At 62.4% G+C, this 113,599-nt stretch carries 109 protein-coding genes and 1 riboswitch (2 of these 110 only partly in view); of the genes, 63 read left to right on the top strand and 46 right to left on the bottom strand.

From position 1 onward, the window contains the following. Positions 1-37, bottom strand: partial view of a winged helix-turn-helix transcriptional regulator gene (locus J2857_RS15195; RefSeq protein ID WP_210010944.1) — the beginning only. 668 nt of this gene lie to the left of the window's left edge; the window shows 37 of its 705 coding nt (coding positions 1-37); the start codon lies at positions 35-37; its stop codon lies off the left edge, out of view. A gap of 294 nt (positions 38-331) precedes the next feature. On the opposite strand from J2857_RS15195, the gene J2857_RS15190 reads away from it, so the two are divergent. The 6 genes from J2857_RS15190 to J2857_RS15165 all read left to right on the top strand — a co-directional run bounded on the left by J2857_RS15190 (position 332) and on the right by J2857_RS15165 (position 3,653). Further along, positions 332-655: an ArsR/SmtB family transcription factor gene (locus J2857_RS15190; protein ID WP_210010943.1), complete on the top strand. Its 324-nt coding sequence runs from the start codon at positions 332-334 to the stop codon at positions 653-655. Continuing rightward, a complete protein-coding gene (locus tag J2857_RS15185) occupies positions 652-1,083 on the top strand; it encodes an SRPBCC family protein (RefSeq protein ID WP_210010942.1) in 432 nt (143 codons plus the stop codon). Before J2857_RS15190 ends, J2857_RS15185 begins: the two co-directional genes overlap by 4 nt. Before the next feature lie 69 nt (positions 1,084-1,152). Then, on the top strand, positions 1,153-1,368 hold the full coding sequence (locus J2857_RS15180; RefSeq protein WP_210010941.1) for a hypothetical protein: 216 nt from the start codon (positions 1,153-1,155) through the stop codon (positions 1,366-1,368). A gap of 11 nt (positions 1,369-1,379) precedes the next feature. Then, positions 1,380-1,835, top strand: coding sequence for a DUF1801 domain-containing protein (locus tag J2857_RS15175; RefSeq protein WP_210010940.1), 456 nt, complete (start codon positions 1,380-1,382; stop codon positions 1,833-1,835). 25 nt (positions 1,836-1,860) lie between these two features. Continuing rightward, positions 1,861-2,295, top strand: a complete 435-nt coding sequence (locus J2857_RS15170; protein ID WP_210010939.1) for a DUF1801 domain-containing protein — start codon at positions 1,861-1,863, stop codon at positions 2,293-2,295. 203 nt (positions 2,296-2,498) lie between these two features. After that, the gene (locus J2857_RS15165; RefSeq protein ID WP_210010938.1) at positions 2,499-3,653 is read left to right on the top strand and encodes an acyl-CoA dehydrogenase family protein; all 1,155 of its coding nucleotides are present in this window, start codon (positions 2,499-2,501) and stop codon (positions 3,651-3,653) included. 242 nt (positions 3,654-3,895) lie between these two features. Here the strand turns inward: J2857_RS15165 and J2857_RS15160 are convergent, their stop codons facing one another. From J2857_RS15160 to J2857_RS15150, 3 genes are all read right to left on the bottom strand, one after another. After that, positions 3,896-4,963: a zinc-binding metallopeptidase family protein gene (locus tag J2857_RS15160; RefSeq protein WP_210010937.1), complete on the bottom strand. Its 1,068-nt coding sequence runs from the start codon at positions 4,961-4,963 to the stop codon at positions 3,896-3,898. Positions 4,964-5,056: 93 nt separating this feature from the next. Then, a complete protein-coding gene (locus J2857_RS15155; protein ID WP_210011691.1) occupies positions 5,057-5,248 on the bottom strand; it encodes a CsbD family protein in 192 nt (63 codons plus the stop codon). 102 nt (positions 5,249-5,350) lie between these two features. Further along, positions 5,351-5,956: a YqgE/AlgH family protein gene (locus tag J2857_RS15150; protein ID WP_210010936.1), complete on the bottom strand. Its 606-nt coding sequence runs from the start codon at positions 5,954-5,956 to the stop codon at positions 5,351-5,353. A 161-nt stretch (positions 5,957-6,117) separates the two neighbouring features. Between J2857_RS15150 and J2857_RS15145 the strand changes: the two genes are divergently transcribed. From J2857_RS15145 to J2857_RS15125, 6 genes are all read left to right on the top strand, one after another. After that, complete coding sequence (locus tag J2857_RS15145; protein WP_210010935.1) at positions 6,118-6,975, top strand: protein-disulfide reductase DsbD domain-containing protein; 858 nt, start codon at positions 6,118-6,120, stop codon at positions 6,973-6,975. 139 nt (positions 6,976-7,114) lie between these two features. Continuing rightward, complete coding sequence (locus J2857_RS15140) at positions 7,115-7,600, top strand: peroxiredoxin (RefSeq protein WP_046607097.1); 486 nt, start codon at positions 7,115-7,117, stop codon at positions 7,598-7,600. 242 nt (positions 7,601-7,842) lie between these two features. Continuing rightward, the gene (locus J2857_RS31270) at positions 7,843-7,965 is read left to right on the top strand and encodes a hypothetical protein (RefSeq protein WP_281068619.1); all 123 of its coding nucleotides are present in this window, start codon (positions 7,843-7,845) and stop codon (positions 7,963-7,965) included. Then, entirely contained in the window at positions 7,962-8,729 is a 768-nt protein-coding gene (locus J2857_RS15135) for a metal ABC transporter ATP-binding protein (protein ID WP_210010934.1), read from the top strand. The genes J2857_RS31270 and J2857_RS15135 overlap by 4 nt, the downstream gene beginning before the upstream one ends. Continuing rightward, positions 8,726-9,598 (top strand): metal ABC transporter permease, encoded by an 873-nt coding sequence (locus tag J2857_RS15130; protein ID WP_210010933.1) that lies wholly within the window; start codon positions 8,726-8,728, stop codon positions 9,596-9,598. The genes J2857_RS15135 and J2857_RS15130 overlap by 4 nt, the downstream gene beginning before the upstream one ends. A 16-nt stretch (positions 9,599-9,614) precedes the next feature. Next, complete coding sequence (locus tag J2857_RS15125; RefSeq protein WP_210010932.1) at positions 9,615-10,514, top strand: metal ABC transporter substrate-binding protein; 900 nt, start codon at positions 9,615-9,617, stop codon at positions 10,512-10,514. 43 nt (positions 10,515-10,557) lie between these two features. Here the strand turns inward: J2857_RS15125 and J2857_RS15120 are convergent, their stop codons facing one another. The 7 genes from J2857_RS15120 to J2857_RS15090 all read right to left on the bottom strand — a co-directional run bounded on the left by J2857_RS15120 (position 10,558) and on the right by J2857_RS15090 (position 15,274). After that, positions 10,558-10,866 (bottom strand): Dabb family protein, encoded by a 309-nt coding sequence (locus tag J2857_RS15120; protein WP_046631154.1) that lies wholly within the window; start codon positions 10,864-10,866, stop codon positions 10,558-10,560. A 63-nt stretch (positions 10,867-10,929) separates the two neighbouring features. After that, on the bottom strand, positions 10,930-11,739 hold the full coding sequence (locus tag J2857_RS15115; protein ID WP_210010931.1) for an endonuclease/exonuclease/phosphatase family protein: 810 nt from the start codon (positions 11,737-11,739) through the stop codon (positions 10,930-10,932). A gap of 84 nt (positions 11,740-11,823) precedes the next feature. Continuing rightward, positions 11,824-12,264: a ribonuclease HI gene (gene rnhA / locus J2857_RS15110; RefSeq protein ID WP_037084253.1), complete on the bottom strand. Its 441-nt coding sequence runs from the start codon at positions 12,262-12,264 to the stop codon at positions 11,824-11,826. Further along, positions 12,261-13,244 carry a homoserine kinase gene (locus J2857_RS15105; RefSeq protein WP_210010930.1) on the bottom strand — a complete coding sequence of 328 codons (984 nt, stop codon included), beginning with the start codon at positions 13,242-13,244 and terminating at the stop codon, positions 12,261-12,263. The genes rnhA and J2857_RS15105 overlap by 4 nt, the downstream gene beginning before the upstream one ends. A gap of 142 nt (positions 13,245-13,386) precedes the next feature. Continuing rightward, complete coding sequence (gene ispH, locus J2857_RS15100) at positions 13,387-14,394, bottom strand: 4-hydroxy-3-methylbut-2-enyl diphosphate reductase (protein ID WP_210010929.1); 1,008 nt, start codon at positions 14,392-14,394, stop codon at positions 13,387-13,389. A gap of 4 nt (positions 14,395-14,398) precedes the next feature. Then, on the bottom strand, positions 14,399-14,590 hold the full coding sequence (locus tag J2857_RS15095; RefSeq protein WP_348635681.1) for a DUF1304 family protein: 192 nt from the start codon (positions 14,588-14,590) through the stop codon (positions 14,399-14,401). Between the two features lie 45 nt (positions 14,591-14,635). Next, positions 14,636-15,274 carry an invasion associated locus B family protein gene (locus tag J2857_RS15090; RefSeq protein WP_210010928.1) on the bottom strand — a complete coding sequence of 213 codons (639 nt, stop codon included), beginning with the start codon at positions 15,272-15,274 and terminating at the stop codon, positions 14,636-14,638. A gap of 409 nt (positions 15,275-15,683) precedes the next feature. Between J2857_RS15090 and coxB the strand changes: the two genes are divergently transcribed. The 9 genes from coxB to maiA all read left to right on the top strand — a co-directional run bounded on the left by coxB (position 15,684) and on the right by maiA (position 24,027). Continuing rightward, a complete protein-coding gene (gene coxB, locus J2857_RS15085) occupies positions 15,684-16,568 on the top strand; it encodes a cytochrome c oxidase subunit II (protein WP_210010927.1) in 885 nt (294 codons plus the stop codon). Positions 16,569-16,586: 18 nt separating this feature from the next. Then, entirely contained in the window at positions 16,587-18,293 is a 1,707-nt protein-coding gene (gene ctaD, locus J2857_RS15080) for a cytochrome c oxidase subunit I (protein ID WP_210010926.1), read from the top strand. Positions 18,294-18,360: 67 nt separating this feature from the next. Further along, positions 18,361-19,317: a heme o synthase gene (locus J2857_RS15075; protein ID WP_210010925.1), complete on the top strand. Its 957-nt coding sequence runs from the start codon at positions 18,361-18,363 to the stop codon at positions 19,315-19,317. Further along, a complete protein-coding gene (locus J2857_RS15070; RefSeq protein WP_210010924.1) occupies positions 19,317-19,454 on the top strand; it encodes a hypothetical protein in 138 nt (45 codons plus the stop codon). The genes J2857_RS15075 and J2857_RS15070 overlap by 1 nt, the downstream gene beginning before the upstream one ends. Before the next feature lie 9 nt (positions 19,455-19,463). Beyond that, positions 19,464-20,099 (top strand): cytochrome c oxidase assembly protein, encoded by a 636-nt coding sequence (locus J2857_RS15065; RefSeq protein ID WP_210010923.1) that lies wholly within the window; start codon positions 19,464-19,466, stop codon positions 20,097-20,099. A gap of 51 nt (positions 20,100-20,150) precedes the next feature. Further along, complete coding sequence (locus J2857_RS15060; protein ID WP_210010922.1) at positions 20,151-21,026, top strand: cytochrome c oxidase subunit 3; 876 nt, start codon at positions 20,151-20,153, stop codon at positions 21,024-21,026. 67 nt (positions 21,027-21,093) lie between these two features. Then, positions 21,094-21,870 (top strand): SURF1 family protein, encoded by a 777-nt coding sequence (locus J2857_RS15055; RefSeq protein ID WP_210010921.1) that lies wholly within the window; start codon positions 21,094-21,096, stop codon positions 21,868-21,870. A gap of 81 nt (positions 21,871-21,951) precedes the next feature. Next, positions 21,952-23,367 (top strand): metalloprotease TldD, encoded by a 1,416-nt coding sequence (gene tldD / locus J2857_RS15050; protein WP_210010920.1) that lies wholly within the window; start codon positions 21,952-21,954, stop codon positions 23,365-23,367. 18 nt (positions 23,368-23,385) lie between these two features. Further along, positions 23,386-24,027, top strand: a complete 642-nt coding sequence (maiA, locus tag J2857_RS15045) for a maleylacetoacetate isomerase (RefSeq protein WP_210010919.1) — start codon at positions 23,386-23,388, stop codon at positions 24,025-24,027. A 3-nt stretch (positions 24,028-24,030) separates the two neighbouring features. On the opposite strand, the gene J2857_RS15040 is transcribed toward maiA, so the two are convergent. Further along, positions 24,031-24,339, bottom strand: a complete 309-nt coding sequence (locus tag J2857_RS15040) for a pyrophosphatase (RefSeq protein WP_210010918.1) — start codon at positions 24,337-24,339, stop codon at positions 24,031-24,033. Between the two features lie 130 nt (positions 24,340-24,469). On the opposite strand from J2857_RS15040, the gene J2857_RS15035 reads away from it, so the two are divergent. Then, positions 24,470-25,261, top strand: a complete 792-nt coding sequence (locus J2857_RS15035; RefSeq protein WP_210010917.1) for a sulfite exporter TauE/SafE family protein — start codon at positions 24,470-24,472, stop codon at positions 25,259-25,261. 164 nt (positions 25,262-25,425) lie between these two features. After that, complete coding sequence (locus tag J2857_RS15030) at positions 25,426-26,409, top strand: polysaccharide deacetylase family protein (protein ID WP_210011690.1); 984 nt, start codon at positions 25,426-25,428, stop codon at positions 26,407-26,409. A gap of 15 nt (positions 26,410-26,424) precedes the next feature. On the opposite strand, the gene pdxH is transcribed toward J2857_RS15030, so the two are convergent. Continuing rightward, a complete protein-coding gene (gene pdxH, locus J2857_RS15025; RefSeq protein ID WP_210010916.1) occupies positions 26,425-27,045 on the bottom strand; it encodes a pyridoxamine 5'-phosphate oxidase in 621 nt (206 codons plus the stop codon). Positions 27,046-27,109: 64 nt separating this feature from the next. On the opposite strand from pdxH, the gene J2857_RS15020 reads away from it, so the two are divergent. From J2857_RS15020 to J2857_RS15005, 4 genes are all read left to right on the top strand, one after another. After that, a complete protein-coding gene (locus tag J2857_RS15020) occupies positions 27,110-27,568 on the top strand; it encodes an RT0821/Lpp0805 family surface protein (RefSeq protein ID WP_210010915.1) in 459 nt (152 codons plus the stop codon). A 274-nt stretch (positions 27,569-27,842) separates the two neighbouring features. Then, positions 27,843-28,967, top strand: a complete 1,125-nt coding sequence (locus J2857_RS15015; protein WP_210010914.1) for a DnaJ C-terminal domain-containing protein — start codon at positions 27,843-27,845, stop codon at positions 28,965-28,967. 150 nt (positions 28,968-29,117) lie between these two features. Then, positions 29,118-29,936, top strand: coding sequence for an enoyl-ACP reductase FabI (gene fabI / locus J2857_RS15010; RefSeq protein ID WP_038584258.1), 819 nt, complete (start codon positions 29,118-29,120; stop codon positions 29,934-29,936). 22 nt (positions 29,937-29,958) lie between these two features. After that, on the top strand, positions 29,959-30,546 hold the full coding sequence (locus J2857_RS15005; RefSeq protein WP_210010913.1) for a histidine phosphatase family protein: 588 nt from the start codon (positions 29,959-29,961) through the stop codon (positions 30,544-30,546). 56 nt (positions 30,547-30,602) lie between these two features. Here J2857_RS15005 and J2857_RS15000 read toward each other — a convergent pair whose 3' ends face one another. Next, complete coding sequence (locus tag J2857_RS15000) at positions 30,603-30,863, bottom strand: DUF1344 domain-containing protein (protein ID WP_037084286.1); 261 nt, start codon at positions 30,861-30,863, stop codon at positions 30,603-30,605. A gap of 298 nt (positions 30,864-31,161) precedes the next feature. Between J2857_RS15000 and J2857_RS14995 the strand changes: the two genes are divergently transcribed. From J2857_RS14995 to J2857_RS14975, 5 genes are all read left to right on the top strand, one after another. Then, a complete protein-coding gene (locus J2857_RS14995) occupies positions 31,162-34,320 on the top strand; it encodes a bifunctional diguanylate cyclase/phosphodiesterase (protein ID WP_348635680.1) in 3,159 nt (1,052 codons plus the stop codon). A gap of 133 nt (positions 34,321-34,453) precedes the next feature. Beyond that, positions 34,454-35,566 (top strand): chorismate synthase, encoded by a 1,113-nt coding sequence (gene aroC / locus J2857_RS14990; protein WP_210010911.1) that lies wholly within the window; start codon positions 34,454-34,456, stop codon positions 35,564-35,566. Positions 35,567-35,578: 12 nt separating this feature from the next. Then, on the top strand, positions 35,579-36,679 hold the full coding sequence (gene ribB / locus J2857_RS14985; RefSeq protein WP_210010910.1) for a 3,4-dihydroxy-2-butanone-4-phosphate synthase: 1,101 nt from the start codon (positions 35,579-35,581) through the stop codon (positions 36,677-36,679). 89 nt (positions 36,680-36,768) lie between these two features. Beyond that, positions 36,769-37,017 (top strand): BrnT family toxin, encoded by a 249-nt coding sequence (locus tag J2857_RS14980; RefSeq protein ID WP_210010909.1) that lies wholly within the window; start codon positions 36,769-36,771, stop codon positions 37,015-37,017. Further along, positions 37,014-37,331, top strand: a complete 318-nt coding sequence (locus J2857_RS14975) for a BrnA antitoxin family protein (protein WP_210010908.1) — start codon at positions 37,014-37,016, stop codon at positions 37,329-37,331. Before J2857_RS14980 ends, J2857_RS14975 begins: the two co-directional genes overlap by 4 nt. Before the next feature lie 6 nt (positions 37,332-37,337). Here the strand turns inward: J2857_RS14975 and J2857_RS14970 are convergent, their stop codons facing one another. The 11 genes from J2857_RS14970 to J2857_RS14920 form a co-directional block, all read right to left on the bottom strand. Further along, the gene (locus tag J2857_RS14970; protein WP_210010907.1) at positions 37,338-38,339 is read right to left on the bottom strand and encodes a Gfo/Idh/MocA family protein; all 1,002 of its coding nucleotides are present in this window, start codon (positions 38,337-38,339) and stop codon (positions 37,338-37,340) included. A 25-nt stretch (positions 38,340-38,364) separates the two neighbouring features. Then, positions 38,365-39,540, bottom strand: coding sequence for a mannonate dehydratase (uxuA, locus tag J2857_RS14965; RefSeq protein ID WP_210010906.1), 1,176 nt, complete (start codon positions 39,538-39,540; stop codon positions 38,365-38,367). Positions 39,541-39,561: 21 nt separating this feature from the next. Then, a complete protein-coding gene (locus J2857_RS14960) occupies positions 39,562-40,629 on the bottom strand; it encodes an ABC transporter ATP-binding protein (RefSeq protein ID WP_210010905.1) in 1,068 nt (355 codons plus the stop codon). A 4-nt stretch (positions 40,630-40,633) separates the two neighbouring features. After that, positions 40,634-41,860, bottom strand: a complete 1,227-nt coding sequence (locus J2857_RS14955) for an AGE family epimerase/isomerase (protein ID WP_210010904.1) — start codon at positions 41,858-41,860, stop codon at positions 40,634-40,636. Positions 41,861-41,862: 2 nt separating this feature from the next. Continuing rightward, a complete protein-coding gene (locus J2857_RS14950; RefSeq protein ID WP_210010903.1) occupies positions 41,863-42,756 on the bottom strand; it encodes a carbohydrate ABC transporter permease in 894 nt (297 codons plus the stop codon). Then, positions 42,753-43,640 (bottom strand): carbohydrate ABC transporter permease, encoded by an 888-nt coding sequence (locus tag J2857_RS14945; RefSeq protein WP_210010902.1) that lies wholly within the window; start codon positions 43,638-43,640, stop codon positions 42,753-42,755. The genes J2857_RS14950 and J2857_RS14945 overlap by 4 nt, the downstream gene beginning before the upstream one ends. A gap of 120 nt (positions 43,641-43,760) precedes the next feature. Then, the gene (locus tag J2857_RS14940) at positions 43,761-45,068 is read right to left on the bottom strand and encodes an extracellular solute-binding protein (protein ID WP_210010901.1); all 1,308 of its coding nucleotides are present in this window, start codon (positions 45,066-45,068) and stop codon (positions 43,761-43,763) included. Positions 45,069-45,156: 88 nt separating this feature from the next. Continuing rightward, positions 45,157-46,428, bottom strand: coding sequence for a neutral/alkaline non-lysosomal ceramidase N-terminal domain-containing protein (locus tag J2857_RS14935; RefSeq protein ID WP_210010900.1), 1,272 nt, complete (start codon positions 46,426-46,428; stop codon positions 45,157-45,159). Beyond that, entirely contained in the window at positions 46,425-47,564 is a 1,140-nt protein-coding gene (locus J2857_RS14930) for an N-acetylglucosamine-6-phosphate deacetylase (protein WP_210010899.1), read from the bottom strand. Before J2857_RS14930 ends, J2857_RS14935 begins: the two co-directional genes overlap by 4 nt. Before the next feature lies 1 nt (position 47,565). Continuing rightward, positions 47,566-48,345, bottom strand: a complete 780-nt coding sequence (locus tag J2857_RS14925; RefSeq protein WP_210010898.1) for a sugar isomerase domain-containing protein — start codon at positions 48,343-48,345, stop codon at positions 47,566-47,568. Further along, entirely contained in the window at positions 48,338-49,126 is a 789-nt protein-coding gene (locus tag J2857_RS14920; RefSeq protein ID WP_348635679.1) for a 6-phosphogluconolactonase, read from the bottom strand. Before J2857_RS14920 ends, J2857_RS14925 begins: the two co-directional genes overlap by 8 nt. A gap of 215 nt (positions 49,127-49,341) precedes the next feature. Here J2857_RS14920 and J2857_RS14915 point away from each other — a divergent pair, with 215 nt between their 5' ends. The 7 genes from J2857_RS14915 to glgB all read left to right on the top strand — a co-directional run bounded on the left by J2857_RS14915 (position 49,342) and on the right by glgB (position 61,568). Beyond that, entirely contained in the window at positions 49,342-50,334 is a 993-nt protein-coding gene (locus J2857_RS14915) for a LacI family DNA-binding transcriptional regulator (protein WP_210010897.1), read from the top strand. Between the two features lie 63 nt (positions 50,335-50,397). Beyond that, entirely contained in the window at positions 50,398-50,691 is a 294-nt protein-coding gene (locus J2857_RS14910; protein WP_210010896.1) for a DUF3175 domain-containing protein, read from the top strand. Between the two features lie 25 nt (positions 50,692-50,716). Then, complete coding sequence (locus tag J2857_RS14905; protein WP_210011688.1) at positions 50,717-51,241, top strand: cupin; 525 nt, start codon at positions 50,717-50,719, stop codon at positions 51,239-51,241. 307 nt (positions 51,242-51,548) lie between these two features. Continuing rightward, positions 51,549-52,526, top strand: coding sequence for a Bug family tripartite tricarboxylate transporter substrate binding protein (locus J2857_RS14900; RefSeq protein WP_210010895.1), 978 nt, complete (start codon positions 51,549-51,551; stop codon positions 52,524-52,526). 255 nt (positions 52,527-52,781) lie between these two features. Continuing rightward, complete coding sequence (locus J2857_RS14895; protein WP_210010894.1) at positions 52,782-56,036, top strand: maltotransferase domain-containing protein; 3,255 nt, start codon at positions 52,782-52,784, stop codon at positions 56,034-56,036. Positions 56,037-56,058: 22 nt separating this feature from the next. Then, a complete protein-coding gene (gene treS, locus J2857_RS14890) occupies positions 56,059-59,364 on the top strand; it encodes a maltose alpha-D-glucosyltransferase (RefSeq protein WP_432420167.1) in 3,306 nt (1,101 codons plus the stop codon). After that, positions 59,361-61,568, top strand: coding sequence for a 1,4-alpha-glucan branching protein GlgB (glgB, locus tag J2857_RS14885; RefSeq protein ID WP_210010893.1), 2,208 nt, complete (start codon positions 59,361-59,363; stop codon positions 61,566-61,568). The genes treS and glgB overlap by 4 nt, the downstream gene beginning before the upstream one ends. A 300-nt stretch (positions 61,569-61,868) precedes the next feature. Here glgB and J2857_RS14880 read toward each other — a convergent pair whose 3' ends face one another. Beyond that, positions 61,869-63,062: a winged helix-turn-helix domain-containing protein gene (locus tag J2857_RS14880; protein WP_210010892.1), complete on the bottom strand. Its 1,194-nt coding sequence runs from the start codon at positions 63,060-63,062 to the stop codon at positions 61,869-61,871. Between the two features lie 107 nt (positions 63,063-63,169). On the opposite strand from J2857_RS14880, the gene J2857_RS14875 reads away from it, so the two are divergent. Genes J2857_RS14875 through J2857_RS14865 form a run of 3 tightly spaced genes read left to right on the top strand, consistent with a single transcriptional unit; the run spans position 63,170 to position 65,043 of the window. Next, positions 63,170-63,847, top strand: coding sequence for an energy-coupling factor ABC transporter ATP-binding protein (locus J2857_RS14875; RefSeq protein WP_210010891.1), 678 nt, complete (start codon positions 63,170-63,172; stop codon positions 63,845-63,847). Further along, positions 63,844-64,449 carry an energy-coupling factor transporter transmembrane component T family protein gene (locus J2857_RS14870; RefSeq protein WP_210010890.1) on the top strand — a complete coding sequence of 202 codons (606 nt, stop codon included), beginning with the start codon at positions 63,844-63,846 and terminating at the stop codon, positions 64,447-64,449. The genes J2857_RS14875 and J2857_RS14870 overlap by 4 nt, the downstream gene beginning before the upstream one ends. A gap of 30 nt (positions 64,450-64,479) precedes the next feature. Continuing rightward, positions 64,480-65,043, top strand: a complete 564-nt coding sequence (locus J2857_RS14865; RefSeq protein WP_210010889.1) for a biotin transporter BioY — start codon at positions 64,480-64,482, stop codon at positions 65,041-65,043. 14 nt (positions 65,044-65,057) lie between these two features. On the opposite strand, the gene J2857_RS14860 is transcribed toward J2857_RS14865, so the two are convergent. Continuing rightward, positions 65,058-65,483, bottom strand: a complete 426-nt coding sequence (locus J2857_RS14860; RefSeq protein WP_210010888.1) for an acyl-CoA thioesterase — start codon at positions 65,481-65,483, stop codon at positions 65,058-65,060. A gap of 119 nt (positions 65,484-65,602) precedes the next feature. On the opposite strand from J2857_RS14860, the gene J2857_RS14855 reads away from it, so the two are divergent. The 7 genes from J2857_RS14855 to dxs all read left to right on the top strand — a co-directional run bounded on the left by J2857_RS14855 (position 65,603) and on the right by dxs (position 73,668). Beyond that, entirely contained in the window at positions 65,603-66,535 is a 933-nt protein-coding gene (locus J2857_RS14855; protein ID WP_210010887.1) for a histone deacetylase family protein, read from the top strand. A 3-nt stretch (positions 66,536-66,538) separates the two neighbouring features. Next, the gene (locus J2857_RS14850; protein WP_037084325.1) at positions 66,539-66,793 is read left to right on the top strand and encodes an exodeoxyribonuclease VII small subunit; all 255 of its coding nucleotides are present in this window, start codon (positions 66,539-66,541) and stop codon (positions 66,791-66,793) included. Between the two features lie 160 nt (positions 66,794-66,953). Continuing rightward, positions 66,954-67,889, top strand: a complete 936-nt coding sequence (locus tag J2857_RS14845; RefSeq protein ID WP_037084441.1) for a TAXI family TRAP transporter solute-binding subunit — start codon at positions 66,954-66,956, stop codon at positions 67,887-67,889. A 150-nt stretch (positions 67,890-68,039) separates the two neighbouring features. Continuing rightward, on the top strand, positions 68,040-70,151 hold the full coding sequence (locus J2857_RS14840) for a TRAP transporter permease (RefSeq protein ID WP_210010885.1): 2,112 nt from the start codon (positions 68,040-68,042) through the stop codon (positions 70,149-70,151). Between the two features lie 10 nt (positions 70,152-70,161). Beyond that, entirely contained in the window at positions 70,162-70,521 is a 360-nt protein-coding gene (locus J2857_RS14835; RefSeq protein WP_210010884.1) for a DUF1850 domain-containing protein, read from the top strand. A 202-nt stretch (positions 70,522-70,723) separates the two neighbouring features. Beyond that, on the top strand, positions 70,724-71,647 hold the full coding sequence (locus J2857_RS14830; protein WP_210010883.1) for a pirin family protein: 924 nt from the start codon (positions 70,724-70,726) through the stop codon (positions 71,645-71,647). A 101-nt stretch (positions 71,648-71,748) separates the two neighbouring features. Next, positions 71,749-73,668 (top strand): 1-deoxy-D-xylulose-5-phosphate synthase, encoded by a 1,920-nt coding sequence (dxs, locus tag J2857_RS14825; protein WP_210010882.1) that lies wholly within the window; start codon positions 71,749-71,751, stop codon positions 73,666-73,668. A gap of 24 nt (positions 73,669-73,692) precedes the next feature. Here dxs and J2857_RS14820 read toward each other — a convergent pair whose 3' ends face one another. From J2857_RS14820 to J2857_RS14800, 5 genes are all read right to left on the bottom strand, one after another. Further along, the gene (locus J2857_RS14820; protein ID WP_210010881.1) at positions 73,693-74,532 is read right to left on the bottom strand and encodes a 2OG-Fe(II) oxygenase; all 840 of its coding nucleotides are present in this window, start codon (positions 74,530-74,532) and stop codon (positions 73,693-73,695) included. 257 nt (positions 74,533-74,789) lie between these two features. Continuing rightward, complete coding sequence (locus tag J2857_RS14815; protein ID WP_210010880.1) at positions 74,790-75,377, bottom strand: YceI family protein; 588 nt, start codon at positions 75,375-75,377, stop codon at positions 74,790-74,792. After that, positions 75,374-75,967, bottom strand: coding sequence for a cytochrome b (locus J2857_RS14810; RefSeq protein ID WP_210010879.1), 594 nt, complete (start codon positions 75,965-75,967; stop codon positions 75,374-75,376). Before J2857_RS14810 ends, J2857_RS14815 begins: the two co-directional genes overlap by 4 nt. Positions 75,968-76,087: 120 nt before the next feature. After that, positions 76,088-77,083, bottom strand: coding sequence for a DUF4424 domain-containing protein (locus tag J2857_RS14805; RefSeq protein WP_210010878.1), 996 nt, complete (start codon positions 77,081-77,083; stop codon positions 76,088-76,090). A 122-nt stretch (positions 77,084-77,205) separates the two neighbouring features. Beyond that, positions 77,206-79,146, bottom strand: a complete 1,941-nt coding sequence (locus J2857_RS14800; protein ID WP_210010877.1) for a methyl-accepting chemotaxis protein — start codon at positions 79,144-79,146, stop codon at positions 77,206-77,208. A gap of 153 nt (positions 79,147-79,299) precedes the next feature. Here J2857_RS14800 and J2857_RS14795 point away from each other — a divergent pair, with 153 nt between their 5' ends. The 3 genes from J2857_RS14795 (at position 79,300) to J2857_RS14785 (ending at position 83,019) form a co-directional block, all read left to right on the top strand. Beyond that, positions 79,300-80,064, top strand: a complete 765-nt coding sequence (locus J2857_RS14795) for a TlyA family RNA methyltransferase (protein ID WP_210010876.1) — start codon at positions 79,300-79,302, stop codon at positions 80,062-80,064. Further along, positions 80,061-81,305, top strand: coding sequence for a class I SAM-dependent RNA methyltransferase (locus J2857_RS14790; RefSeq protein WP_210010875.1), 1,245 nt, complete (start codon positions 80,061-80,063; stop codon positions 81,303-81,305). Before J2857_RS14795 ends, J2857_RS14790 begins: the two co-directional genes overlap by 4 nt. A 130-nt stretch (positions 81,306-81,435) precedes the next feature. Next, positions 81,436-83,019 (top strand): peroxidase family protein, encoded by a 1,584-nt coding sequence (locus tag J2857_RS14785; RefSeq protein ID WP_210010874.1) that lies wholly within the window; start codon positions 81,436-81,438, stop codon positions 83,017-83,019. Between the two features lie 38 nt (positions 83,020-83,057). On the opposite strand, the gene J2857_RS14780 is transcribed toward J2857_RS14785, so the two are convergent. From J2857_RS14780 to J2857_RS14765, 4 genes are all read right to left on the bottom strand, one after another. Then, the gene (locus tag J2857_RS14780) at positions 83,058-83,432 is read right to left on the bottom strand and encodes a hypothetical protein (RefSeq protein WP_210010873.1); all 375 of its coding nucleotides are present in this window, start codon (positions 83,430-83,432) and stop codon (positions 83,058-83,060) included. An 84-nt stretch (positions 83,433-83,516) separates the two neighbouring features. Continuing rightward, the gene (locus J2857_RS14775) at positions 83,517-84,275 is read right to left on the bottom strand and encodes a crotonase/enoyl-CoA hydratase family protein (RefSeq protein WP_210010872.1); all 759 of its coding nucleotides are present in this window, start codon (positions 84,273-84,275) and stop codon (positions 83,517-83,519) included. 11 nt (positions 84,276-84,286) lie between these two features. Continuing rightward, positions 84,287-86,080, bottom strand: a complete 1,794-nt coding sequence (locus tag J2857_RS14770) for an acyl-CoA dehydrogenase (RefSeq protein ID WP_210010871.1) — start codon at positions 86,078-86,080, stop codon at positions 84,287-84,289. 101 nt (positions 86,081-86,181) lie between these two features. Next, positions 86,182-86,340, bottom strand: a complete 159-nt coding sequence (locus J2857_RS14765; RefSeq protein ID WP_210010870.1) for a hypothetical protein — start codon at positions 86,338-86,340, stop codon at positions 86,182-86,184. Positions 86,341-86,488: 148 nt separating this feature from the next. On the opposite strand from J2857_RS14765, the gene J2857_RS14760 reads away from it, so the two are divergent. Further along, on the top strand, positions 86,489-87,484 hold the full coding sequence (locus tag J2857_RS14760) for a transporter (protein ID WP_210010869.1): 996 nt from the start codon (positions 86,489-86,491) through the stop codon (positions 87,482-87,484). A gap of 66 nt (positions 87,485-87,550) precedes the next feature. Here J2857_RS14760 and J2857_RS14755 read toward each other — a convergent pair whose 3' ends face one another. The 3 genes from J2857_RS14755 to J2857_RS14745 form a co-directional block, all read right to left on the bottom strand. Further along, positions 87,551-88,003: a BA14K family protein gene (locus J2857_RS14755; RefSeq protein WP_210010868.1), complete on the bottom strand. Its 453-nt coding sequence runs from the start codon at positions 88,001-88,003 to the stop codon at positions 87,551-87,553. A 189-nt stretch (positions 88,004-88,192) separates the two neighbouring features. Further along, the gene (locus tag J2857_RS14750; protein ID WP_210010867.1) at positions 88,193-88,615 is read right to left on the bottom strand and encodes a BA14K family protein; all 423 of its coding nucleotides are present in this window, start codon (positions 88,613-88,615) and stop codon (positions 88,193-88,195) included. A 98-nt stretch (positions 88,616-88,713) separates the two neighbouring features. Beyond that, positions 88,714-89,958: an aromatic ring-hydroxylating oxygenase subunit alpha gene (locus tag J2857_RS14745; protein ID WP_210010866.1), complete on the bottom strand. Its 1,245-nt coding sequence runs from the start codon at positions 89,956-89,958 to the stop codon at positions 88,714-88,716. Positions 89,959-90,059: 101 nt separating this feature from the next. Next, positions 90,060-90,289: riboswitch (cobalamin riboswitch) on the bottom strand. Between the two features lie 231 nt (positions 90,290-90,520). Here J2857_RS14745 and J2857_RS14740 point away from each other — a divergent pair. Genes J2857_RS14740 through J2857_RS14725 form a run of 4 tightly spaced genes read left to right on the top strand, consistent with a single transcriptional unit; the run spans position 90,521 to position 93,931 of the window. Then, positions 90,521-91,069, top strand: coding sequence for a DUF6656 family protein (locus tag J2857_RS14740; protein ID WP_245363501.1), 549 nt, complete (start codon positions 90,521-90,523; stop codon positions 91,067-91,069). Positions 91,070-91,102: 33 nt separating this feature from the next. Next, positions 91,103-92,080, top strand: coding sequence for an L-threonylcarbamoyladenylate synthase (locus tag J2857_RS14735; protein WP_210010864.1), 978 nt, complete (start codon positions 91,103-91,105; stop codon positions 92,078-92,080). Between the two features lie 28 nt (positions 92,081-92,108). Continuing rightward, positions 92,109-93,554: an FAD-binding oxidoreductase gene (locus tag J2857_RS14730; RefSeq protein WP_210010863.1), complete on the top strand. Its 1,446-nt coding sequence runs from the start codon at positions 92,109-92,111 to the stop codon at positions 93,552-93,554. Then, positions 93,551-93,931 carry a winged helix-turn-helix domain-containing protein gene (locus J2857_RS14725; protein WP_210010862.1) on the top strand — a complete coding sequence of 127 codons (381 nt, stop codon included), beginning with the start codon at positions 93,551-93,553 and terminating at the stop codon, positions 93,929-93,931. Before J2857_RS14730 ends, J2857_RS14725 begins: the two co-directional genes overlap by 4 nt. Positions 93,932-93,943: 12 nt before the next feature. Here J2857_RS14725 and J2857_RS14720 read toward each other — a convergent pair whose 3' ends face one another. Continuing rightward, positions 93,944-96,529 carry a DUF1217 domain-containing protein gene (locus tag J2857_RS14720; RefSeq protein ID WP_210010861.1) on the bottom strand — a complete coding sequence of 862 codons (2,586 nt, stop codon included), beginning with the start codon at positions 96,527-96,529 and terminating at the stop codon, positions 93,944-93,946. A 304-nt stretch (positions 96,530-96,833) separates the two neighbouring features. Here J2857_RS14720 and J2857_RS14715 point away from each other — a divergent pair, with 304 nt between their 5' ends. Next, on the top strand, positions 96,834-97,400 hold the full coding sequence (locus J2857_RS14715; protein ID WP_037084360.1) for a DUF6101 family protein: 567 nt from the start codon (positions 96,834-96,836) through the stop codon (positions 97,398-97,400). Between the two features lie 80 nt (positions 97,401-97,480). Here J2857_RS14715 and ubiA read toward each other — a convergent pair whose 3' ends face one another. From ubiA to J2857_RS14695, 4 genes are all read right to left on the bottom strand, one after another. Continuing rightward, positions 97,481-98,431, bottom strand: a complete 951-nt coding sequence (ubiA, locus tag J2857_RS14710) for a 4-hydroxybenzoate octaprenyltransferase (RefSeq protein ID WP_210010860.1) — start codon at positions 98,429-98,431, stop codon at positions 97,481-97,483. A gap of 123 nt (positions 98,432-98,554) precedes the next feature. Next, positions 98,555-99,358, bottom strand: a complete 804-nt coding sequence (locus J2857_RS14705; protein ID WP_210011686.1) for a MipA/OmpV family protein — start codon at positions 99,356-99,358, stop codon at positions 98,555-98,557. 106 nt (positions 99,359-99,464) lie between these two features. Beyond that, positions 99,465-100,721, bottom strand: a complete 1,257-nt coding sequence (locus tag J2857_RS14700) for a class I SAM-dependent methyltransferase (protein WP_210010859.1) — start codon at positions 100,719-100,721, stop codon at positions 99,465-99,467. A gap of 170 nt (positions 100,722-100,891) precedes the next feature. Next, a complete protein-coding gene (locus J2857_RS14695; RefSeq protein ID WP_210010858.1) occupies positions 100,892-103,204 on the bottom strand; it encodes a Tex family protein in 2,313 nt (770 codons plus the stop codon). Between the two features lie 227 nt (positions 103,205-103,431). Between J2857_RS14695 and J2857_RS14690 the strand changes: the two genes are divergently transcribed. The 5 genes from J2857_RS14690 (at position 103,432) to J2857_RS14670 (ending at position 110,061) form a co-directional block, all read left to right on the top strand. Next, positions 103,432-103,641 (top strand): hypothetical protein, encoded by a 210-nt coding sequence (locus J2857_RS14690; protein WP_037084369.1) that lies wholly within the window; start codon positions 103,432-103,434, stop codon positions 103,639-103,641. 146 nt (positions 103,642-103,787) lie between these two features. Then, the gene (purD, locus tag J2857_RS14685; RefSeq protein WP_210010857.1) at positions 103,788-105,059 is read left to right on the top strand and encodes a phosphoribosylamine--glycine ligase; all 1,272 of its coding nucleotides are present in this window, start codon (positions 103,788-103,790) and stop codon (positions 105,057-105,059) included. 100 nt (positions 105,060-105,159) lie between these two features. Further along, entirely contained in the window at positions 105,160-105,678 is a 519-nt protein-coding gene (locus tag J2857_RS14680; protein WP_210010856.1) for a plant virulence effector HPE1-like domain-containing protein, read from the top strand. A 279-nt stretch (positions 105,679-105,957) separates the two neighbouring features. Next, positions 105,958-107,811 carry a methyl-accepting chemotaxis protein gene (locus J2857_RS14675; protein WP_210010855.1) on the top strand — a complete coding sequence of 618 codons (1,854 nt, stop codon included), beginning with the start codon at positions 105,958-105,960 and terminating at the stop codon, positions 107,809-107,811. A 396-nt stretch (positions 107,812-108,207) separates the two neighbouring features. Continuing rightward, entirely contained in the window at positions 108,208-110,061 is a 1,854-nt protein-coding gene (locus J2857_RS14670; protein ID WP_210010854.1) for a methyl-accepting chemotaxis protein, read from the top strand. A gap of 64 nt (positions 110,062-110,125) precedes the next feature. On the opposite strand, the gene glyS is transcribed toward J2857_RS14670, so the two are convergent. Continuing rightward, positions 110,126-112,339 carry a glycine--tRNA ligase subunit beta gene (glyS, locus tag J2857_RS14665; protein ID WP_210010853.1) on the bottom strand — a complete coding sequence of 738 codons (2,214 nt, stop codon included), beginning with the start codon at positions 112,337-112,339 and terminating at the stop codon, positions 110,126-110,128. 88 nt (positions 112,340-112,427) lie between these two features. After that, positions 112,428-113,599, bottom strand: the 3' portion of a protein-coding gene (locus tag J2857_RS14660) for a DUF2207 domain-containing protein (protein WP_245363347.1). Its footprint extends 757 nt past the window's final position; only the last 1,172 of its 1,929 coding nucleotides appear in the window; its start codon lies beyond the right edge, outside the window; it ends in the stop codon at positions 112,428-112,430.

The raw sequence follows: 113,599 nt of genomic DNA, 5'->3' as shown, positions 1-113,599 counted from the left end.
GGCAGAACTGGCCGTAGCTCGCGGTCACTTCCAACATCGCCAATCTCCTCGGCATGCCCCAAGGCAGATTAATCCCGTTCCGGAAACTGGCCAAGTCCACTTTATGGACTATTGATCTGATATCGGAGCGGCTGCGGACTGCCGGATATGAAGGACATGATCCAGCCCGGCGCCCGCACGATCGACCACGATGCATAGCCATCAGGGCATGGCAAATCCAACATGACCATTCCGAGCCAAGGGATACGGCCCATGGGCGTCATTTCTACTTGACTCATTCATAGCTCTCTAGCTATACGAAAATCCATAGCCAACGAGGTATGAATTCCAAGTGTCGAACGCTCACGACGTGCTCTTCAGAACGCTCGCCGACCCGACGCGCCGGGCAATCTTCGAGCGGCTGTGCCGTGAAGGCGAGAAGACGGTCGGGGCGTTGACGGCACAGGCCGGGGTTTCTCAGCCGGTCGTCTCGAAACATCTCGGCGTGCTGAAGCGGGCCGGACTGGTGCGCGACCGCCACCAAGGCCGCCAGACGCATTACAGCGCCCAGCTCGGCGCGCTCGCCCCGCTGGTCGACTGGACGAGCCAGATGGCGGAGTTCTGGCAAAATCGCTTCGACCGTCTCGAAGACCTGCTTAAAAGGATGGACCAATGAACGAGACCTCGACCGAAACACGCACCGTCGTCGTCGAACGCGAGATTCCCCACCCGGCGGAAAAGGTCTGGCGCGCGCTCACGCAACAGCATCTGATCGAGGAATGGCTGATGAAGAACGATTTCCAGCCGGTCGTGGGTCACCGTTTCAATCTTCGCGGCGAGTGGGGTGGCGTCCTGGACTGCGAAGTGCTGGCCGTGGAACTCTACAGGAAGCTTTCCTACACCTGGGACCATGCGCATGACGATGCGGCCTACAATCTGAAAAGCGTGGTGACCCTGACGCTCACCCCGACTAGCACAGGAACCAGTCTGCGCGTTGAGCAGTCGGGCTTCCGCCCGGAGCAGAAGCTCGCCTACAACGGCGCCCGCCACGGATGGCAGGGGTTCTTCGGGGCGCTGGAGACGGTTTTGGCAGGCCTGGACTGAGGCCTTGCGAGAGGCCGGACTTTTTTTAGAGAGCGGTTGTGCCGTTCGTTTTCAGGGGAGGTATTATCGTTGAACTGGAACACGTTAACGCGGCAGGTCCACCGCTGGCTGTCGATTGTCTTTACGGTGACCGTCGTGGCGAACTTCGTCGCCATGGGCTTCGGGGAACCGCCCATGTGGGTCGTCTACTCTCCCCTGCTCCCGCTGTTCCTGTTATTGTCGAGCGGTCTTTATCTGTTCGCGCTGCCATACGCCCCTCGTAGCGGGCAACGTACCGGCGGATAGGAGTGAACCCAATGGTTGGAAAGACGTCGACGAAATCCGGGAAGGCCGCCGGGCACATCGCTGCGGAGCCCGCTCTCCTCTCAGGCGGCAACCCGCAGATCGCCAAGGGTTACGGCGACGCACCCGTGCAAGCCTATATCGCGGCCATGCCGGGCTGGAAAAGCGATGTCGGCCGCCGCATCGACGCACTCGTCACCAGCACCGTCCCCAACGTCTACAAGGCGGTCAAATGGAACTCGCCGCTCTACGGCATCGAGGGCGATGGCTGGTTTCTCGGCGTCCATTGCTTCACGAACTACATCAAGCTGGCCTTCTTCCGCGGCACGTCGCTCAGCCCAGTCCCTCCCGGCACGTCCAAAACTCCGCAGACGCGCTACTTCCATATCCACGAGGGCGACGAACTGGACGAAAGACAGCTTGCCGATTGGATGAAGCAGGCCAGCCAGTTACCCGGCGAACGGATGTAGGTAGCGACGGGCGAACGGCGACAGCATGAAGAAAGCGACAACCACCATGGAAAGCATTTCGACGAACAAGGAACCCTCTCCGGCGCAGTTGATCGATGCGAGGATCCGCGAACTCGGCGATTGGCGGGGCGAGACGCTCGCCCGGGTCCGGTTCCTGATCAAGCAGGCCGAGCCTGACGTGGTCGAGGAATGGAAGTGGCGAGGGGTTCCGGTCTGGGAGCTTGCCGGCATCATCTGCACTGGCGAGACTTATAAGGCCGCCGTGAAACTGACCTTTGCCAAGGGGGCCTCGCTGGAAGACCCTTCCGGCCTCTTCAACTCCAGCCTCGACGGAAATACCAGGCGTGCCATCGATTTTCACGAGGGCGACAAGATCGACGAAGAGGCACTGAAGGCACTCATTCGTGCTGCCGCGGCGCTGAATACCGCCCGCTCGAAGAAGAAGCCGAAAACCGCCTGAAAAGCATCGCTAAACGGCGGCGACCGATCCGCTTTCCACCGCCGTGATCAAGGGGCTTCGAGTTACTTGGCTTGCCCCGACCATCGCGGCGCCGCGGTGGCGGCGGTCGATATCCGGCAGGGTCTAGTCCATTTCCTGTACTTGCGGCTGCTCGCCGAGCGGCCAACACTCCGCCCATTCTCGACAAATGGGAGGAGAAGAAAATGACACCAGCAACCGAACTCAAACCCGCCCACTCGGTCCATTCGAATGCGATCGGCATTGCCAGATCGCTCGGGCCGGTCTTTGCCGCACGCGCCGCGAAGGCCGATGACGGTGATGCCTTTGTCGCCGAGAACTATCGGGACCTGCGCCATTCCGGCCTGATCGAGGCCGGCGTTCCCGCCGATCTCGGCGGCGGCGGCGCTGAGGTCCGCGAACTCTGCGACATGATCCGGGAGCTTGCGCATCATTGCGGATCGACGGCGCTCGCCTTTTCGATGCACACGCATCAGGTGGCGATCCCCGCCTGGCGCTGGACCCGTCAGAAGGCGGCGCCGGTGATGCCGCTTCTCAAGCGCGTGGCGGCAGAGCGGGTCATCCTGCTGTCGAGCGGCGGCTCGGACTGGATCGAAGGGTCCGGCAAGGCCGAAAAGGTCGATGGCGGTTACCGGATCACCGCCCGCAAGATCTTCACCTCGGGCTCGCCGATCGGCGACATCCTGATGACCGGCGCGGTGTTCGACGAACCGGACGGGCCGAAGGTCCTGCATTTCGGCCTGCCAATGAACTCCCCGCATATCAAGGTTCTCGACACCTGGAAGGTGATGGGGATGCGCGGCACAGGTTCGAACGACGTGATGATCGAAGGCCATGTGGTGCCGGAGGAGGCGGTGGCGCTGAAGCGCAACCAGGGCGAATGGCACATGCTTTTCCACATCATCTCGATGATCGCCTTCCCGCTGATCTACTCGGCCTATCTCGGCGTTGCCGAAAGCGCTCGCAATATCGCGGTGGAGATGGCGAAACGGAAGGCGCCGGACGCCCACGTGATCGAGCTTGCCGGGCGGATGGAGACCGAACTCAGGGCTGCGCAATACGCCCATGCCGGCATGATCGCGGCGGCCGAGCGCGGCGAACCTTCGCCGGCCACGACCAACGAGATCATGATCGGCCGCACGCTGGTCGCCCGCCACGCGATCGCCGCGACGGAACTCGCCATGGAGACCGCAGGCGGCGCAGCCTTCTATCGGGACAAGGGTCTCGAACGCCGGTTCCGCGACATTCAGGGCGCCCGTTACCACCCCATGAGAACCGGAGGGCAGCAGGAATTTTCCGGCCGCATGGCCCTGGGTCTCGATACGCTCAGGACCTTTTGAGAAACAAAGAACTTGAGGTAGTGACGCACAAGGACCAGCATAGGCTGCATTTTGCCCAGAATGGGAGGCCAAGGGAGCGGCTTCAACGCAAGGTAGCATCTTTAAAATATGAAAATGCATGTTTTTGAGTTGACGAAATCGTGATCTTGCCCCCTAATTCCCAGGGGTCTCTGAATGCGCCCCATAAACTACTTCCCGCCTTTCGATCCACCGAAAGGCGGGTTTTCTTTTTGGGCGGGAGTCTATCTTCCCTGGGCCTGAATGAGCCGGTGAATATATTCCAGCTTGACCATGACGGCCTGCGAAAGGACGAATGGATAGAGATCCGGCTGGCCCATCGACCGGTGGATGCTGTTGAGCGCCATGCTGAACGGGACCCAGGCCGAGATGAGCTGTTCCGCATCACGCGCCGCATAAGGGTTGAAAGCCACTTCAGCGGCCATTTCCGCGTGGCCGCGCGGCTCGATCACCATGCCATAGGCACGGGCGGTCTCCAGCGTATCGACGATATGCAGGTAGTGGGCGAAGCACTCGGCGAAATCTTCCCAGGGATGGGTGCTGGCGTAGGTGCTGATGTAGAAATCCTGCCAGCCGGGCGGCGGGCCCTGCACGTAATTTCTCTGCAGCGCCGCGCCGTAATCGACCGTCTCCTCGCCGAAGATGGCGCGGAACTCTTCCAGCCTGCCGCCGTCGCGCACAAGCTTGTCCCAGATATAGTGGCCTGTTTCATGGCGAAAATGTCCGAGCATTGTGCGGTAGGGCTCGTTCATCGAGACGCGCACCTGCTCGCGGGTCGCATCGTCGGCCTCGGCGGCGCGGATCGCGATCAGGCCGTCCTCGTGGCCGGTCATGGCCGGCACGATGGTGCCGTCCGGCTGCACCTCGTCGACGAGGAAGTCGAAGACCAGGCCGCCCCGCGGATCCTCGTCGCGATTGGTGTGCGGCAGGTTCCAGCGCATCAGCGAGTAGAAGAGATGCCGCTGTGCCTGGCTGATACGCCGCCACTGGCTGAGGCCGATCTCGGTCGAGGCATCCGGAACCAGGCGGTTATGCCGGCAGGCAGGGCAGAACGGATGAGGATCGTCTGCGCTGACCGTCCAGTTGCAGATGTCCATCGCGGCATTGGAGCAGTGACGCACTTTATAGTCCGGCCGGGCGACGAGATGCCAGGTTCCCTCCCCTTCATCCTGCGCAAGCGCATGCATGGCCATATGCTCCGGGACGAAAGCCAACCGGTGGCCGCAGTTCACGCAGGAGCGATTGTCGAAATGGATGGTCTGGCCGCAATGATCGCAGTCGTAGAGGCGCATGGAAAATCCGTGAGTTTTAAAAGGGCCGGATACACAAAACCTGCTCCGGCCGGAGCCGGAACAGGTTCGCATTCTAAGCTAGTAAAGCAACCGTTACATGCGGTCGACAACGCCCTTCGCCGCATCCTTGACCTTGCCCTTGGCCTGTTGCGCATGGCCCTTGGCTTCCTGGCCGGCACCCTTTGCCTTGAGCTTCGGATTGTCGGTCATGTCACCGGCCGCCTGCTTGGCCTTGCCGGTCATTTCGTTCGCCTTGCCGGCCATCTTGTCACTGGTGCTACCCATCATGCTTCTCCTCGGTGAGGACGCCCATCGTCCTGCTGGGAAAAGAACTCCGGGCTGGAGGCTTCGTTCCGGAAATCTTCTAAAATTGGATGATTTGGATGATCAGGCGTGGCCGGCTTCGCTGGAGAGCATTTCCGGGCTGACGCCGAGGAGCGCCAGCGCGCGCTCGTATTTGCCTTCCAGCGCCCGGTCAAAGATCAGCGCTTCGCTGGCAGGGCAATTCAGCCAGCCGTTGTTGGCGATTTCCAGTTCCAGCTGGCCGGCGCCCCAGCCGGCATAACCGAGCAGCATCGTGGCACGCGCCGGTCCCCGCCCGTCGCAGATGGCGCGGATGATATCGAGCGTGGCGGTGAGAGAGATGTCGTCACTCACGGGGATGGAGGACTCGCTTACGAAATCGTCCGAATGCAGCACGAAACCGCGGCCGGTCTCCACCGGACCACCGGAAAGGATCGGCAGATCACGGGTCTGCACCGGCAGCATGATCGCATCGGCCTGATCCATGATCTTCAAGTGGAGGAGAACGTCGGTGAACGAAATCTGCTGCGCACGATTGATGATGAAACCCATCGCGCCAGCCGACGAATGGGCACAGATATAAACGACGGCACGGGTGAAATTGCTGTCCTGCATGCCCGGCATGGCTATCAGGAACTGTCCGTCCAGGAAGCCCCGTTCGCTCTTTTCCCCGAGGGTCGAGAAAGACATGATGCCTCCAGCCTGCCTTCCGGCCCGGCCAACGGGCTGGAGAGCGTCAATTGCAATTCCATCAAGATGGGGCAGTCCGCCCGATCAATCAACCGAAAATGATCGGCTCGCGAGGGCTCGTGACTGGTTCGGGCAAAGCCAATCGGTTAAATGCTTGGTCGATGAAGAGAATTTCGCTAAGCAGCCTTCCGTCCCGCCCACCCGCCGCGGTCGTCGCATGCATCACTGCAGGCGTCGTCCTGGGTATTGCCTCGATGAGCTGCGCCGAGACCACGCCGTGGGCGAGCAACGAGGGCGGCCGGATGCGGGTGGTGGCGATGCCGCCCGAGCCCGACGGCATGGTGCGCGGCGCGCTGCAGATCGAACCGAAGGCCGGCTGGATCACCTATTGGAAGGAGCCGGGCGATGCGGGCATTCCGCCGCAGATGGTGTTTTCCAAGGCAAGCGGCGTGACGCTCAACAGCATGAGTTATCCCGTGCCGAAGCGGATCGACAACGGCAAGCTGCGCGATATCGGCTATGACCATGCAGTCACGCTGCCCTTCGAGCTCAAGATGGAGGATCCCGGAAGGCCGCTGAACCTCGGCGCTTCCGCCTTCGTCGGCCTTTGCCGCAACATCTGCATTCCGTTCCAGGCGGAATTCTCGCTGCAGCTTGGAGCCACCAAGGGCACGCCCGTCGAGGAAGCGATGATCCTCAACGCCGCGGCCTCGAAGCTCCCGGAAGCGCCCTCGGACGATTTCGCGGTCACCTACTACGCGATGACGCAGGGGCGCGACAAGCTTGCCTTGAAGCTGAAACTGCCGCCCGAAGCCTCGGAGCCGCCGCAGGTGATCGTCACCGGTCCGCAGGGCCACGTGCTCTTCGACGGCGTCAACGGCCGGCGCGACGGCGACGCCTATGCGCTCGACATGCCGGTTGGCAAATTGCCGAAGAACTACGACATCAAGGGTAAGCGCTGGGGCATTCTGGTGATCGCCGGCAACCGGGCCATGGAAACCTCGCTCGCCTTCGAGTGACGTCACGTCCTGTTGATCGGTCCCGCGTCCGGCGGCCTGTCGCATTGCGGCCTTTCCCTTGTCTTGCGCCAAGTGCGCTCTATAGTGCGCCGCGAATGGCGGGCCTGAACCAGGCGCTCGCCCAACCGAGGAGAGCCCCATGACGATTGCCATCGGCGACAAACTTCCCACAGCCAAGTTCAAGGAAAAGACCGCGGACGGTCCGGTGGAGATCACCACCGAACAGCTTTTCGACGGCAAGAAGGTGGTTGTCTTCGCCGTTCCCGGTGCCTTCACGCCCACCTGCACGCTGAACCACCTGCCGGGCTATCTGGAAAACCGCGACGCGATCCTCTCCAAGGGAGTGGACGACATCGCCGTCCTCGCCGTCAACGATTGGCACGTGATGGGTGCCTGGGCGACCCAGACCGGCGGTCTTGGAAAGATCCATTTTCTGGCCGACTGGGACGGCGCCTTCACCAAGGCGCTCGGCCTCGACGCCGACCTTTCCGCCGGAGGCCTCGGTGTGCGCTCGAAGCGCTATTCGATGCTGGTCGAAAACGGCGTGGTGAAGTCGCTCAACGTCGAGGAAAGCCCCGGCCAGGCCACCGTCTCCGGCGCGGCGGCGATGCTGGAACAGCTCTGAGGTACACCATTTTGCTTTCGAGGGACGCCTGCCGGGCGTCCTTCTTGTTTGGATCTTCCGATCAAAACGCACTTCCAGCTTTGAAGCGTCAGAACCGCTAATATACAGTCGCAACGCCGCGCCGTGACCCCATCAGGCGGCGTGGCGCGTGCCGCCTCCGACACGAGATTAGGTACTCGCCCTCTTTTAGCCACATTTGTTATAACATAACATGTAATGTTATTACAAAAATGGCGGCTTCAATGGAACGACTTTCTCCCTCCTCCAGCCTTGTCGGCAGTTCGGCTCTTGGCCGCCTCGCCTACGTCGCGCTGCTCCTCGGCCTTCTCTGGATGGCAATCGGCTGGGCGGCGATGCTGCCGTGAACGCCCTTCTCACGCTCGATAATCTCACGGTGACCTACGACCGTCATCCCGCCGTCCATCACGTATCGGGTTTCTTCCGGGCCGGCAGCCTGACCGCCATTGCCGGGCCGAACGGAGCCGGAAAATCGACGCTGATGAAAGCGATCATGGGCGAATTGCTGCCAGCGGAAGGACGGCTGCAGCATCAGCTCGTCCGCAGCGATTTCGGTTACCTGCCGCAGGCGGCGGACATCAACCGGCGCTTCCCGATCTCCGTCCTCGATACGGTGCTGCTCGGCGCCTGGCGGCATACGGGGGCGTTCAAGGCGAACGGATCGAAGGAACATGCCCATGCGACCGAGACGCTCGCCGCCGTCGGCCTCGGCGGGTTCGAACGGCGGCCGATCGGCTCGCTTTCGGCCGGGCAGTTCCAGCGTGTGCTGTTTGCGCGCCTCCTGCTTCAGGATGCGAAGGTCATCCTGCTCGACGAGCCCTTCACCGCGATCGACGCACGCACCACGCAGGACCTGCTCGACATCGTGGCGCACTGGCACGGCGAGGGCCGCACCGTAATCGCCGTGCTGCACGACCTCGAACAGGTGCGGACGCATTTTCCCGAAACCTTGCTTCTGGCCCGCGAATGCATCGCCTGGGGGCCGACGGCGGAGGTGATGTCGGCCGGCAATCTGCTCAGGGCGCGGATGATGGCGGAGCGATGGGACGACGGTGCCGGAACCTGCGAACCGCCGGTCAGTGACGCTTCGAGCAACGGGGTTGTCGCATGAGCGCCTACGATCTGCTGATCGCGCCGTTTGCCGACTACGGCTTCATGCGCCGGGCGCTGATCGCCTGCCTGTGCCTGGCGCTCGGCTCCGGCCCGATCGGCGTCTTCCTGATGCTGCGGCGCATGAGCCTGATGGGCGATGCGATGAGCCATGCGGTGCTGCCGGGCGCGGCGATCGGGTATCTCGTCGCCGGCTCGCTGTCGCTGACCGCGATGGGGATCGGCGGGCTTGTGGCGGGCCTTTCCGTGGCTCTGCTTTCCGGCATCGTCAGCCGGGCCACCGTGCTGCAGGAGGATGCGAGCTTTGCAAGCTTCTACCTGACCTCACTGGCACTCGGCGTGCTGATCGTCTCGCTGCGCGGTTCCAACATCGATCTGCTGCACGTGCTGTTCGGCACCATTCTCGCCATCGACGGCCCGGCACTCGCCCTCATCGGCTCGATCACCTCGGTGACGCTCGTCGCCCTTGCCCTCGTCTACCGGCCGCTGGTGGCGGAATGTTTCGATCCGGGTTTCCTGCGCACCGTCGGCGGCCGCGGGCCGGTCTATCACGCGCTGTTTCTGCTGCTCGTGGTGCTGAACATGGTCGCGAGCTTCCAGGCGCTTGGCACGCTGATGGCGGTCGGGCTGATGATGTTGCCGGCGGCGGTGGCGCAGCTCTGGGGCCGCAGCTTGACCGCGATGATAACTCTTGCCGCCGTCACGGCCGCCGTCTCCGGCTATGTCGGGCTGGTCGCCTCCTATCACCTCGAACTCGCCTCCGGCCCGACGATCATCATGACGGCGGCGGTGATCTACGGTTTTTCCATCCTCTTCGCACCGTCCGGCCTTGTCCGGCGGCTCTTTCCCCGCCCGCATCTCGCGGGCTGACCTCAAGGAGACTTCCATGATACCCCGCAGACTGCTTCTCTCCGTCGCGCTTCCGGCGCTGATGGCCCTTTCCGCAGCCCCGGCCTTCGCGGACACGCTCAAGGTCGTCGCCTCCTTCACGGTGCTCGGCGACGTCGTCTCCCAGGTGGGCGGCAAACATGTGAAGGTGACGAACCTCGTCGGCCCGAACGGCGATCCCCATGAATTCGAGCCGTCGCCGACGGACGCCCGCAACCTCAAGGCGGCGCAGGTGGCCTTCGTCAGCGGCGAAGGCCTGGAAGGCTGGATGGACCGGCTGATCACCGCGTCGGGCTACAAGGGCAGGCCGGTGGTGGTCTCGCAAGGCGTCAATACGCGCAGCATGGACGAAGACGGCAAGACGGTGACCGATCCGCATGTGTGGAACAGTCCCGTCAACGTGAAAGTCTGGGTCGCCAACATCGAGAAGGCGCTGTCGGAGGCAGACCCCGCCGATGCGGGCACCTTCAAGGCGAATGCCGAGGCCTATCTCCAGAAACTCGACGCGATGAATGCCTACGCGCATTCCAAATTCGACGCGGTGCCGGCCGACCGCCGCAAGGTGCTGACGAGCCACGACGCCTTCGGTTATTTCGGCCGCGAATACAATGTCAGCTTTTTGGCGCCGCTCGGCCTCTCGACCGAAACAGAAGCTTCCGCTGCCGACGTCGCCAAGCTGATCGAGCAGATCAAGGCGGAGGGAATAAAAACCTATTTCCTCGAGAACTCCAACGATCCACGGCTGGTGAAGCAGATCGCCAAGGCGACGGCGGCCCAGCCGGGCGGTGAGCTTTATGTCGAATCGCTCTCGGACGCCAAGGGTCCGGCGCCGACCTATGAAAAGATGTTCCGCTACAATGTCGACCAGATCGCCGCGGCGATGGCGAAATCGAGCTGATCCTGCAAGAGGAGGCTGCGGGCAAATGTCCGCGGCCTTTTTCTCAGACCGCCATATCGAAGACCAGAAGCCCCGACAGACCGCCATCCGCAGAACCGATGATCCGGTCGCCGACAGCTATATGGTCCGGATGGACGAGATAGGCGTCGCGCGCCTCGGGGTTCTCGAAGGTCACGATGAAACCGTCGAGAAAGCCGCCGTTCAGGCCTTCGGGCGAAACATTCTGGCCGAATTTCACGTCGAGGATGCCAGGCGTGACATCCTTCAGCGCGGCAACCGCATCGTAGATCGACTGCTTGTCGGCCTGCTGGATGGCCGCCTTAAACCGAACGAATACGCAATGCAGGATCATCAGCGGACCTCCACGAGTTGTTGGCCGCACAATAGTGACTGATGCTCGGAGCGCAACAGCGGCTCAGGCGATTTCCAGAAGAAGCGCGCGGTGATCGGAGACTTCCGGCTCGGCGACCACAGCGAAGTTTTCGACTTTCACATTCGGCGTCACCAGCAGATAGTCGGCATAACGACCGTCCTTCGGATACCAGGAAGTGCGGGTATCGGTGAAGCCGCGCGTAGTGACGAGATCGGTGAGGCCCAGCCGGTCGAGGATCGTGAAGGTCTCGCTATCGGGCAGAAGGTTGAGATCGCCGCAGACGACTAATGGTTCACCGGGCCGCCAGACCTTCTCGATCAGGCCGACCAGCGCGTTCGCCTGGGCCAACCGGGCGGGGGTATCGCCCTTTCCGGCCAGATCCCGCAGCCCGTGCATCTGCACGATCGTCACCAGTGAACCGGTATCATGACGAAAGATACGAATGCCGTGCGCGTTGCGAGGACGCGGATGTTCTCCGAAACCGGAGAGCGGAAAATCACCGTGGATGAAACCCTGCGCCTGGCCGATCACCGGCAAGCCCTGCCGGACGAAGGTCGCGAGCCCCCATTCGGACATCACCTGCCGATCGCCGTCATAGAGCGGACCGCACGCGGCGGGCGCGAAAAAAACCTGGTGCCCGGGCAGAACCTCCGTCACGTCCTCCAGCAGGCTGGCACGCTGCGGCAGCTCGAAATCGCCTTCGCGAAAGGTCAGCCAGCCGCCGTCATATCCGGCGACATGGGTGACTTCCTGGAGGCAGAGCACATCCGGATCGGCGTCCTTGAGATATTGCATCAGCGGCGCATGGACGCGGCCACCCCAGGCATTGAGCGAGATAAGCTTCAGGGTCATCTTTCAGCGCTCCACGGAAACCATCAGAACCATCGGGCAGCCCATCTCTTCAGCAAGTATTGGTCCTCTCCCAGGCTTGGCCGGCTACTTTTTCTTGAACGGCGCCATGCCGAGGCGGGCGAGCTCGTCGGCGCGCTCGTTTTCCGGATGGCCGGCATGGCCCTTCACCCAGTGCAGCGTCACCTTGTGCCTGTTGCGCGCTTCCTCCAGCTGCTGCCAGAGTTCGGCATTCTTCACCGGTTTCTTGTCGGCGGTCTTCCAGCCGTTCTTCTTCCAGCCGAAGATCCACTTGGATATGCCGTCCATCACATATTTGCTGTCGGTGTGAAGGTTGACCTCGCACGGGGTTTTCAGCGCGTTCAGCGCGGTGATCGCCGCCATCAGCTCCATGCGGTTGTTGGTCGTCTCGGCCTCGCCGCCGAACATTTCCTTTTCCGTGTCGCCATAACGCAGGATGGCGCCCCAGCCTCCCGGGCCGGGATTGCCGGAACAGGCACCGTCGGTGAAGATTTCTACCTGCTTCATGATACGGACAGTCTTTCCCCGGCCAGCCCGTATTCGGTGGCCGACGTGATTTGGCGGTGGAAGCGCAGCTTGCGCAGGTATTCGAGTGGATCCTTCTTGACGACAAGCGCGCCGGCCGGGGTCGTCAGCCAGTCGTAGAGCCGCGTCAGGAAAAATCGCAGCGCCGAACCTCGGGCGAGGATCGGCATTGCCTCGATCTCCTGCACGCTGAGCGGACGGACGCTCTGATAGCCTTCGAGCAGGGCCTGGCCCTTGGTGAGATTGTAGGCGCCGTCCTTTTCGAAACACCAGGCATTCAGGCAGATAGAGACGTCATAGGCGAGCAGGTCGTTGCATGCGAAATAGAAGTCGATCAGGCCGGACAGCTCGTCGCCCAGGAAGAAGACATTGTCCTGGAAGAGATCGGCATGGATGACGCCGGCGGCCAGGTCCTTCGGCCAGTTCCGGTCCAGGTGATCAAGTTCCGAAGAAATTTCGTCCTGCAGGCCGGTTTCGACCTCGTCGGCGCGCGCGGCAGACTTTTCCCAAAGCGTCTTCCAGCCCTCGACGGAAAGCGAGTTCGGGCGCGTTAGCTCGAAATCCTGGCCGGAGAGGTGCATCCGGGCGAGCGCCTTGCCGACCTCGCGGCAATGTTTCGCCTCCGGCTTCCTCAGCCACATGCCTTCGAGGAAGGAGATGAGGGCGGCGGGCCGGCCGGACAGGGTGCCGTAGAGATTTCCGTCGTTGCGCGGCAGGGGCAGCGGGCAGGACAGCCCGCCGGCGGCCAGATGCTGCATCAGGCCGAGGAAAAACGGCAGGTCACGTTCATCCGTCCGCTTTTCGTAAAGCGTCAGGATCAGCGGTTCGCGGGTCGTGTGCAGCAGGAAGTTCGAATTCTCAACGCCCTCGGCAATCCCCTTGTAGGAAGTCAGCTCGCCGACCTGGTATTCGGTCAGAAACCGCTTCAGGTCGTCTTCGGTGATATCGGTGTAAACGGCCAAGGTGCTTCCCGCTGTGATTCTGCCGCGCAGATAGGTGATGACGCTTTCCTAGCGGCTCGCCCGGCCCTTCGCTAGAGGTCAGGGCGTTCGAAGCTGAAATCGGACCACTCTATCGATTTTTCCGGCTCCGCCGGACCGCTTCTCACCCATTCACCCAGGCCATGTCCTCGACCGTCAAGGGCACGCCGCGCAGCTCGCGGTTGACGAGGAAATTTTCGGTTTCTTCCGCGGTGATCGCGAGCTCGATCTCGGCATCGAAACGCTCCTTGAAGGCGGCGATGATCTCGTCGACGATGACTTCCGGGGCGGAGGCGCCGGCGGAAAGGCCGAGCGTGCCGATGCGGCCGATCTCGTCCCAGTTCAGTTCGGAGGCGCGCTGCACCAGGAGCGAGCGCTTGGCCCCTGCCCTCAGCGCCACTTCGACCAGCCGCTTGGAATTCGACGAATTCGGGGCACCGACGACGATGAAGAGGTCGCAGCCGGGAGCCGCTTCCTTGACCGCTTCCTGGCGGTTGGTGGTGGCGTAGCAGATGCTGTCGGCAGCCGGCGCCGTGAGGTTCGGGAAACGCTCCTGCAGCTTGGCGATGACGCCTGCCGTGTCGTCCACCGAGAGCGTCGTCTGGGTGACGTAGCCGAGGTTGTCCGGATCTTCCGGGACATAGGCTTCCGCGTCGGCGATCGTGTCGATGAGCGACACCGTGCCGGGCGGCAGCTGGCCCATCGTGCCGATCACTTCCGGATGGCCGGCATGGCCGATCAGCACCACATGACGACCGAGGCGCTGGTGGCGCATCGCCTGCTTGTGGACTTTCGAGACCAGCGGGCAGGTCGCGTCGAGGTAGAAGAGATTGCGGGCCTCGGCATCCTCGGGCACCGATTTCGGCACCCCGTGGGCCGAGAAGACGACCGGCTGCTCGCGGTGCTCGGCGGGGATCTCGTCCAGTTCCTCGACGAAGATGGCGCCCTTGGCTTCCAGCCCTTCGACCACATAGCGGTTGTGAACGATCTCGTGGCGGACATAGACCGGCGCGCCATAAGCCTTCAGCGCCAGCACGACGATCTGGATCGCCCTGTCGACGCCGGCGCAGAAACCGCGCGGACCGCAGAGACGGATCTTGAGCGGGCTTTTTTCGGGTATGGATGATGCCATCAAATCAGGACGCCAGGACTGTCAGCACGAGAGCGAAAATGGCCGGACCGCCCTGGATGAGCAGGATGCGCGGCTTGACCGACCACGCGCCATATATAGCGGCAATGGTCACGCACACAAGAAAGAAGAGCTTCAGTTGGAAGGCGAAGGCGGGATCGCGTCGCGCGTCGCGTTGTCGAAGCCCACGGGAAATCACGACTGCCCTCAAGGCCCATAAAGCTGCGATCGCCTTCTTATGACATCACGGAAGCGCGTCGTAGCCGGGGCCGAAACCAGTCAACTCGATCGGGATGCCGACCCGGTCCTGATCTGCGGATTCGCGCAGGGCAAAGACCGCAGCCTTGCCGGCGCGCAGGATGCGCATCAGTTCCTCGTCGATCTCCACTTCCACATAACAGCCCTCGGAGAAGCAGCGGGTGAAATAGGCGCGGCCGATATTGTTGTTGTCGACATAGAGTTCCATGCCGTCTTTCAGGAGTACGCCGAGCGGTGCGAGGATGCGCAGGATGCGTGCCTTGCGGTCGGCGGTTTTGAGCACCACCACCGACAGGCCGACTTCGGGCCGGTCCTCGGCGATGACGTTCTGCATCAGCGCGCACTGGTCGGCGGAAGCGCCGGCCGGCCGGTCGCAGATGATCGACCATGCGCCATGGTTCTCGCGCACGTTGCCCGGCGGCTGCGCCTGCTGCCCCGAAGGCTGCTGGGCCTGCCCGCCATTCGGCGCCGGCCGCGGTGGCTGCGGTCCCGGCTTGGCGCCCTGAGCCGGTTGGGGGGCCACGGGCCGGGGGCCGGGCTGCGGCTGCTGCGCCAACGCGGGAAGCGAAACGGCGGCTGCAAGCATCACGGCTAGACCGGCGCAGATCAGGGAGGGACGACCCATGGAAACCTCTGGAAGACGAATCAGTGCGGCTATTCTTGTCGTTCACTAGACGAAATGAAAAGCCCTGACCTCTTTCCAGTGGAGTACGGCGAAAGTGGGACCCGCCAGGACGCGTGGCCCAGCCGTCACTTTTATCAGGAAAACGCCGGATTTTGGCCGCCGTGCGGTCTATAATGACACGGCCAGGGGTGTGCAGGGCCCTTGGAATACGACCTCGGCCCGGCCGAAAAGGCGGGCGATGCGCCCTGATTATCGGGGGATTCCGGGCTTTTCCGCGAGGCGCAAAATGCCGCACGGGCTTTTCCCGCCAGATATTGCGGCGGCAGGCAAACTGTGATTGAAGCAGACCATATAGCTTGGATTCTGCGTTCGGTTTGATCTGGATCAGACGCATGGGGAGATTTTAGTGATGAATAGGGCTTTTGCAGTGATGACGGCGCTCATCTGTCTGCTCTTTGCTTCCGCAGGTTTTGCGGACCAGCCGCATCCGTGGCAGATTGATTTCCAGGCGGCCGCAACGCCGATCATGCACCAGATCCGCTGGTTCAACCACTATACCCTGTGGTTCATCGTGCCGGTCACGCTTTTGGTTCTGGCCCTGCTGGTCGTCGTCGTCGTGAAGTTCCGCGCCAGCGCCAATCCGGTACCGTCGCGGACCAGCCACAATACGGCGATCGAGATCATCTGGACGCTTGGTCCGGTTCTCATCCTCTTCTTCCTCGCCATTCCCTCCTTCAATCTCCTGAATGCCCAGCTCGAAATTCCGGACTCGGACATGACGGTCAAGGCCACCGCCACCCAGTGGCAGTGGAACTACGAATATGAAGGCACGCCGGCGCCGGTCGCCTTCGACAGCTTCATGCTGAAGGATCAGGACCGCGCCGCCGCCGGCAAGACCGATGCTGCCGTCTATCCGCGTCTTCTCGCCGTCGACAACGAACTGATCATTCCGGTCAACAAGACGGTCCGCGTGCTGGTGACCGCCGCTCCGTCGGACGTTATCCACGCCTTCGCAATGCCGGCTTTCGGGGTCAAGATCGACGCCGTTCCGGGCCGCCTGAACGAAACCTGGTTCAAGGCCGAGAAGGAAGGTCTTTATTACGGCCAGTGCTCCGAACTGTGCGGCAAGGACCATGCGTTCATGCCGATCGCCATCCGCGTCGTCTCGGAAGACAAGTACAAGACCTGGCTCGCAGCTGCTGCGACCGACCTGCCGGGCGCCTACAAGGCTCTCGTGGCCGCGGTCGACAAGCCTGCCGGCAATTTTGCCGTCGCGGCAAACGTATCCAAGTAATTCAGAGGAGTGAGGACAATGGCTGGACATTCCGCTCACGACGATCACGCTCATGCTCGCACCTCTCACGACGATGCGCATGCTCACGACGATCATCACGATCATTCGCACACCCCGACCTTTGCTCAGCGTTGGCTGTTTTCGACCAACCACAAGGACATCGGCACGCTCTATCTGATCTTCGCGATCTTCGCGGGCATCGTAGGCGGCCTTCTCTCCGTTGCCATGCGCATGGAGCTGCAGGAGCCGGGCATCCAGATCTTCCATGGCCTGGCTTCGATGGTCTACGGTTTCCAGGGCGATGCCGCGATCGACGGCGGCAAGCACATGTTCAACGTGTTCACCACCGGCCACGCGCTGATCATGATCTTCTTCATGGTCATGCCGGCGATGATCGGCGGTTTCGCCAACTGGATGGTGCCGATCATGATCGGCGCGCCAGACATGGCCTTCCCGCGCCTGAACAACATCTCCTTCTGGCTGATCGTGCCTGCCTTCCTGCTGCTGCTGCTTTCGATGTTCGTCGAAGGCCCGGCGGGCGCATACGGCGTCGGCGGCGGCTGGACCATGTATCCGCCGCTTGCGACCATGGGTCATCCGGGTCCGGCCGTCGACCTTGCGATCTTCTCGCTGCACGTCGCCGGCGCGTCCTCGATCCTCGGCGCGATCAACTTCATCACCACGATCCTGAACATGCGCGCTCCGGGCATGACGCTGCACAAGATGCCGCTGTTTGCCTGGGCCGTTCTGGTCACCGCCTTCCTGCTGCTGCTGTCGCTGCCGGTTCTGGCGGGCGGCATCACGATGCTTCTGACCGACCGCAACTTCGGCACGACCTTCTTCGCGCCGGAAGGCGGCGGTGACCCGATCCTCTACCAGCACCTGTTCTGGTTCTTCGGCCATCCGGAAGTGTACATCCTGATCCTTCCCGGCTTCGGCATCATCAGCCACATCGTCTCGACCTTCTCGAAGAAGCCGGTCTTCGGTTATCTCGGCATGGCCTACGCCATGGTCGCGATCGGCGCCGTCGGCTTCATCGTCTGGGCCCATCACATGTACACGGTCGGCATGTCGCTCGACGCACAGCGCTACTTCGTCTTCGCGACGATGGTCATCGCGGTTCCGACCGGCATCAAGATCTTCTCCTGGATCGCGACGATGTGGGGCGGCTCGCTGACCTTCACGACGCCGATGATCTGGGCGATCGGCTTCATCTTCCTGTTCACCGTCGGCGGCGTCACGGGCGTCCAGCTCGCCAATGCCGGCCTCGACCGCTCGCTGCATGACACCTATTACGTCGTGGCTCACTTCCACTACGTTCTGTCGCTCGGCGCCGTCTTCGCCATCTTCGCGGCCTGGTATTACTGGTTCCCCAAGATGTTCGGCTACATGTACAGCCAGCGGATCGGCAACCTGCATTTCTGGGTCATGTTTATCGGCGTCAACCTGGTGTTCTTCCCGCAGCACTTCCTCGGGCTGGCGGGTATGCCGCGCCGCTACATCGACTATCCGGATGCTTTCGCCGGCTGGAACTACGTTTCCTCCATCGGCTCCTACGTCTCCTTCGTCGGTGTGCTGATCTTCCTCTTCGGTGTCTGGGAAGCCTTCTCCAAGAAGCGCGTTGCCGGCGACAATCCCTGGGGCGAAGGTGCGACCACGCTGGAATGGCAGCTTTCTTCGCCACCGCCGTACCACCAGTGGGAACAACTGCCGCGCATCAAGTAAGCGCTCGATCTTTGAAGAAGGGTATCGCGGCAACGCGATACCCTGAAATACCAGACAGGACGGTTTAATGACGGTTATGGACAATCACGACGCTCTCGGCACCGATGGAGGCTCACGCCTCTCGGAAGCGAGCGCGCGCGATTTCTTCGAACTCCTGAAGCCACGGGTGATGTCGCTCGTGGTCTTCACCGCATTCGCCGGTCTCATCCTCGCGCCGGGTCAGATCAATCCCGTCCTCGGCGTGATTTCCATTCTCTGCATTGCCGTCGGTGCCGGCGCCTCCGGGGCGCTCAACATGTGGTATGACGCCGATATCGACGCGGTCATGACCCGCACCGCCAAGCGCCCGATTCCGGCCGGCCGCATCCTGCCCCGGGAAGCGCTCGCCTTCGGCCTGACGCTGTCTGTCTTCTCGGTGGTCATCCTCGGCCTCGCGGTCAACTGGTTCTCGGCCAGCCTGCTCGCCTTCACGATCTTCTTCTACGCCGTCGTCTACACGATGTGGCTGAAGCGCTCGACGCCGCAGAACATCGTCATCGGCGGCGCCTCGGGCGCCTTCCCGCCGATGATCGGCTGGGCCTGCGTCACGGGCGGCGTCTCGCTCGACAGCATCCTGCTTTTCCTGATCATCTTCCTGTGGACGCCTGCGCATTTCTGGGCGCTCGCGCTCTTCAAGATGCGTGACTACGGTTCGGTCGGCGTGCCGATGATGCCGAATGTCGCAGGCGAGGCCTCGACCAAAAACCAGATCATCGTCTACGCGGTGCTGACCGCGGTGATCGCGGTTGCTCCGACCTTCACCGGCCTTGCCGGCCTCGGTTACGGCATCTTCGCGGCCGTGCTCGGCGCGATCTTCGTCATCTGTTCCATCGCCGTCCGGCGCATGCCCGACGGCGACGAGAAGATGATGCCGGCGAAGAAGATGTTCGCCTATTCGATCGTCTACCTCTTTGCGATCTTCTCGGGCCTGCTGGCCGACCGGCTGCTGGCCGGACTGCCGCACCTCGTGGGAGGTCTGCTGTGATGGAAACCGTCAAGCTCAGCGAAGCCCAGAGGAAGTCGCGCCGCAACCGCAATGTCGCGCTCGGCATCGTTCTCGCCGGGCTCGTGGTCCTCTTCTACATCATGACGCTGGTGAAAATCGGCGGAGTCGGGAACTAGGGTGAAGCGATGACGGACGTGGTTCGGAACGGTCAGGCGCAGAACGGGCAGGCAAAGCGGGTCAGCAACAGCGCGATCTTCGCCGGCTGTGCCATTTTTGTGGCCGGCATGGTCGGCGCGGCCTATGCTTCGGTGCCGCTCTACCGGCTGTTCTGCCAGGTGACCGGCTATAACGGCACGACCCAGCGCGTCGAACAGTATTCCGACAAGATCCTGAACAAGCCGGTCCAAGTCACGTTCGACGCCAACATCTCGCCGGGCCTGAACTGGGAGTTCAAGCCCGCCAAGTCGGTCAACCCGAAGATCGGCGAGACCGTGCAGATCGAATATACGGCGACCAACCGTTCGTCCAAGCCGACGACGGGAAGCGCCGTGTTCAATGTGACGCCGATGGAAGCGGGCGCCTATTTCAACAAGGTCGAATGCTTCTGCTTCACCGAGCAGACGCTGCAGCCCGGCCAGTCGGTCCAGATGCCGGTGGTATTCTTCGTTGACCCGGAGTTCGCCACGGCCCAAGAGACCAAGAACATCAAGACGATCACCCTGTCCTACACCTTCTATCCGAGCGAGCCGGGCAAACCGGTCGCCGCTCTGCCGGAAGGACGGAAGACAGACGCCCCGAAGACGGGCACAGGGAAACTTTAAGAGGATTCGCCGGTTTTCCGGCGAAACAGGCATTCATCCGGGGGTTCTGACATGGCCGACGCGCATCAGAAAAATCACGACTACCACATCATCGATCCGAGCCCATGGCCGATCCTGGCCTCGATCGGCGCCTTCGTCATGACCTTTGGCGGCGTCGGTTACATGCGCTATCTGCATGGCGGCCAATTCCACATCTTCGGTCTGGATCTTGCCACGCCGTGGCTCTTCTACATCGGTCTTGCCATCATCCTCTATACGATGGTCGGCTGGTGGTCGGACACGATCAAGGAAGGCAATTCGGGTGCGCATACGCGCGTCGTCTCGCTGCATCTGCGTTACGGCATGATCATGTTCATCGCTTCCGAAGTGATGTTCTTCGTCGCATGGTTCTGGGCCTTCTTCGATGCGAGCCTTTATGCCAACGAGGCGATCCAGGCCACTCGCGTCGAGTTCCTCGGCGGTCAATGGCCGCCGAAGGGCGTCGAGGTGCTCGATCCCTGGCACCTGCCGATCTACAACACGATCATTCTGCTGCTCTCGGGAACCTGCGTCACCTGGGCTCACCATGCGCTGCTGCACGGCGACCGCAAGGGCCTGGTGACGGGCCTCGCGCTCACCGTCGCGCTCGGCATCCTGTTCTCCAGCGTCCAGGCCTACGAATACATGCACGCTCCGTTCGCGTTCTCGAACTCGATCTACGGTGCGACCTTCTTCATGGCGACCGGCTTCCACGGTTTCCACGTTCTGATCGGCACGATCTTCCTGTTGGTCTGCCTGCTGCGCGCGGTGGCCGGCGGCTTCACGCCCACCCAGCATTTCGGCTTCGAAGCGGCCGCCTGGTACTGGCACTTCGTCGACGTGGTCTGGCTGTTCCTGTTCTTCGCCATCTACGTCTGGGGCGGCTGGGGTGCACCGCTCGCCCACTGACCGAGGGGACATGAATTCGGGGAGGGCGGCGATGAGCCGCCCTTCTGCTTTTTGAGGATCGAAACGAATGGCAACCAAGCCTCCCTTCCCGACCGCATCGGATAAAGCACCCGGCCGTGGCCGGGTGATCGCGACTGCCGCCGTGGTGCTGGCGGCGCTCGCCATCCTGTTGTCGCTGGGCACGTGGCAGGTGGAGCGGCTGCATTGGAAGGAGGGCCTGCTCGCCGATATCGCCGAGCGCCGCGCCGCCGCGCCCGTTGCGCTATCGGATATCGAGGCGATCCGGAAATCCGGCGGGGATATCGAATACCGCCGGGTATCGGTCACCGGGAAATTCGATCACGCCAGGGAGCGGCATTTCTTCGCGACCTTCAATGGGCAGACCGGATTCTACGTCTATACCCCCATGACGCTTGCCGATGGCCGCGTCCTTTTCGTCAACCGCGGTTTCGTGCCCTATGAGATGAAGGACCCGAAGACCCGCGCCGCCGGAGAGGCTGTCGGCCAGCAGACCGTCACCGGTTATGCGCGGGTGCGGCTTGGCGAAAAGCCATCCTCCATCGTGCCGAACAACGATACGGCGAAGAACATCTTCTACTGGAAGGATCTCGATGCCATGGCCTCCACCACCGGGATCGACCCCGCCGGGGTCGTGCAGTTCTTCGTGGATGCGGACGCGTCGGTCGTCAATCCGGGCGGCTGGCCCAAAGGCGGCGTCACCCAGTTCGACCTCCCCAACAGCCACCTGCAATATGCAGTGACCTGGTACGGGCTTGCCGCGGCCCTGATCGCCGTCGTCATCGGCATGATCTTCCGCCGCAAACGCGCCTGGCCCGCAGGATAGGCTTGCTTCGGTCCCTCCCCGGACCTACATCGGTTGGAACAGAGCGCGCGTCTTCACAAGGACAGCGCCGAAGGAGCACCCATGAACACCGACCTTCTCAACCTTTTCGACTGCGACGAGACCAAGCTGCGCTCGATCCTCTCCGAGGCGCTCACCGGCGCCGATGACGGCGAGCTTTTCGTGGAACATGCCCAGGCGGAATCGCTGACCTTCGACAACGGCCGCCTGAAGGGCGGTTCCTTCAACACCGACCAGGGCTTTGGCCTGCGCTCAGTCGCCGGTGAAGCGGTCGGGTATGCGCATGCGGGCGAACTTTCGGCGGCAGCACTTTCGCGCGCCTCCGATGCGGTCCGCGCCGTCACCGCCGGTTATTCCGGCTCCTATGCGGCAGCCCCGCAGCGCACCAACAAGAAGTACTATGGCGACGAGAACCCGATCGGCAGCCCCAGCTTCGAAGAGAAGGTCAAGCTGCTTACCGATATTGACGCCTATCTGCGCTCCAAGGACGACAAGGTGCGGCAGGTGACGGCCACCGTTTCCGCAAGCTGGCAGGTGGTCGACATCCTTCGCGCCGACGGCCATCGCATGCAGGACATCCGCCCGATGACCCGCATCAACATTTCCGTCGTCGTCGGTGACGGCGACCGGCAGGAGAGCGGTTCGTTCGGCACCGGCGGCCGCATCGGGTTCGGCGATTTCGTGACGACAAGCAACTGGCAGACCGGCGCCGACGAGGCGCTGCGCCAGGCGCTCGTCAATCTCACCGCCATCGACGCACCCGCCGGCACGATGGATGTCGTGCTCGGTTCCGGCTGGCCGGGCGTGATGCTGCACGAGGCCGTCGGCCACGGGCTGGAAGGTGATTTCAACCGCAAGAAAACCTCGGCCTTTGCCGGCCTGCTGGGTGAGATGGTCGCGGCGCCCGGCGTCACGGTCGTCGATGACGGCACGATCGACAACCGCCGCGGCTCACTCACCATAGACGACGAAGGCACTCCATCGGCCTACAACGTGCTGATCGAAAACGGCAGGCTGGTCGGCTACATGCAGGACCGCCAGAACGCCCGGCTGATGGGCGTTCAACCGACCGGCAACGGCCGCCGGCAGGGCTATGCCTATACGCCGATGCCCCGCATGACCAACACCTACATGCTCGGCGGCGATAAAACCCCGGAAGAGATCATCACTTCGGTGAAGAAGGGCATCTATGCGGTTTCCTTCGGCGGCGGCCAGGTTGACATCACCTCCGGCAAATTCGTGTTCGGCTGCACCGAGGCCTACATGATCGAGGACGGTAGGATCGGCCCCGCCATCAAGGGCGCGATGCTGATCGGCAACGGTCCGGATGCGATGCGCCGCGTCTCGATGGTCGGCAACGACATGAAGCTCGACACCGGCATCGGCAATTGCGGCAAGGGCGGCCAATGGGTTCCGGTCGGCGTGGGACAACCGCATCTGCGGATGGATCAGGTGACAGTGGGTGGGACGAAGGCTTAAGGCATTTCGGGAGATGCTATGCGCCTTTTATCACGATGGCAGAATTCAGCCGGCGAACGGGTGCGCATAGCGCTCAACCTCAAAGCCATTCCTTATATCTACGTGCCTGTAGGGTCATTGGCGCCGGGGGAATACCGGCGCCTCAACCCGCAGGGACTATTGCCGGCACTCGATATTGGCGGGCAGATCATTCCCCAGTCGTCGGCGATCCTCGACTATCTCGAGGAAACCCATCCCCTGCCCGCGCTCCTGCCGAAAGATCCACTGCTCCGAGCACAAGCTCGTGGTTTCGCAGGGCTTATCGCATCCGAAATGCACTCCATTACCGTTCAGCGGGTACGCCGGTTTCTCCAGGCGGATTTGGAACTCGATCCAGCGAAAGTGCATCAATGGGTTTCGCACTGGCTGACGCTGGGACTGAACGCACTGGAAGAAAGCCTGCTTGATCGAAACGAACGCTTTGCCTTCTGTTTCAGCGATGAACCTGGATGGGCGGATCTGCATCTCGTTCCGCAATTGAGCAACGCGCGCAGGCTCGGTTGTGATCTTTCAATCTATCCGGAACTGTTGGCCGTCGAAGAAAACTGCATCGGCCTGGAGGCCTTCCGCCTAGCGCGCCCGGAGGCACAGCCGGATTTTCCGGGTACAATTGGCCCCTGAGCCTCACCCTTCATCCGGCCGGAACAGCCACTTCCGCTCGATCGCCGCCGCCAGATCGAGCCCGTTCGTACGAGCAAACAGCAGGACATGGCCGAGCAGATCGGCGGTTTCGTCGGCGAGGTCGCGGCTGAGATCCTCGTCGCTCCTGCCCTTCTTCCTCCCGCGGCCGGTCTTGCGGTTCCAGGCCTGCGTCAGTTCGCCCATCTCTTCCTGCAGCTTCAGGACAAACCAGTCCGGATCGCGCACCATCCCATAGGTTTCGGCATATGTCGCGGACGCCGCCTCGAATTGGTCGGTGAGCTTGGCCAGCATGATGTTCTCCTTTTGTATCCACAGAAGGATGCCGATTCTCGCCCCCTGTCCAGAGGGTTTGCTTGACATACCCGCGCAAATCCCGGCAGGTGCGGGCCATCCCAAGCCCCTCCGCATCACGGCATTCTTCATGGACACCGCAAACCCGATCTCCGCCCTCCTGGACGCATGGATTCCGGGCCATGGTCCGGCGCAGCTCGTGTTTCTTTTCCTCTCCGCGCTGATCGCCGGGCTGGCGCGCGGGTTTTCGGGTTTCGGCGGCGCGCTGATCTTCGTGCCGCTCGCAGGTGCCGCCGTCGGGCCGAAGATTGCCCCTGCCCTGCTGCTTGTCATCGACGGAGTGACAACGCTCGGCATGGTGCCGGACGGCTGGAAGCGCGCCAACCGCCGCGAGGTGGGCACGATGCTGATCGGTACGCTGGTCGGCGTGCCGGCCGGCACGACGCTGCTGGCGTTGATCGATCCGACGGCGCTCAGGTGGCTGATCTCGGTCGTCGTGCTCTTTCTGCTGATCTTCCTGATTTCCGGCTGGCGTTATCATGGCAAGCCGAAGACGCCGCTGACGATCGGCGTCGGGGCGCTTGCCGGCCTGTTCGGCGGCGCGGCGCAGCTTTCCGGTCCGCCGGTCGTCGCCTACTGGCTCGGTGGCGCCATTCCGCCGCTCACCGTGCGCGCCAACCTGATCCTCTATTTCGCGCTTGCGACGGTGATCTCGGCCACCGCCTATGTCATCGGCGGTCTTTTGACCTTCGATGTTCTTGCCCTCGCGCTGATCGCCGGGCCGGGTTACGGCCTCGGTGTGATCGCCGGTTCGAAACTGTTCGGTTTTGCCTCCGAAGGCACCTTTCGGCGCATCTGCTTCCTGCTGATCGCCATGGCGGCGATCGTCAGCCTGCCGCTTTTCGATGCGCTGCGGCCCTGACCAAGATCAGGCCTCTGCTTATTCAGCAAGACTTAACTGGTCCGGGGTAGGGTCGCCCTCACCGAAGTAACGTGGGCGTGATCGCGGTGGGGAATACCAGGGAGAGGTTTCAGGCGCTTTGGCGCCGGGATGTCAAACGCCGGCTTGTCGCCGGTGGCCTCGACATGGCCGCGGCACTCGCCCGTGCCGGGATGATGCCCAATGCGCGCGGCCACGGCGCCATCTTCACGCTCCATCACGTGCGGCCGAAACAGAGCCGGCCGCTGCAGCCGAGCGGCCATCTGGAAGTGACGCCGGATTTCCTCGGCGAAGCGATCGAACGGCTTTCAGCCGAAGGCTACGAGTTTATCCCCTTGAGCGCCGTGCCGGCACGGCTTGCCGCGCCGACCAAGCAGCCGTTCGCGGCCTTCACACTCGATGACGGCTACCGCAACAATGCCGAATACGCGCTGCCCGTATTTGCCCGCCACGGCGTGCCCTTCACGATATTCGTGACCCGCGGGTTTGCCGAACGAAGCCATTCGCTGTGGTGGGAGACGGTCGCCGAACTTCTCGGCCGCGAACGGGAAGTGACGTTCGATTTCGGCGGCGGCCCTGAAGTGCTCGACCTTACCTCCGAGGCGAGAAAATTCGATGCCTTCGACCGCTTCTCAAGCTATGTCCTGGAAGTAGAGGAGTCGACTGCGGTCTCGCGGATCGATGCCCTGGCGAGAAAGCACGACGTCGATCCGCTGAAGATCACCGCCGACCTCACCATGAATGCCGAGGAACTCCGCTCGGTCGCCGCCCATCCGCTGGCTTCGCTCGGTGCCCATACGACGAGCCACAGGGCCGTCGCCCGGCTTTCTGCGGAAGACGCCCGCGCGGAGATGAAGCAGTCGGCCGACTGGATCGAGGCGCTGACCGGCGATCGGCCGGACACGATCGCCTATCCCTATGGCAGCCGCGCCGCAGTCTCCGAGCGCGACTACGGCATCGCCAGGGAGCTCGGCTTTTCGGTTGCGGTGACGACGCAGCCCGGCACGCTCTGCGCCAAATACGTGAGCAGGCTCACCGGCCTGCCGCGTATCTCGCTCAACGGTTATTACCAGCAGCCGCGCTACGTCTCAGCGCTCGCCTCAGGCATCCCGTTTGCAATCGGGCGGTGAGAGCCGCCCTCCCCTTTACGGATACATCCGCACCTTTTCCCACGGACCGTCGGCGACGGAGCGGCGGAATTCGATGCGGTCGTGGAGGCGGAACTGGCGGTCGTGCCAGAACTCGATCGATACCGGCTTGATGCGGAAACCGGACCAGTAGGGGGGGCGCGGAATGTCGCCGATCGCGTAGCGGGCGGTGTATTCGGCCACCGATTTTTCGAGCGCGAAGCGGGTTTCGAGCGGCCGGGACTGTTTCGACGCCCAGGCGCCGATGCGGCTGCCGCGGGCGCGCGAGGCGTAGTAGGCGTCCGCCTCCGCGTCGCTCACCACCTCTACCTCGCCGCGCAGGCGAACCTGCCGGCGCAGCGATTTCCAGTGGAAACACATGGCCGCCTTTTTCTGGCCGAGGATCTCGCGGCCCTTCTGGCTTTCGAAATTGGTATAGAAGACAAACCCGTTCTCGTCATACCCCTTCAACAGGACCATGCGAACGTTCGGCATGCCGTTCTCATCGACGGTCGCAACCGCTACGGCATTCGGATCGTTGGGTTCGGAGCTCTCGGCATCCTTCAGCCAGGAACCGAAAAGCGCGAAAGGCTCGTTCTCGGCGGTGAAGTCACCAGTTGTTAACCCGCTCTCAGACATATTGACTAAAATACTCCCAATCTCATGAAAAATGCCCGAGTTTTTCAGTCGGACAGGACGCACGGTGGTAGTGATAGCAAAGTCGAAGAGCCGCACAAAGAGGTCGTTTCTCCTCGGCAGACGGGCGGGAGCCCTCTGCCTTGCAGGGCTTTCTCTTGCCGGTTGTACCAGCAGCCTCGATCTCTTCGGAAGTTCCCCAAAAGTCGACCGCTCGATCGCGACCGGCACCGTGCCTGGCGCGCCTCAGCATACTGGTGCGGCACTTTCCGATGAAGCGACGGTGCGCAACGCTGTCTCCTCGGCCGACCTTGCCAAAGTCGGCACGGCCTCGGTCCCCTGGGCCAATACGGCAACCGGCAGCGCCGGCGTCGTCTCCCAGATCCACGAGGCCCGCAACGGCGAGCAGATCTGCCGCGCCTTCACGACCACGCGACATTCCTACGAGGGTATCGCCATGTTCTCCGGGCAGACCTGCCTGACCAATAGCGGGGACTGGATGCTGACGGCCTTCGACCGCCAGTAGTCGTGGTCCGGCCTTCCCCCAAAAACTCGCGCGCTGCAAAATCCGTTTCAGGCGGTTCCGCGAAAACCGCCGGAAACCATTCGTTTACCTTAACGACTACGACTGGCGGCCGCGTAACTACTGATTCACAAGTCCTAACATAGGCTCGCTGGATGTAAGCAGCAGTCTGCCCGGAACATGAGGAACCGGCCGATGGCTGTCGGAGTTGTGACGAGTATCGGGGGTCCAAGGATCAAGCGGGGGCCTGCCGTTTCAAGTAACCGGTGGTCCCACAATGCGTGATCCCTATTCTCTTCTTGGCGTGAAGCGCAATGCCGAGCCCGACGAAATCAAGGCAGCCTGGCGCGCCAAGGCCAAGACCGTTCATCCCGACCAAAACCAGGACGATCCGTCTGCGACGAGCCGTTTCGCAGAGATCGGCCAGGCCTACGAGGTCCTGAAGGACCCTGAGCGCCGCAAGCGATACGACAAGGCCGCCGAGATGCACCAGACCATCATGCAGCAGCGCAATGCCGCCCGCGAAGCGGCCGAACGTGCCAAGGTCGCCAAGGCCAACGCCGAAAAGGTCATGGAAGAACTCGCCAAGGCCAATGCGCAGAACGCCAAGTCGCAGGCGCAGGCTCGCGGCCAATCGCAATCGCAGGCTCAGCCCCAGAATCAGTCCGGCCCGGCAGGCGAAACGCCTGAAGACATGATCGAGCGCATCTTCGGCGCTGCGGCAGCCGAACAGGCAAAATCTCACCCGACCGGCTCGTCGCAGGCAAATGGTGAATCGGCCGAAGCGGCCAAGACTGAGGCATCCGGCGGCGAAAGACCTCCCCTGCCCGCCCTTGCCATCGACCTCATCGCATCCATCGTGCGCCGCTTCCGCGGCACGACGCCGACGCCGGAAAAGGCTCCGGATATCTCCGTCGAGGCCACGGTGACCGTCGAGGACCTCCTGAAACTCAACACGATCACCCTGAAAATGGCCGACGACCGCGACGTGCGCTTCGCCTTGGAAAAGGGCATGACAGATGGCCATGTGGCACGGCTGAAGGGCCAGGGCCTCAAGCTCACCGGCATGAAATCCGGCGACCTTCTGGCCTCGATCAAGGTTGCCCGCGACAGCCGTTTCCGCGTCGAAGGTTTCGACCTCCACACGACCTTGTCGATCTCGCTCGAAGATGCCGTGCTTGGCGGCGATGCCTCGGTCGAGACGCCGGAAGGCAACCGCAACATCAGCATTCCGGCATGGTCCGGTTCCGACCAGACGGTCCGGCTGAACGGCCTTGGCCTCCATGACGATGCGGGCGGTCGCGGCGATCTGGTGGTCGAACTGCGCGTCGTCCTGTGGGAAAAGCCGAACGAAAAGGTCACCGATCTGATGAGGCACATGCGCCACGGGCTGTATGTCTGAAGGCGGCCCCGAGTATGACAGTTTTGCGTCGGTATTCACCGCTGCGCACCCTTTGTTACGGCCACTAACACGAGATGATCCAAGTCTGCTTGAACCCTAGAGCTGCCTATGTCATAGGCAGCGTTCATCTAAGGTATCAGGGGACTATGTATGGTTCAGGCTTCCGGCCTCATGGCAGGCAAACGCGGTCTCATCATGGGCGTTGCCAACAACCGTTCGATCGCGTGGGGCATTGCCAAGGCTATCCACCAGCATGGGGGGGAAGTCGCGTTCACCTACCAGGGCGATGCACTCAAGAAGCGCGTTGAGCCGCTCGCCGCCGAACTTGGCGCCTACATGGCCGGCCATTGCGACGTCGGCGACGAATCGACCATCGACGAAGTCTTCGCCAATCTCGAAAAGCACTGGGGCAAGATCGACTTCCTGGTGCATGCGATCGGTTTTTCCGACAAGGACGAGCTGACAGGCCGTTACGTCGATACCTCGGCGGACAATTTCGCCAAGACGATGCAGATCTCGGTCTATTCCTTTACGTCCGTCGCAAGGCGGGCGGAAAAGCTGATGACCGATGGCGGCTCGATGCTGACCCTCACCTATTATGGTGCCGAAAAGGTCATGCCGAACTACAACGTCATGGGCGTCGCAAAGGCTGCGCTCGAAGCCAGCGTCAAATATCTCGCCGTCGATCTGGGTCCGAAGAACATCCGCGTCAACGCGATCTCGGCCGGGCCGATCAAGACGCTTGCCGCTTCCGGCATCGGCGACTTCCGCTACATCCTCAAGTGGAACGAATACAATGCGCCGCTGCGCCGTACCGTCACCATCGAGGAAGTGGGCGATGTCGGCCTCTACATGCTGTCCGACCTGTCGCGCTCCGTCACCGGCGAAACCCATCACGCCGACAGCGGCTACCATGTCGTCGGCATGAAGGCCGTCGATGCGCCGGACATTTCGGTCATCAAGGACTGATGCTCTTCCAGGGACGTCTGCCGTGCTCATCTACATGATCCGCCACGGGCAGACGGACTGGAATGCCGAGGGCCGGCTCCAGGGCCAGCAGGACATTCCGCTCAATGCGCTCGGCCGTTCCCAGGCAACGCGGAACGGCGAGCGGCTGCGCGAGATGATCGGCGCAGCCGACGGTTTCCGCTTCATCGCCAGCCCCCTGTCGCGTACCCGCGAAACCATGGAACGGCTACGAAGCGCCATGGGCCTCGATCCCCTCGCTTACGAAACCGACGAACGGCTGGTCGAAGTCTCCTTCGGCGACTGGGAAGGCTACACCCTCGATGAAATCAGCCACATTTCTCCGGACCGGCTCACCGCCCGGGCCGAGCAGAAGTGGAGTTTCATCCCGCCGGGGGCGTCTGCCGAGAGCTATGAGATCCTCTGCTGGCGGATCGGCGCATGGCTGCAATCCCTCGACGGCCCGACCGTCTGCGTCAGCCATGGCGGGGTGATCCGCTCGCTCTTCCGGCTGATCGGAAACCTCGACGAAGACGAGGCGGCCACCGTTCCGACCCCGCAGGACCGCATCCTTGAGGTCGATACCCGCAACAACCGGATCGAATGGCTCTGACGGGACTGAAACGGCGCAGCAGATATTCTAAATTATACTTCGCTAATTCCGCAATATTACTGAACGATCTGGAGATCGTCGACGACGCGGTTGCCATCGACAACCGTGTAGAAGACGAGCACTTTGACGCCGGCCTTCAAGCCCTCGAAATTGAACTCCTCGGGCACCTTGTAGGTCTTTCCATCGTCGAGCGTGAAGTTGAGCGCCTTCGCGTCGACGGCCTTGATCGTGGCTTCGACGTCGGCACTTTGCGCCCAACTGTTGAGGGGCGAAAAGACGCTGGCCGTGGCAAGCAGAGCAGCAATCAGGATGCGCATGGTCGGAAGCCTCGATGAGGTCGGTAATGTCTCGTTTCGACGCACAGATAGCCTCCTGATTGTGGCGAAAATCGCCCGGCACCATGACATTTTCCGTATAAGTAATCAGCTGATAGTTAACGCTTTTCCAAGACGCGGAGGCCGCGTGGCGATCAAACCGGTCACGTCCGCAAACCATTCAAAGTATTCGTACAATAAATCGCGCCAAAGTTTGTAGGGTATGGTGAAAGCGTAAATTAACCCCCGCCCCATAGGCTGTTCGATCATGCCACAGAGGTTAATGAGAAGGTTTGCGCTCGTGAAATTCTGGCCGTCGTCCGGTTCCAAATCACTGCGCCTCGCGCGCAGCACCAAGGCCCCGACGGCAATCGCATTCGTCATCGCCTTTACGGTAATATTGATCGGCGTGATCGTCGACCAACGTTATAGCGAAGGCTTTCGCAGCGAACTTCGAACGACGACGGAAAAAGTTGCCGGCCTGTTGGCGCGGCGCCTCATTGCACGCGTGGAGACCGACACCGCTGCCGCTGCCCATCTGGTTCACGCCCTGAGGGAAGACGCGGAGGGCTCAACGGCTGAGTTCAAGCACTACGTTGACAAGGAACTTGGCGAGGGAACCCATTTTTCCGCCGTCGCGGTCGCGCCCAATTTTGAGTTTGCCCAGTTGATCACGCGCGACGGCATTGCCGGTGGTACGCCAGGCAAGGTCGGCGAGATTGATATCCCGCGCCTTGCAAACGACCTGAAATCCGTTAGCGGCCGCAACCGTGTATCACTGCTGAGCGGCAGCCAGGAGGAACACCTGACCTTGGTCGTGCCGGTGCCGAAGGAAGAGGACGGCACCGACCTCTGGGGCGCCATCGCCGTGCTGATCGACAAGCAGGGCCTGATGGAGGCGTCCGGCGTCACCTTCTCCCCCGCGACAGCGACGAAACCGAACCTGATCAATCTCGAGTGGCTGAACGTCGTTTTACGGGACGTGGACAGGCCGGAATATTTCGCCTTCTTCGGCAATGACTCCATCGAGGACCAGTCTCCAATGAAATGGACGGTGCCTGTCGGCGGCGCCAACTGGACGCTCCTCGCCGCTCCTCGTTCCGGCTGGGACATCGTGCCACCCAGTCAGCTCGGGATCCGCCTCGCCATCGTGATTGCCGCACTCGCGGTGATCGTGCCGATCTTCATCGCCACCTCGCTGATCTCGGAGCGCAACCGCAATATCGATGCATTGAAAGCGCGTGAACTCAATCTCATCGAGCTGTCACAACGCTTCAACCTTGCCATGGAAGCCTCCAATATCGGCATCTGGGAGGTGACGGGCAACAGCAACAGTCTGTTCTGGGACAGCCGCGCCGCCGGGCTGCACGACAAGCCCGCGGCCAGCGAAGGCAATCGTCTCTACGACTGGCTGGGATCGATCTATCCGCCCGACCGGACGGCGGCCGAGACACACTTCGTTGACTGCGCCTCCAGCAAAACGCCTTGCACCGAGACCTATCGGGTGCAGTTGCCGGACGGCACGCTGCGATATCTGAGGTCCGCGGGTGCGAACTATCGCAACGCCGACGGCACCCTGCGGACCACCGGCATCGTCTGGGATGTTACCGGCGATGTGGTGATGACGCAGACGCTGCGCAACGCCAAGGAAAATACCGACATCAAGAATGCCGAGCTGGAGCTTGCGCTCGATGAATTGTCGAACCGGGAGCAGGACCTGGAAGAGCTGTCGACCAAGCTCGACCTTGCGCTCGACTCCTATAATTGCGGCATCTGGGAATCGAATCCGGCAACCCGGGTCGATACCTGGGATGCCCGCATGTGCCAGCTGCACGGCATCCCCTTCACCGACGGCTTCGTCCGGGTCGATGACTGGATCGAACTCATCCATCCCGACGACCGGGAGCTCGCCAAACTCAGCTCCTATCATTTCACGGAGAACTTCCGGCCGGATGCGCTGGTCGTGCGCGTGCCCCAGGCGGATGGCTCGATCCGCTACATCCGCTCCGTCGGCAAGATGCATAAGGCGCGCGACGGATCCAAAAAGGTGGTGGGCATCGCCTTCGACGTCACCCAGGACGCTATTCTGACGCGCGAGTTGAAGGCCGCCAAGGACGAGGCTGATGCCAAGAACGCAGAACTCGAACTCGCCAAAAGCCGGATCGAGCATAATTCCCTGCATGACCCGCTGACACTGCTGGCCAACCGCCGCAAGCTGGATATGGAACTCGACCGGCTGTCGCGCTCCAGCCATACCGAGCGCCAGAAGTTCTCGATCTTGCATCTCGATCTCGACCGCTTCAAGCAGATCAACGACACGCTCGGCCATGCGGCGGGCGACGCGATGCTCGTGCACGCCTCGCGCATCCTATCCCGCAACGTCCGCGGCAGCGATATCGTCGCACGTATCGGCGGCGACGAATTCGTGATTCTCGCCACCGGCAATTCCAGCGCCGAAGAGATAGGCCAGCTCGCCCAGCGCATCATCGCGGAATTCCACCAGCCGACCGATTTCGAAGGTTTCGCCTGCCGCTGCGGCGTATCCATCGGCATCGCCCAGGCAAGCGGCATGAATGTCGATGCCCGCCGCACGCTCGTCAACGCCGATATCGCGCTCTACCGGGCGAAAGGCATGGGCCGCAACCGACACGAGTTCTTCACGCAGAACCTGCAGGCCGAGATCGTCAGCCACAAGCGCACCGCCGACGAGGTGCTGGCCGGCATCGACAATGACGAATTCATCACCTTCTACCAGCCGCAGTTCGATGCCCGCACCAACCAGCTGACCGGCGTCGAGGCTCTGATCCGCTGGAACCATCCGCATCACGGAATTCTCGCGCCCGATCGGTTCCTGAAGATCGCCGAAGACCTCAATGTGTCCGCCGCGCTCGACCATATCGTGCTCCAGACGGTGCTGAAGGACAAGATGCGCTGGGCGGCACTCGGCATTCGAGTGCCGAAAGTGTCCGTCAACGTCTCTGCGAAGCGCCTGCATGACGAGACGCTGATCGACACGCTGCAGACGCTGGCGATCACGCCCGGCGAAATCTCGTTCGAGCTGGTGGAATCGATTTTCCTCGACGAGAGCGAAGCATCGGCGGCCGGCAATCTCGAGCGGATCAAGGAGCTCGGCATCGATATCGAGATCGACGATTTCGGCACCGGCCATACCTCGATCGTCAGCCTTCTGAAGCTGAAGCCGAAACGGCTGAAGATCGACCGCCAGCTCGTCATGCCGATCCTGACCTCGCCGCAGGAACGGGCGCTGGTGCGCTCGATCATCGACATCGCCCGTTCGCTCGGCGTGGAAACCGTGGCGGAAGGGGTCGAGACCATGCAGCATGCGAGCCTTTTGCGCGAACTCGGCTGCGATCTCTTGCAGGGTTACGCCTTCGCCCGGCCGCTTTCCTTCAACGATTTCACCCAGGCTGCGCATGCTGGCTGGCGCAAGGCCGCCTAGGGCCGGCATTGTTCACCATTCCGGCGCGACCGTTCCGCCAAGAAAGACTTGTCGCCCGGCAACCTTTTCCATATGACAGCCGCGTCAGTAGTTGGCGGAAGGCCAACTCCGCCACAGCTGGTCTTGTCACGCCATGTCGCACAACACGTTCGGTCATCTTTTCCGCATCACCACCTGGGGTGAAAGTCATGGTCCGGCACTCGGCTGCATCGTCGATGGCTGCCCGCCCGGCATCCGCTTCACGCTTGCGGAAATCCAGGCCTGGATGGACAAGCGCAAGCCCGGCCAGTCGCGGTTCGTGACGCAGCGGCGCGAGGACGACATCGTCAAGGTGCTCTCCGGCGTGATGATGGATGCCGACGGCGAGACGATGATCTCGACCGGCACGCCGATCTCCATGCTGATCGAGAATACCGACCAGCGCTCCAAGGATTACGGCGAGATCGCCCGCCGCTACCGCCCCGGCCACGCGGACTATACCTATGACGTCAAATACGGCATCCGCGACTATCGCGGCGGCGGTCGCTCCTCCGCCCGAGAAACGGCGGCCCGTGTCGCCGCCGGGGCGCTTGCCCGCAAAGTCGTGCCGGGCTTGAACGTCCGCGCCGCGCTGATCCAGATCGGCAAGCATAAAATAGACCGCGCCAACTGGGATTGGGATCAGGTCAGCCAGAACCCGTTCTTCTGCCCGGATGCGGCGATGGTGCCCGTCTGGGAAGACTATCTCGACGGCATCCGCAAGGCCGGCTCCTCGATCGGCGCCGTCGTCGAGGTAATCGCAGAAGGCGTTCCCGCCGGCCTCGGCGCGCCGGTCTATGGCAAACTCGACCAGGATATCGCCGGTCTGCTGATGTCGATCAACGCCGTCAAGGGCGTAGAGATCGGCGACGGCTTCGGCGTCGCGGAGCTTTCCGGCGAGGAAGATGCCGACGAGATGCGCATGGGTAATGACGGCAAGCGCATCTTCCTTTCCAACCATGCAGGCGGCGTTCTCGGCGGCATCTCGACCGGCGAGGCGGTGGTCGCCCGATTTGCGATCAAGCCGACCTCATCCATTCTCACCGAGCAGCGTTCGATCGACGTCGACGGCAACAATGTCGAGGTGCGCACCAAGGGCCGCCACGACCCTTGCGTCGGCATCCGCGCCGTACCGATCGGCGAAGCGATGGTTGCATGCGCGATTGCCGATCATTATCTCCGAGACCGGGCTCAGACTGGCCACAGTCACTCCGGCCGACATCTCTAGGAAACGACATCCATGGCCTATGATCAGAAGCGCGTCGTCGACGCCCTCCGCGCCTTCGAAGCCGGCGAAATCGTCGTCGTCACCGATGACGACGACCGTGAGAACGAAGGCGACCTGATCGTCGCCGCCGTCCACTGCACGCCGGACAAGATGGCCTTCATCGTGCGCCATACGTCCGGCATCGTCTGCGCCCCGATGCCGCGCGAGGAGGCCAAGCGGCTCAACCTCAACGCCATGGTGGCGGAAAACGACAGCGCACACACGACGGCCTTCACCGTCACCGTCGATTTCAAGCACGGCACCACGACCGGCATTTCCGCCGAGGACCGGACGCTTACCGTCCGCAACCTCGCCAATCCGAATGTAGGCCCGAGCGATTTCGTGCGGCCCGGCCATATCTTCCCGCTGATCGCCCGCGAAGGCGGCGTCTTGATGCGCTCCGGCCATACGGAAGCGGCCGTCGACCTCTGCAGGCTCGCCGGCCTTCCGCCGATCGGCGTCATCTGCGAACTGGTCAACGACGACGGCACGGTGACGCGCGGCCAGCAGGTTACCGACTTTGCCGCCAAGCATGGCCTGAAGCAGGTTTCCGTCGCCGACCTGATCGCCTATCGGCAACGCAAGGAAACGCTGATCGAGCTGCAGACGGCGTTCGACGTGGAGACGCCGCACGGCAAGGCGAGAGCACATGCCTATTCGCTGCCCTGGGACCCGATGCAGCACGTGGCCGTGATCTTCGGCGACATCCGTGATGGCGTCGATATTCCGGTCCGCCTGCACCTCGAAAACGTCACCCGCGATGTATTCGGCACGCAGCGCTCGGTCGATCGCTACATGGCGAAGATCGAGGAAGAGGGTCGCGGCGTAATTATCTACCTTCGCGAGGGTTCGGTCGGCGTCGGCCAGAAGGATCATGGCCGCAAGCTGCGCCAGGACCAGGAGGGCCATGCCGAGGCCCAGGCCCGCGAGAGCGAATGGCTGGAAATCGGCCTTGGCGCGCAGATCCTCAAGGACCTTGGCGTCACCTCGATCAAGCTATTGACCCGCAGCGAGCGCCACTATGTCGGCCTCGAAGGTTTCGGCATCAAGATCGCCGAGACGGTGATCTGCTGATCGCCCTCAATCCTTAGGGTTGCAGAAGGTTTCGGACCGTTCCATCGTCGCTCGTTGTCGGGCGGCGATTTTTCGTGTACGGATAATAATTGAAGATCATTTGGGACGAGACGAAACGGCTGGCGAATATCGAGAAGCATAATCTCGATTTCGCTGGTCTTTATTTCGAGTTCTTTCTGACCTCAGCCATTGTGCCTGCAAGAAATGGCCGGATGAAAGCCATCGGGCGCCTGAAAGACGGCGCGGTCGCGGCGATCTTCGTGAAACTCGGCTCGGAAGCGCTTTCTGTCATTTCGATGCGCCCCGCCCGAAAGGATGAGAGGAGGCTTCTCCAATGAACATCAAGGCCCAGAAACAGAAAGAATTCCGCCCTGGCCGTGGTTACACCAAGGAGGACTGGGACGAAGTCTCGGACAATCCTCCCTGGACCGAGGAGGAGCTGAGAAGTGCGCGACCGTTCCGGGAAGTCTTCCCGGAGATCGCGGCGAAAATGGAACAGGCCATCGCTGCCCGTGGTCGCCCGAAGCTTGAGGCGCCCAAGGTAGCTGTAACCCTCAGGCTCGATCCGGATGTGCTCGAAAAATTCAAGGCGTCCGGCAAGGACTGGCGGGCCAAGATGGCCGAGGAACTGCGCAAGGCCGCGGGGCTCTGAGGCGGCCTACCGGCTGGCAGCGAGGATTTCCGCGATGAAGCGGTGAGCCTTGAGCGCGTCCTCGCCAGTGACGCGCAACGGCGCGCCGTTGCGGATCGCATCCACGAAGTTCTCCATCAAAGCGCGATGCATTTCGTGGCCGAAAGCCATCGGATTGGCCCCGGCCCCGCTGCCGGATTTTTCGCCGCCCTCGATAACGCTGGTTCCGTCCATGAAGGCTGCGTTGAGCGTGTCGCCGGTAAAGACGGCAGTGCCTTTGGTACCGAGCAGCTCGATGCGTTCGGGAAGGCCAGGATAGGCGCAGGTGGTGGCGTTCAGGGTGCCTATCGCGCCGTTTTCGTAGGCGAAGGTCGCCGTCACCAGATCCTCGGTTTCCATCGAATGGATCGGGCTGGTGCGGACGAAGGCCGAGACGTCTTTCGGCGTGCCGGCGAAGCTCAGCAGCAGGTCGATCGTGTGGATGCCCTGGGTCAGCAGCACGCCGCCGCCGTCGCGTGCCATCGTGCCTCGGCCCTCGACGTCGTAATAGCTCTGCGGGCGCCAGTTGCGGATCGCGGCGGATGCCTCGATCAGCTGGCCCAGTCGCCCGGATCTGACGATCTCGTCGAGTTTCAGCGCCGCCAAGCGAAAACGGTTCTGCAGCACCATGGCCAGCAGCACGCCCGCTTGCTTCGCGGCGCGGACGATGGCCTCGGAGCGCTCGAAGGAAATATCGAGCGGCTTTTCCAATAGTATATGCTTTTTCGCCGTGGCACATCGCTGGACGAGTTCCAGGTGGCTGCTCGGCGGGGTGAGGATCAGCACCGCCTCGATCGCCTTGTCCGCGAAGATCGCATCGAGATCGCCGGTCACGGGGATCGGGTATTCTGCCGCGAATGCCTCGCGCCGGGCGGCGGTCTGGCTGAAGGCCGCGACGCATTCGATCCGGTCGGAAAGCTCCAGAAGGGCGCGGGCATGGTGCCCCGCCGCCATGCCAAGCCCGATCATCGCCACTTTCAGTTTCGTCATCGTCCCCCTCCCCCAGGATCTGTTGTCAGCCGAGAACTTCAAGCGTACGCATGATACCGCGCAGTTCCGCCAGACCCTTCAGCCGTCCGATGCAGGAATAGCCGGGATTGACCTTCTTGCCTATGTCGTCGACGATCGCATGGCCGTGGTCCGGGCGCATCGGGATCTGCCAGTCCGCGCGGCCTTCCGCCTTGCGACGCTTTTCCTCGGCCATCAACGCCATCACCACGCGCACCATGTCCGTGTCGCCCTCCAGATGCTCGGCTTCGTGGAAGGAACCGTCGCCTTCCTTGGTGACGTTGCGCAGGTGGGCGAAATGGATATCGGAGGCGAATTCCTTCGCCATCGCGACGAGATCGTTCTCGGGATTGGCGCCGTAGGAGCCGGTGCAGAGCGTGATGCCGTTCGAGGGCGACTTCACCGCCGCGAGCAGCGCGCGTGCATCGGAAGCCTTGCAGACGACGCGCGGCAGGCCGAACAGCGGGAATGGCGGATCGTCCGGATGGATCGCCATCCTGACACCCGCCTCTTCGGCGACCGGGATGATCTCGTTCAGGAATGTGAAGAGGTTTTCGCGGAAACCGCTCTCCGACAGTTCCTTGTAGATGTCCAGCATGCGGCTGAGGCTCTGCCGGTCGTAGACGAATTCGCGGGCGGGCACCCATTCAATCAGGTTGCGTTCCAGCCGGGCGAGATCGCTGTCGCTCGCCGTCTTCAGCCACGCTTCGGCCCTGGCGATACGGTCGGAAGGATGATCTGCCTCGGCGCCGGGGCGCTTCAGGATGAACACGTCATAAGCGCAGAATTCGACGATATCGAAACGCAGCGCGGTGCCGCCATGCGGCATCTCGTATTCGAGATCGGTGCGCGTCCAGTCGGTGATCGCCATGAAATTGTAGCAGACCGTCCTGACGCCGGCCTTGGCGACCGCGCGGATCGAGGCCTTGTAGTTGTCGATCAGCTCGCGGTAACGGCCGGTTCGGGTCTTGATGTCCTCGTGGACGATGATGCTTTCCACTACCGACCAGGTGAGCCCGGCCGCCTCGATGATCGCCTTGCGCTTTAAAATCTCGTCGTCCGGCCAGATACGGCCGTCGTTGACATGATGCAGCGCGCTGACGATGCCGGTCGCGCCGGCCTGTTTCACATGCGAAAGCTTGACCGTGTCGTCCGGTCCGAACCAGCGCCAAGTCTGTTCCATTGTCGTTGTACCTTATCGATATCAGCCGAGCCGCATGCCGGTGGCGGCATCGAAGACATGGCTGTTGGTGGGCGCGAGCGCCAGATTGAGCACTTCGCCGGTCTTGATGAAAAGTCGCTCGCGCAGCTGCGCTGAGAACTTCTGACCGTCGACGGTGCCTTGGACGAAGGTCTCCGAGCCGGTTGGCTCGATATTGGTCACCGTTATCGGGATGCCCTCGTTGCCGGCGGCAATCGCCAGATGTTCGGGACGGATGCCGTAAGTGACAGCGGTGCCGGGGGAAGCGGAAGCCTCCGGGCCGAGCGGCAGGCGGACGCCATTTTCGGTCAGCACGGACTTACGATCCTCGGCCACCTTGCCGGAGAGGAAATTCATCGAAGGCGAGCCGATGAAGCTGGCGACGAAGGTGTTGACCGGCTTGTCGTAAAGCTCCAGCGGAGCGCCGACCTGTTCGACGATGCCGTCCCGCATCACCACGATCCGGTCGGCCATGGTCATCGCCTCGATCTGGTCGTGGGTGACGTAGACGGTGGTCGTCTTGATGCGGGCGTGGATGTCCTTCAGCTCGGCGCGCATCTGCACGCGCAGCTTGGCGTCGAGGTTCGACAGCGGTTCGTCGAACAGGAAAACCTTGGGGTTGCGGACGATGGCGCGGCCCATGGCGACGCGCTGGCGCTGGCCGCCGGAGAGCTGTTTCGGGTAGCGCTTGAGATAATCGGTAAGCCCCAGGATGCGCGCCGCGTCGTTGACCCGCTCGGCAATCTCCTCCTTGGATTTCTTGGCGAGCCGCAAGGAAAAACCCATGTTCTCGGCGATCGTCATATGCGGGTAGAGCGCATAGTTCTGGAAGACCATGGCGATATCGCGGTTCTTCGGCTCGACCTCGTTGATGACGCGGCCATCGATACGGATCGTGCCGCCGGAGATATCTTCGAGCCCCGCGATCATCCGCAGCAGCGTGGACTTGCCGCAGCCGGAGGGGCCGACTAGGACGACGAAAGCGCCATCCGGCACATCGACCCACACGCCCTTGATGGTCTCGACGTCGCCATAAGCCTTGCGGACGTTCTGGATTTCAACGGAAGCCATGTATTTATCCTGAAACTGTTCGAGTTTGGGGCTTCAGCCGGTCTGCGGCGTTAACGGCTGCGAGCAGGCTGAGGCCGGTGTGGTAGCCGGGATCGAGATCCGGCGTGGCGGGCACGAAATCGACGGGGCCGTCCTTCGTCATGGTCTGGTAGGCGATCGGCGGTGTGCCGCGCCAGTAGCGCCCGAAGAAGGCGGCGTGGGCGGTCTTCCAGACGCCCAGGCTCTCGGCACTGCCGGTGCGCTCGTGGGCGAGAGCCGCCGAGCGGATGGTTTCCGGCAGCGACCACCAGGGGCAATAGGGGCTCTGTGCCTCGCCGGTCTTGATTGACACGGTGAGCGTGATGCCCGGACCGACGAAGCCCTTGTCGAAGGATGAAACGAGAATGCGTTCCAGTTTGTCGATCAATGCCGGATCGGCGGTGTCATCGAGATAGTCGAGCGCGAAGCCGACGAACTCGATGCCATGGCCGACATTGCAGCTGTCCTCGCCGGGCACGTTGCGGAGGAGGCCAGTCGCGGCGTCGTAATGCCTGTCGATGACATGGGCGATGAAGCGGTCGGCAAAGGCGAGATGCGCAGTGTGGCCGGCGCGTTTCAGCATGCCGGCGGCGCCAAGCAGGATCATGTGTGGGCCGAAATCGTCGGCCTGGGCGGCGAGGCTGTCGAGCGAGAGGGGCCGGCGTTCGTCCATCTGGAAACGGCCGGTTTCGATGGCAGTGATCACACGGTCGAAATAGGCGAGGTGATCGAGGATATCCGGCAGGCCATAGCGGCTTGCAGCGGCCACCAGCCCCTTGGCCACGAAGGCATCGGAATAGGTGTAGATCAGCGCCGGCTTTTCCTGAGCGTGGACGACGTTGGACTGGTCGGCATAAACGGCCCTCATGTCACGGTCGTAGCAGAAATAGGCGTGACCATCCGGCTTCTGCAGGCCTGCCAGCAGGTCGTATAGCCGGTGGGCGGCGGCATCGAGCTTTTCGGCCAGAGGCGGCAGCTCGTGCCCAAAGAACTCCGCGTGTCCGACGAGGGCTTCGAGCCCCCGCCCCTGAATCCAGCCATAGGTGTAATTCGGGCCGCGCACGCCGTCCCCGGCGTCGTAATCCTTCAGCGTCAGGCTGTTCTGCTTGGTGTTCAAAAACCCGCCGCCGAGCATCGGCCGCTGCAGTATCCAATAGAGGGTACCGGCATTGGCTGCGGCATAGGTGGTGCGGGCTTCTTCAAAGAAATCCATCGTCACTCCTTGAGGCCGGTGCTGGCGACGCCCTGCACGAAATTGCGGCGAAGGATGACGAAGAGCAGGATGGATGGAATGAGGACTGTGGCGGAGGCGGCACTGAGGCGACCGAGATCGACCGTGAAGCCGGTCTGGAACAGCGCCAGCCCGACCTCGATCGTATAGCTGGTACGGGTCGTCGCGACGATCATCGGCCAGGCGAAGGCGGTCCAGGCCTGGAAGAAGGCGAGCACGGCGAGCGCGCCAAGCGCACCGCGCAGCAGCGGCAGGACGATGTGCAGGAAAATCCAGAACTCGCCGGCGCCGTCGATGCGGGCGGCTTCCAGCAGTTCGTCGGGGATCGAGTGAATGACATTCTGGCGGATCAGGAAGATGCCGAAACTCATCACCAGATAACCGAGCAGCAGGCCCCAGACGGAATTGAGGATGCCGAGGCTCTTTGCCTGGAAATAGAGCGGGATCATGTAGACCTCGAACGGCACGATGGCGGTTGCGAGGAAGAGCGCGAAGAGGATGTTCAGTGTCCGGAAGCGGAATTTTCCGAAGATGTAACCGGCGATCGCCGAGGTGGCGACGATCGCGATCGTCGACATGACGGCAAAGGCGATGCTGTTGCCGATCCAGCGCAGCAGCGGCGTTTCGCCGAGCACGGCAGAGAAATTGGCGATCGTCGGGTCGCGCGGGATGATGGTCGGCGGCCAGCTCAGCATTTCCGCCGGCGTCTTGAAGGCATTGGCCACCAGGAAGACCAGCGGCAGGAGCATCAGGATCGAAACGACGACCAGGAATACGTCGATCGCGAAGTTGATTGCGCGCTTCTTGCGGCGCAGGCGCACGCCCTCGGAAAGCTCTTCGGTGGTGGGCTCGATATAGTTCGCGGAATTGGTCGTCATGCCTTGCCCCTTTCCCGTAGCATCGAGAACTGGATGAGCGTCAGCGCCAGAACGATGACCAGAAGGACGACGGCTTCGGAGGCCGCATAACCGACGCGATAATTGCGAAAGCTGTTTTCCAGCATGTCGAGAACCAGAACGCGCACCTGCCTTCCGGGCGCGCCCTGCGCATCGGACGCCAGGACGAAGGCCTGAGCGTAGACATTGAAGCCGGAGACCAGCGTCACGACCGAGACGTAGAGGGTGATGGGTTTCAGCATCGGGATCGACAGGTACCAGAAGCTTTGCGGGCCGGAGGCGCCGTCCAGCTTGGCCGCTTCATAAAGCGAGACCGGCAGGTTCTTGAAACCGACGATATAGATCAGCACCGCATAACCCAGCGCCTGCCAGGAGCAGAGAACAATGATGCAGATGACCGACAGCACGGGATCAAAGAGCCAGGATTGCGCCGGGATGCCGAAAAAGGTCAGGAGCGCATTCAGCGGGCCGAGACGAGCGTCAAAAATCCACTTCCAAGCCATGGCGGCGGGAACCAGCGAGACGACATGCGGAATGAAAATCGCGGTCTCGTAGAAACCGGCCATCCGCGAGCGGGTGCGGTGGAAGATCAGAGCGGCGATGATCAGGGCCATCGGAATGGTGAGGACCAGCACGCCGAAGGCGATGATCGTGGTATTGACCAGCGCATCGAGGAACAGGTGGTCGTCCATCAGCTCGCGGAAATTGGCGAGGCCGACGAAGGGCTTGTTCTTCGACAGGATGTCCCACTTGAAAAGGCTGAGCCTCAGCGTGTCGACGATCGGATAAAGCCGGACATAGGCAAAGATTGCCAGGGTCGGCAAAATCGCAAGGATCGCAAAAATCCATCTTTTGCGCTTCAGCATAAAGTTTGGCCTGTAGACAGCAGGGTTCGGCCGCGGCGCGGGTCGGACCCAGGATCCCCGTTTTAAGTGCCCGGAGCAATGATGCTCCGGGCCCATGCGAATGGCGAGTCGTGGCGGCGATTATTTCGCAGCCAGGCCTTCGCGGGCGAGGATGGTGTTCACTTCGTCGCTGGCCTTCTTGAGGAAGGCGTCGATCTTGGCATCGTCGCCGGCAAGCGAGGCGTCACCGAAGGCGACGACGAGCTGGGCGGCAACGCGGGTCAGTATCTCTTCGATCGGGCCGATCGACGGCAGCGTGAAGAACTCGTAACCCTTCGGATAATCGACGAAGGCGGCAAACGCGGGCTGCTTGGAGGTCACGGCCGAATAATCGACGCCGGAACGGTTCGGCAGCCAGCCGACGTTCTGGAGCAGCCAGACGAGATTTTCCGGCGAATTGGCAGCCTTGGCGAATTCCCAGCCGACCTTGGCATCGGCGCCCTTGCCGGCGACGTAGAGGTTGGTGGGCAGCGCGATCGAACCCTTCGGCAGCGGCGCGGTGGCGTATTTCAGATCCGGCGCCTTCTTGGCGATGTCGCCGATCACCCAAGATTCGCGGATGAACATGGCGGTCTGGCCGCGCTCGAAGGCATCGGCGTCCGCCGGCATTTCCGGGGTGACCGTCTTGGTGGTGAAGATGTTGGTGAGATACTGTTTCAGCGCCTTGCGACCAGCTTCATTGGCGAAATTGGGCTTCCACTTGCCGTCGCCGGCGGGAACGAGGATCGCGCCGCCGTATTGATGCATGTTGATCCAGAATTTCTCCGCAATGCCCTGGCCACCGCCCGAGAGACGCATGCTCCAGCCGGAGACGGTCGCCTTGCCGGATGCGTCGCGCTTGGTCAGCTTCTCGGCATAGGTCGAATATTCCTCCATGGTCTTCGGCGCGGTCGTCAGTCCCGCAGCCTTGAACATGTCGGTGTTATAATAGAGGGCGCCCTGGCCGCGGAAGAGCGGCACGCCGTAGATCTTGCCGCCCTGGCCCGCGGTATCGCTGAAGAACTTGTCGAAATTCTTCGGGTCCTTGACGAAGGTCGAGATATCGGCCGGCGCTTCCGGCAGAAGATCGTTTTCAAGATAGCGGGTGGCGGTGGAGCCGGAAAGCTCGATGACCGTCGTGCCGTCCTGGCCGCCGGTGAGGCCGAGCGCGACGCGCTTTTCGTGCTCGCGAAGGGCGATCGCCTCGACCTTCACGTCGAGTTTCGGATAGGCGGCCTTCATGCCCTGGGCGACATGTTCGTAGAACGGCGCCATTTCCGGATAACCGCTCCAGACCGTCAGCGTTTCAGCCGAGGCCGTGGAAACGCCGGAGAGAAGGGCTGCGCCGAATGCCGCGCTCATCAGCAGCGCGCGGGTCGAAATCCTAGTCTTGACTGATCTGTTTTTCATGTCCCTGTTCCCTTGTTGTTGTTAACAAAAAGCTCTCATGCAACCGGTTGCGTGTCAAGCATCGGATCGTTTGTGGTAGCCCGACTGTTCATGCGGCCTTGCCTCCGCCTGAGGTCTCATCCGCGAGCCTGATGGCGCAGGCCGCGAGCGTTTCCGCCGAGCCCGGCGCGAAGGTGGCGGCCAGGCCGTAATAGCGATGCGCCTCATCGACTTCGTAGCCGCCGAACTGGAATTCGCTGGCCGGTGGGATGTAGCCCGGATTGTCATCGGCAAAACCGATCACGAAGGCCAACCTGTCCGCGCCGAGTGCAGCACGGATTGCTAGCGCCGTTTCCGCAAAGATCTCGCCCGGCAGAGCGATGATCGGCACGCCGCCCCAATCGAGCACGGTGACGCGTTCGGGGAGCGGCTGAGGTTCGACGGGCGCAATGCCGCGCACCCAATCGGCCCAATAGCCAAGCAGGCTTTTGCGGGCGGGTTCGGCGGTCAAAGCTTCTTCTCGCCAGCGGTTTTCGAGAACGTCGGGGGCTTCCGTCTCGCGACGTTCGAAACCCAAGGTAACGGTGCCGTTCCGGGCTTTAACAGTCCCGGACACCGGCTGCTCGGCAGCGGTGAGCGCCGCCTCGGCGATCTTGCGGCCGATCCGTTCGGCGGCGGCAAAACTGCGGTCCGGGTTTTCGGCAACCGAGATCGAGGCATGCGCCGAATGCCCTGTATTGGCGTCGCCGACGCAGCCGGTCATGAACAGGGCGACCGCGCCGGGATAGGTTTCCTCCAGCACCTGGCGCACGAAATGCGGATAATCTGCGGTCCAGAGAAGATTGTCGGCCGCCAGCACCACCGGATGGCAGGCATAGGCGGTGGCGACGGCAATCATTTCGCCCTTCTCGTCACGGATGCGAAGAAGCGGCAGGGAAGTGTCCACGGGTCCGCCCGGATGGCGCCGATTGCGCGCAATCCCCGGATCACTTCCCTGCCCCGCAGTGATCGTTGCCGGGCGCCTGGCGGCCGCAGCCCTGTCGATGGCGGCCACGCAGGCGTCTTCCAGCCGTTCCATATAGGCCGGATCGGCGGCGATGCTGAGCCGGCCGACCATGGAGACCGGACCGCCGTGATTGTGGAGTGCTGCGACCACGACGTTTTCTGCCGGGAGGACGGAGCGCCCGCGGATCCGGGCGCTGATCGCGGCATCGATGCCGATGACATCGGCGACGACGACCGCGGTATCTTCGACAACCACTGCCCTGACCGTGAGGGCATCATGAGCGCCCTTGGCGGGCAGCGCGCGGGCCGCAAAGCCGGACATCGCAAGGCCCGGCGGCGGGGTGATATCGACGATGGCTGCTCCGGCCCGGATCATGCGCAAAATGCCTTTTCGCCGTGGACCCAGGTTTCGCGGATATACAATTCCCGCTCACCGTCCGGCCATTCGAAGCGGATGAGATCGGCCCGCGCGCCCAGCTCCAGCCGTCCGCGCCCGCCGACGAAGCGGCCCGGGTTTGCGGTGGCGAGCAGAAGCGTATCGGCAAGCCGAAGGCCTGCCATATCAACGGCGATCACCACATTGGCGGAGAGCGGCAGGCTTGCGCCGGCAAGGTAGGGCGTGCCGGCGACGCTGATGCGGCCTTCGGGAGACACTTCGACGCGACCGCCGACGGGCTGGTCATAGACGCCGGGCGGCATGCCGGCCAGCGCCACCATGTCGGAGACGAGTATCGCCCGATCCATGCCCTTGGCGCGCAGCATCGCCTTGAAGGCATCGGCCGGCAGGTGCCAGCCATCAGCAATGAAGCTTGCCGCCAGCCGGTCGTCGGCAAGCTGGGCCCAGATGAAATTCGGGTGGCGCGGCAGCATGGCGGCGGCACCATTGCCGAGATGGGTGGAGAGAACCGCACCCGCCTTCGCCGCCGCGTGGATTTCCTCCGGCGTCGCGGCGGTATGGCCGAGCGCCACATGGACGCCGCGGGCGGTAAGCGCCCGGATATAGTCGAGGCTGCCCTGGTGTTCCGGTGCAATCGTCACCAGCGAGACCAGATTGCCGGATGCCTGCTGCCAGCGATCGAATTCCGCGATCGACGGCGGGCGGACATGAGCCAGCGGATGGGCGCCGCGAGGGCCGTCCTTATCCGAGATCGACGGGCCTTCGACATGTATGCCCGGCACCATTTCAGCGATCAGGCGGTGGCCGGCGCGGATCCTGGCGATATCGGAGAGGGCCTGAAGGATAGAGGCCTCGGACGCCGTGATGATGGTCGGCAGCCAGGTGGTGACGCCGACGCTCAACATCTCCTCGCAGAGCGAGAGGAGGATGTTGGCGGTAACCTCGCCATTGTTGAGGTCGAAGCCTCGATAACCGTTGACCTGCAGGTCGATCAAGCCGACGGAGAGATAAAGCGCACTGGTATTTTCAGCAGGACGAATGGCAGCAATCTTGCCGTCGGCGATGTCGATCGCGATACCTTTGCCGGTGCGGGGATCGATGCCGTCGACGATCATCTTAGAGCGCCCTCACCCGGCCCTGGAAATTGGCGATGAAGCGGCCGTTCGCCTCGTCGCCGCCCGGTGCGTTGCCGCTGCGCCAGACCGGCGGTTCGATGCCGCGCTCGACGAGTTTTGCGACCGTGCGGATGACCATGCAATTCAGCGTGAACGCATTGGCGAAGGTGGAGATCGCCGCGATGTTTTCGCCCATGCCCGGGACCGTCACGACCGCATCGCCGATCGGCACCTTGCAGTCGATGGCAATGTCGACGATGTCGTGCAGGTTCTGTTTGGTCGGATGGCGGGCCGGGTGATCCGGCGAGGTTTTCGAGGCGTGTTCGCGGGAACTGACCCCGATCAGGAAGGCACCGCGGCGTTTCGCTTCCAGCGCCGCATCGATCAGCGCGGCGTTGATGCCGTAAGCGTTGACGAGGATCAGCAGGTCGGTGTCGCCGAGCCGCTGGTTGGCGATGACTACCTTGCCGTAACCGGGCGTGCGTTCGATCGCCATGGAGCGCAGCGCGCCGTTCGAGAGCAGCGTTCCTTCGTCGAGAATGGCGCTGATATGCATCAGCCCGCCGGCGCGGAAGAAGACCTCCTGCGAGGCCAGATTGGAGTGGCCTCCGGGGCCATAGATATGCACCAGCCGGTCGGCGGCGATCTGGTCGGCGAGCTTTTCTGCCGCCTTGTCGAGCGGAGCCTTTTCCTCCTCCAGGACCCGGCGCATCAGGCCTTGAGTCGAGGCGAAATAACCTTCGCAGAGCGCATCCGCATCGATGACGGGGGTCTCAGGCATCGGGGTCAGAATCCTTGTCGATATAGAGGGTGCAGGCGGCATGGAAGCGCAGGACGCTGGCCGGGCATTCGGTGGTCAGGGGGCCGTAAAGCGTCTTCGAAACGGCATCCCGCTTGATGGAACCTGGCACGACGCAGAACAGCCGGTCGGCACGCAAGAGGCGCGGCACCGTGAGCGTGATCGCCTCGTAGGGCACGGAGGCGAGGTCAGGGAAACAGTCGTCATCGACCTGCTGCTGGCGGCAGATATCGTCCAGTTCGACGATCTTGACGTCCAGCGGATCGTTGAAATCGGCGACCGGCGGGTCGTTGAAGGCGATGTGGCCGTTGACGCCGATGCCGAGGCAGACGAAGTCGATCGGCGCCTCGTTCAGCAGGTCGGAATAGCGGCGCACTTCAGCTTCCGCATCCGGCTCCGGGGTGATCCGGTGCACGGCCGCGAATGGCAACTTGGCGAACACATGCTCGTCCAGCCAGTTGACGAAACGGGCGGGCGAGGATGGCGAAAGGCCGATATATTCGTCCATGTGGAAGGCGGTGACGCGCCCCCAGTCGATGCCCGGCGCGGCACAAAGCGCCTTCAGCATATCCGCCTGGCTGGGGGCGGCGGCAAAGACCATCCGGACTTCGGCCTGGCTTGCGAGGCGTTCTGCCAAGGCGGCGGCAATGTCGGCGGCCGCGGCGGCGCCCATCTCGGCCCGCGTTGCAAAGCTTTCGACCGAGAGGCGGTCGAAGGTCCGCCGCGTTTCCGGCGAAGGACGATGGGCGGTGGCGATGGTCAACGCGGTCTCCATGTCTGCAGGGACGTGTCGGCAGGCGGGCTTCGCCTCGCCGCGTCCGTTGCAGGTCCCCTTTTCTTGTTGGCGAAAGATTTCCATGCAACCGGTTGCATGTCAAGTGGATGAATGTCAGTCTTCGGCTCGGATCGGGGTCAGAATTGATAGCGCTGCGAACTTCATGCTAAGTGCCAGGCCAAACGGGCAGGTTCTCAATTTCCATGATCAAGCGGACCAAGGGCGTCACTATCAGCCAGGTCGCGGATGCGGCAGGCGTTGCGCGTTCCAGTGTCTCGCGCGCCTTCACGCGGCCGGACATGCTCTCCCCGGAAACCGTGACGCGGATCATGAAGGCGGCGGAAGCGCTCGGCTACGTGCCGAACCACACGGCGCGGGCGCTCAGCACCGGGCGGCACGGCAATGTCGGGCTGATCGTGCCGGATATCGCCAACCCGTTCTTTCCGCCGCTGATCCAGGCTGCCCAATTGGAAGCGGACCGGTCCGATTTCTGCATCTTCCTCGGCAATACGGAGGAGAACCCGAAGCAGGAGGACAAGCTGGTCGGCCGGTTCGCTGGCCAGGTCGAGGGCCTGGTGCTTGCCTCCTCGCGCCTTTCGGACGAGCGCATCCGGGCGCATGCCGGCCTGTTGCCGCTGGTGCTGATCAACCGCGATATCGACGGTATCCCTCGGGTGCTGATCGACAGCGGATCGGGTGTACGGGAAGCGGTCGAACATCTCGCCCAACTCGGGCACCGCCGGATCGTTTATGTCAGCGGCCCGTCGAATTCCTGGTCGAACAAACAGCGCCGCACCGCCATCAAGGCCGCCGCAACACGGCTTGGCATTGTAGTCGAAACGGTGCCGGCGGTGCTGGCGAGCTACAATTCCGGCCGCCAGGCGGTCGGCGCGATCCTTGCCACCGGCGCCACGGCAGCCGTCGCCTTCGACGACCTGACGGCGCAGGGCGTGCTGGCCGGGCTTTCCGAAAAACGGGTTTCGGTGCCTGGCGATTTCAGCCTGATCGGCTGCGACGACGTGCTCGGCGCCGTCACCTACCCGGCCCTGACCTCGGTCTCCAACCGCTCGACCGAGGCGGGCCGGGTGGCCGTCTCGCTGCTCCTCGACATGCTGCAGTCGCGCGCCATACGCGACGTGCGTTACGTCCTGGAAACGCACCTCGTGGTGCGCAATACTACGACCGCGGCGCGATAGCTTGGGAACCTTGCCGCCAACGGCCGGTTCGGAAGGATATCCAATCTTTCCCGAGAGGTTTCCATGGCCAAGAAGAACAAGAAGAAATGGTCGAAGGACGTGACCGAACACAGCGATGCGATGGACCTGAAGGATGGCGTATTTAAATCGCGCAGCCCGGAAAAGATCGCCGACTCCCTCCAGCATTCAGCCGAAGCAAGCCATCGTCGCAAGTCGAGCCCTTTCCGATCGGCCATGTCGATGCTGAATTTCTACATCAACCGCGCCGGCGGCCAGCTTTCGAAATCGCGCCGCGCCACGCTGGAGAAGGCCAAGGATGAGCTTCGCAAGGATTTCGGCCGTGAACCGAAGCATTAAGATTACCCCGCCGAGCCTCGACGCCATGACCTCCACCGCCGATACCACCCTCGAGACCATTCTCTTCGAATCCAGCGACTGGGTGCCGAACAATTCCGATCTGCCGGTGCTGGTCTATCGCAATGCGATCCCGGCAGAAGGCGAGATGGCGCCGACGTTCGAGGAGCGGTTTCGGCAGAATGGCTGGCAGGGGATCTGGCGCAATGGCGTCTTCGACTATCAGCATTATCACACCGGCGCCCATGAGGTGCTGGGGATTGCCGACGGCCGGGCGCGGTTGCTGATCGGCGGGCCTGGCGGCACGGAGTTCGGCGTCAATGCCGGCGACTGCCTGATCCTGCCCGCCGGCACCGGCCACATGCGGATCGATGCCAGCCGGGATTTCCTGGTGGTCGGGGCCTACCCGCCCGGGCAGGAGGCGGACATCCAGACCGGGCCGGCGAGCGATGCGCAGCTCGACAGGATCGCCAAACTGCCGCTCCCAAAGACCGACCCCGTGGGCGGTGCCGAAGGCGCGCTTCTTCGCGCATGGTCGCCCCGCCGATCGTAGAGCTTCCTCACACCTCGGCCGGGGCGCGGAATAACAGTATTCAACCCGCTTTTCGAGTGGCGAAATCTCGTGTTTTAAGCCTGGAAAACGGCCGTAAATCAGGCATTGGGACACCGCGGCATAAGCGGGGCCATCGAGGCCATTAGATTTCAGCCGGAAGCCCCTCTCACGCCGCTAGGGCATTTGACGGCCTCAAAAATGTATGGCTACCTTATATTTTAGCGCGAGCGGGAGGAGACTGCTCGCGTCACATCACACTCCGGCCTCGCCCGCGAGGTGTCGGACTGAACTCTAGGAGGAGAGTGCAGTGAAGCGATTTCTGGCAGGCGCCCTGGCGCTGGTGTTTTCCGCATACATTCCGGGCGGTACAGCCACCGCCGCCGACGATTATCCGAGCCGGCAAATCACACTGATCGCCGGTTTCCCGGCCGGCAGCGGCGCGGACGTCTATGCCCGCTTCTTCGCCAAGAAGCTCGAAGAACAGCTCAAGCAGACCGTCATCGTCGACAACAAGCCGGGTGGCCTCGGAAGCCTTTCGGTCGTCGCGCTGAAGAACGCCAAGCCGGACGGCTATACGATGCTGATCGGTTCGGCCGACCAGCTCACCGCGGCACCTTACGTCTTCAATGCCCCGCCCTATGATCCGCTCAAGGATTTCGACTATGTCGCGCCGGTGTTCAGCCAGGCGTTCATGATGCTGGTCAACGCCAAGTCGCCCTACCAGAAGATTTCCGACCTGACCAAGGCGATGAAGGAAAAGGGCGCCAAGGGCTCCTACGCCACGTCGAACTTCCCGTCCGTCATCCTCGCCGAAATGTACAAGGCCAATACCGGCGTGCCGGACACGCTTCAGGTGCGCTACAAGACCAGCGCCGACTCGCTCAACGACTTTGCCAGCGGGGCGATCGACTACATGGTCGGCGACCCGGTCTTCGGCCTTGCCCGCTCGCGTGACGGAACGCTGCGCGTGCTGGCCGTCAGCACGGCCAAGCGCATTTCCTCGGTCCCGGATATCCCGACTTTCGCGGAAGAAGGCGTGCCGAATGTCGATGTGCGCATCTGGTGGGTTCTCGCCGCCCCCAAGGGGACGCCGAAGGATATTCTCGACAAGATGCACAAGGTGATGACGCAGGTCACCACCAGCGAAGAAGCCCGCAAATTCGTCGGCACCAATGGCGGCGAGCCGATGACGCTCGACAGCCCCAAGGCGACCCTCGACTATGCGACGATGGATACCAAGCGCTGGGAAGAGTGGGCGAAGATCGGCAAGATCGAAAAGCAGTAGGCTTCCAGACGCATGACCGTATCAGGAAGGCCGGAGGGATCTCCGGCCTTTTGCGTTTCAGCTTGTCGGAAAATAGAGCGAAGGCGCCTCTCAGGAACAACTACGGATTGATCATCTGCATCAACAGCTTCGCCGAAGCTGCAGGCCCGAAGCGTGAGAAACCGCGTGAGTCGGGCAATTTTATCGGAACCAGCCCCACCGCTCGACAGTTAGACCGCAAATTCGACGGCTCTAATCGACGGCGAGGCAAATCCCATGAACACGCGTCCCCAATTCATCGCCGGGACATCCCTCGCGCAACTCCCACCCCAGATTTACTACGTTCACCCCTTGATGCTGAGGGGGCTCGACGCGTGGAGGGAGGTTTTTGCGCACGCGAGGGACCTCGGTTTCGATACCGTGCTGACGGCGCCGCTTTTCGAACGAGGTCAGAATGCAAGCGTCTTCGTAACCAAGAATTTCGATCGGATCGACCCTGAGCTTCAGATCGGCTCTTCCGTCGAAGAAGGGTTCAAGGCTCTGATCCAGGCCGCGCGCGAAAGCAAGGTCAAGCTGATGCTCGACCTCGTCGTCGACCGAATTGCGGTGGATGCACGACATGCCGGGCCGATCCTCGCCGATCCTCGGGTCGCGCCGCGGGAAAGCTGCAGCCGCGGCATCGATTTCATGAACGAAGCCCGTCATATCGAGAATTGGCGCAAGCGGATGGCGCAGCTGACCGGCCTCGGGATTGCCGGTTTCCGCTGCCTCGGCATCGGCCGCCTGGCGCCGGAAGCCTGGTACGACCTGATCGTATCGACCCGCAAGACCGCGCCGGAAACCGCCTTTCTGGCATGGACGCCCGGCACCTCCTTTGAGGATCGAAGGGCGCTCGAGGGGGCCGGTTTCGACGGCAGCTTCTCGTCGCTTGCCTGGTGGAACCTGGAGGAGCGCTGGATCCTCGACGAATACCAGATCCAGCGGCAGCTCGGGTACCAGGTCACGTTTCCGGAGGCGCCCTTCGGCAAACGCATCGCCCATGGTACCGACAGTTGCGAAGTGCTGCAGAGGAAGGCGATCCGCTCGCTGAAGCTCGCTGCAACCTTCGCCAGCGGGCTGATGATCCCGATGGGCTTCGAATTCGGTGCTTCCACGCCGCTCGACCCGCTGTTTGGCGACGGGATGGGCCTGCGAGGCCTACGCGAGCAGGGTTCATTCGATCTCTCGGCCGATATCCGGAGCGTGAACGCCGGCACCAACAAGACGGCGGCCGGCTTTGCCCGCCAACCGCTCCGTCTCATCTCCACCAGCCAGACGCCGGCCGTGGCATTGATGCAGACCGACCGGGAAGACCTGCGTTCGGCGCAGAAGGTGCGCGTCGTGGTTCTGAATCGGGATCTGCGTCGCTCCGTGGCCGCTCCCTTCAACGTGCTGCGCGAGGCGGCCGCGCCCTTCCTGCCGCTCGAAGCGCCGGAGGCGGATGGCGAAGCCTTTGCCGCGCAGCTCAAGCTGAAACCCGGCGAGATCAGGATTTTCGAGGGCCGTTCGTCGGTGCCGATCGTCGACGCCGCACCGGTGCCCTCGGTAGACAAGGCGACCGCTTCGCCCCGGCTGGCGATCGAGAAGATCACGCCGTCCGTCGACGACGGCCGTTTCGTGGTCAAACGGGTGGTTGGCGAGACGGTGAAGGTCGAGGCGGACATTTTTGGCGACGGCCACGATCCGCTGGCGGCGGCGCTGCTCTGGCGCGCTGCCGACGAGACGGAATGGACCGAAGAGCCCATGCAGCTCGTCCTGAACGATCGCTGGAATGCGGAATTCACGCTGAAGCGCATGGGGCGCCACGAATTCCTGATCGAGGCCTGGCGCAATCCCTTCGCGATCTTCCGCTATGAATTCGTCAAAAAGCATGAAGCGCGGCTCGATTTGCGGCTGGAAATCCAGGAAGGCATCAACCACGTTCTCGATGCGCTGGACTATTCGTCCGGCAGGATCAAGACGCGGCTAAAGGCGCTGTTCGACAAGCTGACCGAGGTGCAGGACCCGCAGCGCACGGAAATCCTGCTGGCGCCCGAGACAGCCGATCTGATGGCGGAGGCCGATCGTCGACCGTTCAAGGTCCGCTCACAGGCAATTCAGGTCGATGCGGAGCGTATCGCTGCCGGTTTCGCCAGCTGGTACCAGATCTTTCCCCGCTCGCAGAGTGGCGATCCGAACCGGCACGGCACGTTCGACGACGTCATCAAGCGGCTTCCCGCCATCCGCGACATGGGTTTCGACGTTCTCTATTTCCCGCCCGTCCACCCGATCGGCAAGACCAACCGCAAGGGCAAGAACAACTCGCTGAGCCCCGCGCCGGACGATCCTGGTAGCCCTTATGCCATCGGCTCGGAGGACGGCGGTCATGACGCGATCCACCCGGAGCTCGGCACGTTCGAGGATTTCCGCCGGCTGGTGGACGCCGCCCAGGACGAGGGAATTGAAATCGCGCTCGACCTGGCGATCCAGGCCTCGCCCGATCACCCCTGGCTGAAATCACATCCCGGCTGGTTCGACTGGCGGCCGGACGGGACGATCCGGTATGCGGAAAATCCGCCGAAGAAATACGAGGACATCGTCAATGTCGATTTCTACGCCCATGACGCGATCCCCTCGCTCTGGGTGGAACTCCGCAACATCGTTCAGAAATGGGTCGACAACGGCGTAAAACTGTTCCGCGTCGACAATCCGCACACGAAACCCTTCCCGTTCTGGGAGTGGCTGATCGCCGATATCCGCGCGCGGCATCCGGACGTCGTCTTCCTGTCGGAGGCCTTCACCAAGCCGAAAGTGATGTACCGCCTCGCCAAGGTCGGCTTCTCACAGTCCTATACCTATTTCACCTGGCGCAATGCCAAGTGGGAACTCGAGCAGTATATGCGCGAGATCACCACCGAGGAGCCGAAGGAGTTCTTCCGCCCGCATTTCTTCGTCAACACCCACGACATCAATCCGGACTTTCTGCAGAACGCGCCGCGGCCGGCCTATCTGATCCGCGCCGCCCTTGCCGCGACGCTATCCGGTCTCTGGGGTGTCTATAACGGTTTCGAGCTTTGCGAGGGCCGGCCGGATGCCAAGCGCAAGGAATATGCAGATTCGGAGAAATACGAGATCCGCGCCTGGGACTACGACCGTCCCGGCAACATCAAGGGCGAGATCACCCTGCTCAACCGGATCCGCCGCGAGAATCCGGCGCTGCATTCGCATCTCGGCCTGCAGCTTCTCACCGCCTGGAACGACAACATCATGTTCTTCGAGAAGGCGAGCGCCGGTCGCGAGAACGTCCTGCTGATCGCGATCAACCTCGATCCGCACAATGCGCAGGAGGCGGATGTCGAAATACCGCTCTGGTCATGGAACCTCCCGGACCATGGCGCACTTGACGTCGACGACCTGATCACCGGCCAAAAGTTCACCTGGACCGGCAAGATGCAAAGGCTGCGGCTCGATCCCCATTGGGGCCTGCCCTTTGCGATCTGGCGCGTGAGATAGGGGAGAAAGCAAAAAAATGGATATGACGAGTGCAAACCGGGGCCAGGGGCAAAACCCGGCACAGATGAATGAGGGCGATCCGCTATGGTACAAGGATGCCGTCATCTACCAGCTCCACATCAAATCGTTCTTCGATGCGAATGGTGACGGGATCGGCGATTTTCAGGGCCTGCATGAGAAACTAGACCATATTGCCTCGCTCGGGGCGAACGCGATCTGGCTGCTGCCCTTCTTTCCCTCGCCGCGCCGCGACGATGGTTACGACATCGCCGACTACGGCAATGTCAGCTCCGACTACGGCACGATCGAGGAGTTCCAGGCCTTCGTCGAGGCGGCGCACCAGCGCGGCATCCGGGTCATCATCGAGCTCGTCATCAACCACACGTCCGACCAGCATCCGTGGTTCCAGCGGGCGCGGCATGCGCCGCCCGGCTCTCCGGAGCGCGACTTCTACGTCTGGTCGGATACGGACCAGAAATTCCCCGAAACCCGGATCATCTTCCTCGACACGGAAAAATCGAACTGGACCTGGGATCCGGTCGCCGGCGCCTATTACTGGCACCGCTTCTACTCCCACCAGCCGGACCTCAACTTCGACAATCCGCAGGTGCTGGAGGAGCTGCTCGGCGTCATGCGCTTCTGGGCGGATACCGGCATCGACGGCTTCCGGCTGGACGCGATCCCCTATCTCGTCGAGCGCGAGGGGACGAACAACGAGAACCTGCCCGAGACCCACGAGATCCTGAAGAAGATCCGCGCTTCGCTCGATTCCACCCATCCCGGCAAGATGCTGCTCGCCGAGGCCAATCAATGGCCGGAGGACACGAACGAGTATTTCGGCAATGGCGACGAATGCAACATGGCGTTCCACTTCCCGCTGATGCCGCGCATGTACATGGCGATCGCCAAGGAAGACCGTTTCCCGATCACCGACATCATGCGCCAGACGCCGGAAATCCCGGAAAACTGCCAGTGGGCGATCTTCCTGCGAAACCATGACGAGTTGACCCTCGAAATGGTGACCGACGAGGAACGCGACTACCTCTGGAACATCTATGCCGCCGACCGCCGGGCGCGCATCAATCTCGGCATTCGCCGCCGATTGGCACCGCTGATGGAGCGCGACCGCCGTCGCATCGAGCTGATGAACGCACTGCTGCTTTCCATGCCCGGAACACCGGTTCTCTATTACGGCGACGAGATCGGCATGGGTGACAACATCTATCTCGGCGACCGTGACGGGGTACGGACCCCGATGCAATGGTCGCCGGACCGCAATGGCGGTTTCTCCAAGGCCGATCCGGCCCGCCTCGTCCTGCCGCCGGTGATGGACCCGCTCTACGGATACGAGGCGGTGAATGTCGAGGCGCAAGGTTCCGATGCCCATTCGCTCCTGAACTGGACCCGGCGCATGCTGGCATTGCGCAACAAGCACTCCGCCTTCGGGCGCGGCTCGCTGAAATTCCTGACGCCCGGCAATCGCAAGATCCTCGCCTATCTGCGGGAATACAATGGCGAGACCATCCTCTGTGTCGCCAATCTCTCGCGCCTGCCGCAGGCGGTGGAACTCGACCTGGCACATTTCGCCGGCAGCGTGCCGATCGAGCTTTCCGGCATGTCGCCCTTCCCGCCGATCGGCCAGCTCACCTATCTGCTCACCCTACAGCCCTTCGGTTTCTTCTGGTTCCAACTCGTGGCCGAAGCGGATGGTCCGGTCTGGCGCAAGGAGCCGCCGGAGCAGATGCAGGATATGGTGACCATGGTCACCCGCCGCGACCTGCAGGAACTGGTCGACGAGCCCCGGCTTGCCGCCACGCTCTCCAACGAGGTTCTTCCCGCCTATCTCGGCAAGCGGCGCTGGTTCGGCTCCAAGGGTCAGGTCCTGAATGGGGCCACACTGGTCGCGGCAACGCCGATCGCCTTTGCCAACAACATCCTGCTCGGTGAGCTCGAGGCGGAGGTGGATGGCCGCAAGGACACCTATCTGTTGCCGCTTGCTGTGTCCTGGGACGATGCGCAGCCCACCGCGCTCGCCCAGCAGCTGGCGCTCGCCCGTATCCGCCAGGGCCGCCGCGTCGGCTTCCTGACCGACGGGTTCGCCATGGAGGGCCTGGCGCGCGGCGTGATGCGTGGGCTTCGCGAGCGTTCGGTGATTTCCGGTCGCGCCGGCACATTGGAATTCATCGGTACGGAAAGTCTCGACAGCCTGACGGTTACCGACGACATGGCCATCCGTTGGCTCTCGGCGGAGCAATCCAACAGTTCGCTTATTTTGGGCGACCTGGCGATGGTGAAGCTCATCCGGCATGTCTTCCCCGGCGTGCATCCGGAAGTGGAAATGACCCGATATCTGACCAATGTCGGTTATCAGAACACCGCGCAACTGCTCGGCGAGGTCGCCCGGACGGCCCCGGAGGGCGATCGCTACACCCTGATCATCGTTCAGAGTGCGATCCGCAATCAGGGCGACGCCTGGAACTGGATGCTCAGCAATCTGCGCCGCGCCATTGACGAGATCGTGGTGACCGGTCTTGAAGGCGAGGTGGTGGACGAGCATTTCAAGCCGCTTGTAAACTTGGTCGCGACCATCGGCAAACGGCTCGGCGAGTTGCATGCGGCGCTCGCCCAGCCAACCGACGACCCGGACTTTCAGCCGGTCCGGGCAACGGCGGCCGATGCCGAAAAATGGCGCGAGGCCGTCACAGGCCAGATTTCCCACAGCCTGGCAATCCTCGAAAAAACGGTCGAAGGTCTGGATTCGGATATCGCCCTCGAGGCAACAGCAATCCTCGACCGCCGCGACCAGCTTCTCGGCCTCGCCACGCATCTTGCCAGCGCCGTCGAAGGCACGCTGATGACCCGCAACCATGGCGATTTCCATCTCGGCCAGATCCTGGTTGCGGAAGGCGACGCCTATATCATCGACTTCGAAGGCGAACCGACCCGCGACCTCGCCGAGCGCCGCGCCAAGACCAATCCGCTGCGCGACGTCGCGGGACTTTTGCGGTCGCTGAGCTACCTTGCCGCCTCGGCCGATCTCGACCGGGAAATCGTCAGCGAAGTGGACGACGCCCGCCACAAGGAGCTCGTCGCCCGTTTCATCGAGATGGCGGAACCGGCCTTTCTCCACGCCTATTTCGAGGCGATCGAGAATTCCGAGGCGTTGCGCATTCCGCAGGAGGCCCGCGCGCGGATCCTCGATCTCTTTCTGCTTGAAAAGGCTGCCTACGAGATCGCCTACGAAGTGCGCAGCCGTCCGCACTGGCTTCCCCTTCCGCTTGCCGGCTTCTCGGCGATCGCATCCCGACTTCTGGAGAATGTCTCATGAGATACGAGCGCACAGACCTGATGATCGGCACCGTCCGCGAGGGCTTGGCAGCCCTGGTCGAAGGACATCACGGAGACCCATTCTCGATCCTCGGACGGCATCAATACGGCAATCTGACCGTGGTCCGGGCGCTGATGCCCGGGGCGCTGTCAGTCGACGTGGTGGAGACCGAGACCGGCAAGGTGCTGGCCGAACTGGAAACCATCCATGAAGGCGGGCTGTTTGCCGGGGTGACCGGCAGCACAACGCCCTATTTCTTCCGAATCCACTGGCCGGACGCCATCCAGGAGATGGAAGATCCCTATTCCTTCCCGCTGCTGCTCGGCGATCTCGACCTGCACCTGATCGGCCAAGGCACCCATTACGATCTCGGCCGGACGCTCGGCGCCATACCGATGGAGGTCGAGGGCATCGAGGGCGTGCGCTTCGCGGTCTGGGCGCCGAATGCGCGGCGCGTCTCGGTGGTCGGCGATTTCAACGCCTGGGACGGCCGGCGCTACCCGATGCGGCTTCGCACGCAGGCCGGCATATGGGAACTCTTCCTTCCCCGCCTCACCCACGGCGAGCGCTACAAGTTCGAAATCCTCGACGGCAACGGCAACCTGCTGGCGCAGAAGGCCGATCCGGTCGCCCGCTCCAGCGAGGCAGCGCCATCGACGGCGTCGATCGTCGCCTCGTCGAAACCGTTCCGCTGGACCGACGACGACTGGATGCGCAGGCAGCGCGCGGACCGCGCCCGCGAAGGGGCGATGTCGATCTACGAGGTGCATCTCGGCTCGTGGCTGCGGATCGCCGAAGAAGGAAACCGCCATCTCGACTGGGTGGAACTCAGCCAGCGATTGATCCCTTACGTCCAGAACCTCGGCTTCACCCATATCGAAATGCTGCCGATCATGGAGCATCCGTTCGGCGGCTCCTGGGGTTATCAGCCGCTCGGACTGTTCGCCCCGACCGGACGTCACGGCACGCCGGAGGACTTCGCCTATTTCATCGACCGCTGCCATCAGGCGGGCATCGGCGTCATCCTCGACTGGGTGCCGGCGCATTTCCCGACCGACGTCTGGGGTCTTGCCAAGTTCGACGGCACGCCGCTCTACGAGCATGCCGATCCTCGTGAAGGTTTCCACAGGGATTGGAACACGCTGATCTACAATCTCGGCCGCAACGAGGTGAAAGGTTTCCTGATCGCCTCGGCGCTCGAATGGCTGGAGCATTACCATGTCGATGCGCTGCGGGTCGACGCGGTCGCCTCGATGCTCTACCGCGACTATAGCCGCAACGAGGGCGAATGGATCCCCAACCAGTATGGCGGGCGCGAGAATCTCGAAGCGGTCGAATTCTTCAAGCACCTGAACAGCATCATCCATGACCGCTGCCCCCACGCATTCACGGCGGCGGAGGAATCGACCGCCTGGCCTGGCGTCACCAAGACGACCGAAGAAGGTGGGCTCGGCTTCGACTTCAAATGGAACATGGGCTGGATGCACGACACTCTGCATTACATGCAGGAAGACCCGGTCTACCGAAAATACCAGCACGGGGCGATGAGCTTCGGAATGATCTATGCCTATTCCGAACGCTTCATCCTGCCGCTCTCCCATGACGAAGTGGTGCACGGCAAAGGTTCACTGGTGGCCAAGATGCCGGGCGACCGCTGGCAGAAGCTTGCGAACCTTCGCGCCTATTACGGCTTCATGTGGGGCCATCCCGGCAAGAAGCTGATGTTCATGGGCGGCGAACTGGCGCAGGAGACCGAATGGAACCATGACGGCTCGGTCGTCTGGGACCTGCTGGACAGTCCCGACCACGCAGGGGTCCAACGGCTGATCCGCGACCTGAACACGCTCTATGCCCAGGAACCCGCACTGCAGTTCGGCGACCTACATCATGAAGGCTTCGAATGGGCGGTGGCCGATGATGCCGAGAATTCCGTCTATGGCATGTTGAGGAGCAGCGAAGACCGATCCTCGCATATCCTTGTCGCCTCCAACCTTACGCCCATGCCGCGGCACGGCTACCGCATCGGCGTGCCGGCGGAGGGACGCTGGGAGGTGGTGCTGAACACCGACGCGGCGCTGTATGGCGGGTCCAATCTGGGGCAGACGGAAGCCTGGACGGAACGTGCGCCGGCGCATGGCAGGGAGTTTTCCATATCGGTTGTATTGCCGCCGCTGGCGACGGTGTTCTTGCGGTGGAAGGGGTAGGTTTCGGGTCGACTTAGAGCGCGAGTTCCTAAGGACATTTCCAAATTGAGGAAGTTCCGTGAGGCCCCCCCCTTCTGCCCTGCCGGGCATCTCCCCCTCAAAGGGGGGAGATCAGCCAGAGGCGAGTTCATCGCCTCTCATTGAAGCGCGAAGTTTCAGCGGCAATGGGAGTGTTTAGTTTCATCCCTACGATCATGATGGGGCAACTCCATCCGATCTCCCCCCTGAGGGGGAGATGTCCGGCAGGGCAGAGGGGGTGCGACCGCAGAACAGCACGCCTAGGGTTTTCGCCGGTTTCGCCTATTCCCCCCGCCAACCCTCCTGATAGGTCACCTTATCCACCCCCGCGAACCGCCCGACGCGCAGCAATTCCGCCTCCAGTTTCTCCAATCTCCCCGCCGAAGCGCGCACACCCTTTTCCAGCCATAGCCTCTTCACATCCAGCGTCCCCGACTTGCGGTCCGCCTTCATGTCGATGCGGCCGATCATGCGGTCGCCTTCAAGCAGCGGGAAGACGTAGTAGCCGTATTGGCGCTTCGGCTCCGGCACGAAAACCTCGATCCTGTAAAAGAAGTTGAACAGCCGCTCGGCCCGGTCGCGGTTGCGCAGCAGCGGATCGAAGGGGCTGAGGACGCGCACGCGAGCCGGCGGGTCGGGGATGGGGCCGAGGTTTTCGGGGAAGCCGAGGAAGGCGAAGGAGGGACGCGGGCGGCTGCCGTCCGCCGCCTCGATCAGCACTTCCACCAGTTCATCGCGATGGGCCTTTACCCAGTCCTTCGCCTCGTCCGGGGTGACGAGATCGAAGAAGGCGGCAAGCTCGCCGGAGGTCGCGAAGCCGAGGCGGGTCATGGCGCTGCGGCAGGCCCAATCGATGAATGCCTCGTGGCTGACTTCCGGCTCGTGATGCTGCGGCGGAATCACCCGTTCCATCAGGTCGTAGATCTTCTGGAAGTTGACCCGGCCGGCAATCGCCAGCTTGCCGGTGTGCCAGTAATATTCGAGCGCCGTCTTGTTCGGGTGCCAGTTCCACCAGCCGCCGGACTTGTGGTCATCGGCCTTCATGTCGCGCGACATGATCGCGCCGTTTTCGGCAATGTGCTGGAAGGTCTCCTCGAAGGCCGCGTCGAACCCCTCGCCGTGCCATTTCCTCCAGCGCTCCGCAAGGATCGGCTCGCGGCGGCGAAAACGGTGTTTCCAATAGCGGAAGAAGCTCGCCGGGATGATCGAGGCGTCGTGCGTCCAGTGTTCGAACAGCTCGCCGTCCTTTTCCAGAAGCGCGGTCAGGTGTTCGCGCCGATAGGTCTGGTTGCGCGAGAACAGGATCATGTGATGGGCGCGCTCGACGGTGGCGATGCTGTCCACCTGCACGAAGCCGAGATCGTCGATGAGCTGCAGCAGGCCGGATTTGGTCAGCGCCCGGCCGGGCGGTTCGGAAAGCCGCTGCCGTTCGAGGAAGATCTTGCGGGCCTGATCGTTCGGAATGAGAATCGCCATGGATCTAGACTAGGATGTCGGCGAGCCGGATTCAATGTTCACGTTCGGTTCCGCATTCCCCTTCCCCATCTTCCGGTCTATAGACCCCTGAACATCGAGGGACAGGCTTGGATATCCGTTTCGAACAGGCAGAAGCGCGTTTCGAGGGACGCACCGTCGTTCATCCGCTGACGCTGTCGCTCAGCGAACGGCGGATCGGGGTGATCGGTCTCAACGGTTCCGGCAAGACGACGTTCGCGCGGATGATCAACGGGCTGGTGCTTCCTGCGGCCGGCAAGGTGACAGTCAACGGATTCGATACGGGGAAGGACGGCGACAAGGTGCGGGGCCAGGCCGGCTTCATCTTCCAGAACCCACAGAACCAGATCATCCTGCCGATCCTGAAGGAAGATATCGCGCTGGGGCTGAAATCGAGAAAACTCTCGAAGGCGGAAACGGAAGCGGCGGTCGAGGCCGTGCTTGCCCGTTTCGGCATCGCCCATCTTGGCGAACGGCGAGCGCATGAATTGTCCGGTGGAGAGTTGCAACTGGCGGCTCTTGCCTCGGTTCTGGTCACCCGGCCGGATATCCTGATCATGGACGAACCGACCAACCAACTCGATCTCAGAAACCACAGCCTGGTGGAGCGGACGATCCACAGCCTCGACGAAAACATCATCGTCATCAGCCATGACCTTAGCCTGATCGCCGATTTCGACCGTGTCCTGTTCTTCCACGAAGGCCGCCTCGCCCATGACGGCCCGCCTGCGGAGGTGATCGCGCGCTACCGCGAGCTTGCGGCATGAAGACGCTTTATGTGGAAGGCGACACGTTTCTGCACCGGCTTTCGCCACGGACGAAACTTGTCGGTCTCGCTGCGCTCAGCCTTTTTCTTTTCCTCATCCACTCGCCGACCGTTCTTTCGGTCTCGGCGACCCTCGGCGGCATCGTCTACGCATCGCTCCGGCTGGGATGGCACCAATCCTGGCTGCGGCTGCGACCGATCCTGCTGACCATCGCGATCGTCGCGCTCTTCACGCTGGTCCTTAACGGGTGGCACGACGCGTTGATCGTCATCACGCGGCTGACGGCGCTTGCCCTCTTCGCCGCGGCAGTGACGGCGACGACGAGCACCGGCGATTTCATCGACGAGATCACTCGGCTTGCCATGCCGCTGGAGCGCCTGGGGCTCGTCAGGGCGGCGGATATCGGGCTTTCGATCGGTCTGGTCATCCGTTTCGTGCCGGAGATTCTCGGCCGCTATCAGGCCATCCGGGATGCGCACCGCGCCCGCGGGCTGAAGGTCCGGCCGCTGACGCTGACGGTGCCCCTGATCATCCTGACACTCAAAAACGCCGACGAAATCGCCGCCGCCATTGACGCACGCGGCGTCCGGGCGCAAAAATAACTCCATATAACGACTGGGGATTCGCGTAGCATGACCACCCGTGATCTCGTTCTGGCCGCCCTTTTCGCCGCCATTATCGTGGCGCTCGGTCTCGTGCCACCCATCATGCTCGGGTTCATTCCCGTGCCGATCACGGCACAATCGCTCGGTGTGATGCTGGCGGGCGTCATCCTCGGCGCCAAGCGCGGTGGTTTCGCGGTGTTGCTGGTGCTGCTGCTTGTCGCGATCGGGCTGCCGGTGCTGTCGGGCGGACGCGGCGGCCTTGCCACCTTTGCCTCGCCGACCGCCGGTTACCTTGTCGGCTGGTTCTTCGCGGCCGTCGTCACCGGCTATTGTTCCGAGCGCTTCGTCGACCGCTCGCAGAGCGGCATCGTGCAGATCACCGGCTTTTTCCTCGCCGCCCTGCTTGGCGGCGTGGTTGTCGACCATGCGCTCGGCATCTTCTACCTTGCCTATGTCACTGGCACCGGGCTTTCGACCGCATTCATCGGCGACCTGTCCTTCGTTCCGGGCGATGTGCTGAAGGCGATGATCGCGGCACTTGCAGGCCGCGCCGTGATGGTCGGTTATCCGCTGCTGCCGCAACGGGCCTGATCAGCCGTGTCCCATCAATCCAGGTACTGATAGAGCCAGTCGCGCAGGTCTTCGGGCAGCGGCACCGGTTCCATGCTTTCGGGGTCGCAGGTCATCCAGACGATCTCGGCTTCCGCGACGGCCTCATTGCCCCGCAGCATATGTACGAGGAAACCTGCCGACTTTCCGCCGATCTTGCTGACGCCGATATGCGTGTGGACGACGTCCCCAAGCCTCAAGGCCGAGTGGAACGTGCAGGTGATCTTGCCGATCCTGAAGAACGGATCGTCCTTTTGCGGCTTGCGGCGGCGCCAGAATTCCGTGACGGCTTCTTCCGCTCGCGCGACATAGGATGACCGGAACATCTCCCCGTTCATGTCGACATCCCGGAAAGGAACCCGGAATTCCTGAGACTTGACTGACTCTCTGGCCACGATACCCTCTGGGTTGCACCCAATCATGTAAGACCATTCTTTCAAGCTAAACAAGCGTAAGAGCAAGGGGTTGCGGCTTGAAAAAGTCAGCTTTCTGCGCCATGTCGGAGAGGTCCAGACCGGACTGACCCTCACGAGGCCGCCGCATGACCACGCGCCTTTACGAACACAAGATCTTCCTCGAACACAGCACGCCTGAAGGACATCCCGAACGGGCGGACCGGCTGCGGTCGCTGGCGATCGCACTGGAACATCCGAATTTCGCCAGGCTCGACCGCAAGGACGCTCCCCAGGCGAACGAGGACGCGGTCCTGCTCGCGCATTCCGAGGAGCATCTGCGCGCCGTGATGCGCGAAATCCCCGAGGAAGACACGATCCGCCAGATCGAGGCCGACACCTATGTGGGGCCGAAGAGCTTTCAGGCGGCATTGACGGGCATCGGCGGCGCGATGGCGGCCGTCGACGACGTGGCGACCGGCAAGGTCGACAACGCCTTCGTAGCGGCAAGACCGCCGGGTCACCACGCTGAAAAAGACAAGGCTATGGGCTTCTGCCTGTTCAACAATGCCGCAATCGCTGCGCGCCATGCACAGCAGAAATACGGGCTCGAGCGCGTCGCGATCGTTGATTGGGACGTGCATCACGGCAACGGTACGCAGGACATCTTCTGGGACGATCGATCGGTGCTGTTCTGCTCGACGCACCAGATGCCGCTCTATCCCGGCACCGGCGCAAAGGATGAGACCGGCACCAAGAACAATGTCGTCAACGCCCCGCTTTCACCCGACACGGGTAGCGAATATTTTCGCGAAGCCTTCAAATCCCGCGTGCTGCCGGCGCTCGACAATTTCCGGCCGGATTTCATCATCATCTCGGCCGGCTTCGACGCGCACCACCGTGATCCGCTGGCGCAGATCAATCTCGTTGGCGACGATTTCGACTGGGCCACCGGCCGGCTGATGGAGATCGCCGGGAAATATGCCGGCAACCGTATCGTCAGCCTGCTCGAGGGCGGATATGATCTGGAAGGGCTCGCCGAATCGGCGGGCATGCACATCTGCAGACTGATGAAGGGATAGACGATGACCGAGAACACCGAGACCCTCGATGTGAGCGGCTATTCCTTCGAAAAGGCCGTCGCCGAACTCGAAAGCATCGTCGCGCGGCTGGAACGGGGCGACGTGGCACTCGACGAGTCGATCGCCATCTACGAGCGCGGCGAAGCGCTGAAGAAACACTGCGAAAAGCTGCTGACTGCCGCCGAAAACCGCATCGAAAAGATCCGCCTCGACCGGGCCGGCAAGCCGCAGGGCGTCGAACCACTCGACGGCGAGTGAATTTCCTCGACTAAAACCAAAGTCTTACGACCTTCGCGACGAATGCGTCATAAACCGATTGACGCACCGGAAGTGCCTCCCCATGATGGCCTCCATCTTATGGTTGTTTTGGGAGGAGACCATTATGAACTTCGGCGTGAAGGCCAGTAAAATCAATCTCATGTTCGTGGCGACACTTGCCGTTTCGACGGCATTTTCCGCCGCCGGCGCGAAGGCTGCGGAATTCATCAACGTACTGACGGGCGGCACGTCGGGCGTGTATTATCCGCTCGGCGTGGCGCTTGCGGAAATCTACGGACAGGGGATCAAGGACGCGCGCACGCAGGTGCAGGCGACCAAGGCTTCCGTCGAAAACCTCAACCTGCTGCAGGCAGGACGCGGCGAAATCGCCTTTTCGCTCGGCGATTCCGTCCAGGAGGCCTGGAAGGGCAACAAGGAAGCGGGCTTTCCCGCCAAGCTCGACAAGCTGCGCGGCATCGCCGCTATCTATCCGAATTACATCCAGGTGGTCGCCAGCGCCGATTCCGGCGTGAAGACGCTTGCCGATCTCAAGGGCAAGAGCCTTTCGGTCGGGGCGCCGGCTTCCGGCACGGAACTCAACGCCCGCGCCATCTTCACGGCCGCCGGCATGTCTTACAAGGACCTCGGCAAGACCGAATACCTGCCGTTCGCCGAATCCGTCGAGCTGATCAAGAACCGCCAGCTCGATGCGACGCTTCAGTCGGCAGGTCTCGGCGTCGCTTCGATCCGCGACCTTGCGACCTCGCTGAAGATCAACGTGGTGGCGATCCCTGCCGCCGAGGTCGCCAAGATCGGCGCGCCTTATGTCTCGGTGAAAATCCCGGCCGGCACCTATGAAGGCCAGACTGCGGATGTCGAGACCGCCGCCGTCGGCAACTTCCTGATCACCCATTCGGGCGTCTCCGACGAGACCGTCTACCAGATGACCAAGCTGCTGTTCTCCAACCTGCCGAAGCTTTCCGCCGCGCATGCAGCCGCAAAGGCGATCGACGTGAAGAAGGCGCTGGAGGGCATGCCGGTGCCGCTGCATCCGGGCGCGGAGCGGTATTACAAGGAAGCCGGGTTGGTGAAGTAATCCGCTTCGTCTTCTCTCGAGCGGGAGAAATGCCGCGCAAAGCGAGGCGGCGAGGGATGAGGAGCGGTCTGCCCCTCATCCGCGCCTTGCGTCTATTTCTCCCCGCTTCACGAGAAGAGGCCCGAAAATTCGAGTTTTTCCGGAGAGACGATGTCCGACGCGACAATGCTGCAGAACCAGAACGGTCCGCACTCGGCCGAAGAGCCGATCGAGGGCCTGCCGGCCGGCTTCGGCGAAGGGATCACCGGGCGGATTGCCTTCTGGATCGCCTTTGCCTTCACCCTTTTCCAGCTCTGGACGGCCGCCTACGGCACGCTTGCGAGCCAGATCGTCCGCGCCATGCATGTGGGCTTCCTGTTGCTGCTCGGTTTCGTGCTGATCGGCAATCTCGTTGCCAAGACGAAAGCCGGCAAGATCTGGTTCTGGGCGCTCGGCATCCTTGGCTTCCTGACCGGCGTCTATAACTGGGTCTTCTATCAGGACCTGATCGTCAGAAGCGGGTTCCTGACGACACCGGACCTCATCGTCGGAACCGTGCTGATCGTGCTCGTCTTCGAAGCGGCGCGGCGGCTGATGGGCCTGCCGCTGACGATCATTGCCGCCATATTCCTCGCCTACTGCTTTTTCGGGCAATACGCCCCCGGCCCGTTCATCCATCGCGGCTACGATTTCGAGCAGATCATCGAGAACTTTGCCTACGGCACCGAAGGCATCTACGGCACGCCGATCTACGTCTCGGCGGCCTATATCTTCATCTTCGTGGTCTTTGCTGCATTTCTGGAACGCGCCGGCATGCTGGCGCTATTCAACGATTTCGCGCTCGGCCTGGTCGGCACCTGGCGCGGCGGGCCGGCTCAGGTCTGCGTCATGTCCTCGGCGCTGATGGGCACGATTTCCGGCTCGGGCGTCGCCAATGTTGTCGCCTCCGGCCAGTTCACCATTCCGCTGATGAAGCGCTTCGGTTTTCGTTCGGCCTTTGCGGGCGGTGTCGAGGCGACCTCGTCCATGGGCGGGCAGATCATGCCGCCGGTCATGGGCGCCGTCGCCTTCATCATGGCCGAGACGCTCAACGTCTCGTACGCGGAGATCGTCAAGGCGGCCATCATCCCGGCCGTGCTCTATTTCGGCGTCTGTTTCTGGATGGTGTTCCTGGAAGCCGGCAAGGCCGGCCTCAAGGGCATGAACAAGGCCGACCTGCCGAACCCCTGGGCCGCCGTCAGGGAGCACTGGCCGCTGATCCTGCCGCTCGCTGCCCTGGTCTACCTGCTGTTTGCCGGTTATACGCCGATCTTCGCCGGTACGATGGGCCTGGCGCTGGTCATCGTGCTGATCCTCGGCATGCCGCTTGCCGCAAGCATCGGCCCGCTTGCCTTCCGTCTCGTCTTCTGGATCGTAATCGGCATCGCCGCCGCCTCGTTCCTGCGTTACGGGGTGAACTTCCTGGCAATCGTCATCCTCGCCCTGATCGCTGGCTGCCTCTTCGTCAAAGGGGGGCACGAGACGCTGGCGATCTGCCGCGACGCCATGGCGGAAGGCGCCAAGAACGCGCTGCCGGTCGGCATCGCCTGCGCCATCGTCGGCATCGTCATCGGCACGCTGACGCTGACCGGCATCGCCTCGACCTTTGTCGGCGCGATCATCCGGATCGGCGAGCACAACCTGTTCCTGTCGCTAGTCTTGACGATGATCACCTGCCTGATCCTCGGAATGGGCATTCCGACAATCCCGAACTACATCATCACCTCGTCGCTTGCCGGGCCGGCGCTGCTCGAACTCGGCGTGCCGCTGATCGTCAGTCACATGTTCGTCTTCTATTTCGGCATCATGGCCGACCTGACGCCGCCCGTCGCACTCGCCGCCTTCGCGGCGGCACCGATGGCGAAGACCTCCGGGCTGAAGATCGGCGTGGAGGCGACCAAGCTCGCGACCGCCGGCTTCGTGGTGCCGTTCATGGCCGTCTATACGCCGGCGCTGATGCTGCAGGATCCGGGTGCGATCGCCGCCGCGTGGGGTTATCCGGTCGAGGTCGCCTACGTCTTCCTCAAGGCGTGCTTCGGCATCGCGCTCTGGGGGACCGCAGTCGTCGGTTTCCTGTTCGCCCGCATGGCCCTGTGGGAGCGCCTGCTTGCGTTGGTCGCGGGTGCCAGCCTTGTAATGGCGCTTCCCTGGACCGACGAGGTCGGCTGGACCCTCGGCATCATCGTCGTCGCCCAACACTGGTGGCGCAAACGCAACGCGCCGACCGCACCGGCACTGACATGAGCACCGGGCAATGAGCCTCTGCATCCTGGCAGGCGGCAAGGTGACGACGCTCGCTCTCTCGATGTTCACGCTCTCCTGGACGCATTCGGTGCAGAAGACCGAATGGCGAGAGACATGGGCCGTGACGCCGGCCGGTCTGGAGCTTCGCCAAGCGGAGGTGAAGGGTTCCGGCGCGGGCATGGAGCCTGGGCCGGACGCGGAGGTGAAGGACGGCTGGTGGGTTTGGCACCCGACGCTGCCGCAGCAGCAGCGCGTTTCACTGGCGGCGTCCGGCATGACGCCGGGTGGATGGAGGCTGTGTCATACGGGGGGATGTATGGAGCTTGGGGCGACGGTAGGGGATGAGGTCGCCTTGAGCGGGTGTCGCTAATGCTCTCGGGGCATGGATTTTCTGGCATATGCAGGACATCGTCTGATCCGTAACGCCGTCGAGCGATGTTTTTCACGCCTTTCCGAAGCGGCGGTCAAACTCAGCTCATTGGCCGAGGAGCTGCTCCCGACGCTTCTCGTTGAACTCGAAACATTCCTGGCGCAGTATCCGGCCGACCAGGAACAGTGTAGCGAGTCCCTTCATGTCCTTCTTCCCCGGAAACGACCCGGTCGCGGGTGACGCCTTTGCCTGCGATGCGATCGAGAACCTGATCATTCCGCGCACCAGCGATATCGGCGGGTTTTCCGTGCGGCGCGCTTTGCCGAGCCGGCAGAAAAGACTGGTGGGACCTTTCATCTTCTTCGACCGGATGGGACCGGCGCTGCTGCGCGCCGACGAGGCGCTCGACGTCAAGCCGCATCCGCATATCGGGCTTTCCACCGTCACCTACCTGTTCGATGGCGAGATCAAGCATCGCGACAGCCTCGGCACCGAACTGGTCATCCGGCCGGGCGACATCAACCTGATGACCGCCGGCCGTGGCATCGTGCATTCGGAACGCACGCCGGAAAACCTGCGCGGCCATCCGATGTCGGTCTCCGGGCTGCAGACCTGGCTGGCACTGCCGGACGACAAGGAGGAGATCGATCCGACCTTCTCGCACACGGGCAAGGAGAAAATGCCGGTCATCGATGCGGACGGCGCGAGTGGCCGAGTGGTGATCGGCGCTTTCGAGGGCCTCGGTTCGCCCGTCTCGACCTTCACCGACACGCTCTATGTCGATCTCCACCTCGAGGCTGGGAGGCGCTTCCCGTTTGCGGCGGCGCATGAGGAACGGGCCATCTACATTCTTTCCGGCGAACTGGTCGTTTCCGGCGACCGGTTTGCGGCCGACCAGCTTCTCGTCTTCCGTTCGGGCGACGATATCACCCTCGAAGCTGGCGCTCCTGGCTGCCACCTGATGCTGTTCGGCGGGGCGGCGCTGAACTCCAAGCGCTATATCTGGTGGAACTTCGTTTCCTCATCCAAGGAGCGCATTGAAAAGGCAAAAGATGAGTGGCGCACCGGCCGTTTCGACATCGTGCCGGGGGACGAGGAGGAGTTTGTCCCCTTGCCCACGGCCTGAAATCGGTTAGAACCGAAGGTCATGCAACTTGAAAAAGCCTGCTTTCTTCTCATCTTGGGGAGGAACGTGCTTCCGGAAAAGAGCAGAAAAGGCCACCATTCGTGACATCAATCCCCGCCACGCCACTGCTCGACAAGGTCAAGCTTCCTGCCGATCTTCGCGAGATCGATGATCGCGACCTGACGCAGCTCGCCCGCGAATTGCGCGACGAGATGATCGATGCGGTCTCGCGGACCGGCGGCCATCTCGGCGCCGGCCTCGGCGTCGTGGAACTGACAATCGCCATCCACAAGGTCTTCAACACGCCGGACGACAGGCTGATCTTCGATGTCGGCCACCAGTGTTATCCGCACAAGATCTTGACCGGCCGGCGCGACCGCATTCGCACGCTGCGCCAGGAGGACGGGCTTTCCGGCTTCACTCGCCGGGCCGAGAGCGAATACGACCCATTCGGCGCCGCACATTCCTCGACGTCGATCTCGGCCGGCCTCGGCATGGCGGTCGCGGCCGATCTTTCGGGCTCGAAGCGCAACGTGATCGCCGTCATCGGCGACGGCGCGATGTCGGCCGGCATGGCCTATGAGGCGCTGAACAATGCCGGCGCGCTCGATGCGCGGCTGATCGTCATCCTCAACGACAACGACATGTCGATCGCCCCGCCGACCGGTGCGATGAGCGCCTATCTGGCCCGTCTCGCCTCCGGCCGCACCTATATGGGTTTTCGCGATCTCGGCAAGAAACTGACTGCCTATCTTGGCAAGAACGTCGACCGGGCGATCACCCGCGCCGTCGAACATGCCCGCGGGTACGTTACCGGCGGGACTATGTTCGAGGAGATGGGTTTCTACCATATCGGCCCGATCGACGGTCATTCCTTCGACCACCTCCTGCCGGTGCTGCGCAATGTGCGCGACAATGCCCGGGGCCCGGTCTTGATCCATGTGGTGACGCAGAAGGGCAAGGGTTACGCGCCGGCGGAAGCCGCCGCCGACAAATACCACGGCGTCAACAAGTTCGACGTCATCACCGGCGCGCAGGCGAAATCGAAACCGAACGCACCGAGCTACACGAGCGTGTTCGGCGAGGCGCTGGTGCAGGAAGCTGAGCTCGACGAGAAGATCGTCGGCGTCACCGCCGCGATGCCGAACGGCACAGGCATCGACAAGCTCGCGGACGTGTTTCCGGCCCGCACCTTCGATGTCGGCATTGCCGAGCAGCATGCGGTGACCTTTGCGGCTGGCCTTGCGGCGGAAGGCTACAAGCCGTTCTGCGCGCTTTATTCGACCTTCCTGCAGCGCGGTTATGACCAGGTTGTCCATGACGTGGCGATCCAGGGACTGCCGGTCCGATTCCCGATCGACCGCGCCGGCTTCGTCGGCGCCGACGGGCCGACCCATGCGGGATCGTTCGATACGACCTTCCTCGCCACCCTGCCGGGCATGGTGGTGATGGCTGCCGCCGACGAGGCGGAGCTGAAGCACATGGTGCGCACGGCGGCCGCCTATGACGAAGGCCCGATCTCCTTCCGTTACCCGCGCGGCGAAGGTGTGGGCGTCGAATTGCCGGAACGCGGCCAAATTCTTCAAATCGGCAAGGGCCGGGTGGTCAAGCAGGGCGCCAAGGTGGCTTTGCTCTCCTTCGGCACGCGCCTCAAGGAATGTCTGCTTGCCGCGGAGGACCTCGATGCCGCCGGGCTTTCGACAACGGTCGCGGATGCACGTTTCGCCAAGCCGCTGGACCAGGACCTGATCCGCCAGATCGCCCGCCATCATGAAGTGCTCATCACCATCGAGGAAGGTGCGGTCGGCGGCTTCGGCAGCCATGTTCTGCAGTTCCTGGCGACCGAGGGCCTGCTCGACAACGGGCTGAAGATCCGCTCGCTGGTGCTGCCGGACATCTGGATGCAGCAGGCAAGCCCGGATGCAATGTATGCCAAGGCCGGCCTCGACCGCGCCGGCATCGTCTCGACCGTGTTCAGGACACTCGGCCAACCCCAGATCGGGGTCGGTTTTGCCGGCTGAACCTGACCGTCGGGCTCTCCCGGACTAGAAACCGAGGCGGCTCAGCGGCCCGATGATCTTGCGATAGAGCATTGGCGGCGTGAAATCGCGCAGCACGTCGCGGCGTATTTCGGCATAGTCCTTCTTGTCCGCCGAATTCGGCCGCGGCTTGAAGAGCGTCGAATGCGACTTGCGGGATTCGTCCCAGGTCGCCGTGTAATAGTAGAGGGCGATCGAGTCCCTCGTCTTGTCTTCCGGATGATTCACGACGCTGGGATTGCCGTGGAAGGAGTCCGACGTGGTCGAGAAGGTGACCATGCGGTTGAACAGCGGGGTGAAACTGTGCACCTTGCCCTTCATCTCCTTGTCCCAGATTTCGAAAGAGCCGCCCCACTCTTCCCGCCAACCCTTGTTGAGATAGATCAGCGTGTTGAGCCGGCGCTCGACCTTCATCTTGGAATGAAGGTTGAAATCCGCGTGGATATCGAGATGACCGCCGTTGGCGGTCTCATGGACGCCGGCGCCGAAAAAGAACGGGTCGGGGATCAATCCCTCGATACCGGTCATCTCCTCCAGGAACAGGATGAAAGGGCGCGAATTCAGCGCATAGAACAGGTTCCTGGTGTAGGTCGGAAGCCGCTCCGGAGCATAGGAGACCTTCTTGTTCTCCTGCGCCCTCGCAAAAGTCGTCTCCTTTTCGGGACGATTCCTGAGGTCGGCCAGGACGTTTTCCAGAATTTGCTCGGGCAGGAAATTGTCGATGCAGATATGCGGATAAGGCGATGCCGATTGGTAAGCCTCGGCATAATTCCGGGCCATCGAGCGAGCAGCATCAACATCTGCCAGAAGAGTGTCCGGATCAATGGGATATACTAACTGCGCCATTACACTCCCCCCAGACTATACTTCGGTCAGAGTGTCATATTTTTTGGATGGCGCAACCGTGACAAAAGTCCATACTTCGAAAGCGTTAGTTGTTAGAGGGATTCCAAATCGAACCGCTCGTTTTAAAACCTGAATTTAGAATCAATAACTTCAGTTGACGGTGTCTCGCACTCCTGCAACCCTTTTCCAAGGCAAGGCTCCGAAGCAGCATCTTCCTACGTCGAATGAAGTAATGGACCCGACCGAGGGCGCTGTCTCTAGCTCCGCTCGCCCTCGATCACCATGTCGAACTGCACGACGTTGGAATAGATCGGTGTGCCGACGTCCATGGCGTAGCGCGAGCGGTAGATCTTGCCGCTGACTTTGAAGCCTATCTTTCGGCCGTTCCAGGAGGTCAGCTTCACATCGAAGATTTCGGATGAGCTATGCCCCTTGGCGGTCAGCGTTCCGGTGATGCGGGCGCTGTCCGGGCCGGTCTGCTCGACCCGTTCCGACCGGAACGAGATCGTCTCGAACCGAGAGGAATCGAAGACGGCGCCGGAGCGCAGGAAGGCATCGATGCGATCCTGGCCGGTGCTGACGCTTTCCGGCTTCAGGTCGAAATTCACCATGGAATGCGCGAGATCGCCGGCTTTCAGGTTGAACGTGCCCGAAAACTTGCCGAATTTTCCTTTGATGCCGCCGCCGCCCACCTGATCCACCGCAAAGGCGATGCGGGAACCGGGCGTGATGGCATAACGCCCGGCCGCCTCCGCGAGGCTCGGGACGTCGACCGCGGAGAAGCTGGCCTGGGGAAGCGACATGGTGAGCAGCATTGCTGCGATGACGGCTGTCTTGCGGGTCATGGTTCCGGCTCCTCGATTGACGTTTTGACGGTGCGATACCGGCTTCCGAGCATGCGGGTGAGCACGTCGTCGTGCCTGACATAGTGGTGGTAGAGTGCGGCGGCGGAATGCAGGAAGACGAGTGCCAGCGTCGAATAGGCGAGAACCGCATGGACGGTCGTCCACCACATCTCGGCGGCTTCCGACTTCGGCACCGGAAGATGCGGAATGACGACGAGGTTGAACGCGAAAGTGGGAATTTCGAGCGGCGATGCGGAAGCGATCATCCAGCCGGCCACCGGCACCACCACCGCCAAAGTCAACAGCAGATAGTGCATCGCATGGGCCGTGCGACGTTCCAGGGCACTCAGACCTTCCACGGGCTTCACGCGCACGGCGGTCAGCGAACGAACCAGCCTCACGGCGGCCATCAGCAGTGCCAGCATGCCGAAGGACTTGTGCCACTGGAAGAGCGAGAACTGCAGGGCGGGATCGATCGATCGGCGGGTCATGATAAAGCCGAGGACCAGCAGGCCGAGGATCAGCACCGCGATCGTCCAGTGCAGAGCAATCGCGACAAGGTCATAGCCACCAGCGGAGCGACGCGGCATGGGATGCTTCCGGAATTCTTCGGCTATTCACAAACGAAACATCGTACTTTCCAAGCCGAGCGGCAAGCGCCGTCGCGATCACGTTCATTCAATATTATTGAATGAAGATTTGTGCCGCCGTTACTGATCGGCGGCCGTCAGGAACAGGATATTCAAGTCCTTTTCCGGATAGAAATCGTCAGCGGTCATCTCGAAGGTCGTGGGGCCGACCTTTTTCACGCCGTTGCCGCAGAAGCTGACGTAGTCCTGCGCCCTGCCCTTGTCGATCGTCAGCTTGAACTTGCCGATCGATCCGCCCCAGTTGGCGCCGGTGGTGAGGATGTACGACACCCAATGCTCCGTATAGTTCGGGCCGCTTTTCCCAGCCGCGGCTTCAAGCTTTGCGGCCGTCTTCATGAAGGCGGCGTCGATGCAGTAGCGCTCGGCATAGTCCTTGTAGTTCGTCGCCGGTTTGCCCTGGTCGATGAAGGTCATGGCGACAGTGCCGCCGACACTCGGCTTGTAGCGGTGGCTGACGCGGACGGGCTTTCCTGCCGGGAATTTCGTCTTCCACCAATAGACCGATCGCAGCGTCCAGGCCGGCGTCAGATCCTCCTGCCAGCCCTTGCCGGCATCGTAGCGGTTGACGAACACCAGCCCCTCGGCGATCCACGCCGTCTTCACGTCCTCGGGCAGGGCCTTGAGTGCGGCGAGCGTCCTGTCGCTATAGGGCAGAAGCGGAATGTTGCGCGCCACGAGTTCGTCTGTGCGGTCGATGCCGGCCGCCAGCACCCGCTGCTGCAGTTCCGGCTTGATCTGCCGGCTGTCCTGCACGACCGAAAAGCCGAGGAAATTGTCGGCGTCGGTATCGTCGAGGGCGATATTGCTGTCCATGCTGCCGGTGATATCCGGCATCGGGAAGGCGATGACGCTTTCGACGTCCTTGTCGCTGGTATTCTTGAAGACGTAGTCGACCAGCACTTCCTCACGGGAAATGTAGAGCTGCTCCTCGGCCATCGCGACATCGGAGGTCTGGACGTAGATCAGCCCGCCCGTCTTCAGTTCCGCCATGGAATCGTTGGCGAGTGCCGGGTTCGAGACAAGCAAAAGCCCGCCGATCAGCAAGGTCCACCGCATTTCCGTCCCTCCGGTTCGCTGCCGGCTTTCCGGCCGCCGGACGATAGACGCAAATGCTGCAACAGAGAAGGCAGGCCGGTTGGTCTTCCGGCCTGCCTTTCAGATCAATCAGAATGGGCTGATCAGAATTCCGACCACTCTTCCTTCACGGCCGCGGCGCTCGCCGCCTTGCCGGAAAAGGCGCGGGCGACGGTGGAACGCAGGGCGTTCGCCGGCGATGCCACCGGACGGGCTGTCGACGGAGCGGCAACCGGACGAGAGATCCGAGCTGCCGGCGTACCCCCGAAATTGAACTGCCTCAGCAGGGCGTCGAGCGCCTGGGCTTCCTGGGCGAGCTTGTGGCTTGCCGCATTCTGCTCTTCGACCATGGCGGCGTTCTGCTGCGTACCCTGGTCCATCGCATTGACCGACGTGTTGATCTCCTGGAGACCGGTCGACTGCTCGCGGGTGGAGATGACGATGGCGGAAAGGTGCTGGTTGATCTGCTGCACTTCACCGACGATCGCTTCCAGCGCCTGGCCGGTCTCGCCGACCAGCGCGACGCCCGCATCCACCTGCTGGCTGGAGGTGGTGATCAACGCCTTGATCTCCTTTGCCGCATTTGCGGAACGCTGGGCGAGCTCGCGGACTTCCTGTGCGACGACCGCAAAACCCTTGCCCGCCTCGCCGGCGCGAGCCGCCTCGACGCCTGCGTTGAGTGCGAGCAGGTTGGTCTGGAAGGCGATGTCGTCGATGACGCTGATGATATTGCTGATCTCGCCGGAGGACTTTGAGATCTGCTCCATGGCGGAGACCGCACGGCGGACAACTTCGCCCGATTTCTCGGCGCCGATGCGGGTGCGCTCGACACGCTGGCCGACATCCTCTGCACGCCGAGCCGATTCCTTCACCGTCGTCGTCACCTGTTCGAGTGCGGCGGCGGTCTCTTCGACGGCTGCGGCCTGTTGTTCGGTGCGGCGACCGAGATCGTCGGCCGCGGAGCGGATTTCGCCCGCGCCGGCGCTGATCGCCGAGGCATTCTCGCCGACCGCCTGAAGGGCCGACTGCAGACGGCCGAGCGCCTGGTTGAAGTCGGTGCGCAGCCGGTCGAGATTGCCGGAGAAGGGCTTTTCGATACGGTAGGCGACATCGCCATCGGCAAGGCTTGCAAGGCCGGTGGCAAGCGCGTCGATGGCAAACTCGATATTGGCGGCTTCGCGTGCCTTCTGGGCATCGTTCTCGAGGCGTTCGCGCTCGCTGGTATCGCGCAGCATATCCGTATCGCGGGCCAGACGCTGCTTTTCGATCGCCGCATCCTTGAAGACCGTGACGGCCTTGGCCATGCGGCCGACTTCGTCGCCGCGTTCGAGGGCCGGAACCTGGATGTCGTGATTGCCGCCGGCAAGGCTGGTCATGGCTTCCGTCATGCCCGCGATCGGCTTGACGATGGCTCGCGACAGGGCAAGCACGAGGGCAACCGCAATGAGGCCTGCAATGGCGCCGCCGGCCAGAAGCGTCAGCAACAGGTCGTTATGGGCGCCGGTCTGGGCCTTGACCATCGCGGTCGACAGATCGAAAGCCTGTTTCTTGATCTTGGCGGCAGCATCGCGGAACACGTCGAGCTGGCCCTTCGACTGGTTGCGGCCGATCTCGATGACTTCATCGATCGGCTTGCTGGTGTTCTTGCGCGCATCGAGCTGCGGAACGGTGAGCTGGGTGTGAAACACGTCGGCTGCGGCCCGCATCGCATCGAGCGAAGCGATCATATCCGGCATGCCGGCGGCCGCCTTTTTGGCGGCGTCGATCGCCGTGATCATCTTCTCGCGGTTGTTGAAGACGTCCGCATAGGTGCTGTCGCTCTTGAAGAGCAGGAAGCCGCGCTGATTGACGGCTTGTTCCAGCATGGCTTCGAGCGCCGCGTCCACATGCATCAGGATGGTCTGGGAGACAACCTGTTGCGCGGAAGACCGGCTCGATTTCAACGCCTGCCAATAAACGCCGGCGGACGCCAGCAGGCAGATCGACATCAACGCCGCAAAGGTGATGATCAGCTTCTTGTTCAGGGATAGGTCTTTAAGCGACATCAGTTGCTTCCGCTCTCAGTTGAAACAGCATTGGACATCTCCTCCAGCCTGGAGAGAATCCCAACATGATTAAAATTTGATTGAATGCGGCTGGGAGTTTTCATGGGGCAAGCCCCTTGCAAGCCAGGCGATAGGCAGGCATTGACTGCTACCATGTCCTCAACTCCCGAAAACCAACGCCTCGACCAGCTTCTCGTCTCGCTCAATCTCGTCGCGAGCCGAGCCCGTGCGCGCGACGCGATCGCCCGCGGCACCGTCACGGTCAACGGCCGTGTCGTCACCAAGCCGAGCCTTACCTTCCCGCTCGACGCGAAACTCACCATCGACGACCCGGCGCAGGATTACGTGTCCCGCGCGGCGCTGAAGCTCGTTGCGGCGCTAGACCACTTCAAGCTCGATCCGGCCGGCCATGACTGTCTCGATATCGGCGCCTCGACTGGCGGCTTTACCGAAGTGCTGATCATGCGCGGCGCAGAGCATGTCACCTCGATCGACGTCGGTCATGGGCAGATGCATCCGCGGCTGCTCGCCGAACCGCGCGTCACCAATATCGAGGGCCTCAACGCCCGCCATCTGACTGCCGAGGATTATGACGACCGCGAGATCACCTTCATCGTCTCGGACGTCTCGTTCATTTCGCTGAAGCTGGCGCTGGCGCCGGCCCTCGACCTTGCCGAGCCCGGCGCGCATTGCGTGCTGCTGGTCAAGCCGCAATTCGAGGCGGGGCGCGATGCCATCAGCAAGGCCGGGCTGTTGAAGGAGCCGGAGACGGCGCCGCAGGTGGCAGCCGAGCTCGAACGCTGGCTGGTCGAAGAGATGGGCTGGGCGAGCCTCGGGCTCATCCCTTCCCCGATAGCCGGCGGCGACGGCAACCAGGAATATCTGCTCGCAGGCCGCAAGCCCGGTGAACCCTCATGAGCACGGTGACCGTCACGATCAATCGGCTGGGCGCCCAGGGACACGGCATCGCCAACGGCGAAGACGGCCCTGTCTACGTGCCCTATGCGCTGCCCGGCGAAACGCTGGCGATCGCCCGCAACGGCGATCACGGCACGGTCATGTCGACCTCCAACCCCTCGCCGGACCGGGTGACACCGGCCTGTCGCCACTTCGGACCGGACAGCGACGCCTGTGGCGGCTGTTCGCTGCAGCATTTGGCGGACGCGCCCTACCACGCCTTCAAGCGCAATCTCGTCGTCGAAGCGCTGAAATCCAAGGGCCTGACGCCTGAAGTGGGCGAGTTGGTCATAGCGCATCCCGGCGAGCGTCGGCGGGTGGTATTTTCCGCCCGCCGGACCGAGAAGGAATTTCTGCTCGGCTTCAACCGCGCCGAGACCAACCATATCGTCTCGATCGTGGAATGTCCGATCGCCTCGCCCGGCATCGTTGCCCGGCTGGAGGCGATCCGCGCCGTGGGCAAGGCACTGGCGACCGGCTCGGAGACGTTCCGGATCTCGGTTCTCGAAACCCTCGCCGGTCTCGACCTCGCCGCGGAGGGGCTGAAGCCGCTCGACGACAAGCAGCGACGCACGGTAACCGAGACCATGCTCGCGCTGAAAAGCATCGCGCGGGTTTCGGTGAATGGCGAGATCGTCATCGAATTGCAGAAGCCGCTGGTGGATTTCGGCGGCGTCAAGGTCTCCCCACCGCCCGGCGCCTTTACCCAGGCGACGAAACCGGCAGAAGACGCGATGGCCGAACTGGTGCTCTCGCATGTCGGCAAGGCCAAGCGCGTGATCGACCTGTTTGCCGGTTCCGGCACGTTTTCGCTGAGGCTCGCCCGCATCGCCAAGGTGCATGCGGTCGAAGGCGACGAGAAGTCGGTCAGAGCGCTCGATCACGCCGCCCGCAATACGCAGGGGCTGAAGCCCGTGTCGGTGGAGAAACGCGACCTGTTCCGCCGACCGATGATGGTGTCCGAACTGAAGAACTACGATGCCGTCGTCTTCGATCCGCCGCGCGCCGGGGCCGAAGTCCAGATGCAGGATCTCGCCCGTTCGAGCGTCAAGACGGTCGTGGCGGTCAGCTGCAACCCGCTGACGCTCGCCCGCGACCTCAGAATTCTTGTCGATGGCGGATACGAGATCAAGGCCGTCACGCCGATCGACCAGTTCCTCTGGTCGCCGCACGTGGAAGCGGTGGCGCTGCTGCAAAAATAGCCGCCTTGCACGACTCCAACAATCCTTGATTGCGTTCGATTGGTTTGCATCCAAGGGTTAAGGTGCCATCCTTCGGTGCAACCATCAACCGCGAATAACCAGCGGCGATGGTCTTCGAAGGAGGACAATCATGACAGAATTCGCAATGCATGGACACGGCGTCCGCGGCATGCACTGGGAGACGCTTCAGTCTCAGACCGGGCATGGGGATCCCGGTAAATTCGGGCGGATGTTTCCGAAACTGGATCCGCTCAATGTCGACGACGATATCCTGATCGAACTCGCCCGCGCGATGAAGGAGCCGGGGGATCCCGGCGAAAACCCCGATCCTGCGGGTGACAACAAGAACATCCCCGCAGGCTTTACCTATTTCGGCCAATTCGTCGATCACGACATCACGCTCGATACGACGCCGCTCGATCAGCAGAAGGCTGATCCCCTGGCAACCAGGAATTTCAGAAGTCCGGCACTCGATCTCGATTCGCTCTACGGAGATGGCCCGGGCATTCATCCCTATCTTTACCAGCGCGATCCGGTGAGCTTCAGGATCAGCCCGAAGCTGCTGGTGGGGCATGCGGCGGAATCCGGGGACAATTCACCGACCAATCCAGCCAAGAAAATACCGTCCCTGCCAAACGATCTGCCGCGCAACCAGGTCGGCCACGCGTTGATCTTCGACGAGCGGAACGACGAAAATCTCCTCGTCGCGCAGACCCACCTGCTGATGATCAAGTTCCACAATGCCGTCGTCGAGTGGGTCAAAGAGAAGCAACCCGGCCTGGATGGAGCCGCACTTTTCAAGGAAGCGCGCCGCATCGTCACCTGGCACTATCAGTGGATCGTGTTGTTCGATTTCGTCGAAAGGCTGACCGAGCCGGGGCTCGTCCGCAAGATCAAAAATGCCGGCCGGCGTTATTACCGGTTCGTCGAGACGCCCTATATGCCCGCGGAATTTGCAGCGGCCGCCTACCGTCTCGGCCATTCGATGGTGCGCGAGACATACAGCCACAATCACGTCTTCCATCCCGGCCCCGGCGCGATTGCCAATGGTACGCTTCCGCTGCTCTTCTTCTTCACCGGCAAGTCGGGCAAGATCGTCGGCGAGTTGGATCCGGATCCCAAAGACTTCCCGCTCAATCCGCAGGTCGCTCTTCCGTCCAACTGGGCGATCGACTGGCGGAGGTTCTTCGATATCGAGGGAACCGACAATCCCGATTTTGCCTTCAACTTCTCGCGGCGGCTGGACCCGTTCATCACGCCTTCGCTTCATGCACTTCCCGGCCTTCGGGAGGACCCGACCGAGACCGAGAGGCGGGAAGCCAATCTCGCCTTTCGCAACCTGCGGCGTGGGGTGCAGATCGGCCTGCCATCCGGTCAGGATGTCTGTCGAGCCATCAACCTCACGCCGATGGCGCCGGAGCAGATCGCCAGGGGCGAGGACGGCACAGTTGCGGAGCGGCACGGCCTGCACATCAAGACGCCGCTCTGGTACTACGTGCTGAAGGAGGCGCAGCACTACCACCAGGGCGAACGCCTCGGCCCGATGGCATCGACCATCGTCGCGGAGACGTTTCTCGGCCTCGTGCACGGGGACCACGAGTCGTTCCTGTGGCTGCGCTCCAACTGGAAGCCGGAATTGCCCAGCGCCGCGGCCGGCCACTTCACCATGGCCGACCTGATACGCTTCGTGGGGGATATCAACCCGATCGGCTGAACAGCCGATAACGGCTCGGCGGAGGACCGCCGGGCCATTCACCGATCGAGATCAAGCGTGCCGCTGCCGACGACGCCCGAGCAGCGGCAACGGCCGCCAACGCGACCCGGTTCGGCGTTGCAGACATAGGGACGACGGCGGTCCATGCTCGGCGGCGGGGAGACGACGCAGACATAACGTTGCGGGCGGGGGCGATCTCTATCGCGGTCACGGTCGCGATACCGGTCTGCGTCACGATACCGGTCACGATCATCATCACGGCGGATGATGACGCCATTCGGCCCGATAGTGACGGAGGGGCTCTGGGCGAGTTGCAGCGGCTGGCTCTGCAATGGGAATGCCAGCATCTCGGCCTGCGCCGGCGCTATTCCCAGAAGCAATACGAGCAGGCACGACCAGAAACGATACGACATTTTTTCCTCCCAAGTTGTGGAGGCAATCTAGCGGTGAAGTTGCGTCAAAAGAAGACGGGAACAAAAATTTCCCATGCGGCACCGTTAACGCCGCATGAAGGCCTCGAAGGCAGTGCGCGCCTCGGCGCTTTTGAGCTGGGCGGAGAAATGCACCAGTTCCTCATCCATGCGGGCAAGCACCGCGTCGCGCGGGCCCCGCACCAGATCGCGGGCGATCTTCAGGGCTTGCGGCGGTTTCTTCGCAAGGTTTAGGGCAAGTGCCAGCGTTTCGGCTTCGACCACGTCCGGCTCGACGATCCTCCAGATCAGACCGGCATCGAGCGCGGCAACTGCCGAAAAACCCTCGCCCGCCACCAGCATGGCAAAGGCGCGCTGGTGGCCAATGACTTTCGGTGCGAGCAGGCTGGAGGCAGCTTCCGGCACCAGCGCCAGATCGACGAAGGGCGTCTTGAACAGGCTGCGCGCCGACGCGACCGTGAGATCGCAATGCATGTTCAAGGTAGTGCCGATGCCGATCGCCAGGCCATCAACACCGGATACCAGCGGTTTCTCGGCCAGCGCCAGCGCCTTGATGAAGACGGCGGCGGCAGGCGCCTCCTTCGATCCGGACATGGCATAGGCCAGGAAATCGCCCATGTCGTTGCCGGCGGAGAAGCAACCTTCGGTGCCCAGGAAGGCGACGGCGCGGATGGCGTCATCGCGGTTGGCCTCTTCGAGTGCCGCGGTCATGCGGTTGTACATGGCGGAAGTGATGGCGTTCTTCTTTTCCGGCCGGTTGAAGCGGATGACCATGACGCCTGGATGGGCCTCAGGATGCTCGACGAGGATGTGGCTGTCGCTCACGGATATCTCCTTCAGGCCAGGATCGCGCGGGCAGCTTGTAAGCTCGCTGCGCCCGAAATGACCCGGTCCTTCAGGGCCGAGGTTTCGGCGAGCAGGTTCTCGGCCATGAAGCGGCAGAGCGCGACGCGCTTCTCGGGGCCGCCGTTATCGGCGGCGACAAGCGCGCCCTTGGCGAGGTAGCAGCCGGTCAGCACCAGGCCGAACAGGCGCTGATAGGGCGTCGCACCGGCGAGCGCATCGGCCGTCCTGCCGGCACCCTGCGTTTCCAGGAGCCAGCCGGTGGCGGTTTCGAGTGCGGCGATTGCAGCCCGCAGGCGGTCGCCCGTCTCGCCGAATGCAGTGTCGTTGGAGGCGGAGACCTTGTCGGCGATCTCCTTCAACTCGCCGAGGAAGCCGCGCACCTGGTCGCCCGAGGAGAGCGGCAGCTTGCGGGTCACGAGGTCGATCGCCTGGATGCCGTTGGTACCCTCGTAGATCGGCGCGATGCGGGCGTCGCGCAGGTAACGGGCAGCACCCGTCTCCTCGATAAAGCCCATGCCGCCATGCACCTGGATGCCGAGCGACGCGACATCGACGCCGGCATCGGTCGCGAAGGATTTGGCGATCGGCGTCAGCAGCGCTGCGCGTTCGGTCCAGTGGCGGGCCTCGGCGCCTTCGGTATGGTGCGACATGTCGATCGCGTGGGCGCAGGCATAGCAGATGGCGCGCGCCCCTTGCGTCAGCGCCTTCATGGTGATCAGCGTGCGGGCGATATCCGGATGCTCGATGATCGGGCTCATCCCGTTACCTGACCAGCCGGGCGCCTTGCCCTGGGTGCGATCCTGGGCATAGGCGACCGCCTTCTGGGTGGCGGCCTCGGCGATCGCCACCCCCTGCATGCCGACCGCCAGGCGGGCATTGTTCATCATCGTGAACATGCAGGCGAGGCCCTTGTTCTCCTCACCGATCAACCAGCCGACCGCACCCTTGTCCTCGTCGTTGCCGGGAGAATATTTGCCGTCGCCATAGATCATCGTGCAGGTCGGCGAGCCGTGGATGCCGAGCTTGTGTTCGATCGAATGGCAGAAGACGTCGTTGCGGGCTTCGAGCGATCCATCGTCGCCCACCAGGAATTTCGGCACCAGAAAAAGCGAGATGCCGCGGGTACCGGCAGGCGCATCGGGAAGCCGTGCCAGCACCAGATGGATGATATTGTCGGCGGCGTCGTGCTCGCCCCAGGTGATGAAGATCTTCTGGCCGAAAATGCGGTAGGTGCCGTCGTCGCTGCGCTCGGCGCGGGTCTTCAGGGCACCGAGATCGGAGCCGGCATGCGGCTCGGTCAGGTTCATGGTACCGGTCCATTCGCCAGACACCATCTTTGCGAGGTATTTTTCCTTCAGCGCATGGCTGCCGTGGGCGACCAGCGCCTCGATCGCGCCCATCGTCAGCGTCGGGGCGAGCGCGAACGCCATGGAGGCGGAATTCCACATTTCGAGCGCGGCGACGTTGAGCATATGCGGCAGGTTCTGTCCGCCATAAGCTTCCGGCGCGGTCAGGCCGTTCCAGCCGCCCTCCCGCCAGTGACGATAGAGTTCCGGCCAGCCGTCCGGCGTCTTCACCTTGCCGTCGGTGAGGCTGGCGCCCTGTTTGTCGCCGATCTCGCCGAGCGGCGCCATTTCGTTGCCGGCAAACCGTCCCGCCTCTTCCAGGATCGCCTCGACCAGATCGGCGCTCAGGTCGCCGAACCTGCCGATCTCCAGGGCGTCGGAAAGGCCCGCCACATGGTTCAGGGTGAAGGCGATCTCCTCGACCGGTGCCTTGTACATGATGCTCCTCCTCGTGGGCGCAGACGTAACTGCCGTATTCTAGCCGATTCTGCTCCGTCGGCATTCCTCATATGCTTTTTACGTAAACGTAAATACCGTTGTCAATATTCCTTCACCAGGGCTGTCTCGACGAGGCCTTCGTCTTCGTCCGCCAGATAGTCGGCAAGCGCGGCGTCCGGCCACGCAAAAAGGTCCGGATCGTTTCGGTCGGCGGCGGCGACAGCTTCGGATTGCTTGCGATATTCATTTCCGGGCGGCATATCAATTTCCAGTCGCGTTGAGCCGCTGGCGACGGCGCTGACCGAATGACAAGCCCAAGCAACTTCTTCTGCTTTAGAGAATCTTGTTGAAACCAGCGTTACACAAGAGGTCTATGGAGTGATGCCTATGCTTCCGGATTCCTCGCCCATGTCCCTCGTGAACCCCGCTGTCCCAGGCCTCGTCTGGGCCTATCGCTTCCATCCGGGCTCGGCCCCCTGCACCCGGTTGCCGCTCGATGCGACGCGCAGCGATCTCGAAGTCGGCGACGGGTTCCTGTGGCTGCATCTCAATCTCGCCGACAGCCGCGTCAACGCCTTCCTGGAGAGCTTTCCTGGCCTGACACCGCCGGCTATCGCCGCACTCACCACCCATGACACGCACGCCGCCGTGACGCTCGACGAGCAGCTCGTCTATGGCACGCTTGTCGACTTCCAGCGGGAATTCGACAGCGAGACCCGCAATATCGGCTGGCTGCATTTCTTCGTCTCGGACAGGATCATCATCACCACGCGCCTGCAGCCCCTGCGTTCGATCGACCGGGTGCGGGCTGCGATCGAAAAGAACGCCTCGCGCTACATGAAGCCGATCGACGTGTTCGAGACCCTGGTCGCGGAATTCCAGCGCACCCTGATTGCGCTGGTGATGGAGCTGACCGAAGAGATGAACATTATCGAGGATTTCGTCTACGACAATACGCCGCGCGACGAGAGGCGCAGGCTTGCGCCGATCAGGCGAACGGTGGTCAGGCTGCACCGGCACCTGAGGACGGTGCTGACGCTGCTGCGGCGCGCCGCGGCGACCGACGACGACGAGATGCCGCCCGGCTTCGACGACGCTGCCGCGCGGTTGATCGGCCGGCTGGAGGCGGCGGATCACGACGTCTACGCGCTACAGGAACGCGCCCGGCTGCTGCACGAGGAAATCGACTCGAAGCTCTCCTCTGAAACCAACCGGCACCTCTACATCCTGTCGCTGATGACCGCCTTCCTGCTGCCGCCGACATTGGTTACCGGATTTTTCGGCATGAACACCTCGTCGCTACCCTTCGAGGGGAATTCCGGCGGGACGGCCTATGCCTTCGGCCTGATCGGCGTTTCGGTGCTTGCCGCCTGGTGGCTGTTGAAGCGCACCGGAATTCTCTGACCGCCGAACAAATGAAAACCCGCCCGGGTTCGATACCGGACGGGTGGATTAGTGGCTATCGGGAACTTAGAAATAAGGCGAGTAGCACGTCTGGCGCGGGCCGTAGTTCGGCTGGAACGAGTTCGAATAGGCGTCGTAGGAGCGGTAACGATCAGCGCACCATTCGTAGTGGCGCGGATTGATATCGTCGCCACCGCCATAGGCCGGAGCCGGTTCGGCATAACGCGGCTGAGCGGCGATGGCGCCGCCGATCAGGGCGCCGGCACCGAATGCAGCCAGCGGGAACCAGTAGCCGTTATGGTGGCGATAGCCCGGACGGTAGTGGCGATAGCCGCGATGCCCGCCATACCAGCCGTCGCCATGGCGACGGTACTGCACGAGGGTGACGCCGGTATTGGCGTCCGTTTCGACGCCAATACCGGGAGCGGACGGCAACGGCAGCGCCTGAGCCGGCATCAGCGAGCCGGCGAGAACGGCAGCGGAGATGCCCGCAACCGCGATCTTCTTTAAAAGATTCATGTTAAGTCCCCAGATCCCTTGTCTATGTTTCAATTTTACCAGGCAATATTTCAGTATGCAGCGGATTTTCAATTTCGCCGCAACCTTAGGAAGTTCATCCTGAATGCGCAATTAACGTGCCCGCGACGCAGCAAGCCCGGTCGCGGCATATCCGCGACCGGGCTTGCTGTCGAGACGAACAATGCTTGCTTACCTATAAGGCGAGATACAGCGTGCCCGCACGCCGGCGCGCGGCGCATAGGTATCGTCCCAGGCCCGGTAGCTGCGATAGCGGCTTTCACACCAGGCGACGTGACGGCTCGAATAACCGCCACGGTCTGCCTGTATTGCACCACCGATGATGGCACCGGCGCCGAAGGCGGCGAGCGGGAACCAGAATCCGTTGTAATAACGGTAGCCGGGCCGGCGATCGCGATAACCGCGGTGGCCACGATACCAGCCATATCGGTCACGCCGGAAGTCACGACGGTACTGGATACTGGTGATATCGCCGGCGGCCGAAATGCCTGACGGGGCAGCCGGCATCTGAACTGCCTGTACAGGGACGACACCGGCGAACATCGTCGCAACGGCAACTGCCGCGGCGGTCAGGCGCAAACGAAAAGCATTCATCTTGAGCGTTTCCTCATTCTGATTTTCAATCAGAAAACAACGCCGGATCTCAGTTTCCGTTCCTGGCAGGGCACCCGGTGCCGATCACGACTTGGCGATCAGGCGACGATCGAGAGTTTCGCCTGGTCGCCCTGCAGGCGGTTGACCATGAAGTTCGAGTACCATTCGACGAACTGCATGACGCCGCCCTCGTGGAGCGCCGAATAGGGACCCGGCTCATAGGCGGGCGAGCGGATGCCGAAGGCGTTTTCCTCGACGATCTGACGGTCCTGATCGTTGGTCATGTTCCAGACATGGGTCAGTTCTTCGAGATTGTAATCGACGCCCTCGACCGCATCCTTGTGAACCAGCCATTTGGTGGTGACCGCCGTCTCCTCCGGCCCGAGCGGGGTGACGCGGAACGAGATCGCGTGGTCGCCGAGAATGTGGTTCCAGCTGCTCGGATAGTGGAAGAGCAGCATGGTGCCGATCGAGTTGATCGTCACGTCGTCGGAGAGTTTGCGCTGGACGGCGTTGCGGCCGGTCATCGTATAGCTCTCGGCATCCTCGATCAGCGGCATGCGGGCGACGCGGAACTGGCCGGTCTCGTCCATCCGGAACTCGCTCGGCAACCCGGCCTCCTCGCAACGCTGCCAGTGGGCGGCGATGACCGGATCGTCCTTGGCACCCTGGACGCCGGTCGCGGTCGGCGATTCCGGATAGGTGCGGCAGAGTTCCGGGTGGTTGGCGGCGCAGTGGTAGCACTCGCGATTGTTTTCCCAGACGAGCTTCCAGTTCCCCTTCTCGATGATCGTCGACTGGTGTGCGACCTTGGCTTCCGACAGGCGATGCGGGGCCATATAGGGCTCGATCGCCGCGCGAACCGGCGCGAAATCCGGCGCCTCGTTGGCAAGGCAGATGAAGATATAGCCGGCGACGCTTTCGCAATGGACCTTCTTCATGCTGAACTGGGTCTTGTCGAAATCCTGACCCATCTGGCGGCCGACCAGAAGCGAGCCGTCCAGCTCGTAGGTCCATTGGTGGTATGGACAGACGAGCCGGACCGCCGAGCCGTGCTCCTTGGTGCAGACGCGGCTGCCGCGGTGGCGGCAGGTATTGTGCAGCGCCCGGATCTGGTTGTCGCGACCGCGCACGATGACGATCGGATAGTCACCGATCTGCAAGGTGAAATAGGCTCCGGCCTTGGGCAGCTCGCAATCATGTCCGACGAACAGCCAGTCGCGGTACCAGATCATTTCCAGATCGAGCTTGTAATAGGCGGGATCGGTATAGAAGGGCTGTTCGAGGCTGAAGCCTTCACGGCGGTTCTTGAGCTGCCGCAGGGCCTGATTGCGAATTTCCATATTACCTTCCTCGTCAAAAATGGACAGCGGAAGGACATGGAAATGCCGCAGGCCTTGAAGCCCGCCCCAAACCCTGTCCCGAACGCCCGCCGCGTCCGGTCGTCATCTTTTGTCCCGAGGCTGGTTTCCGGGCTCAGGAGCATGTCCCCTGCGGGACGGGCTCGGCGCCTTCCCGGGCGGCCTTTTCGGCTCTTTCCCAGTGGCTCATGCCAAGCTTCTTGCTCCACCACCGTTGCGGGGGCAGCGCCGGATGAGGGCTTGCAAGACCCTTGCCGGCTTCCCAATTCTCCGCCTTCCCTAGCCAGGCGGCACCTCAAGATCGAGGCGGATATAATCATCGAGCGAGCGTGTCGCATAGGCGACATTGCGACATCGGCAACCGCGTTGGCGACAGCGGCGAAACGGCCCAAAATGCAACACTCCAGCCCCGCGAAAGCGAAACCTGTCATTAAGGGATAAGCCATAAAATCCCGGCTCGAATGGGAGCGATGCCACCGTGCAGGCCAAGGGAAAGATTCGTTATTACAAAGCTCCTCCACCAAAGCCTCCGGCGCCGGTGGTGATGAAGACTGCTGCCCATTCGGAATTCCTCCGGACAGGGCGCATCGCCCGCTACAATCCGGTCTGGCTGCCGGAAGAGCGCCGTTATCTCACCCATGAAGAGGTCGCCGAGCGCACTGGCAAAAGGCTCGAGGCAGCCGGGGAAACGAGCCACAACCGGATCAACTCCTTCCATCGTTCGATCCAGTTTCCGAAGATTATCTTTCACCACACGCTCGATGAGCGGCCACATCTCGGCTATTGCCATGTCACCGCGGCAAGAACGTTTCTTCCACGCGGCGTCCCTGTGAGCTGGTCTTTCTATATTGCCAACTTCTTCTCCAAGATCGGCGAGGAAGAAACGTTCTTCGAACATATCAGCCCGGCCTATTCGCGCATGTATTTTGCCGTTGCGGTCGAACGCGAGGCCGGTCAGCCGCTGCAGATCAACCGCACGATCCGCAAGAACGGCCTTCTGTTCCAGACCAACGATCCGATGGAAGCCATCAAGAACGTCCTGATGCTCGGCACGTCCAACGAAATGCTTCGCGAGATCATCAAAAGGCTTTGAAGACGCCCCGGGCCGCGTTATTGACGGGCGGATATGACGGCTCAAATCATCGACATCACCCGGGATCATGACGGCGCGCTTCGTCAAGCGTGCGCCGTCCTTGCGGACGGACTTCCCGTGGCGATCCCGACGGAGACGGTCTACGGACTTGCGGCCGACGCCACGAATCCCGCCGCCATCACCCGCATCTATGAGACCAAAGGCCGACCGCGCTTCAACCCGCTGATCTGCCACATGTCGGATCTCGACATGGCCGAGCGCTATGCCGACTTCGATCCGATCTCGCGCAGGCTTGCCGAAGCCTTCTGGCCGGGTCCCCTCACCCTGATCCTTCCCCTGAAGCCCGAAAGCGGCATTCATACGCTGGCGACGGCCGGGCTCGATACGGTCGGCATCCGGCTTCCCAAGGGTTTCGCGTCCGAACTGATCCGCGCCTTCGGCAAGCCGCTCGCCGCCCCCAGTGCCAATACGTCCGGCAAGGTGAGCCCGACCAGCGCGGCCCACGTCGCCGACGACCTCGGCGACAAGTTGGCGTTGATCATCGACGGCGGTGCGGCGCCGGTCGGCGTGGAGTCGACCATCGTTCGCGTCGAGGACGGTGTGATCCGGCTGTTGCGGCCGGGCGGGGTTGCGGCGGAAGAGATCGAAAAAGCCATCGGCTTTGAGGTGATCCGGCCGGAAGGCCCGGCGGCGATCATCGAGGCCCCCGGCATGCTCGCCTCCCATTACGCGCCGGGAGCGCAGGTCAGGCTCAACGCCGACCATGTCGATGAAGGCGAAGCATTGATCCGGTTCGGTTCCGCTCGGGTGAAGGGAATAGAACTGGCAAAGGCGGTTTTTGACCTGAGCCTCTCCGGCGATCTTGCGCAGGCGGCGGCAAATCTGTTCGACTATCTGAAGCAGGCCGATGCGACCGGCGCCGCCAGTATCGCCGTCACGCCCATTCCCGACCATGGGCTCGGCGAAGCGATCAACGACCGGCTGGCGAGGGCGGCCGCCCCGCGGGAATAAGCCGGGGGTAAAAGAGGAGGAGACGCCGATGGACATTTCAGGGCCGAAACCAGAGCTTCTCGACCGCTTCGCGGCGATCGTCGGCGAAAACCACGTCCTGCGCGACGCGAACGATCTTGCGCCGCATCTCGTCGAGGGCCGCGGACTCTACAAAGGTTCCTCGCCGATGCTCCTGAAGCCGGGCTCGGCCGAGGAAGTGTCGGCGATCCTGAAGCTTGCGAGCGAAACCGGCACGCCGATCGTGCCACAGACCGGCAATACCGGCCTCGTCGGCGGGCAGACCCCCCGCGCCGGTGGCCACGACCTGATCGTCTCGCTCGAACGCATGAACCGGATCCGCGACGTCGATCCGGTCGCCAACGTGCTTGTCGCCGATGCCGGCGCCATCCTTGCCGACGTCCAGAAGGCGGCGGAAGCCGTCGACCGGCTGTTTCCGCTGTCGCTCGGCTCGGAGGGCTCCTGCCGCATCGGCGGCAACCTTTCCACCAATGCCGGCGGCACCGCCGTGCTCGCCTACGGCAATACGCGCCAGCTCTGCCTCGGGCTCGAAGTGGTGCTGCCGACAGGCGAGATCTGGGACGGCCTGCGCCGGCTCAAGAAGGACAATACCGGCTACGACCTGCGAGATCTCTTCATCGGCGCGGAAGGCACGCTCGGCATCATCACCGGCGCCGTGCTGAAACTTTTTCCGCAGCCGGTCGGGCATCAGGTGGCGCTTGCCGGCCTTAACTCACCGGCAGATGCGCTAAAACTCTTCGAGCGGGCCTCGAACCTCTGCGGCACGGCGCTGACCGGTTTCGAGCTGATGCCACGCATCGGCATCGAATTCGTGACCCGGCATATCGAGGGCGTGCGCGATCCGCTCTCCGAGCCGCATCCGTGGTACGCGCTGATCGACATCTCGACTTCGGATTCCGCCGAGACGGCCGAGTCCATGGTGCAATCACTGCTCGAACAGGGCTTTGAGGCAGGCCTCATCCGTGACGCCGTGATCGCCTCCTCCGTCGCCCAGCAGAAGGCGCTCTGGCACATGCGCGAAAGCATGTCGGACGCCCAGAAGCCGGAGGGCGGTTCGATCAAGCATGACGTCTCGGTGCCTGTCTCGAAAATCCCGAGCTTCATGGCAGAAGCCGAGCAGGCGGTGCTGGCAGCCATGCCGGGTGCGCGGGTCTGCGCCTTCGGCCATCTCGGGGACGGCAACATCCACTACAACATCTCGCAGCCTGTCAGTGCCGACATGGCCGCCGAAAAGGCGGCCTTCATCGGCCGCTGGCGGGAAATCAACGCGATCGTCCACGGCATGGTGCTGGCCGCCGGCGGGTCGATTTCGGCCGAACACGGCATCGGCCAGTTGAAGCGCGACGAGCTTGCCCATATCCGCTCGCCGATCGAGATGGACCTGATGCGGCGCATCAAGCAGGCGTTCGATCCGGCCGGCATCATGAACCCCGGCAAGGTGGTGGCCATTCCATGAGCCAGCCGCCGAAGACCACGATCCGGATCGACCTCGACAACGGCGTGCGACTCGGCCCGGGCAAGGCGCAACTCCTGGAATTGATCGCCGAACACGGCTCGATCCGGGCGGCAGGCGCCTCGATCGGCATGTCCTACCGGCGGGCATGGCTGCTCGGCGACGAAATCAACCGGATGTTCAAGGAGCCGTCGATCTTCACCCGCCATGGCGGGAAAAGCGGCGGAGGTGCGGGCCTGACCGAGTTCGGCCAGGAACTATTGTCCCGCTACCGGCGGATGGAAAAGGCGAGCCGCGACGCCATGCGCGCAGACCTCGACTGGCTTGAATCGAATGCCGATCCTCGCTTCGAGAGGGCGGAGAAGAGTGACGACGCCTGACGGTGGCCGCCCTTAGCTCATCCTGATCTGGGACAACGCCCACAGGGTATCCGAGCTGATGCCTGTCGAGCCCCCGCCGCTCAGAATGCTCGCCGGCGATGCCGTAACGGGGCTGTTTTCCAGATCGTACATGATCGTGAAGCGCTGCACCAATTTCTTCACCTTTTCCGGATCTGCCAGGTCTTCGAGATTGAGCTTTTTCTCGACTATCTTGGCCTGCTGATCGACATCCATATTGCCGATCTCCTGGGGCAGGCTGAAGGTGACACGGAAGAACTCCATCAGCGCTTCGTCGCCGAGGATCACATAAGGGTCGGTGATGCTGTCGGACATGCGCTCGAAGTAGAGCGCAAGGCGGACCCCCGGATTTTCCTCGCCCTGCTGGGTTTCGAGCATCTGGCGGACATAAAGGTCCTGGGTCGCGACGACCTCGCCGCCGTTCTGGGCCTCGCCTGCCGAGCTGCGGTCGATCTCGCCCTTGGAATCGAAATTGAAAGTACCGACGATCTGCGCAAATCGCTTGTCCGTCTGCTTGTTCACGAAGCTGTTGGGATCAGCCGGATCCGAATTGAAAGCCTCCTTGAGGAAGTCGTTGGTGACCGTCGAAGGATCTATTCCCTTGGAGATCAGCAGGATGTCGAGCGTCTTGCGGTCGGCGAGCAGCTCGTCGCGGCTGCCGATACGCTGCATCGCGTCGGTGTAATATTTCGCCTCGGTCTGGGCCTTCGCCCTGGCCGCCTTGAGTTCATCGCCTTCCAGGAACCGGCTTTTGCGCAGGATATAATCCTTGGCGACATTGGTAATTGCCGCATTGGACTGGAGCAGCACCTGCCGAGTGACTCCCCCCTTCGTGTCGAAGTTGAAGAACTTGGCAAGCGAGACGAAGCGTTCGTCCTTCAGCTTGTAGATATAGCTGTTCGGATCGGAAAGGTCGCTTTTCAGGGCATTCTTGATCGTCAACTTCGAAACGGTCGTCGGGTCGAGGCCAACCGCCTCGAGAGCAAACTTGTAAGAGTCGTTGGCATCCGCGCTCAGGAAATCGTCAAGCGTCTTCACGGCCGTAAGGTCGAGCTTGTAGAACTTGATGGCCTTGTCGAGATCCGCTTCCTGCTTGTCGTCCCAGCGGCTCATATAATCGCTGCGGGTGGAGCTGGTCTGCAATTCGTCCTGGGCCTGGCCGGCGGCGACGGTGCCGTCGGTATTGAAATTGAAGGCCTTCGCCAGTTCCAGATATTCCGGATTGGTAGCCCCGAAGCGGTTCGCATAGCTGTTCGGGTCGGAGAGATCGCTCGTCAAGATCTGCTCGATCGTCGACTTGACGACGGTGACCTTGTCGAGATTGAAGGCGACCTTGATGTATTTGAGAAGCCGCGGGTCGTCGATGAAATCGGTGACGTTGGTCGCCGTCTTGAGTTCCTGCTCGAAGAGTTCCTGGTTGAACATCGCCTCGGCATGCGTAATACGGGTCTGCTTGTTGAAGAAGCCGCCGACGATCTCAAGCAGCTTTTCGGGAGTGACCGCGCCGCCTGCCGGCACCGAGCCGTCGGCGTTGAAGTTGAAATCCTCGGCAAGCGATTTCATCAAGCCGAGATAGGGCGCATCGGACGACCCGGCGGCGATCAGCTTTGCAAGTTCAGCGCGCCGCTCGGCCGTCTGGGCGATCGGCACCAGCCTGCCATCCAGCTCGGTATAGCGCGTTTGCGACGTGGCGAGGGTAGTCTGGTCTTTCTGGATTGCCTCTACCGTCTTGGTCAACTCCACCTGCATGGCGTCGATCTCGTCTTGGAGGGTCGCCGGGCCGCCATTGTTCAGCTCATCCTGCTTGGCGGCGATCTGGGTTTCGAGATCGGTTTTCCTCTGCTGGCCAAGCGCGATCGAGTCCTGCAAAGCGGGGATACCCGTGCTGAGGCTCAGCCGCTCGGCAAGCTCGCTGTCCTCGGTCTTCATCGCATTGTACTGGTCGAGAGTATTGCCGTAGGCGGTGTTGTAAAAGCTGGCAGGGTCGGCCGGATCGCTGACCAATACGCCGCGGATCGCATTGTAATTGTAGTATTTCGTGTCGATGCCGTAGGCGGTGAACAGGTAGTCGCGAAGCCTGGGATTGGCCAGCAGTTGATCGACGTTGGTGATATGGCCGGTCTCGCCCAGCATCACCTTGAAATAACGGGTATCGGCCTCGAGCGTATCGTTCTGGGCGGCGATCGTCTGGTCATAGGTATCGAAGAGTTCCTCCATCTGCCCATTGGACTGGGCGGCGGCCCCTTCTCCGTTGGAAACGCCGAAATTGAAGGCTGCGGCGATATTCTGATATCGATCGTCGGTCAGGCGGTTCGCAAAGCTGTTGTCGTCGCTGAGATCGCTTTCCAGCACCTGCTTCATGAACGCCTTGGCGTAGATCATGTCATCCAGGCCATGCGCCTGCATCGCGTAGGAATAGAGGCGATAGTTGTCGAGGAACTCGTCGACCGTTTTTATCTTGCCGATATTTTCCTGGTAGTACTTCGTGTCGTTGACGACCATCGTCTGCCCAGCGATGGTTTTCAGGCTTTTCTGCATGTCGCGATTGACAAGATCGAAGGTGAGATAGGTCGATACCACGGAAACGCCCCACGAGTCGGAATGATGCTGCCGCAATCATCGCGGCCTAGCCTTGCCCGGGGCTTTTCTGGGCGTTCGGGCGTCGCGCCGGGATTGTTCCAGGCCTGCACAGGAACGCCGCGATTCACCTTCGGGAAACCCAAAAGCGTGCCTTTTCGCTAACCATCCAGGCAGGCAAGGCTTCTTTAACCGCTATTTTTAAGCAGTCTCGAACATGGCCCGCCCTATGCTTTGGCTATCAGAGGACAAAAGTCCCGTAGAGAAACCGGCAACGGCTCTCAGGTAAAACAAGGGTAGCATATCGATGACCAACACTGTTCTGAAGCCCGTTTGGGCAGGGTCGACATTCAGGCTCGATCCGTCTCGTTTCCCGCAGCAGGTTACCTATGCGCTGCGCGAGACATCAGGAGATGTCTCCATCACCATCGACGAACGCGGCGCTGTGCTGCGTAAGATTCTCCCCGCAAGTGGCCTCCCCCTCTCCTTCGCCCTGCCCGCCCGCGCCTTCAAGGGTGTTGCAGCCCGCGCCATAGACCACGGCGACGGCGAAGTGACGGTCACGCTCGAACTGCATCACGACGATCCGGATCTGTGCATTCCGCTGCTCGTCGCCCACGACCTCTGCGACATCGCCGCCGACTGGCGGAGCTGGTCGGACGCCTATCGCATTCCAATGCTGATGGTGGAAGCCGACGGCATCGCCCGGCCGCTGGAAAACCATATCGGCGACGTGCGCACCAATGCCGTCAGGCAGCGGCGCCGCCATTCCTATTTCGCGGCCCGCCGGCCGCGCTTCCTGGTCCGCCGCACCACCGGCAGCCTCGGCGTGACGATGAAAATCGAAGGCAAGGAGATTATCGCGCGTCGGTAGGGCTTTGTTTGTCCCTTTGTCCACCGCCCGCGCGATAAGGTGGGAGAGAGCCCGATCCTCAAGCGGTCGGGCTTTTTCCGTTAAAGGGCGAGCGACAGGAGGAGGCCGGCAAACAGGATCGCGCCGACTCGGCTATTGGACTTGAAAAGCCTCAGGCACTGGTCGGCATTGTCGATATCGAGGACCAAAACCTGCCAGCCGAACATCAGCGCCGCAGCGAAAAGGCCGAGATAGGCAAGGAAACCGACGCCGGCCGATCCGAAAGCCAGCAGCAGGAAGACGAGCGCCAGGCCGTAAAGGCCGATCAGCCAGGGCTTGGTATTGTCGCCGAAGAGACGCGCGGTCGAGCGCACCCCGATCAGCTCGTCGTCCTCCTTGTCCTGGTGGGCGTAGATCGTGTCGTAACCGATCGTCCAGGCGATGGCCGCCAGGTAGAGCCAGAGAGCCGCAAGTGAGAGGCTGCCGAACGTGGCGGCCCAGCCCATCAGCGCGCCCCAGGAAAAGGCGAGACCGAGGAAAAATTGCGGCCAGTCGGTGAACCGCTTGGCGAAGGGATAGATCGCCACCACCGCCAGCGACAGGATGCCGAGCAGGATGGCGAAAGCGTTGAACTGGATGAGGACGAGCAGGCCGACCAGCGCCTGCACGGCGATGAAGACCTTCGCCTCGAAGCGGGAGACGCGGCCGGAAGGCAGCGGCCGCGAACGGGTGCGGGCCACTTCCATGTCGATGTCATGGTCGACCAGATCGTTATAGGTGCAGCCGGCGCCGCGCATGGCGACCGACCCCAGGAAGAACAGCGCGAGGTGGAAAAGCAGGAGGCCGAGGGAAAACGCGCCCTCTTCCTTGGCAGCGTTCGCCGCCAGCGCCGCGGACCAGAAACACGGCCACATCAGGAGCTGCCAGCCGATCGGCCGGTCCCACCTTGCGAGCTGCGCATAGGGCCAGGCCGGCCGCGGCAGGACGCGATAGACCCAATTGTCGGATGGAGCGTCGGCCACGCGGCCGCTGAAATCGTCGGCGTTCGTCATGGCCGGTTCTAGCGCCGGCCGAACGCTACGGTCAAGCCGGCGCTTTGTTGCCTTCCGGTGCGGAGATGTCTGCGCCTTCCGTCATGAGCACGCTCACGACTTGGGGCGTAGAAGAGCCACGCCTCAGGGCAGCGAGAAGCCGAACTTGTAGCTTGCTGAGACGCCAAACATCAGCTGGTTTTTAGAACCCCGCTCGCGCACCAGGCTGCTGTCGGCAACATCGCCCGTCAACCGCTTGTATTCGGCGAACGAGGTGAGCTCGAGTTTCTCGGTCGCCTTCCAGGTCAGCGCCGCGCCGACGCCCACCGAATGCAGGCCGCTGCCCGGGTCGTAGGCGGAGAGGCCCGACGCCGCGGACTGGCTCGGCGTGACCTTGTAATACGCATCGTTGTAGCCGTTGCTTGCCCAGGTCGCGCGCGGACCACCCGATAGCCGGAGGTCGGGCTGGAGATCCGTGAACGCGTCGACCGAGACGTCTGCAACTACGCCGTCGTGACTTCGGATGCCCTGGCGGATTTCGGCCCGGGCGCGGATCCAGTCGGTCGGATAGATATCGACGAACCCGCCGACTTCGCCGCCGAGCTTCACCTTCTTCAAACCCCTGAGGTCATCGGACGTATCATCGTCGCGCGGCATGATCAGCTTGGCCGCCACGCCGGCGCGGATCGAACCCTGGTCGATCAGCGCGAAGGAGATGCTGTCGTTGCGGGAGGAGAAGCGTGCCTGTTTGCTGTTCTGGCGGCCGAGCGAGATGATCGGCGAGAACTGCAGGCTGCGGCCGTTGTCGCCCTCGAATTTCGGCGCGACGAAACCGGCACCGCCGAGCGTCAGGTACCAGTCGCCGGACCAGAAGCCTTCCTGGGCCTTAGCGCTGCCTGAAGAAACAATCGAAAAGATGGAAATGAAAAGAGCAGCCCGAAGAGGCAAAGACATGGCAACGGATCCTGAAAACGCAAAACAGAACAGAGATCCCACGGGGGATTTCTGTCCTATTATCGCATTTCCATTGCCAGCTTGTTAACCACGCGAAAGATCAGACCGCGACCTTGTCGAGCGGGATGCGGCTCTGTTCGAAGGCCCTGAGTTCCGCCTCGCGCTCGTAGATGTAGTCGCGGTTGTCCGGAACGGCAGTACGTTTCTTGACGATCTGCATCTGGAAAATGAAGAAGCTCTCGTGGGTGAAGGCCATTTCCGAGCCGGCGAGGTAGAATTCCCACATGCGCACGAAACGTTCGTCGTAAAGCGCTGCCGCCTTGTCCTTGTTGGCGATGAAACGCTCGCGCCAGTGGCGCAGCGTATAAGCATAGTGCATCGGCAGGATTTCGATGTCGGAGACAAGCAGGCCGGCCTTCTCGATCGCCGGCATCACTTCCGAGATCGCCGGAATGTAACCGCCCGGGAAGATGTATTTCTCGATCCAGGGATTGTTGATGAGGGCCGGATAGGGTTGGCCGATCGAATGCAGCACCATGACGCCGTCATCAGCGAGAACGTCGTTCACCTTGTCGAAGAATTTCGGATAGTTCAGCCGGCCGACATGCTCGAACATGCCGACGGAAACGATGCGGTCGTAGCGCTTGTCCGGCGGCAGGTAATAATAGTCCTGCAGCTCGAAGCGGACGCTGTTGGCGAGCCCGCGCTTGGCGGCGCGCTCGCGCGAAATCTTGAGCTGCGCGGTCGATAACGTGATGCCTGTCACGTCGACGCCGGAGGATTCCGACAGATACATGGCCATGCCGCCCCAGCCGGAGCCTATTTCCAGCGCCTTTTGGCCGGGTTCGGCAAGCAGCTTGGCGACGATATGGCGCTTCTTGGCGATCTGCGCCTCATCGAGCGAAATACCCGGAGGGTTGAAATAGGCGCAGGAATATTGCCAGTCCTCGTCCAGGAAGAGCGAGAACAGCCTTTCGTCGAGATCGTAGTGATGGGCGACGTTGCGCCGATTGTGGTTGATCGGCACGCGATTGCGGAATTGGGAAACCAGCACGCGGGCGATGCCGCGCCAGATCATGCCGAAGGTCAGGCCTTCGCTAAGCGTATTGTCCTTGATCAGGGCCAGGAACTCGTAGATGTCGCCGTCTTCGACGAGAAGGCGGCCATCCATATAGAGTTCACCGAGCTTCAAGGGCGGATCCGCGACGAGTTCGCGTTCGGCGGCTTCGTCGGTAAAGCGGATAGTCACCGCCCTTCCTCCGCCTCCGCCGTAATGCTGCTCACCACCAGAACCGCGTACGGTCAGGGTACCTGTCTTGACGATTTTGCTGAGAAGATTGTGAAGGGACGAGGCCACGGACCCACCTCCAATAATACTAAGGATGCCTTATTAATCCAAAATCTAGTCGTTTTTGTGCGAGTTTCAAGCACATTGCCGCCATGAAAATGACATAAAAAAACAGGCCGTCAAACCTTTGTCTGACGACCTGCACGCTGTGATTGATATTTTTCCGAAGCCCGCGAAATTTACTTGCGTTTTAAAGCTTCTGCGAGTGCTGCACCGAAAGCGCCCTGCGATGCGTTTTTTTCGGTTTTCATCATTTTTGGATTGACCGGCCTAGCGTCGCGGTCGGCGCCGCGTGCAGCGGGTGCCGCCTCGCCGCCGTCCTTGCGCATGGTCAGCGCTATCCTCTTCCGCTTCACATCGACCTCGACGACCCGGACCTTGACCACGTCGCCGGCCTTCACGACCTCATGCGGATCCTTGATGAAGCGGTCGGCAAGCTGCGAAACATGGACCAACCCGTCCTGATGCACGCCGATATCGACGAAAGCGCCGAAGGCGGCCACGTTGGTGACCGTGCCTTCGAGCATCATGCCCGGCTTAAGGTCGGTGATCTCGTCCACGCCGTCAGCGAAGGTGGCGGTCTTGAAGCTCGGGCGGGGATCGCGGCCGGGCTTTTCCAGCTCGGCGATGATATCCTTGACCGTCGGCAGGCCGAAGGTGTCGTCGATGAACCGCTTCGGGTCGAGCGCCTTCAAGGCTGCGCTGTCGCCCATCAGCGAGCGCAGGTCGCGGCCGCAGGCAGCGACGATCTTCTTGGCGACGCCATAGGCTTCCGGATGGACGGCGGACGCATCGAGCGGCTCCCTGCCGTTCGGAATGCGCAGGAAGCCGGCCGCCTGTTCGAAGGTGCGGTTGCCGAGGCGGGCGACCTTCAGGAGGTCCCTGCGGCTCGAAAATGCGCCGTTCTGGTCGCGGTGGGCGACGATTGCCTCGGCAATCGAGCGGCTGAGGCCCGAGACACGGGCGAGCAGTGGCGCAGAGGCCATGTTCAAATCGACGCCGACGGCGTTCACCGCATCCTCGACCACCGCATCGAGCGAGCGGGAGAGTTTTCCCTGATCGACATCGTGCTGATACTGGCCGACGCCGATCGACTTGGGTTCGATCTTGACCAGTTCCGCCAGCGGATCCTGCAGGCGGCGGGCGATGGAGACGGCACCGCGCAACGACACGTCGAGACCGGGGAATTCGAGAGCGGCGGTTTCTGACGCCGAATAGACCGAAGCGCCGGCCTCCGAGACGATGACCTTGGTCGGCTTGGCGCCGGAGGGCGGCACGGGCATGTTCGCCAGCATGTCGGCGACCAGCTTCTCCGTCTCGCGGCTGCCGGTGCCGTTGCCGATTGCGATCAGCTCGACATTGTGTTTGCGGATCAGCGACGCGAGGTCGGCCTGGGTTCCGCGGATGTCGTTCTTCGGCGGGAACGGATAGACGGTCGTGGTTTCCAGCAGCTTGCCAGTGGCATCGACGATCGCCACCTTGACGCCGGTGCGGATGCCCGGATCGAGGCCCATCGTGGTGCGCGAGCCGGCCGGTGCGGCGAGCAGCAGGTCCTTGAGGTTGCGGGCGAACACATGGATCGCCTCCTCCTCGGCGCGCTCGCGCAGTTCGCGCATCAGGTCCAGCGACAGCGATACGGAGAGTTTCACACGCCAGGTCCAGCCGGCGGCCTCCATCAGCCAGCGATCGGCGGCACCCCGGTCGCGGATGTCGAAGGCAAGAGCGATGATGCGCTGGGCGGGCTTGATCGGCGACGGATCGTCCTGGTCGACTTCGATCGTCAGCGTCAGGAATTCCTCGTTCCAGCCGCGCAACATGGCGAGCGCGCGATGGCCGGGGGCCGTCGACCAGCGTTCGGAATGATCGAAATAGTCGGAGAATTTTGCGCCGGCCTCCTGCTTGCCGTCGACAACCTTGGCCTTCAGCGTCGCACCATTGCGCATATGCTGACGCAGCTTGCCGAGCAGATCTGCATTTTCGGAGAAGGTCTCGGCGACGATATCGCGGGCGCCTTCGAGCGCCGTCTTCACGTCGGCGACTTCATCCGTGATATAGGCCTCGGCCAGTTTCGCCGGATCGGCGCTGCGGTCGGCCCAGATCGCGTCGGCCAAGGGTCCAAGGCCACGCTCGCGGGCGATCTCGGCGCGGGTGCGGCGCTTCGGCTTGTAGGGAAGATAGAGGTCTTCGATCTCAGCCTTGGTGGTTGCCTTGCCGATCTTTGCGGCAAGCTCGTCGGTCATCTTGCCCTGGGAATTGATCGAATCGACAATGGTCGAACGGCGCGCTTCGAGCTCGCGCAGATAGACCAGGCGTTCCGACAGGTTGCGGAGCTGCGTATCGTCCAGCCCGCCGGTCACTTCCTTGCGGTAGCGCGCGATGAACGGCACGGTTGCGCCCTCGTCGATCAGCCCGATCGCGGCGGCGGCCTGTTCGGGGCGGGCATTGATTTCCGCGGCAATCGCGGCGGCAAGGAAACGGAGATCGGCGGCCATGGGCGTCCTCGTTCAAATGGGAGGCGCGACCATAGTCGAAGTTTGTGGCAAGGCAACGTGGCGAGTGCCGGTTCCACAATTTGATTGGAACCAGCCGTGCCGGAACGAAACAGGCGGTGACCGATCGCTAACCAAGGCCCTGTGGAAAAGAATTAACCCACTCTCACCTCCCGCGAGAGGCAACTAAAACCCATCCCGCCGCATGATGTGGCCGAATGGAGAGACGAATGCCCAAAAACGCCGCCAGGATTCTGGCATTTGATACGGCGGTCGCCAATGAAGAGCTCGAGGCTGCCATTTCCTATCTCGAACAGAAGCTGAACGATGCGTCCCTTCGGAACGAACCAGTGCCTTTCCTCGCCTATCGGAACAGGGTGATCTTCCAGGCGACGCTGGATATCCGACGTGGCGCCAAGAATCGGCGTGGTGAATTCTGACCTTTGTCGAACGCAACGGCCTCCCGTCAAAACGCCATGATGGCCACAAGATGGGAGGCCACCTAAGCCTTGGCCCTTGACCTTTGCCTCCCCTCCCCTTAACCGCCGCGCAGGGCCAAGGTTTTCAGCGCAGACGAGGGCAGGACATGAAGGTTCTCTTGATCGGTTCGGGTGGACGCGAGCACGCGCTCGCCTGGAAACTCGCCCAGTCTCCGAAACTCGGCAAACTTTACGCCGCCCCCGGCAATCCCGGCATCGCCGATCATGCCGAACTCGTATCGCTCGGCATCGACGATCATGCCGCCGTCGCGGCCTTCTGCCTCGACAAGGCGATCGACCTCGTCGTCGTCGGGCCGGAAGCGCCGCTCGTGGCCGGGCTTGCGGACCATCTCCGCGCCAAGGGTATTGCAACCTTCGGTCCTTCTGCGGCCGCAGCCCAGCTCGAAGGCTCGAAGGGTTTTACCAAGGACCTCTGCGCCCGCTACGATATCCCGACCGGCGCCTATCGCCGCTTCACCGATGCGGCCGAGGCCAAAGCCTATGTGCGCGAGCAGGGCACACCGATCGTCGTGAAGGCCGACGGGCTTGCAGCCGGCAAGGGTGTCACCGTCGCCATGGTGCTCGACGAGGCGCTTGCGGCGATCGACGACTGTTTCGACGGCGCCTTCGGGTCGGCCGGTGCCGAAGTGGTGGTGGAAGCCTATCTGGACGGCGAGGAGGCGAGCTTCTTCTGCCTGTCCGACGGCAGGACGGCACTGGCGCTCGCCACCGCCCAGGACCACAAGCGGGTCGGCGACGGCGATACCGGCCCGAATACCGGCGGCATGGGCGCCTATTCGCCCGCTCCGGTGATGACGCCGGACATGGTTGCTCGCACGATGAAGGAGATCATCGAGCCGACGATCCGCGGCATGGCCGAAAGCGGGCATCCCTTTACCGGCGTGTTCTTCGCAGGCCTGATGATCACGGCCAAGGGTCCGGAATTGATCGAATACAATGTCCGCTTCGGCGACCCCGAATGCCAGGTGCTGATGATGCGGCTAAAGAGCGACCTGCTCGACCTGCTTCGTGCGGCAGCGACCGGGACGCTCGACCTGGTTTCCGCCGAGTGGAGCGACGACGTGGCGCTGACCGTGGTCATGGCCTCCAAGGGTTATCCGGGCGTCTACGACAAGGGCACCCCGATCGCCCACCTGCCGGACGATGGTGCCGGCGAGAAGATCTTCCACGCCGGGACGGCGCTCAAGGACGGCAAACTTGTCGCAACCGGCGGCCGCGTGCTGAACGTCACGGCGACCGCCGGGACCGTCGCGGATGCGCAGGCGCGCGCCTACAGGCTCGTGGACCAGGTCGAATGGGAAAACGGTTTCTGCCGCCGCGATATCGGCTGGCAGGCGGTGGCGCGCGAAAAGAACTGAGTGCCGGAAAGGCCAGTTCATTCAAAATTTACCGATTATCCAGACGGGATAGAAACGAAGCGGCGGTAAACATTGGGGACCTCAAGAAGGATTCCCGGTCATGCGTCTCGTTCTGGCTACAGCTTTGGTGTTTGCAAGCGGTTCCGCTTTCGCGTCATCGATCACGGTGATCAACAGCGCACATCAGCCAGGCGTCAGTATCGTCACCAAGACCTGCGCGAGTTGCCCGGTCGCCGTGGCCCCGAAATCCGACGAAGCGGCCTACAAGGTTCCCGATCTGCCGACAGGCACCCAGAAGACGGAGATCATCGAGATCAACGGTGAGAAGAAGCTGGCGCGTACCGAAGCCTGGCTCGGCGGCTCGCCGGTGATCCATGTCAGCAAGCTCCCCAAATGGATGGCCGAGGAAAAGGCCATTGCCGAACTTCACCCGTCCTCCAACGGTTCGACCCAGACGCAGATCGCCACCGCGGAAGCATCGGGCGACGGCATCGATGCCGACGCCACGACCAGCGCCGTGAAAACGATCGGCGAAGCGTCGGTCGGAATTGCGGAAGCTTCCCTGGCGCCGAAGCCGCTGGCCCTCGACCTGTTCGAGCTACGCACCAATCGGTTCTAATTTTAGAACATCATTATATTTACATAGCAGAAAGTGCTCCTGAAATAGCTTTTCACGGAATGCGCGCAAATTGCGCATCATCAAATCCAGCCTGCCCAAAATATTTGCGTTTGCGGCTGTCAAGGCTTGGATAATTAAATTTTTGTTCAAATGTTCGAGATCACTCTCCCGTCATAGTGCGATGTAAGCACATGACCAGCGCAGGACGCGCTTCCCCCCAAACTTCGCCCCGCTCCGGCTCCTCCGGGAGAGTTCGGCTGCCTGAAAGTGAGTCGAAACATGAAGAATCTCAAGATTTCCCACCAGTTATTGGCGATGGTGGCTGTGCTCATGATGGCGTTCGCCGCCGTCACCTATTATCAGATCCGCACTTCGATCGCCTCCATCTATGGCGAGCGCTACGAGATGCTGCGCACCCAGGTGGAGTCTGGCATTTCCATCCTGCAGTCCTATTACGACCGGGAAAAGTCGGGCGAGTTGAAGCACGAGGATGCGCAGAAACTGGCTTTCGCAACCGTGGCAGGGATCAAATACGAGCCGGCCGGCTACCTCTTCGGCCTGAACTACGACACGGTGACGCAGTTCCACTACAATTCCAAACTGATCGGCGTGAACCAGAAGGGTCAGCCGGACAAGATGGGCAACCTGTTCCGCGAAGAGATGGTCGCCAAGGGCCGTGCCGGCGGCGGCGTCACCACCTACTACTGGGAAAAGCCCGGCATGCCGGCCGACAAGGTCTTCGAAAAGGCTGCCTATTCCCGCGCCTTCGAACCCTGGCAGATCATTGTCGGCACGGGCGTTTACACCGACGACCTCGACGCCAAGATCAACAAGACGATCCTGGAAGTGGTCGGCATCGGTTTCTTCGCCTTCCTGCTTGCACTCGGTGTCGGCTTGATCGTCATCCGCAACATCACCAAGCCGCTCGCCGCCGTGCATGGCGCACTGGAAGCCGTCGCCGACGAAAACGTCACCGCGACGATCCCGCATACGGAGATGTCGAACGAAGTGGGCATGATGGCGAAGGCCACCCAGGCGCTGCAGGAAAAGATCCGCGAACGCCATGCGATGGCCGAACGCGAGGAAAAACAGAAGACCGAGCTCGACCGCGAGCGGCAGCAGAACGTCGACCTTCAGCAGCAGGAAGCCGCGCTGCAGACCCGCGTGGTCTCCACCATCGGCGAAGCGCTCGAAGCGCTGGCCCAGGGCGACCTCACCGTCCGCTGCAGCGATCTCGGCGCGCGTTACGAGACGCTCCGCCACAACTTCAACGAGGCGCTCGCCCATCTCGAAGCGGCGATGAGCAAGGTCAATGCCAAGGGCATCGACATCGGCGGCTCCAAGGAAGAAATCCGCCGCGCCTCCAACGAACTGTCGCAGCGCACCGAACGCCAGGCCGCCAATCTCGAAGAGACGTCCGCGGCTCTCGACGAACTCACCGTCGCCGTTCGCCAGACGGCCGAAGGCGCCCATGAAGCGGCCCAGCGCGTCACCTCGGTCAGCGCCGAGGCAACCCGTTCCGACCAGATCGTCGCCCAGGCGATCGACGCGATGGGCGGCATCGAACATTCGTCGGAAGAGATCTCCAAGATCATCGGCGTGATCGACGACATCGCTTTCCAGACCAACCTGCTGGCCCTCAATGCCGGCGTCGAAGCCGCCCGCGCCGGGGAATCCGGCAAGGGTTTTGCGGTCGTCGCCCAGGAAGTTCGCGAACTCGCCCAGCGCTCCGCCGCTGCGGCAAAGGAGATCAAGGACCAGATCTCGCGCTCTTCCGGCCAGGTGCAGAACGGCGTGCGCCTCGTCGGCGAAGCGGGCGAGGCCCTGAAGCGGATCTCCGACCAGGTGAAGGCTGCGAGCGACATCGTCGGCAAGATCGCCCATTCGGCCTCCGAACAGGACACGACGCTCCGCTCGATCTCGTCGTCGCTGAACCAGCTCGACGCCGCCACCCAGCACAATGCGGCGATGGCGGAAGAGACCACCGCCTCGGCCGAGGCGCTTGCCGCCGATACCGACGAATTGCTGAACCTGATCAGCAGCTTCCGCATCAGCGCAGGCCAAAATACCGGCTACAATACCGGCGCCGGCAGCCTCAACCGCGTCGCACAGAAGATGCGCCGCGCAAGCTGATCCAAGTTAGTCGGGGGACGGAGAACCGCCGGATCGAAGGATCCGGCGGTTTGCTTCATAAGGCAGGGTACATTCCCAAATAAGCACGCAATACAAGTTTATCTTTAAATTACACGCAATGCTGGTGAAGTCTATTTGAATTATGGCGCCTCCATATTCGAAAATCTTCTTCTCAGCCTCGAGCCTTTGACGCTCGAACTCCGTAGAAGCGGATATAGACCTCCTGAAATATTCAACTCACTGCTCAAAGTTGCTTATTGTTAATTTTTATTCAAATATTTCGTTACATTCTCACGGATGTGCGATGTCGGCACATCCGTATGCGCAGAATGCGCCTCTCCACTCAGAACCATTCCCCCAGTCGCTCGATACGGCTCAATTAGTTATGGAACGAACATGAAAAACCTGAGGATTTCAAACCAGCTCGTGCTGCTGGTTCTGGCCCTGATCGCCGGCTTCGCCGTCGTGACCTATTTCGAACTCCAGGCCTCGACGCGGGCTATCTATGCCGAGCGGTATGGAATGCTGCGGACCCAGGTGGAGTCCGGGATCGGCATCCTCAAGAAGTTCCAGCAGCGCGAGGCGGCCGGTGAGCTGACGCGCGCAGAAGCCCAGAAGCAGGCCTTCGCCGCCGTCTCCGCCATGAGCTTCCAGCCCGACGGCTATCTCTTCGCCTATGACTACGACGTGAAGATGCTGATGCATCCCGATCAGAGAAAGATCGGCGAGAACGGCAAGGGCAAACCCGATTCCGCCGGGAAGCTGTTCCGTGACGAAATGGTCTCCGTTGGCAGATCCGGTGGCGGAATTGTCGATTACATGAGCACGTCGAAGCCGGGGCAGCCTGACGGCGACTTCTCGAAGAGCTCCTATGCGAAGGCGTTCGAACCCTGGCAGATGGTCCTGGCGACAGGCGTCTACACCGATGACCTGCAGGCACAAATCCGCGGAATGATACTGGAAGCACTCGCTATCGGCGCACTGGCGCTGATCATTGCCCTTGCCGCTGCCTATCTGGTGATCCGCGGCATCACCAAGCCTCTGGCCGCCGTGCATGGCGCACTGGAAGCCGTCGCCGACGAAAATGTCGCGATCGCCATCCCGCATACGGAGATGTCGAACGAAGTGGGCATGATGGCGAAGGCCACCCAGGCGCTGCAGGAGAAGATCCGCGAACGCCATGCCATGGCCGAACGCGAGGAAAAACAGAAGACCGAGCTCGACCGCGAGCGCCAGCAGAACGTCGACCTTCAGCAGCAGGAAGCCGCGCTGCAGACCCGCGTGGTCTCCACCATCGGCGAAGCGCTCGAAGCGCTGGCCCAGGGCGACCTCACCGTCCGCTGCAGCGATCTCGGCGCGCGTTACGAGACGCTCCGCCACAACTTCAACGAGGCGCTCGCCCATCTCGAAGCGGCGATGAGCAAGGTCAATGCCAAGGGCATCGACATCGGCGGCTCCAAGGAAGAAATCCGCCGCGCCTCCAACGAACTGTCGCAGCGCACCGAACGCCAGGCCGCCAATCTCGAAGAGACGTCCGCGGCTCTCGACGAACTCACCGTCGCCGTTCGCCAGACGGCCGAAGGCGCCCATGAAGCGGCCCAGCGCGTCACCTCGGTCAGCGCCGAGGCAACCCGTTCCGACCAGATCGTCGCCCAGGCGATCGACGCGATGGGCGGCATCGAACATTCGTCGGAAGAGATCTCCAAGATCATCGGCGTGATCGACGACATCGCTTTCCAGACCAACCTGCTGGCCCTCAATGCCGGCGTCGAAGCCGCCCGCGCCGGGGAATCCGGCAAGGGTTTTGCGGTCGTCGCCCAGGAAGTTCGCGAACTCGCCCAGCGCTCCGCCGCTGCGGCAAAGGAGATCAAGGACCAGATCTCGCGCTCTTCCGGCCAGGTGCAGAACGGCGTGCGCCTCGTCGGCGAAGCGGGCGAGGCCCTGAAGCGGATCTCCGACCAGGTGAAGGCTGCGAGCGACATCGTCGGCAAGATCGCCCATTCGGCCTCCGAACAGGACACGACGCTCCGCTCGATCTCGTCGTCGCTGAACCAGCTCGACGCCGCCACCCAGCACAATGCGGCGATGGCGGAAGAGACCACCGCCTCGGCCGAGGCGCTTGCCGCCGATACCGACGAATTGCTGAACCTGATCAGCAGCTTCCGCATCAGCGCAGGCCAAAATACCGGCTACAATACCGGCGCCGGCAGCCTCAACCGCGTCGCACAGAAGATGCGCCGCGCAAGCTGACCCAAAGTTAGTCGGGGGACGGAGAACCGCCGGATCGAAGGATCCGGCGGTTTTTTTGTTTGGGTCAGCCGCTGATCTTCGAGAAATCCGCGACGGTCGCGGTCGCTTCGCGAATGGCCTTCAGGAGCGCCAGGCGGTTGGCACGGATCGCCGTGTCCTCGTCGTTGACCAGCACGTCCTCGAAGAATTTGTCGACGGGCATGCGCAGCTTCGACAGGGCTTCCATGGCCGAGCGGAAGTCTTCCTTTGCAACCGCATCCGACGCTTCCTTCGAGGCGACGACGACAGCCGCCCAGAGCGCCTTTTCGGCATCGAGCTTCAGCAGTTGTTCCGAAACGCCGTCGGCGACGACGGTGCCCTTCTTTTCCTCGGCGGCGAGCAGCTGCACGGCGCGCTTGGTGCCGGCGAGCAGGTTCCTGCCGTCTTCCGAGGTGATGAAGGCCGTCAGCGCCTCGACGCGGCGTACGACCATGAGGAGGTCGTCGGCATCCGGCGTCAGGACGGCGTCGATGAGGTCGTGGCGTGCGCCTTGATCGCGGAGATAGACTTTGAGGCGGTCGTGGAAGAAGGAGAGGAGGTCAAGCAAGACCTCACTGTCAATATTCAGCGCCATCTTGCCAACCAGAGCCGCATCGATATTGGCCGCGACGAGCGTCTGGTAGAGCGGCAGGCGGATCTTCCGCTCCAGCAGCATGCGCACTACGCCAAGTGCCGCACGGCGAAGTGCAAACGGATCCTTCGACCCGGTCGGCTTTTCGTCGATCGCCCAGAAGCCGACGAGCGTATCGAGCTTGTCGGCAAGCGCGACCGTCAGGCCGATCTTGTCCTCGGGCAGGCGATCCGACGGGCCGTTCGGCTTCCAGTGGTCCTCGATCGCGGCAGCTACCTGCGGGGCCTCGCCCTGCAGCATCGCGTATTTGCGCCCCATCAAGCCCTGCAGTTCCGGAAACTCGCCAACGGCTTCGGTGCGCAGGTCGGCCTTGGCAAGCACGGCTGCACGATCGACCAAAGCCGGGTCGGCCCCGACGATCGGCGCCAGATGCGCTGCCAGATCGCGGATGCGGCGAACGCGCTCCCCTTGTGTACCGAGCTTGGCGTGGAACGTCACGTTCAGCGCATCGAGCTTCGCCATGCGCTGGTCGAGCGGCTTCTTAAGGTCGAGGTCGAACTTCGCAGCAGAGTCCTTCAGCGTATCCAGATCCGGCATGTCGCCCTGGTCGCGGGTCCAGAAATGCTTGGCGTCCGAGAGACGGGCGCGCACGACCTTGCCGTTGCCGTGCATGATCTCCTTGCCGCCGTCCTTAGCCTCGATGTTCGAGATCAGGATGAAGCGGTTGGAGAGGCCCTCGCCGCCGGTCTGCGGGCGGGTGACGAAACACTTCTGGTTCGTCTTGATGGTCAGCCGGATGATCTCAGACGGGATTTCGAGATAGTCCTGCTCGAACTCGCCCATCAGCACGTGCGGCCATTCGACGAGGCCGGAGACTTCCTCCAGCAGGCCTTCGTCCTCGACCAGTTCAAGGCCGTTGGCGAAGGCAAGGTCGCGCGCGTCGTGCAGGATGACGTCCTTGCGGCGGTCGGCATCGAGCATGACCTTCGCCTTTTCGAGGCTCGTCACGTAGTCGTCGAAACGGCGCACGGTGATGGCGTCGGGCGCGTGGAAACGGTGGCCGTAGGTGACGTTGCTCGCCACCAGCCCGTCGATCTCGAAGGGGATGACCTGGGTTTCGTCATGTTCCGGGCCGAAGACGCAGACGATCGACTGCAGCGGGCGCACCCAGCGCAGGCTTTCCGGACCCTTGCCGTCGATGCCGGCGAAACGGGCACCCTTCGGCATGGAGGCGGCACCCCAGCGCATCGATTTCGGCCAGGGGAAATTGCGGATGATGCCGGGCATCACCTCGGCGATGATCTCTTCCGCCGGACGGCCGGGCTTGGAGATGACGGCGACGTAGAAATCGCCCTTCTTTGGATCGTTGACGATCTGGGCTTCGGCAAGCGACGACAGGCCAGCACCGCGCAAAAAGCCGGCGATGGCGCCTTCCGGGGCATCGGTACGCGGTCCCTTGCGCTCCTCGCGCTGGTCGGCGGAGCGGGCCGTCAGGCCGCGGATATCCAGCGTCAGGCGGCGCGGCGTCCAGTATTCGCGCGCACCCTCGTAGGTCAGGCCCGCTTCCACCAGCGCGTCGGTGACGAGCTTTTTCAGGTCTCCCGCCGCCTTGCGCTGCATGCGGGCGGGAATTTCCTCCGAGCGGAGTTCGAGAAGCAGATCGGGCATCGATAATCAACTTTTTGATGATTGTTCAACAGGGCGTGGCCTTAGCAAGCCCGCCGCCAAAAGTCACCAGCCGGATTGGCGAAAGTGTCTACCAACCGCCTCCGCCGCCGCCACCTCCCCCGCCACCGGACGAGCCGCCGGAAAAGCCGGAGGAGGACGAAGAGGATTTTGGGGCGGGGATGGTCGAGGCGATGGTGGAGGCCATCGAGGAGGAGAAGCCGCCGATGCGATCGCCGAAATTGGAACTGTTGCTGCCGCTGTACCAGCCGGGCGCATAGGCGCCGGCGGCAGCGCCTGCCGCAGCACTCGCGAGCCAGATCTCAAATGTATTGCTCCACGGTTTTTCGACGCCGAGCGCCACCGCATAGGGCAGCAGTTTTTCGAAATGCTGCGGCGACATGGTGGGGGCGCCTGCCGTGTTCATGCGGTCCTTTTCGGCGAGCGTCAGATAGATGCGCAGACCTTCGATGCCATCCATCAGCTTGCGGCCGAGCGGCGTTGGCGCGCCCATCAGGAAGAAGAAGATGACGTTGGCGAGGACAATGCCGCCGACCGAGACCATGATCGGCCAGTGTTCGTCGCCGGTCATTTCCGACACGATCGCCACCAGCACCGCCGAGCCGATCGAGATCGCGACGAGACCGATGACGCCGAGGATCACGACCGAGATGATTTTCGAAAACAGCGACGAACCGCGGCGGAAGCCCTTGCCGAAACCAACGGCAAGGAAACCGAAGACCACGGCGAAAAACACGGGGATGATCAGCGTGGCGATCATATCCGGTTCGAGATTGCCGAACACCAGCAGAGCCAGGATGGACAGGACGCTCAAGACAACGCCGCCGATCACATAGCCCTTGTTGCCGTTGTAATATCTGCCGCGATGTTCCTTCTCGATCGCCTGCCGGAAGCTCGCGCCGATCGGCTGGACGGAGGTGCCATGCGCCTCGTCGATAATCAGTTCCTGCCCCTTGCCGCCAATGGAGCCGAGGATGGAGGCCTGGCCGATCGGCACGTCCCGCGGCACCGCCTTGTCGGTGCGCCGGATGACGATTTTTTCCGCGAGATCCTCCAGCGTCACGTAACCCTTGACCGCGAGGTCAAGCGCGCTTGCGGCAAAGGCCGTCCAGCCGCCGCCTGAAAAACCCTTGTTGTCGATGTAGTTGACGAGGGCCGGCGACAGGCCCTCCGGCGCATCCCAGCGCGGGACGACGACGCCGCGGTCGGGATCGCGGCCGACGCGGACCCAGAAAAGCGCAT

Origin of the sequence: Neorhizobium galegae, from assembly GCF_017877055.1 — a bacterium.
Taxonomy (GTDB): Bacteria; Pseudomonadota; Alphaproteobacteria; order Rhizobiales; family Rhizobiaceae; genus Neorhizobium; species Neorhizobium galegae_D.
This window is presented reverse-complemented; position numbering and strand designations above follow the sequence as displayed.

Excerpts from the sequence above, each read along its gene's own strand:
- J2857_RS15185 (WP_210010942.1), top strand. The coding sequence starts at position 652 with ATGAACGAGACCTCGACCGAAACACGCACCGTCGTCGTCGAACGCGAG.
- J2857_RS15175 (WP_210010940.1), top strand. The coding sequence starts at position 1,380 with ATGGTTGGAAAGACGTCGACGAAATCCGGGAAGGCCGCCGGGCACATC.
- J2857_RS15170 (WP_210010939.1), top strand. The coding sequence starts at position 1,861 with ATGAAGAAAGCGACAACCACCATGGAAAGCATTTCGACGAACAAGGAA.
- J2857_RS15165 (WP_210010938.1), top strand. The coding sequence starts at position 2,499 with ATGACACCAGCAACCGAACTCAAACCCGCCCACTCGGTCCATTCGAAT.
- J2857_RS15160 (WP_210010937.1), bottom strand. The coding sequence starts at position 4,963 with ATGCGCCTCTACGACTGCGATCATTGCGGCCAGACCATCCATTTCGAC.
- J2857_RS15155 (WP_210011691.1), bottom strand. The coding sequence starts at position 5,248 with ATGGGTAGCACCAGTGACAAGATGGCCGGCAAGGCGAACGAAATGACC.
- J2857_RS15150 (WP_210010936.1), bottom strand. The coding sequence starts at position 5,956 with ATGTCTTTCTCGACCCTCGGGGAAAAGAGCGAACGGGGCTTCCTGGAC.
- J2857_RS15145 (WP_210010935.1), top strand. The coding sequence starts at position 6,118 with ATGAAGAGAATTTCGCTAAGCAGCCTTCCGTCCCGCCCACCCGCCGCG.
- J2857_RS15140 (WP_046607097.1), top strand. The coding sequence starts at position 7,115 with ATGACGATTGCCATCGGCGACAAACTTCCCACAGCCAAGTTCAAGGAA.
- J2857_RS31270 (WP_281068619.1), top strand. The coding sequence starts at position 7,843 with ATGGAACGACTTTCTCCCTCCTCCAGCCTTGTCGGCAGTTCGGCTCTT.
- J2857_RS15130 (WP_210010933.1), top strand. The coding sequence starts at position 8,726 with ATGAGCGCCTACGATCTGCTGATCGCGCCGTTTGCCGACTACGGCTTC.
- J2857_RS15125 (WP_210010932.1), top strand. The coding sequence starts at position 9,615 with ATGATACCCCGCAGACTGCTTCTCTCCGTCGCGCTTCCGGCGCTGATG.
- J2857_RS15120 (WP_046631154.1), bottom strand. The coding sequence starts at position 10,866 with ATGATCCTGCATTGCGTATTCGTTCGGTTTAAGGCGGCCATCCAGCAG.
- J2857_RS15115 (WP_210010931.1), bottom strand. The coding sequence starts at position 11,739 with ATGACCCTGAAGCTTATCTCGCTCAATGCCTGGGGTGGCCGCGTCCAT.
- rnhA (WP_037084253.1), bottom strand. The coding sequence starts at position 12,264 with ATGAAGCAGGTAGAAATCTTCACCGACGGTGCCTGTTCCGGCAATCCC.
- ispH (WP_210010929.1), bottom strand. The coding sequence starts at position 14,394 with ATGGCATCATCCATACCCGAAAAAAGCCCGCTCAAGATCCGTCTCTGC.
- J2857_RS15090 (WP_210010928.1), bottom strand. The coding sequence starts at position 15,274 with ATGGGTCGTCCCTCCCTGATCTGCGCCGGTCTAGCCGTGATGCTTGCA.
- coxB (WP_210010927.1), top strand. The coding sequence starts at position 15,684 with ATGAATAGGGCTTTTGCAGTGATGACGGCGCTCATCTGTCTGCTCTTT.
- ctaD (WP_210010926.1), top strand. The coding sequence starts at position 16,587 with ATGGCTGGACATTCCGCTCACGACGATCACGCTCATGCTCGCACCTCT.
- J2857_RS15075 (WP_210010925.1), top strand. The coding sequence starts at position 18,361 with ATGACGGTTATGGACAATCACGACGCTCTCGGCACCGATGGAGGCTCA.
- J2857_RS15070 (WP_210010924.1), top strand. The coding sequence starts at position 19,317 with ATGGAAACCGTCAAGCTCAGCGAAGCCCAGAGGAAGTCGCGCCGCAAC.
- J2857_RS15065 (WP_210010923.1), top strand. The coding sequence starts at position 19,464 with ATGACGGACGTGGTTCGGAACGGTCAGGCGCAGAACGGGCAGGCAAAG.
- J2857_RS15060 (WP_210010922.1), top strand. The coding sequence starts at position 20,151 with ATGGCCGACGCGCATCAGAAAAATCACGACTACCACATCATCGATCCG.
- J2857_RS15055 (WP_210010921.1), top strand. The coding sequence starts at position 21,094 with ATGGCAACCAAGCCTCCCTTCCCGACCGCATCGGATAAAGCACCCGGC.
- tldD (WP_210010920.1), top strand. The coding sequence starts at position 21,952 with ATGAACACCGACCTTCTCAACCTTTTCGACTGCGACGAGACCAAGCTG.
- maiA (WP_210010919.1), top strand. The coding sequence starts at position 23,386 with ATGCGCCTTTTATCACGATGGCAGAATTCAGCCGGCGAACGGGTGCGC.
- J2857_RS15040 (WP_210010918.1), bottom strand. The coding sequence starts at position 24,339 with ATGCTGGCCAAGCTCACCGACCAATTCGAGGCGGCGTCCGCGACATAT.
- J2857_RS15035 (WP_210010917.1), top strand. The coding sequence starts at position 24,470 with ATGGACACCGCAAACCCGATCTCCGCCCTCCTGGACGCATGGATTCCG.
- J2857_RS15030 (WP_210011690.1), top strand. The coding sequence starts at position 25,426 with ATGGCCGCGGCACTCGCCCGTGCCGGGATGATGCCCAATGCGCGCGGC.
- pdxH (WP_210010916.1), bottom strand. The coding sequence starts at position 27,045 with ATGTCTGAGAGCGGGTTAACAACTGGTGACTTCACCGCCGAGAACGAG.
- J2857_RS15015 (WP_210010914.1), top strand. The coding sequence starts at position 27,843 with ATGCGTGATCCCTATTCTCTTCTTGGCGTGAAGCGCAATGCCGAGCCC.
- fabI (WP_038584258.1), top strand. The coding sequence starts at position 29,118 with ATGGTTCAGGCTTCCGGCCTCATGGCAGGCAAACGCGGTCTCATCATG.
- J2857_RS15000 (WP_037084286.1), bottom strand. The coding sequence starts at position 30,863 with ATGCGCATCCTGATTGCTGCTCTGCTTGCCACGGCCAGCGTCTTTTCG.
- aroC (WP_210010911.1), top strand. The coding sequence starts at position 34,454 with ATGTCGCACAACACGTTCGGTCATCTTTTCCGCATCACCACCTGGGGT.
- ribB (WP_210010910.1), top strand. The coding sequence starts at position 35,579 with ATGGCCTATGATCAGAAGCGCGTCGTCGACGCCCTCCGCGCCTTCGAA.
- J2857_RS14975 (WP_210010908.1), top strand. The coding sequence starts at position 37,014 with ATGAACATCAAGGCCCAGAAACAGAAAGAATTCCGCCCTGGCCGTGGT.
- J2857_RS14970 (WP_210010907.1), bottom strand. The coding sequence starts at position 38,339 with ATGACGAAACTGAAAGTGGCGATGATCGGGCTTGGCATGGCGGCGGGG.
- uxuA (WP_210010906.1), bottom strand. The coding sequence starts at position 39,540 with ATGGAACAGACTTGGCGCTGGTTCGGACCGGACGACACGGTCAAGCTT.
- J2857_RS14960 (WP_210010905.1), bottom strand. The coding sequence starts at position 40,629 with ATGGCTTCCGTTGAAATCCAGAACGTCCGCAAGGCTTATGGCGACGTC.
- J2857_RS14955 (WP_210010904.1), bottom strand. The coding sequence starts at position 41,860 with ATGGATTTCTTTGAAGAAGCCCGCACCACCTATGCCGCAGCCAATGCC.
- J2857_RS14950 (WP_210010903.1), bottom strand. The coding sequence starts at position 42,756 with ATGACGACCAATTCCGCGAACTATATCGAGCCCACCACCGAAGAGCTT.
- J2857_RS14945 (WP_210010902.1), bottom strand. The coding sequence starts at position 43,640 with ATGCTGAAGCGCAAAAGATGGATTTTTGCGATCCTTGCGATTTTGCCG.
- J2857_RS14940 (WP_210010901.1), bottom strand. The coding sequence starts at position 45,068 with ATGAAAAACAGATCAGTCAAGACTAGGATTTCGACCCGCGCGCTGCTG.
- J2857_RS14935 (WP_210010900.1), bottom strand. The coding sequence starts at position 46,428 with ATGATCCGGGCCGGAGCAGCCATCGTCGATATCACCCCGCCGCCGGGC.
- J2857_RS14930 (WP_210010899.1), bottom strand. The coding sequence starts at position 47,564 with ATGATCGTCGACGGCATCGATCCCCGCACCGGCAAAGGTATCGCGATC.
- J2857_RS14925 (WP_210010898.1), bottom strand. The coding sequence starts at position 48,345 with ATGCCTGAGACCCCCGTCATCGATGCGGATGCGCTCTGCGAAGGTTAT.
- J2857_RS14915 (WP_210010897.1), top strand. The coding sequence starts at position 49,342 with ATGATCAAGCGGACCAAGGGCGTCACTATCAGCCAGGTCGCGGATGCG.
- J2857_RS14910 (WP_210010896.1), top strand. The coding sequence starts at position 50,398 with ATGGCCAAGAAGAACAAGAAGAAATGGTCGAAGGACGTGACCGAACAC.
- J2857_RS14905 (WP_210011688.1), top strand. The coding sequence starts at position 50,717 with ATGACCTCCACCGCCGATACCACCCTCGAGACCATTCTCTTCGAATCC.
- J2857_RS14895 (WP_210010894.1), top strand. The coding sequence starts at position 52,782 with ATGAACACGCGTCCCCAATTCATCGCCGGGACATCCCTCGCGCAACTC.
- treS (WP_432420167.1), top strand. The coding sequence starts at position 56,059 with ATGACGAGTGCAAACCGGGGCCAGGGGCAAAACCCGGCACAGATGAAT.
- glgB (WP_210010893.1), top strand. The coding sequence starts at position 59,361 with ATGAGATACGAGCGCACAGACCTGATGATCGGCACCGTCCGCGAGGGC.
- J2857_RS14880 (WP_210010892.1), bottom strand. The coding sequence starts at position 63,062 with ATGGCGATTCTCATTCCGAACGATCAGGCCCGCAAGATCTTCCTCGAA.
- J2857_RS14870 (WP_210010890.1), top strand. The coding sequence starts at position 63,844 with ATGAAGACGCTTTATGTGGAAGGCGACACGTTTCTGCACCGGCTTTCG.
- J2857_RS14865 (WP_210010889.1), top strand. The coding sequence starts at position 64,480 with ATGACCACCCGTGATCTCGTTCTGGCCGCCCTTTTCGCCGCCATTATC.
- J2857_RS14860 (WP_210010888.1), bottom strand. The coding sequence starts at position 65,483 with ATGATTGGGTGCAACCCAGAGGGTATCGTGGCCAGAGAGTCAGTCAAG.
- J2857_RS14855 (WP_210010887.1), top strand. The coding sequence starts at position 65,603 with ATGACCACGCGCCTTTACGAACACAAGATCTTCCTCGAACACAGCACG.
- J2857_RS14850 (WP_037084325.1), top strand. The coding sequence starts at position 66,539 with ATGACCGAGAACACCGAGACCCTCGATGTGAGCGGCTATTCCTTCGAA.
- J2857_RS14845 (WP_037084441.1), top strand. The coding sequence starts at position 66,954 with ATGTTCGTGGCGACACTTGCCGTTTCGACGGCATTTTCCGCCGCCGGC.
- J2857_RS14840 (WP_210010885.1), top strand. The coding sequence starts at position 68,040 with ATGTCCGACGCGACAATGCTGCAGAACCAGAACGGTCCGCACTCGGCC.
- J2857_RS14835 (WP_210010884.1), top strand. The coding sequence starts at position 70,162 with ATGAGCCTCTGCATCCTGGCAGGCGGCAAGGTGACGACGCTCGCTCTC.
- J2857_RS14830 (WP_210010883.1), top strand. The coding sequence starts at position 70,724 with ATGTCCTTCTTCCCCGGAAACGACCCGGTCGCGGGTGACGCCTTTGCC.
- J2857_RS14820 (WP_210010881.1), bottom strand. The coding sequence starts at position 74,532 with ATGGCGCAGTTAGTATATCCCATTGATCCGGACACTCTTCTGGCAGAT.
- J2857_RS14815 (WP_210010880.1), bottom strand. The coding sequence starts at position 75,377 with ATGACCCGCAAGACAGCCGTCATCGCAGCAATGCTGCTCACCATGTCG.
- J2857_RS14810 (WP_210010879.1), bottom strand. The coding sequence starts at position 75,967 with ATGCCGCGTCGCTCCGCTGGTGGCTATGACCTTGTCGCGATTGCTCTG.
- J2857_RS14805 (WP_210010878.1), bottom strand. The coding sequence starts at position 77,083 with ATGCGGTGGACCTTGCTGATCGGCGGGCTTTTGCTTGTCTCGAACCCG.
- J2857_RS14800 (WP_210010877.1), bottom strand. The coding sequence starts at position 79,146 with ATGTCGCTTAAAGACCTATCCCTGAACAAGAAGCTGATCATCACCTTT.
- J2857_RS14795 (WP_210010876.1), top strand. The coding sequence starts at position 79,300 with ATGTCCTCAACTCCCGAAAACCAACGCCTCGACCAGCTTCTCGTCTCG.
- J2857_RS14790 (WP_210010875.1), top strand. The coding sequence starts at position 80,061 with ATGAGCACGGTGACCGTCACGATCAATCGGCTGGGCGCCCAGGGACAC.
- J2857_RS14785 (WP_210010874.1), top strand. The coding sequence starts at position 81,436 with ATGACAGAATTCGCAATGCATGGACACGGCGTCCGCGGCATGCACTGG.
- J2857_RS14780 (WP_210010873.1), bottom strand. The coding sequence starts at position 83,432 with ATGTCGTATCGTTTCTGGTCGTGCCTGCTCGTATTGCTTCTGGGAATA.
- J2857_RS14770 (WP_210010871.1), bottom strand. The coding sequence starts at position 86,080 with ATGTACAAGGCACCGGTCGAGGAGATCGCCTTCACCCTGAACCATGTG.
- J2857_RS14765 (WP_210010870.1), bottom strand. The coding sequence starts at position 86,340 with ATGCCGCCCGGAAATGAATATCGCAAGCAATCCGAAGCTGTCGCCGCC.
- J2857_RS14760 (WP_210010869.1), top strand. The coding sequence starts at position 86,489 with ATGTCCCTCGTGAACCCCGCTGTCCCAGGCCTCGTCTGGGCCTATCGC.
- J2857_RS14755 (WP_210010868.1), bottom strand. The coding sequence starts at position 88,003 with ATGAATCTTTTAAAGAAGATCGCGGTTGCGGGCATCTCCGCTGCCGTT.
- J2857_RS14750 (WP_210010867.1), bottom strand. The coding sequence starts at position 88,615 with ATGAATGCTTTTCGTTTGCGCCTGACCGCCGCGGCAGTTGCCGTTGCG.
- J2857_RS14745 (WP_210010866.1), bottom strand. The coding sequence starts at position 89,958 with ATGGAAATTCGCAATCAGGCCCTGCGGCAGCTCAAGAACCGCCGTGAA.
- J2857_RS14740 (WP_245363501.1), top strand. The coding sequence starts at position 90,521 with ATGAAGACTGCTGCCCATTCGGAATTCCTCCGGACAGGGCGCATCGCC.
- J2857_RS14735 (WP_210010864.1), top strand. The coding sequence starts at position 91,103 with ATGACGGCTCAAATCATCGACATCACCCGGGATCATGACGGCGCGCTT.
- J2857_RS14730 (WP_210010863.1), top strand. The coding sequence starts at position 92,109 with ATGGACATTTCAGGGCCGAAACCAGAGCTTCTCGACCGCTTCGCGGCG.
- J2857_RS14725 (WP_210010862.1), top strand. The coding sequence starts at position 93,551 with ATGAGCCAGCCGCCGAAGACCACGATCCGGATCGACCTCGACAACGGC.
- J2857_RS14715 (WP_037084360.1), top strand. The coding sequence starts at position 96,834 with ATGACCAACACTGTTCTGAAGCCCGTTTGGGCAGGGTCGACATTCAGG.
- ubiA (WP_210010860.1), bottom strand. The coding sequence starts at position 98,431 with ATGACGAACGCCGACGATTTCAGCGGCCGCGTGGCCGACGCTCCATCC.
- J2857_RS14695 (WP_210010858.1), bottom strand. The coding sequence starts at position 103,204 with ATGGCCGCCGATCTCCGTTTCCTTGCCGCCGCGATTGCCGCGGAAATC.
- J2857_RS14690 (WP_037084369.1), top strand. The coding sequence starts at position 103,432 with ATGCCCAAAAACGCCGCCAGGATTCTGGCATTTGATACGGCGGTCGCC.
- purD (WP_210010857.1), top strand. The coding sequence starts at position 103,788 with ATGAAGGTTCTCTTGATCGGTTCGGGTGGACGCGAGCACGCGCTCGCC.
- J2857_RS14680 (WP_210010856.1), top strand. The coding sequence starts at position 105,160 with ATGCGTCTCGTTCTGGCTACAGCTTTGGTGTTTGCAAGCGGTTCCGCT.
- J2857_RS14675 (WP_210010855.1), top strand. The coding sequence starts at position 105,958 with ATGAAGAATCTCAAGATTTCCCACCAGTTATTGGCGATGGTGGCTGTG.
- J2857_RS14670 (WP_210010854.1), top strand. The coding sequence starts at position 108,208 with ATGAAAAACCTGAGGATTTCAAACCAGCTCGTGCTGCTGGTTCTGGCC.
- glyS (WP_210010853.1), bottom strand. The coding sequence starts at position 112,339 with ATGCCCGATCTGCTTCTCGAACTCCGCTCGGAGGAAATTCCCGCCCGC.